The sequence below is a fragment of the Flavobacterium sp. LHD-80 genome (assembly GCF_030929605.1).
GTDB lineage: Bacteria > Bacteroidota > Bacteroidia > Flavobacteriales > Flavobacteriaceae > Flavobacterium.
The window spans coordinates 230,686-329,452 of record NZ_JAVFVS010000013.1; the positions used below are offsets into that span (position 1 = coordinate 230,686).

A 98,767-nucleotide genomic window follows, 5' to 3' on the forward strand; every position below is an offset into this window, starting at 1 on the left:
TGAAGGTGTTGGAAGAGCAAAATTAGAAAAATATGGTTCGGATTTCATTAACGCAATCATCGAATTCCAAAGAAATAAATCGGTTGTTAAGAAAGAAAAAAAGGAAAGCACTTATGTAAAAACTTTGGAGTTATTTCAAAATGGGCTTTCTATTGAGGAAATTGCCGGACAAAGAAATCTAGGCGAAACTACGATTGTTTCTCATTTAGCAAAATTGTACGCTGACGGAAATGATTTAGATTTAAGTCAGTTTGTTTCTGAAAAAGAAATCGATCAAATTCAAAAAGCTCAAATTGAATTAGAAAGTCCTACCGCTTTAAGACCCTATTTCGAATATTTCGAAGAAAAAATGTCTTATGATAAAATCCGATTTGGATTGGCTTTTATTGAGAGAAAACAACAAACTATTTCATAAGAATACTCACTTTTGTCAAATGACAAGATTGCATAAAAAAAATCCTGTGAAATAACTTCACAGGATTTTTTTTATATAATTATTTAAAGCCTTACAAATACCTTTCTTCAAAAACTTTTTGATGATGTTTTTGATGGCCAATAACCACAAAACCTAATGCTCTAACTGAAATCTGATTATTAGAGGCAGTTCCAATTCTTTTAAGTTGTTCTTCAGATAAGCTTTTGTAAAACAATAAAGTTGAATGTCTTAACGCCGAAAATTCAGTTAATAATTCCTGAATACTTCTTTTATTTGAATCTGTACTATTTGCATAATCATCTTCCTCAAAACTTGGCAAAGGCGTTTTATCATTTCTCGAGAATCTTAAAGCGCGATAAACAAAAATACGCTCACAATCCAAAAGATGCTGAATAATATCTTTTATTGTCCACTTTCCTTCTGCATAACGATAATCAAATTTATCCATTGGAATATCTTGAACAAATCTGATGAAGCTATGTAGAGAAATTTCTAACTCTTCAATCAAATTTACATTTCCAGCTTCGCGAATATAATTAGCAAATCCGCCAGAATATTCGTTTTCTAATAATTGATCTGAATTCATTTTATAATTTTTAAGCAGAGTTTCTACTCGCGTTTGTATTTCCAAAAAGAGATCTAGTAACAATTTTCTCGTACACTTTGATCAATTCTTCATTACCTTCTTTTTTATTCAATTCGTTGATTCTCAAAAGAGCATATTGCTGAATTGTCAACAAAGGCAAAACAATGCGCTCTCTAATCTGAATTGAGGCAATACCATCAGGATAATTTTCCATTAAAGTTTTATGTCCAGCAATTTTAAGCAAAAGTCGTTTTGTTTCTGAAAATTCATCAAATATAATTTGCCAAAACTCACCAAACTCAGGGTCTTTACTCATATATGCAGTCAATGGCAAGAATGATTTTGCTAATGACATCATACTGTTTTCAAGTAGTGTTTTGAAAAATAATGAATTATGATACAAATCACTCACTTTATCCCATTGTCCTGACTCTTCAAAATATCTTAAAGCAGATCCTACTCCAAAAAATCCTGGTACATTTTGCTTCAATTGGCTCCAAGAACCAACAAACGGAATTGCTCTTAAATCAGCAAAATCCAAAGATTCTGATTTGCTTCTTTTTGAAGGGCGACTTCCAATATTAGTTTTTGAGTAATATTTCAGCGTACTCATTTTCTCCAAATACGGGATAAACTTCGGGTGATTTTTAAAACTCAAATATTTATCATATCCTAAAGTAGCCAATTGCGTTAAAATAGCAGTTTCTTCTGGACTTAATTCATTTTCTTCTTTCTTAAATACTTGGTTTGTAACTCCAGCACTTAATAAGTTTTCGATATTATAACGGCATGAGTCCAAAGTTCCAAAATTTGAACTAATTGTTTGTCCTTGAACAGTTATCTGGATTTCATTATTTTCAATTTTTGGTCCTAATGAAGCGTAGAATTTATGTGTTTTTCCTCCTCCACGAGCTGGCGGTCCACCACGCCCATCAAAGAAAATAGCTTTGATGCCGTATTTTCTAGAGATTTCTGTCAATGAAATTTTAGCCTGATAAATACTCCAGTTTGCCATTAAATAACCACCATCTTTTGTTCCGTCAGAGAAACCAAGCATGATAGTTTGCTTATTTCCTCTTGCTTGCAAATGCTTAGCATACTCTGGATTTGTATACAATTGCTCCATGATAGAATGCGCATTCTGCAAATCGTCAACCGATTCAAAAAGTGGAATAATGTCAACTGTAGGGTTTTCCCAGTTATTCAAACGAATCATGGCAAAAGTTTCCATTACGTTCAAAGCACTTTCATTATTACTGATAATGTAGCGATTTGCGCCTTCTTCACCATTATTTTGCTGAATTGTTTTAATCGCTTGAACAGACTCTAAAGTTGATCTTGTAATTTCATCTTCAAAATCACTCGGATTTAAGTCTCCTTTTACTTTTGATAAAACGTCGATTTTTTGATCTTCAGTCAGTTCATAATAATTTTTCGGAAAAATAGCTGAACCCGAATTCAAATAATGATTCACTACATCTTTAAATACAGCATTATGAATTTTACTATTCTGACGAATATCTAAAGTTGCAAAATGGAATCCAAATAAATTGATTTTCACCAAAAATGCCTCTAATTCGTCTAAATATAAAGACTGGTGTTTTTCAATAATAATTGTTCTGATTTTATCAAGCTGCGTCAATAATTCGTCTAAAGTAATGAAAATTTCACCTTTAGAATAAAATACAGAACGATAAAGCTTATGTTCAAGTTCAGACACTAAAACATCTACACCTGAGAAAGTTAGCTTGCGTTTTAAATTTCTCATTTCAATATAATAACATTTCAAAATTGATGTACGCAAACGATCTGCAACTTTCAAAGTAATATCAGTAGTAACAAAAGGATTTCCGTCTCTATCACCTCCTGGCCAGAAACCTAGTTTGATTAATTGGTTCTGAATTGGATTTCCATCATGAAGATTTTTTTGAAGATAATGTACAATTTCACCCGCAGTTGCATAAAATACATTTTCAAGATACCAGATCAAACTTACAGCTTCGTCGTAAGGATTTGGTTTTTCATGCTGGATAAAAGGAGTTTTTCCTAGCTGTGCCAATAATTGTTTAATCTGCAATAAATCATTCTGACGAATTGCTTCGGTCAAGTCATTAATAATTCCTAACACTGGACCAGGATAAAATTGAGTTGGATGCGCCGTTAAAACCGTTCGAACATTGAAATTTTCTAAAAATTCAACCAATTCATCATCCTTCTCCTTTGCATCAGCCTTTTCTTTTATATCGCGCAAAGAACCGCGTCCTTCCATATTATTAACTTCAGGAAAAGCTGCATCCTCGATAGCATCAAATAATACAATTTGACGCTCTATATATTGAATAAAACGAAACATCAAATCAATTTTTTCAGTCTCTGAAGCATTGTTCAGAAATTTATTCGAGAAAAAATCAAAAATTTCTTTTGGTGTTTCTTGTTTTTTAAATCCCGTTTCGCAAGTCTCTGTAAACAAAGGCAATAAAACTCCAGTATTATCGATAGAGTCAAATGGTAATGTTATAAAGACACTATTATAGATGTGGTATTTAGAAAGAACGTCTTGGTTAAAACGTTCAATTTTTGGTAACGTGTACATAATTGTGTTGTAGTTGTTTGGTTAATTAGTCATAAAAAAACCCCAAGAATAAACTTGAGGTATATTTTTATATAGCATTCAAGAGGAATTCTTACATATTTTTGAAAATAGTATGCATCAAACGCTTCTTATCGTTAATACTTTCCTCTAATGAAATCATAGTTTCTGTTCTGTAAACTCCTTCGATATCATCAATCATAAAAATAACTTCTTTCGCGTGCTTAGTATCTTTTGCTCTAATTTTGCAAAAAATGTTGAATTTACCTGTTGTTACAGAAGCTACAGTCACGAAAGGGATTTGATTGATTCTCTCTAATACAAATTTTGTTTGAGACGTATTATTAAGGAATACACCCACATAAGCAATAAATGAATACCCTAATTTATCGTAATCTAAGGCTAATGAAGACCCCATGATTATTCCGGCATCCTCCATTTTTTTTACTCTAACATGTACTGTTCCAGCAGATATCAATAATTTTTTTGCAATGTCAGTAAACGGAACTCTCGTATTGTCTATTAACATATCTAAAATCTGGTGATCTACTTCATCTAAACGAAATTTACTCATAATTCTTTAATTAATATTACTAATTGCTATTACAAAGTATAAAAATATATATAAAAAACAACAAATTCACATAAAAATTAACTTTTTATCAACCCGTTAACAAATTTAGTATTTTTATTTAAATAAAAATCTGCTTTTTGATTCGATTTCGGAAAATTACCGTGGTCATCAGAATAAATTGCGCCTTTTGCGTCATATTCATAATGTCCAAAATAATTTTCTAATTCTCCTGCTTCAACTATGTAAGCATTAAAATGAATCTTATTTTCAATCAATTCTTCTTTGTATTGTGCGACAAAATTCGTAATAATTTCGATACCATCATAATTTATTTTGATATTTTTATACATAAAATCATAAAAAACGACTTTATTTTGTGAAATATTCAAATAATCATTAATTCTATTATCAACTAAATCGTTTTCGGAGATGAGTTTAAACGCCGTAATTAGTGAGAAAAATATGAATTTTCTAGTAATTTCTCTGTCGTAATCGCCTGCATAGTGCCCTGCTTCAAATAATATTGTAGGAACGCCTAAAAATTGAAAAGTATCTCCTATACAATTTATATTAAATGAATCATCAAAACGTCCTACTTGTCCCGGAATGTGTTTTTGTAATTCATCATTTATTCCAGCAATTAGATTTATAGCGGTTAATCTATTTTCGTTTATTTCTCTTTCTTCATTATAAGAAGGTGCTAAAAACGATACCGTTGCGGGTTTTCCAGTTTCTCCTGCCCCAAATATTGTTCTTTGATCGTGAAGATTAAAACAAAAATGAGGCTTAAAACTTTCAAAAACATCTCTTAAAACATTGCTTTCTGGCTGCGTCAAGTTTTGTGAATCACGATTCAAATCGATTTTATTCGCGTTTTCGCGTGTATACAACTTCGCACCATCAGGATTTAGTATAGGAATGCTGTAAAAAGTAAATGTATTAAGCATTTTTTCAGCAAACTTTGATCCGCTATTTAGCACATTAATGAAATCAAACAATGCTTTTGTCGTGGTGCTTTCGTTTCCATGCATCTGCGACCATAAGTAAACACGTATACTTCCTGTACCAATTTGGTAACTATATATAGGTAGTCCTAAAACGGATTGACCTATAACTGAAACTTGATTATTGGTATTTAATTTATTTAGCAAAGGCTCAATATGATCTAAAGTTAGATAACGGCCAGATATAGATTGTTCCTTGTACTGGTTAAATAATTCTTCTAAATTCATTGTCTTTTGATTTGTTTACAAAAGTAAACATCTTTATTTTTACAATTGTAAACCCTGAAAATATATAAAAATTTAGAATTGTAAACAGAATTTCTTCTGATTTTAAAGGTTTATAAAATCTTATAATTGACAAATGTTACAAATTAATACTCACCATAGTTAACATCTCTTTTTCAATTAGTTATAGCTAATCATTTAAAGTTTTAATTATACATTTATTTCAGTTTTTATTTGATTTACATCTGTAAAATTGCTAATCATATTTATTTTTGTTACATTTGTAAACATAGCTATTTCTTAAAATAATTTACAATGGTAAACATCGATGATTTTGTAAAAAGACTGGAAACTATACTGGATTATTATGGCATAAATGCCTCTTCGTTTGCCGACAGAATTGGCGTGCAACGTTCTAGTATGTCTCATCTCCTATCTGGCCGAAACAAACCAAGCTTGGATTTTGTCATGAAAATTCTTGAAGTTTTTCCTGATGTTGATTTGTATTGGCTGCTAAATGGAAAGGGAAATTTTCCAAAAAGTACTGACGAAATTTCAATCCCAAAAGTCATTTCGAATAGTGAAATTGAAAACAGCGTCTCTCCTACTTTGTTCAATGAAGATTTTACTGGAGCTGATTTATTTTCCGAGATAAGTTATAAAGGAGAAAATATTGAAGAGACAAAAAAAAACGATGTTGAAAAAAAGTCGTTTTTTTCTTCTGAAGAAAAAGAAATTGAGAAAATCGTGTTTTTTTATAAAAACGGGACATTTAAGGTATATGCCCCGTAATTCAGAAATTTTGCGTATTTGAAAATTTTCAAAATTATTTTTCATTTAAGCGATTCTCACGCATCTGAAAAAATATTGAGATTTTAGACTTGCAATCCGTTTTCAGGAATTTTACCTACTACTCCTTTATAATGCATTTTTAAAATTTCCCAATCGGCTTCATAATTTCCTGTCGGAAAAAATGGTGCTCCTAAATTAACTTCTTTCTTTCCCCAATCAAAAGCAACAGGAACAATTGGAACATTTGCTTTAAGCGCAATATAATAAAAACCAGTTTTGATTTCGGTTACACCTTTTCGGGTTCCTTCTGGAGCAACGGCCAAACGGAAAGTTTCTTTGCGATCAAAAATTGCTGCAATTGAATCTACTTTATTCAATCCGCCAGTTCGATCAAGCGGTTCACCTCCAACATTTCTAAAATAATAACCAAACGGAAATTTGAACAATTCTTTCTTCCCTACCCAATTCATTTCCAAACCAGAAATTCCTCTCGTAAATATACCAATATAAAAATCATGATTGCTAGTATGTGGCATCACCATGAGAATGCCTTTTTTTACATTAGCATTTTCTATTCCCTTTATTTTCCAGCCCATCAGCTTAAAGAAGATGAATTTATATAACTGTTTTTTCATTAAAAATTTATTATTTCTGCAAAAATAAAAGATTTAAAATGTATTTTTGAGTAAAAGCCTTATAAAATGATTCAAAAACTATTCAGTTACCTAATTCCCATAAAAATTTTCAAAAAAAAATCGGCTCGAAGCAAAACAATCGAGGTTACTTGGGCAAATGGTGAATTGGTTTTAGATTCTGAAAACACGAATTATTCTTATGGAAGTCTGCAGCGTATATTAAGATACGGCTTGCGAAATATTGGTTATCCTACTATTTTAGAAATGAATAATATTTTAGTATTAGGTGTTGCTGGTGGCAGTGTGATAAAAACTTTAGTAGATGAAATTGAATATAAAGGTAAAATTACCGGAGTCGAAATAGATCCTGAAATGATTCAGATTGCTAATCAGTATTTTAATTTAAATGAAATCAAACAGCTTGAATTAGTTATAGATGATGCCTTTGAGTTTGTTTTAAAAACAAAAGAGAAATACGATTTAATTATAATTGATATTTTTGAAGATATCAAAATGCCAAATTTCCTGTTTGAACGTTTTTTTAGCGAACGTGTCTGCTCCTTATTAAACAATCAAGGTTTTGTACTTTTTAATACCATGATTTTAGATGAAGCACATAATGTTAGAAATAGGAAGTACATATCAGAAATAAATCCTAAATTGTTTTCCTCAAAAATGCTGCCTCGCATTGAGGTTCATAATGAATTAATTATTATAGAAAAAGTAGCTTAAATTTTATTTTTATGAAACCCCTTTCCGCAATTTTAAACGCCTTACCACCTACTAAAATCATTGATTCAAGTATTGATTTTTCAAAGTACATTCCTTTAGATTTATCAGCCAATAATGACGAATTAATGGACAGCCGACCAGAAAATGCCGCCGAATTTGAAATTTTTATTTCAGATTATTTATCAAAAAATAATGCCGAAGTAGCGTTTGGTGGTTACATTGAAGGTCGAACCTTATATAAAAGGAGTACCATTTTTAGAAATGATTCTATTCCAGAACGAAATATTCATATTGGTTTAGATTTATGGACAAAAGTGGGCACCACTGTTCATGCTCCGCTTGACGGCAAAGTGCATAGTTTTAAAAATAATGTTGGTTTAGGCGATTATGGACCAACGATTATTTTGGAACATGAAATACAAAATGAAAAATTTTATACTTTATACGGACATTTATCGTTAGAAAGTTTAGACGACTTAAGCGTTGGGAAATTTTTTAAAAAAGGAGAACAAATTGCAACTCTAGGCAATGCCACTGTAAATGGTGATTATGCACCGCATGTTCACTTTCAGATTATTCAAAATATTGAAGATTTTTGGGGAGATTATCCCGGAGTATGCAATTCAAGAGATCTTAATTTTTATATAGAAAATTGTCCCGACCCCAATTTATTATTAAAAATAACATAAATAGTTATGAAGAAAGCAGGATTGATTATATGTTTGTTGTTGCTTATAGGATGCAAATCAAAAACGGTCAGCAGAGATACTGACGATTTGAAAATTAAAAAAATTGCAGTTTCTGATATTAATTCGAACCAGCAAAAAAAGGCATACGAATTAGGCAAACGTGTTTTGGAAACCTGCAATACTTCAAAATTTAAACCATTTAATGAGACGGAAGTAACCAAATCAGTAATGGAAAATACAACTGAAGAAAGACTTACTAAAACTTGTACAAGATTTAGGCAGTATTATGGAAGTTTTATTGATTTGAAGCTAGATGGCGTTTATAAAACCAAACAAGAAGTTATTTATCGTTATCATGCTTTGTACTCTAAAAAAGTAGCAAATAAAGAACTTCGAGTTTTTGTAGATGAAAATAATTTGATTTCTGCCATAAAATCTATGGATTGGGATGAAAAATTTGATGCTAAAATAACCGAATAACAAAAAATATATGAGTCTAAAAATACCGCTGTTTTTATTATTGTTGATTACAAACTTTGCCAATGCGCAGGAAACCATTAGTGTAAAAGGCTCAAAACCTTATCCGGCAACGCAGAATTATATTTTTATCTGCGAAAAATATGCTTTCTCAGGCGAAACAAATGTTCAAATTGCAAAAACAGAAAAAGGCGGCATTTTAAAACTAACCATTGCTACAGCAAATAATCAGTCCAGAATTTCTGGAGGCGTTTATGTAGATTTGGCAAATGGTGACGTGATTCCGTGTGTTGACAAAAATGTCAAAGAAAGTACAGACGGAAAAACAACGGCCTATTATTACTTCACTCCGGCCGAAATGGCCAAACTTAAAAAAACAGATATTCAGGCAATCCGATTTATTATTGCAGGGACCTCAAATTCATTTGGAAACCAAACTGGGTATTTTACTGCTGTGAACAGAAGTTCTTATTTTTCAACGGCATACGACAAATCAAAAAAGACTTTTGATACAGCAAAAGAAATTAGCGTTTTATAAAGAAAAAACTTAAGATAATAAATATTATATTTATACTCTAATTAAAAGCTACATGAACGCCAACGAAAGTTTAATTACAAAATTTTATACCGCTTTTGCAAACGCCGATGCCAAAACAATGAGCGAATGCTATCATCCAAAAGTTCATTTTATAGATCCCGCTTTTGGTTTACTTAAAGAGGAGCAAGTTTCACAAATGTGGGAAATGCTTATTTTAAAAAGTAAAGGCAATATAAAAATTGAATTTTCAGATGTAAAAGCCGATGAATTTTCTGGATCAGCAAGATGGGTGGCTACTTACAATTTTAGCAAAACCAATAGAAAAGTGATTAATCGTATTTTTGCTGAATTTGTTTTTCAAGACGGATTAATTATCAAACATACTGATAATTTTGATGTATGGAAATGGTCTAAACAAGCTTTTGGAGTAACCGGTTATTTATTAGGATGGACAGGTTTTTTTCACAACAAAATTCAAGAACAGGCTTTGCTCTCTCTTAAAAAGTTCCAGCAATCCAAATAATCTTCGTAACTTGAGTATTCAAATTTCAGATTAACTTGATATAATTCGGTTTCAAATTCCAAGAAACTGTCCGCAGAATAAAGATTTTAAATAATTTGTTGCTGTTAATTATAAAGTAAATCATGTTGTAATCTTGAATAATCATGAAAGAAATTGTACACAAAAAATTAAACCAGTTACAGGCAACAGCCATTTGTGGTAACGATATCAGTTCTTCTTGCCTTTATGTTTCGGCGCTTACTATATTATATGCCGGTCAATATGCATGGATTTCTTTATTAATTGTAGCAGTTGTTTTATTTCTTTTCCGAAAAATTTATGGCGAAGTTGTTGGCGCAATTCCTTTAAATGGTGGAGCTTACAATGTTTTATTAAATACTTCAACAAAAAAACTAGCCTCTCTTGCTGCAACATTAACCGTTTTGTCTTACATGGCAACCGCGGTAATTTCAGCTTCAGAGGGAATGCATTATTTACATGGAATTTTCGAAGGCTTAAATGTAACAATCGCAACAGTCGTCATCTTGATTTTATTTACATTTCTAGCAATTTTAGGAATTGGAGAATCCGCTTTTGTTGCCGTAATCATTTTTGTTACTCATATTACGACTCTAACCCTTTTGGTTCTTGCATCAATTTGGTTTTTATTTTCTCATGGTCTTGAAACTTTTCACATAAATTGGCAGACGCCACTCGCGACAGGAAATATCAAAACGGCACTCTTTCTCGGATTTTCTGCAGCGATGCTCGGAATTTCGGGTTTTGAAAGTTCTGCAAATTTTGTAGAAGAACAAGAACACGGAATTTTCCCAAAAACACTCCGTAATATGTGGGGAATCGTTAGTTTTTTTAATCCAGCAATTGCAATCTTATTAATTAGTGTGATTCCGTTAAGCGAAGTGGGCGAAAACAAAGAATCACTTTTAGCCCATTTAGGTGAAACAACTGGCGGTTCATGGTTAGCTTGGTTAATTTCTATCGATGCCGTTTTAGTTTTATGCGGAGCCGTATTAACTTCATTTGTAGGTGTTTCGGGACTTTTAAACAGAATGACTTTAGACCGAATTCTACCAAACTATTTCTTGAAACAAAATAAAAGAGGTTCTCATTACAGAATCGTAATCAGTTTTTTAATTCTTTGTATTTCAGTACTTTTTGCCACACAAGGACATTTAGAATCACTCGCTGGCGTTTATACTTTTTCATTTCTGGCAGTAATGGCGCTCTTCGGAATCGGGAATTTATTATTGAAATTCAAGCGCCGAAAACTCCCACGACCAGAGCGTGCCCGTGGCATTGCAGTTGTCACAGCAGTTATTTTTGTAATTGCAGCATTTATTGGCAACATGGAACTAAACATTAATGCCTTTTATACCTTTTTAAAATACATGGTTCCGTCCTTGCTTTTTATTGGAATAATGCTCAATCGCGTTGCACTTATCAAACTTCTTATCGAAGCGCTCGAATATTTCTATCAGCCTTTGCGCCGAATGGTAATTTTGAGTAATCGCTATCTCCAAAATTTAAGCATAAAAATTAATTCTCAGGAATTTGTGTTTTTTACCAAAGGCGATGACATTGCGATGCTGAATAAAGTGTTGCAATATGTTGAAAATAATGAAACCACGAAAAAACTAAAAATTGTCCACGTCAAAAATGATGGAACAAACAACGAAGCTTTAAAAAAAGATCTGGAAGTTTTAGACCGAGCCTACGACGGCATTGACATCGAATACATAGAATTAAAAGGTACATTTGGCCCTGATCTTATCGATGAGCTTTCAAAAAAATGGAACATTCCAAAAAACTTCATGTTTATCGCTTCACCCGGAAACAAATTCTCTTACCGAGTTTCAGATCTAGGCGGCGTACGATTAATTATGTAATTTTTTTAAAGGAGCAGAAACATCAGTTTTTTCAAGACGTAAAGTCCCGCTATCCGTTACAATCTTTTGTACTGAACCCCATTACAAAAGGATTTCCACTTCTATCGGGGCTAAGCTAGAAGTATCTTTTTCATAAGAAACAACAAACCCGACAGGTTTTAAAAACCTATCGGGTTTATGATATTAAAAATTTGCGTCCTTTGCGTAATTCTTTGTGAACATTGCGGTTAAACCAAAATCTTACGATTTAAACCAGCTTTCCACTAATTCATCTTCAAACGAAGTTGCGTTTTTATGAACAAACTCATTTGTGTTTTTATTATAAGAATAATCTAAAGCCCAAGTTTCGTGGTTTTTAGCTAATTCTTTAATGCTATCACACACATAAGCAATTTCATCATCAGTCGTCGTTGGGTGAATTGACATTCTAATCCATCCCGGTTTTTTGATCAAATCACCAATCGTAATTTCATTAACCAGTTTATTTGACGTTTCTTGATCAACATGAAGCAAAAAGTGACCGTAAGTTCCAGCACAACTGCATCCGCCACGAGTCTGAATTCCGAAACGATCATTAAGTAATTTTACACCTAAATTAAAATGAAGATTTTCGATAAAGAATGAAACAACACCTAATCTATCTTTATGCTGACCCGCTAAAATTTTAATATTTTCAACAGGCTCTAATGCACTAAAAACATAATCAACAATTTCGTGCTCGCGTTGCAAAATGTTTTCAATTCCCATTTCTTCCTTCAGTTCAATTGCAAGCGCCGTTTTTATAACCTGCAAAAATCCTGGAGTTCCGCCATCTTCACGATCTTCAATATTGTCAATATATTTATGTTCACCCCAAGGATTTGTCCAGCTTACGGTTCCTCCACCAGGACAATCGGGAATCATATTATTGTATAATTTTTTATTGAAAATCAAAACACCTGAAGTTCCAGGCCCACCTAAAAATTTATGAGGCGAAAAGAAAACTGCATCTAAATATGCTTCCTGATCTGCAGGATGCATATCGATTTCTACATAAGGTCCTGAACAGGCAAAATCAACAAAACAAACCCCATTATATTGATGCATTAATTTTGCTGCTTCATGAAAAGGAGTTTTCAAACCCGTAACATTTGAACATGAAGTAATCGAAGCAATTTTTATAGTTCTGTCTTTGTATTTTTCTAAAAGCTCTTTTAAATGATACAGACTGAAAAGTCCTTTTTCACAAGAAGGAATAATTTCAACATCTGCAATTGTCTCTAACCAAGACGTTTGGTTCGAGTGATGTTCCATATGAGAAATAAACACAATTGGTTTTTTCTCATCAGGAACAGTTGTACAGCTCTTAAGGTTTTCAGGAATTTTCAATCCTAAAATACGCTGAAATTTATTGATAACACCAGTCATTCCAGTTCCATCTGTAATTAAAACATCATCCTGATTAGCATTTGCATGACGCTTGATAATATGTCTGGCATGATGATATGCTTTTGTCATGGCAGTACCTGACACAGTAGTTTCAGTATGAGTATTCGCAACAAAAGGTCCAAATTGATTCAAAAGCTTCTCTTCTATCGGGCGATACAGCCTTCCACTGGCAGTCCAATCCGTATAAATGATTTGTTTTTTGCCATAAGGCGAAGTAAATTCTTGATTTATGCCAACAATATTTTTACGAAAATCCTGAAAATATGTTTCTAAAGTGATGGTACTATTTTTGCTATTCATTACAGTGAGAGTTTGAATGCAAATATAAAGGCTTTTTTATAAAATTGCGAATTTATCAATTGTAAACTTCAAATATTACATAACCGTTTAGTATATTTAACTAAATACACATTATTTTAGCAATTTATCATAATATTCTATCGGATTAATGGGGCAATAGAAACTTAAACAATACAATTCTATGGGAAATTTAGCAACAGCCACTTTTGGTGGAGGATGTTTTTGGTGTATTGAAGCTGTAATTCAGCGTTTAAATGGAGTAAAATATTTAAAATCAGGATATTCTGGTGGTTTTATTAAGAATCCGCCGTATCGCGAAGTGTGCACTGGCAGAACCGGACATGCTGAAGTGATACAAGTCACATTTGATCCTGACATAATTTCATATCACGATTTGATTTTTATATTTATGACAAGTCATGATCCTACCACGCTTAATCGTCAAGGAGCAGATGTTGGTACTCAATACCGTTCGATTATCTTATATCATGATTTAGAGCAAAAAGAAATTGCTCAGCAAGTTTTTGAAGAGGTAAAACCTTTTTATGATGACAAAATCGTAACAGAACTGACCGCTTTTGACGTGTTTTATGAAGCAGAAGAAGATCATCAAAACTATTACAATAACAATCAAGATGCGCGTTACTGCCAAATCGTAATCGATCCAAAAGTGCAGAAACTGAAAAAAATGTACGCCGACAGGTTAATTTAAATTTTTAGCTATTCCCGATATTAATCGAGAATGGCAAAGTAAATACAAATGAAAAATCTAAAAATAAATAATCGATTTACAGCCGAATTACCTGCAGACCCAGAAACAACAAAAGAAGTTCGTCAGGTGAAAAATACTTTGTTTTCGTATGTAAATCCAACAATACCTTCAAATCCAAAACTGATTCATGCTTCAGAAGAAGTTGCATCATTAATTGGAATTTCAAAGGAAGAAATTCAATCTGAAGAATTTCTCAATGTTTTTTCAGGAAAAGAAATTCTTCCTAAAACGCAGCCTTTTGCTATGTGTTACGCTGGACATCAGTTTGGAAACTGGGCCGGACAACTTGGAGACGGACGCGCAATAAATCTAACTGAAATTGAAAATAACAATCAATTTTTCACGCTACAGTTAAAAGGTGCTGGGAAAACTCCCTATTCAAGAACCGCAGATGGTTTAGCTGTTTTGCGTTCATCAATTAGAGAATATTTATGCGCTGAAGCCATGTTTCATTTAGGCGTTCCCACTACCCGATCGCTTTCATTGATTCTTTCTGGAGATCAAGTTTTACGCGATATATTATATAACGGAAATCCTGCATACGAAAAAGGCGCTATTGTTTGTCGTGTTGCGCCATCTTTCATCAGATTTGGAAGTTTCGAAATGCTTACTTCTAGAAATGAACTAAGAAATTTAAAACAGTTTGTGGAATTTTCGATCAAACATTATTTTCCGGAAATCAGCGGTGAACCAAAAGAACAATATTTGCAGTTCTTTAAAAAAGTAGCTGATACAACCCGCGAAATGATTTTGAACTGGCAACGCGTTGGTTTTGTGCATGGGGTAATGAATACAGACAATATGTCGATTCACGGAATAACAATTGATTACGGTCCGTATGGCTGGCTTGAAAATTATGATCCAAACTGGACACCAAATACAACCGACAGCCAAAACAGAAGATATCGTTTTGGAAATCAGCCACAAGTTGCGCAATGGAATTTGTTTCAATTAGCCAATGCAATTTATCCGTTAATTAATGAAGCCGCACCTTTAGAAAAAATACTAGAATCATTTATGATTGATTTTGATTCTGATTATAAAGAGATGTTTTTAAGTAAATTAGGATTATTTACTTCAACTGAAACTGACAATGAATTAATAGCAGATTTGGAAAACAATTTGCAATTGACTGAAACAGATATGACTATCTTTTTCAGAAATTTAAGCACTATCAAAAAATCTGATTTCGCACCAGAAGCAATTGAAAAAATTAAATATTCATTTTATAAACCACAAGAAGTTTCGGGAGAAATTTTAGAAATCTGGACAAAATGGTTTTCTGATTACTTAGAAAGATTAAAATCTGAAAGTCTTTCAGATGAGGAACGTTCACAAAAAATGAATCTTATTAATCCAAAATATGTGCTTCGAAATTATATGGCACAGCTTGCCATCGATGCTGCCGACAAAGATGATTATTCTTTAATTGACGAACTTTATACGCTTTTGCAAAAACCATATGACGAACAACCGGAATATGAAAAATGGTTTGTAAAACGCCCAGATTGGGCAAGATCAAAAGTAGGCTGTTCTATGCTTTCTTGCAGTTCTTAGTACTTTTATATTTTTATTTTGGATTACAAAAAAATTAAAATTAAAAATTAATTAACCAGAAAAATACCCTATTACTATATTTTAATTATAGTTTATATCTTATTTTTGTAAGAAATATAAACTATAAAATTATGTCTAAGAAATTATTTTACTTATTAGGCATTGTGGCGACAATTATATTGGGGACTCTTTTATATCTTCAATTTTGTTGTAATTGCTGCATGCCTTCAAAAACAGATGACAACAAAGTTGCTGTCAAAATTCCCGTACAAGAACTTAATCCATTTGTTTTAAGCGGTTCCGGAATTAATTATCAATGTAATGATAATATGAAATTCCTTGTAAATGATGCTAAATTGATTATGCCAATTTCTGATTCCATAAAAATAGGATTAGAAAATCTGAAATCGGCCTTAATCGGAAACCCTAAGCAAAAAATTACAATCAAAGGATATGCAATTTCTACCGAAAAAAACACAACAAATTTTGACAATCTTGGTTTAGCCCGTGCTAATGATATCAAAGCATTTTTTCTTAGTCAAGGTTTTTCCGAATCGCAATTTGATATAAAAGGGGAAATTACGGATTCATGGCAAATGTTGGATGACACAATTTCAGGTCCGGTTAATTTTAAGTTTAACGATTTGGATCTTCCAGTTGCAACTAATTCAGATGAATTAAGTTTATTGAAAGATAAAATTACCGCAAACCCTCTTACTTTATATTTCAATACTAATCAGTCAAAAATAAAATTAACCCCAGAAGAATATCAAAAGCTAAAAGACATTGCTTCTTATACAAAGCAAGTTTCCGAAGCTTCGGTTTTAATTGTTGGTCATTCTGACAATGTTGGAAATTATAAAACCAACACACTTCTAGCACAAAAAAGAGCAGATTTCGTTAAAAACTTTTTAGTCAAAAATGGAATTAAAGAATCAAGAATAGAAATACAATCAAAAGGTCCTGATGAACCAGTTGCAGATAATAAAACAGCAAATGGAAAGGCAAGAAATAGACGAACAGTAGTTACAATAAAATAATTAAATTTAAATATTATGAATATACCATGTATCTTAATCCCTGCATTGGTGGGGCTAATCTGTGGAATTTTAGGTTACCTAATTGGAAAAATGAGTTCAAAAAAAGGAGAAGTTTTTCATTCCAAGTATTTACAAGAACAAAAAACAACAATAACTAATTTAACATCTGATTTAGATTTTTGCAGATCTAATGAAGTAAAATTAAAGGCAAAAATTTCAGATTTAGAAAATAAATCACTCTCTACGGTAAATAATATCAACACATTTACTTCTAATAGAACTCCTTCAGTTCTTTTCAATAGTGAAGCAGCTTATGCTATTTTTGGAAAAAGAATAAAAGAGAATGATTTAAAAGCAGTGGAAGGAATTGGTCCAAAAATTGAAGAATTACTTCATAATGCTGGAATAAATACATGGAAAAAATTATCTGAAACGTCAGCTACAAAATTGCAAGCTATTTTAGATGCTGGAGGTGAAAGTTTTTCATTACATAATCCAGGAACTTGGACTAGACAAGCTGAGCTTGCATATTCTGGAAAATGGAAAGAGCTTAAAGAATGGCAAGATATTCTAGACGGAGGAAAGGACTAATCTATAAACCTTTAAAGAGCTGGCTAAAACCAGCTCTTTTTTGTTCTATAAAAAACCAAAACATTGCAGTTCATCAAATATTATTTCGAAACAATATAATCCACAATCATTTTAGCATGGATTCTTGAATTCTCAATAAACCATTTATGCGTCTGCATTCCGCCACAGACAACGCCAGCTAGAAATAACCCTTCAACATTTGTTTCCATTGTTTCAGGATTGTAAACTGGAATTTTCAATTCATCATCAGAAAGCTGGATGCCACTATTTTCAAGAAAAATTAAATCTGGTTTATAGCCTGTTAAAGCCAAAACAAAGTCATTTTCAATTGTAACTTTTCCCCCGGGAGTTTCAATTTCAACTTCGTTTTCTCGAATTTCAGTAATATTCGATTCAAAATAGGCTTTAATACTTCCTTCCGCAATTCGGTTTTCGATATCGGGTTTGACCCAATATTTCACTCTATTGTTGATCTCGTTTTTGCGAATTACCATTGTAACGTTCGCTCCTTTTCGCCAGCATTCCAGAGCAGCATCAACAGATGAATTATTAGCGCCAACAACCAAAACATTTCGGAAAGCATATTCATGCGCTTCTTTATAATAATGACGAACTTTTAACAATTCCTCTCCTTTTACATTCATTGTAATCGGAATATCATAAAATCCAGTTGCAATCACAACATTTTTAGCTATATAAGTATTTTTATCACTTATAATTTCAAAATGATTTAAGCTCTTTTTCTGAATTTTAGTAACTTTTTCAAAGAGATTAATGGAGAAATTAAAATATCGGTGAATATTTCTATAGTATTCTAACGCTTCTTGACGTCCTGGTTTTGGTGCCAAACAATTAAACGGAATGTCACCAATTTCTAATCTTTCAGCCGTAGAAAAGAAAGTCATATATAAAGGATAATTGAAAATACTGTTTACAATTGCTCCTTTTTCAATAATTAAATAACGTAAGTTTTTCTTCTGAGCTTCAATTGCACAGGCAAGCCCTATTGGACCGCCACCAACAATGATCAAATCATAATCTGTCATAAATCATTTATTTTTCCCAGTCTTTAAATGGTTTTTTGCTCAAATAAGCATTATAATATCTTTCATCATTTGTAACTTCTTCACCAAGCCAATCTGGTCTTTCAAAAGTTTCTGTTTCAGATTTCAGTTCAATTTCAGCCATAATCAAACCGTCATTTTCGCCATAAAATTCATCAACTTCAAAAACATGATTTCCAGATTTAATTTCGAATCGAGTCTTCTCAATTTTTCCTTTTTCGCATAATTTCAGCAATTCCTGTGCTTCCTCAAGCGGAATCTCATTTTCCCATTCAAAACGCGACATACCGCCTTGATGCCCAATTCCTTTAATAGTCAAAAAACCTCTTGTTCCTTTAATTCGTACGCGAACTGTTCTTTCAGGAATAGAGCTTAAATAGCCTTGAGCAATTTTATTTTGAGTAAAAGCCTGTTCTTTAAAATCATCCGATTTTACAAGAAACTTTCTTTCAATTTCAACCATTTTGATACTTCAATTAATTTTACTGCAAGTTACTCAATTTAATTCAGGTCGGGAAATGATTTTAATTACCAAAAGAATTCAAAATACTTACCTCTTAACTTTAAATCAAAACCAATTTAATTGATTATTAACACGTTACAAGGTTTTAATTCGCTAAATTTGATAGAATCTTAACTTGTGAACTTATGTCTAAAAAAGCACTTTATCTCTTAGGCATTGCATTAACCATTATTTTAGGTACGTTTTTGTATGTGAAATTTTGTTGCAATTGCAGCACGGAAACACCAGCGGCTGATACAGAAAAAGTACCAACAGTTCTGGCCAAGGACAACAATTTTGTTCCTTTTGTTCTTAATGGATCAGGAATTAATTTCCGAACCAATGACAACCTCAAATTCTTAAAAAACAGTGCTACATTGATTGTGCCAGTAAGTGATTCTGTTACAATTGGAATTGAAAATTTAAAAACATTTTTAGTTTCTAATCCTAAGCAAAAAGTGACTATAACAGGTTACGCTACTTCTGATGAAACCAATACTACTAAGTTTGAAAATCTTGGTTTAGCGAGGGCAAATGACGTAAAAAACTACTTTGTTTCTAAAGGTTTAACGGCTTCTCAATTTGATACTAAAGGCGAAATTATAGACAGTTGGAAAACTAATGCAGATACGCTTTTAGGTCCTGCTGAATATAAATTTGAGGCTATTGATACTACTGCAACAGCTTCTGACGAATGGACAGTCCTGAGAGACAAAATAAATGCTGATCCATTAATTCTTCATTTTAATACCAATAAATCAAGCGATAATCTTACTGCAGTTGAAAAACAAAAAGTAGCTGATATTGCCAAATATATGGATCATGTAAAAGATGCTTCTGTTTTAATTGTTGGACATACAGATGATGTTGGAAATCGTGATGCGAATGTTGTTTTAGGTCAAAAACGTGCAGAATTTTCTAAAAATTATTTAGCTAAAAACGGTATTGATGCCTCTCGAATCACAACCGAATCAAAAGGTCCAGATGAACCAGTGGGTGAAAACACAACCACTGAGGGAAAAGCGAACAACAGAAGAACTGTCATTACAATCAAATAATTAAAAACATATAATCATGAATATACCTTGTATCTTAATACCGGCATTAGTGGGGTTAATCTGTGGAATTTTAGGTTACTTACTAGGAAAAATGAATTCAAAAACCGACAATTCGCTTGCAATATCACTTCAGGAAGATTTAGATGCCTGCAAAGCAAACACCAAAAATTTAAATGCAAAAATAGCGCAACTAGAAGCTGATTTGGTAGCAAAAGCAAAAATCACTGCAACACCACAGTCATTTGCTGCAGCAGCTCCGCTTATTGTATTTGATAGCGCATTAGCAGCAACTGTTTTTGGCAAAAAAATAAAAGAAAACGATTTGAAAATTGTGGAAGGAATCGGGCCAAAAATCGAAGCCTTGTATCATAGTGCGGGAATTACAACTTGGCACGAATTGTCTCAAACATCAACTGAAAAATCGCAATCAATTCTAGATGCCGGTGGCGAAAATTATGCAATCCATAATCCGAGTACTTGGGCGAAACAAGCTTTATTAGCCTACCAAGGAAAATGGCAGGAATTAAAAGACTGGCAAGAAAATTTGCTTGGAGGGAAAGAGTGAAAAAGAGGTTCTGAGATTCTAAGTTGCTAAGGTTCTAAGATTTTCTAATCTTTGCCTTTGCAACTTTGAGTCTTTGTTACTTTGTACCTTCAAAAAAAGAATCCCATTTTTTTGAACTATTATACCATAATTGTCCTTGAGAAACTTCAAGTGGACAATCCAAATTATTGGTGTAAAGTGCTCCCGTGCCTAAGCCTTGGGGCATTTTTGAGTTTTGGATGAAAGTCCATTGTGAAATGGCATTCAATCCAATATTGCTTTCTAAAGCGGATGTAATCCACCAGCCAATTCCGTATTTATCTGCCAAATCAATCCATTCTTTTGTTCCTCTAAAACCACCAATGAAACTCGGTTTCAAAATAATATATTGTGGTTTGATTTCCTGAAGCAATTTTTCTTTTTCTTCGAATGAAAATACCCCTATCAATTCTTCGTCTAATGCAATTGGAAATGGAGTTGCTTTACATAGATCTGACATAGCTTGAATATTTCCTTTTTTAATAGGTTGTTCAATACTATGAAGCTGAAATTGATTCAATTGATTGAGTTTATCTAAAGCTTCATTTACGGCAAAAGCTCCGTTAGCATCAACACGAATTTCGATTTGTTCTGGTGAGAAATGACTTCTTATAAAATGCAGTAATTCTAATTCTTTTTCAAAATCGATGGCTCCAATTTTTAGTTTAATGCAAGTAAATCCATCAGTTAATTTTTCTTCGATTTGCTCTTTCATAAAAGAAGCTTCGCCCATCCAGACAAGGCCGTTTATGTTTATTGATTTTGAACTATTGGTAAAATCAGAAGGAAATAATAGATATGGATTTTTACTTTTTAAAGATAAAAAAGCCATTTCAACGCCAAATTGAATAGATGGAAATTCAAGCAAATTTTCCCAAAGTTCTTTTTCTCCTAAATGAATATTTTGGCAAGTCCATTTAAGTTTTTCTTCATAATCTTCACGATCATCAGCACTTAAACCACGAAGAATACCGCACTCGCCTATTCCTTTTTTACCATTTTCCTCTAAAATGATAAACCAAGTTTCTTTTTCAGTCATTACGCCACGTGAGGTTCCAGACGGACGCTTGAATTCGAGCATGTATTTTTGGTAAGAAGCCTTCACAGTTGTTTGTGTTTTTTTTAAACCATATAAGTCATATAAGAAAATTTAAGTTTAGTGCCTAAATTACGTTTAACAGATATTTTTAGATCATAAAAGCAAAGATGATTTCTCTTCTATTTAAATGAACTTATATAACTTATATGGTGAAGAAATTTTTTAATTATACAGTTTTAAAACTTTTTCAAAATCTTTTGACGGAAGACCTGCTTTTTGGAAAATGGTAAAATCAGATTTTGTTTTGTCTTTCCAGCTGATACTGTCCGTTACATTTTGATCTTGATATTTTTTGTAAATCGTTTTTGCATCACCATAATTATTGCTGACTAAATACAAGTGGGCCAAATTTAGTTTTACTAATAATTCAGTATTATCAAGTTTTTCGCCTTCTTGCAAAAACTTTAAAGCTTTCTCATATTGCTTTGTCAAAATATAGCAATAACCAATTGAACTGTAATCTAATGCTATTGCTTTTCCTTCACTAATTATAGTATTTAATTTCGGAATTGCTTCATTATACTTTTGCTGTTTAATCAAAACTGAAGCTTGATTTCTTAAGTCACTAAAAACATTTTTAGAAATATCAGCGTCTTTATAACAAGCATTCCCAAAATCTTTATAGACTTTGTTTTTTTCAATTGGCAAAAGTTTTTGAAATTCAGTGTAACGATACTGCTTTATGATTTTATCTAAAATACAAACACAAAAATCATCAGAATTGGCCATCTTTTGAGCCATAGTCGATGTTTTGCAAAGACTAATAATTTCATTTTTATTGTCTTGATTCCAGCCACGATTTAGTTTTGTGTCCACCCAAGGCACAACTTCTAAAACTACTTTTTGATTTAAAAGCCAGTTTTTACTGTGAAAACCAAACCAAATTGTACTCACATTTTGTCCTAAACATGTAGATTTATCAAGCGAGAGTCTTTTAGCATCTTTACTTAAAGGTTCTTCTTGCGCATAACAAGCCTTGTCTGTTTTTCCGTCTTCAATATACTTTTTTGCATTATCTGCCGAAGTAAACAACGCATAAGTACAAGTATCGTCACCAGAAATTTTAGACATTAAAAATACCGCTCCAGCCGAACCCTGACTAACCCCAGTTGGATCTGGAATTGATTTTAATACTGAAACTAGGCTGTTTGCCATTTGCTGATTTTCATCAAGAAGCGTAATTCGGTACACGATTTCAGTTGTTCCAACGGGAAGATCTTCCGTTTTTATTGTGATTCGGTCACGGGCAGAAACAATAATTTCTTTTGTTGTTGCACGTTCTTTGTCCCAATAACCGTCTTTTTGAGCAAAAGAATTAAAAGAAATTGTAAGTAAAAGAAATAGGGCTAATCTTTTTAATTTCATATTGATAGATGATTTTTCATATTCAATTTTGTCATTTTGACCAAAGGGAGAAATCACAAAAACAACTCTGTATGCATTATCGCTAATCTTTGTAGAGTTTCTAGTGTGATTTCTCCCTTTGGTCGAAATGACATATATTATGCCAAAATTGTTAATTTGTTAAAAAAAACTACAATTCAATAGATTCTCCAATTTCTAAAAGCATCAAGTCTTTTCCTTTATCAAAAAACTTTTTGATTGCTTCTTCGTGATTGATTTCGATATACCCGAAAGTATCAAAATGATACCCTAGAATCTTGTCGCATTCTACAAAATCTGACGCAATAATTGCATCTTCAACATCCATCGTAAAATTATTTCCGATTGGAAGAATAGCTAAATCTAGCTTTGTTCTTAACGGAATCAACTTCATGTCGTAAGTCAATGCAGTATCACCAGCGATGTAAATATTTTTATGCTCGCTTTCGATTACAAAACCTCCTGGATTTCCTCCATTAGTGCCATCAGGAAAAGTACTTGAATGAATCGCATTTACATATTTGACTTTTCCAAAATCAAATTTCCAGCTTCCGCCGTGATTCATTGGATGCGAATTAAAACCTAATTTTGCATAATAACTTGCTATTTCTGCATTTGAAACAATAACAGCATTTGTCAGTTTTGCAAGAGCTTGAACATCCAGTACGTGATCAGCATGTGCGTGCGTCAGTAAAATATAATCTGCTTTTAAATCTCTCAAATCGATTGAAGCAGCGGCTGGATTTCCTGTAATAAATGGGTCAACAATAATATGTTTTCCTCCAACTTCGATTCCTAAAGATGCATGTCCGTAAAATGTAATTTTCATGATTTTATTTTTTTAAGTTGAACTTATTTTATCTTCCACCTAGAAAAAGATTAACAATAATGTCTGAAATTAATGAAATCATACAAACCGTTAATAATATTGAAAGCAAAAATGTGCTTAAGGCTACTTTTTTTAATTCTGGATCTAAAAGCTTTGGATTTTGATTTTTAGCGACAGTAATTAAATGTTTAGTTAAAGGAATGTAAGCCAATAAAAATAGATATTGATCAAAATTGTAATCACTTAAAATGGCAAAAACAACCACTAAAATCATAGCCGTAATGATAAGCGTAAAATGATAAATTTTAGCATTTGCTCCACCAATCTGCACTACAATTGTATTTTTTCCCGATTTTCGATCCGATTCTTCATCGCGCATATTATTCAGATTCAAAACACCAACGCTCAATAATCCAATTGAAATTGCAGGAAGAATTAAAAGCGGATCAACTTCTTTTGAATACAAAAAATTGACTCCCAGCGTACTTACCAATCCGAAGAATACAAAAACGAAAACATCGCCAAATCCTTTATAACCGTAAGCTGAATTTCCTACTGTATAACGAATTGCAGAAACAATAGCTGCGATTCCCAACAATAAAAAGAAAATAGAATATGCAAAATTATCTTTTCCAAAAGCAAAATAAATCAATATCACAGCCGACAATAAAGTTAACAGCGAAGTAATTATAATCGCTTTTTTCATGGCTTGAGGTGTAATTTTCCCGCTCTGAATAGCGCGCTGTGGCCCTACTCTATCAGCATTATCGGTACCTTTTACTCCGTCACCATAATCATTAGCAAAATTGGACAAAACCTGCAATCCCAGTGTTGTTAAAAGTGCAAAACCAAAAATTTTCCAGCTAAATACTTCTGTTGGCGTATTAATAGTTTCTGTTGGATTTGACAAAGCATAAATACTTCCAACAATAATTCCAGAAACTGATAAAGGCAATGTGCGCAGTCTCGCGGCTTCAATCCAATGTTTCATTATTTATTTTGTTTATTTTTAGTTTAAAGTTTGAGGTTTCACGCTTCAGGTTCGTAACTTGAAACCTGAAACTTGAAACTATTTTATAACTCCTTTATGGCAACCATTTGTTTTCGCCAAAGTTTGGTTTTCTTTTTTCCAAGAAAGCATTTCTTCCCTCTTTTGCCTCTTCGGTCATGTAGGCCAAACGTGTAGCTTCTCCAGCAAAAACTTGTTGTCCAACCATTCCGTCGTCTGTCAAGTTCATTGCAAATTTCAGCATTTTAATAGAAGTTGGTGATTTTTGAAGAATTTCCTGTGCCCATTCATAAGCAGTCGCTTCTAGTTCGTCATGCGGAATTACAGCATTTACCATTCCCATATCCATCGCTTCCTGAGCAGAATAATTTCGGCCTAAAAAGAAAATTTCGCGTGCTTTTTTCTGCCCAACCATTTTAGCCAAATAAGCAGATCCGTAACCACCGTCAAAACTTGTTACATCAGCATCAGTTTGTTTAAAAATAGCGTGCTCTTTACTTGCCAGCGTCATATCGCAAACTACGTGCAAACTATGGCCACCACCAACAGCCCATCCCGGAACTACTGCAATAACTACTTTTGGCATAAAACGAATTAAACGCTGTACTTCAAGAATATTTAATCTATGCTGTCCATCTTCACCCACATAACCTTGATGTCCGCGTGCATTTTGATCACCACCGCTGCAAAAAGAATACACGCCGTCTTTTGTTGACGGGCCTTCAGCAGAAAGCAAAACTACTCCAATTGAAGTGTCTTCTTGCGCGTCGTAAAACGCCTGGTATAATTCTGAAGTTGTTTTTGGACGAAAAGCATTTCTAACATTTGGCCTGTTAAAAGCAATTCTAGCAACTCCGTTACATTTTTTATAAGTTATATCTTCAAATTCTCTGGCGGTAATCCAATCCATTTTATATACGTTTATTTTAAAAAATTATAGTGTAAAAATAAACCATTTTTACATTTTTACCTACTCTATTTGATTTAAGTCTTAACTCAAAAAAGCTTCAAATGTTAACAATTAGTATTTACTTACAAAAAATAACACTTTTTAACATTAGTTTTAAAAAATAATAATTAATTTTACACCCTAGAAATCAACGAGATACAATTTATTTTGTTGATATAAGATTGATTTTCTTTCACTGATTTATTAACCTAAAAAATGATTTTTTTGAGAAAATTTAAAAAATTTGTCGCTCATTTTTTTACGGTTCTAATTAGTAAAAAAGCCATAAACAGTGAGCAAATGATTTATGCGTTTGTCAAAACTTCAAAAAGGAGATAGTAACACCTACGGTTAAACAATAGAATTGTTCAATGTAATTAGTATAAGATTGATTACGAAAAGAGGAAAATACTAACTGAAACTTTCTAAAAGTTATTTTATCAAACCAAATGGATTAGCCGTGAATTCGAGCTTTTGATTATAAAAATGAATGTATTGATTGTTTAAAAGACATACCCAGATGAAAAAGTAATTTCTAAAATTTATAAAGCTATTATTTTTTTAATGGATTCGAATTATTTTATTTCTGTTTTTTTTTAATTACAATTTTTTTTAAAACTAGAATAAAAAGAGAGAGGCTGCTTGTAATGAGTGGCCTTTCTTGTTATAAGAATTTAAATTCCAAACATTTAAAATTTCAATAAAAAAAAACCAAATTCCAATAATTTTCGACAATCAATTGGAATTTGGACTCGAGCGCTAGCGAACAGGCGCAGCAATTTAAAATATTGGATTTTTAGAATCCTAAGATTCTTTTACCAAATAAATACCGTCTTCTTTTATTTCAATAAGTTTTTCTTTGTACAAAGCTCCTACAGCCTTTTTGAAAGTCTTTTTACTCATTTTTAAAACGGTTTTAATATCTTCGGGATGCGAATTATCATTCAAACGCAAAAAACCGCGATTGGCTCTTAATTCGTCTAAAATTTTCTCTGCATTTGGCTCAATACTTTGATAACCTTGAGCTTGCAATGCAACATCTATTTTATTATCAGGACGAATGTTTTTGATAAATCCAATCATTCTGTCTCCAGTTCTTATGGCATCATCATAAACTTCGTCTTTATATAAAAGACCTTTGTGTTTCTCATTGATTATCACATTGATCCCTAATTCAGTAATATGAGAAACGATCAAATCAACTTCTTCTCCTTTTTCAACTGTAAGCTGATCGTTATTTAAAAATTGGTTCAGTTTACTTGAAGCTACCAAACGATTGGTTTTTTCATCTTTATAAAGATAAACCAAGTAACGTTTTCCTTTTTCCATTGGGCGTGCCTGCTCTTTAAACGGAACAAGAATATCTTTCTCCATTCCCCAATCCATGAAAGCCCCAACCTGATTGGTATAATTTACTCTTAAAAGAGCAAATTCATTCAGTAAAATATAAGGTTCAAGAGTTGTCGCAACTGGACGTTGTTCGTGATCCAAATAAACAAAAACAATAAGCTCTTCACCTATTTCAAATTCATTTGGAACATATTTATTTGGAAGCAAAACATCGTGAATTCCGTCAGGGTCTTTTTCAGGATTTCCTAAAAACAAGCCCACTTTAGTATCACGTAATATAGTTAGTGTATTGTATTTTCCTATTTCAATCATATTCATAAAGTTCTAAGATGCAAATGTACGAAGTTTGAAAATGGTAATCCGAAAAATATGCTGGATAAAAAAAAGAAGCAGACAATTTATTGTAGTTTGTTGCTTTTGGTTAAATTTGAAAACCTATAATTAATCCCAAATCAATGAAAAAGACTCTTTTTTACACCGCTTTTGTATTTCTTCTTTTCACTCAAGCCTCTATTTCACAAGTCTCTGAAGACCCAGAAATAAAGAAAATGATCAGTGAAATTAAAGCTGAAAATCTAGAAGCAACTATCCACAAACTGGTTTCATTTGGAACGCGACATACTTTAAGTGATCCAAAAAACAAAACAAAAGGAATTGGAGCCGCACAGCAATGGGTAAAGTCTGAGTTTGATAAATTTGCTTTGGAATCAAACGGAAGATTAACTTCTGAAATTGATTATTTCACCGTTAAAGCTGATGGAAAACGAATTAATGTCGACAGTCAGATTGGAAACGTAATGGCAACTTTAAAAGGAACCGACCCAACCGATAATCGTGTTTTGATTATCAGCGGACATCTTGATTCACGCGTTACCGATGTCATGAATATAAAAGCGAATGCGCCTGGAGCAAATGACGACGGTTCGGGAGTTGCTGCGGTTATTGAATTGGCAAAAGTAATGAGCAAAAGATCTTTTCCTGCAACCATAATATTTGTTGCTGTAACTGGTGAAGAGCAAGGTTTGATTGGGGCGCGCCATCTTGCAGAAAAAGCAAAAGAACAAAACTGGAACATTGTTGCAATGCTTAACAATGACATGATAGGTAACAGTTTATCAAGCGGCACTAATTTAAGAGACAATACTCAAATTCGTGTTTTTAGTGAAACGATTCCGTATTTAGAAACTGAAGAAGAAGCTAAAATGCGTAAAGCGATAAGCCGTGATAACGATAGTCCGTCAAGACTTTTGGCACGATATATTAAAACAGTTACAGAACAATATGTAGATCAATTAAGTGTAAAATTAGTATATAGAAACGATCGTTTTTTACGTGGCGGTGATCATACGCCTTTTAGTCAAAATGGATTTACAGCGGTTCGTTTCTGCGAAATGAATGAAAATTTTGATCATCAGCATCAGGATTTAAGAACTGAAAACAACATTAAATATGGCGATTTGCCAGAATTTATGGATTTTGATTATTTGAGAAAAAATACTTGTTCAAACTTAGCGACTTTAGCGAATCTTGCTTCATCGCCAAAAGCACCACAAAATGTTGGAATTGAAGTTAAAAAACTTTCTAATTCGTCTACTTTGATTTGGTCTGCGCCAGAAGGAAAGGCACAATATGGTTATCAGATTTTAATGAGAGAAACATCTTCGTCTCATTGGGAAAAAACTTTTTTTGTAAAAGATACTCAAGTTGAAATTCCTTATTCAAAAGATAATTACTTTTTTGCTGTACAGACTGTAGATGCTTTAGGACATGCAAGTTTGCCAGTTTTCCCAATTCCAATTAAATAAAACATTAAATGATATAATTGAAAAAGCGCCAGAAAGGCGCTTTTTTTAATGTCTATTTGTAAACACTTTCTTTTTTAAAATGTAGTGTCAACAAATAATATACAACTGCCCTGTATTTATGCTTATTAGCATGTCCATATTTTTCCATAACAGTTTTAATTCCTTCATCTAAAGCTGGAGTATTAGCCAATCCTAATTTCTTAATCAAAAAATTGTTTTTTACAGTCTCTAATTCTGATGGTTGCGACCCGGCAACTGTAGATGAATCTGAATTATAAATTGATGGTCCACAGCCTATCGTAACTTTTGTAAGCAAATCCATGTTTGGTGTAACACCACATTTATCTTTTAAATCCGCGGCATACTTTTTAATTAATTCTTCTCTAGCACTCATAATTTTAATATTGATTACAATTAATGAAGCCAAATTTAAAATTAAAAAAGCTTAGTTTGTAAATTTTAACACAATTTAACTTACAAATTATTAATTCAATTCTTTAAAATATTGTTTTAAAACAACATCATTTTGAGTTGTTGGCGTGAAGATTTCTAAAATAACCGGCATATCATTATCAGCATACAAATCTGAAATACCTTTTGCCAAAGATTCATTATCAGAAGCTTGCAAATATTTAAATTGATACATTTTAGCCAAGTGCTCGGCTGTCAAATGATGCGAGGTTTCAAAATAAGTATTAAAAACTGGTTTTTCTTCATGTCCCGGTAAAATTCTGAAGATTCCTCCTCCTCCATTATTAATCAAAATAATTTTAAAGTTTTTAGGAATGTAAGAATTCCACAAAGCATTGCTATCGTATAAAAAACTGATATCGCCTGTTATAAAAACGTTCTGTTTTTCACTTCCCACAGCTGCGCCAATCGCTGTAGATGTGCTTCCGTCAATTCCGCTTGTTCCTCTGTTGCAAAACACTTCAATTGATGGATCAATCTCAATTAATTGCGCATAACGAATTGCCGAACTATTACTAATTTGCAATTGGATATTCTTAGGAAGCGATTCAATTACTTTTTCGAAAACTTTAAAATCTGAAAATGGAATTTTCTTTAAATATTCTTCTTTTCTTTCATTTCTTCGACTGTAAATTTTATCAATTTTCTTAAAATAATTACTATCTACAAATTCTGTTTTTGGAAGCAAATCTTTAAAAAAATCATTTGGCTCCATAACAAAATGTTTACTTAAAGCATTAAATGTATCATAGGCACGCAAAGTATCTATATGCCAGTGATGTGCAGGTTTATACTTTCGTAAAAAAGCTTTAATACGTTTTGATACAATCATGCCTCCAAAAGTGATTAAAACTTTTGCTTCTAACTCTTTAAAATCACAATCGTCAAATGGAGTAATTAAAGTATCTATGCTATTTATAAAACCCGGATGATGCAAGTTCGAAGTAGTTTCTGTCAGTACAACTATTGATGGATCGTTGGCAAAGTTTTCCAGAATTTCCTGATCTACGGAATTCACTTCATTTATTCCTCCAATAAGAATCAGCTTTCTTTTAGCCGAATTCCAGATGGAAGCAATTTCTTCAATATTATCAATAATTTTGGTTGGAATTTCTTCTTCCAAAGTTGTAATTTTTGGCTGAACAGAAAGTGAATCAACTGTTTCGTATAAGGGCTCTTCAAAAGGCGAGTTAATATGAACTGGACCTTTTTGCAGAATGGCAGTTTCTATGGCTTTATTGATTTTCAAATCATTTTCTGCAGAAGCTTCTTCTGTCAAATTTGCATTGAAAACAGAGTGATTCGCATAAACATTTTGCTGACGAATAGTTTGTCCGTCTCCAATATCAATCTTGCTTTGCGGGCGGTCTGCAGAAATTACAATTAACGGAATTTGGCTATAAAAAGCCTCTGCAACAGCCGGATAATAATTTAATAAAGCCGATCCTGATGTACAGACAATTGCTGTAGGCTGTTTAGTTTGTTGCGCAATTCCTAATGCAAAAAATGCAGCACAACGCTCATCAGCAATACTGTAGCACTTAAAATTTGGATTTTGAGCAAATCCTATAGTTAAAGGAGCGTTTCGTGAACCTGGAGAAATTATAATATTAGTGATTCCTTTTGCTGAACAAATTTCGATAATGCTTTGTGCAAGCGGTATTTTGGGGTAAATCATTCCTATGGCGTATTACTTTTTTAAGAAAATCTACAAATCATAATTTTCTTTTTTACTATTACAAAGTTACAAACTTCATGTTTGATTTAACTTATAAATAGGAAGATATTAAGGTCCGTTTTGGAAAAAGGGAATATATTTGTAAAAGTGAATTTGTAATAAAAATATATTCCACATGCGTTTCTTATATATACTTGTCTTTTTTATTTCGATGCAGACTGTAAACTCTCAAAATCAGTTTGTTCCAGATGATGTGCCGTATAAAATTGCATTAGAAAAAGCAAAATCAGAAGGAAAACCTATTTTTATAATGCTTTACGCTGATTGGTGTCCGCATTGTAATCAGATGAAAAAAGAAGTTTTCAGCAATCTTGATGTTATGGCATTTTTAAAAGAAAACTACGTTTGCATCTGGAAAAACATTGAAAAAGAAGAAGGAATTGCACTCAAAAATAAATACAATACCAAATCATTGCCAACCTTTTTATTTTTAGATGCCAATGAAACGCTTCTGTACGCTTTAAAAGGCGAAATGAAAACCCCGGAATTTATGACCGAAGTGAAATATGCTTTGAATTCCAGAATGCAACTTCCTTATTTAGAGAAAGAATTCATGAATGATCCAAGCAATTCTGATAAATTTTTCACTTATTTAAATACATTAAAAAAAGGAAAAGACAGAACCGATTTATCTGCTCCAACTCATATTTATCTTAACACACAATCTGATGCACAATTGATCAGCGAAACAAACTGGAGAATTATTGCAAATGGAGTTACGGATATAAAATCAAGAGAATTTCAATTCGTTTTAAAACATCAGAAAGAATTTGCTGCTGTTGCTTCACAAAACCGCGTGGACCGCAAAATTGAAAGTATTGTAACCGAATTGCTTCGCCCGTATGTTGACAATTTAGATACTGTAAATTATTATAAACAACGCGAAATTGCAAAATCCATCCGATTACAAAAAACGGATTCTTTAGTTTTTAAATTCGATCTTACTTTAGCCGAAAGAACTGAAAAGTGGCAGTTTTATAAAAAAACAACGCTAGAAAACACTCAAAAATTAGTTTGGAATGACGCTAGTTTCTTAAAAGATATTGGTCAAACTTATTTAAAACATATTAATGATACTGAAAGCCTGAAAAAATCAATTTTCTGGGTAAAACATTCATTAGAAATAAATGATTCTTACGATGGAAATCTTTTATTAGCAAGATTATACAAAAAAATAAAAGACAAAAAATTGGCTTTGCAATATGCAAACGATGCTAAAGTAATTTGTTCTGAAATGACTTGGAGCACTAAAGAAGTCGATACTTTATTAGCTGAACTAAATACAAAATAACCCAATAATATTACCATGGAAGTAAAACTCAGACCTGCGACTGAAAATGATTTAAAAAAAATTCTTGAAATAGTAAATCATTCAATTTTGCATACAACTGCAAATTATAGTTATGACATTCAGACTCTTGATGTTCAGACTAAATGGTTTGAAGATAAAAAAGCTAAAAAATTGCCTATTGTTGTTGCTGATTTAAATGGCGAAGTGGTTGGTTTTGGAAGTTATGGACAATTTCGAGAAAAAATTGGGTATCAATATACAATTGAACATTCTGTTTATGTAGTTGATAACGTAATTGGAAAAGGCATTGGATCAAAATTATTAACCGAATTAATTCGTTTGGCAAAAGAACAAGGTTATCATGTTATGATTGGCGCAATCGACGCAGATAATGCTGGAAGTATCGCTTTTCATGAACGATTTGGTTTTGTAACGACAGGAACTATTCGTGAAGCAGGCTATAAATTTGATCGTTGGCTGGATTTGGTTTTTATGCAATTGATATTAGTTTAACCGCAATGGACGCAAGGACTTACGCAAGGTTCGCATTTTTTTGTCAGACTGAGCGAAGTCGAAGTCCCCGCAAAGTGATTCAGCAACCGGGACTTCAACTTCGCTCAGTCTGACATCTGAAAATAAAAAAAAATCCACAAACTTGAATTTCTTCAAATTTGTGGATTTATTGGTTTCGGCCTTATGATTAACTTTTAATCCAATTGATTACTTCTGGCTCTGTAACTAATGTTTTAGGTTTGATTACTTTAACTAATTCTCCTTTTTCATTAATTAAGTATTTTTGAAAATTCCATTCTACTTCAGAATCCTGTAAACCATTTTTTGCTTTCTGAGTCAAGAATTTATAAACCTCGCACATATCATCGCCTTTTACAGAAACTTTGTCCATCATTGGGAAAGTTACTCCATAATTCAGCTGACAAAAAGTAGCGATTTCTTCGTTTGTTCCCGGTTCCTGAGATGCAAAATTATTTGCTGGGAAACCTACAATTACAAAACCTTTGTCTTTGTATTCTTTGTAAACTGCTTCAAGATCTTTATATTGAGGTGTTAAACCACATTTTGAAGCCGTATTGACAATCATAACTTTTTTTCCTTTTAAAGAAGCAAAATCAAAAGTGTTTCCTGATAAATCTTCAACCTTGAATTGATAAATGGTTTCTTTTGCCATAGCTTTCTCTGTTTTAGACTTTTTATTACTCGTTTGAGCCTGAACTTGTGAAGCAAATAAAATAGCAACACCGCAAGCTAAAAATACTATTTTTTTCATTGTTTAATTTTTTATAAAATTAGTTAAAATCTGAATTACAAAAAGGCTTTGGCAATTTTATTTTATATTAAAGATTCGTTAAAAAAATGAAGCCTAACGTTAATCAGACGTTAGGCTTCCCCCCATACAAACAAATCAAACCATGAATTAATTATTATGCCTTATTGCGTTTTCATAAATTAAAGTGAGACCTTGTAAAAGAGTTTCTTCTTTGTTTCTGGACTCGTGTTGAACTTTTTATTTTAATTATAGTTGATGCCTCTCGGTTGTAGTGAAAATTAATTTTAAACCCTAATTCGCGTTTTCATCTGATATTTTTTAATGGCGTGTATAGTGGATTTTTACTCTTTTATAAATTGAAAACACAGTTTAAATAAATTTTCTTCTTGGAAGTCCGAGGACACCAACTATTAAATTATTTTAATACTATTAATTGAAATCTCAGAATGCATAATTTGAGCTTCTTTTCTAAAATCATTTTTACTAAAATTCATAAGTGCTAAAACCCCTGTAAGCGCAACAATCAAAATTTTTAAAATATTTATCTTATTCATAACACTCTTTTTTATTTATTGAGATTTTATTTACGTTTTTTAGCTCTCCTAAAATTTATTTTTCTTCAAACATTTTAGAATCTTCCGAAGATGAAATTTTAAATACCCTTATTAAATAAAGGTTTTTGCTATTATTCTGCCTTCAGATTTTCTTTTATAATAGCATTTACGTAAATGGATTGTGTTTGGTTTTAAAAAATCGAAAAAAAAGTAAAAAAAAGTTGATATTTTTTTCAAACCCTTATGTTTCTTAGGTTTTTGCCTGTTAAAAAAAATACAATTTTCACAAAAAAATAAATTATCTTTATCTCAGGTAATAAAATAATATCAAATTAATTATTTGTTTAAGCTTTAAAATCCAAATCTATGAGTCAAGAAGAATTATTAGTTTTAATTTACAAAAAAGACGAAAGAGCTTTTACCCATCTGTACGATATGTACTCGAAAAGTCTCTTTTCGGTCATTAATGTACTAATCAAAAACCGTGAAGAAGCCGAAGATGTTTTGCAAGAAGTTTTTGTAAAAATCTGGAAAAACATCGATTCGTACAACGAAAGCAAAGGCCGATTTTACACCTGGATCCTTAATATTGCTAGGAATACTTCTATTGATACTTTAAGATCTAAAAATTTTAATAACAGTCAAAAAAACCTTTCCTCCGATAATTTCGTAAATCTGTTAGATGACAGTAATAAGCTTGTCAATAAAATTGATACAATTGGTATTCAAGAGTTCGTAAAAAAACTGAAACCAAAATGTATTGAGATTCTTGATCTGCTATTTTTTAAAGGATATACCCAACAAGAAGCTTCAGAAGAATTGGCAATGCCACTGGGAACTATCAAGACACAAAATAGAAACTGTATTAACGATTTAAGAAATTATCTAAAAATATAATGGAAGCACAAGAATATATTGAATCAGGGATTTTAGAACTATATGTTTACGGTTTATTAACCGAAACTGAAAATTTGGAAATTGCCGAAGCAGCGAAGAAAAGTCCAGAAATGGAACAAGAAATTATTTCTATAGAAAAAGCCATTGTAGCTTTATCGTCAAGCTTCTCTCCTTTTCATTCGGTAGCTAATTTTGAAAAAATCAAAGCAAGATTAGAACTGAAACATGGTAAAGTAGTCGACATGAAACCTGCATCAAACTGGTCACAATATGTTGGCTGGGCTGCTGCAGTACTTTTATTGTTGGGCTTAGGATATCAAACTTTGGAATTAACAAAAACAAAAGAAGCAATTTCTACTGTTGGAACTGAAAAAAGCAAAATTGAAAGAGAATATGCTTTTTTAAACCAACAAAATAAAGAAACTGAAAAAAGTTTGACTATTGTAAGAGATATCAAAAACACTGGTGTAACGCTTGGTGGTCAGGCGGTTTCTCCAACATCTTTTGCAAAAGTGTATTGGAATAAAGACACTAAGACAACTTATATTGATGCAGCTGGTTTGCCAAAACCTCCAAAAGGAATGGTTTATCAAGTTTGGGCGTTAAAATTAAGTCCAGTATTGACTCCAACAAGCATTGGTTTATTGAGCGATTTTGAAGGAAATTCTCAAAAAATATTTGCAGTTGATCGTACAAACGAAGCAGAAGCTTTTGGGATTACGCTTGAGCCTGCCGGTGGAAGTTTAACTCCAACAATGACACAATTATATACTTTAGGAAAAGTTTAAAACTAAACGTTGCATAAAAACAAAAAGCGCATATTGAAATAATATGCGCTTTTTTATTATTTTTAATTGATTTATAACCAAATACCACATCATGAACGGAAATTTACTCTTACGAATTGCAGTTTCGATTATTCTTCTCACGCATTCTGTTTTCGGAATGTTCAATAACGGCATTAACGATTTCGGGAATTTGTATTTAAACCAAATTGGTTTTGCGCCTTTTGGTGTTTTCTTGGCTTGGAGCATTAAATTATCTCACGTTATTGCAGCTGTACTTCTTTTGCTAAATAAATATGTTAAACTAGCAGGTTTTGTAACCATTTTTGTTTTAATAATGGGTATTATTCTCGTTCATTTTCAAGAAGGCTGGTTTGTTGTTGGCGGAGGAAGAAACGGCGTTGAATATAACTTTTTGTTGATTGTAGTTTTACTAGCAATTATGTTCCCGAATGGTTTTAAGAAAGTACAATCAAATTAAAATATCATTATGGAAATTCTTTGTAAAAATTGTCATCATATCTTTACTGGCCATTATTGCAGCAACTGCGGACAACCTGCCGCAACTCATAAAATAAACCTTCATTTTTTATGGCACGATATTCAGCATGGCTTATTGCATTTTGATAAAGGAATTACCTATTCTTTAAAACAGCTTTTTACAAGGCCGGGTAATTCTGTACGCGAATTTATTGAAGGAAAACGTGTCAGGCATTTTAAACCACTTTCATTGGTTGTAGTTTTGGCAACGCTTTACGGAGTGCTATATCATTATTTTGATATTAATACGTTTCCAGATTCATCGGAAAAAACGCTAGATTATCATGAAATCAATGAGTGGATGGCAACTCATTTTTCTTGGGTAACGATTGCTACAATTCCTATTTATACCATTGGAACTTATATTGTTTTTAGAAAACAGGGGTATAATTATGTTGAGTTTTTCGTTTTAAATACATTTAAAGCATCTCAAAGACTCTTTGTACAAATCCTGACGTTTCCAATATTGCTTTATTTAAATGGCACACCGAATATTCAAAAATTTTCATCGGTAACTTATTTTATCGGACTTGTATTAATATTCTGGACGAATATTCAATTTTTTAATAAGATGTCAAAAACAAAAGCATTCTTTTTAAGCATATTAAGTCACATCATATTTCTAATTTGCTTTTTAATAATCACTGCCATTGTGATGCTTATTTTAGGAAAACTGTAAACCTAAATATTAAGTTTATAATAAAAAAAAAAGGTTCAGTGTTTACTGAACCTTTTTTATGTGAATTAATAATTACCGAGATATATTATTTTTTCTTTACTTTTTTAGTTTTATAGTATTTACGATACTTCGGATACGTTACAGCACCAATTACTGCAATTGTTGCCATTGAATAGTAAATCCAATTTAGAGAATGCGCCTCTCCACTTGCGTAGGAATGCAGACCAACTAAGTGGAAATTTACTCCATAATAAGTAAACAAAATCGAAATAAAAGCAAACATCGTCATTAAATTAAAGAACCATTTTCCGCGTAAAGCTGGAACAAAACGAGCGTGAATCACAAACGCATAAATCATAATCGAGATTAAAGCCCAAGTTTCTTTTGGATCCCATCCCCAGTAACGCCCCCAGCTTTCATTTGCCCATTGTATCTCTAAGAAGCATAATATTTTTAAAAATTCTGATTTTATAAAAAATAACACAGATTTATCGTATAATTTAACGTTTTTTTAATTTAAAATTAATAATATATTTCTTACATTTGTACCTAGAAAGTTTCTGCAGAAAGCATTTTGTTCAAATTAATTAAAAAATTATGAATTTAGAAGAGTATAAGACTCGAAGAGAAAGGAGGTATTTATATGAATTGGTTCGCTGAATTATTTGCTGCATTAGCTGGAATTTAATCCAAAGCAAGCAGAATTAAAAATTAAAGCCACTTTTATAGTGGCTTTTTATTTGATATATAGCCCAGACTTAATGTCAATAAAAAAAAGGTTCAGTAAACACTGAACCTTTTTTATGTGAATTAATAATTACCGAGATATATTATTTTTTCTTTACTTTTTTAGTTTTATAGTATTTACGATATTTCGGATATGTTACAGCTCCAATTAAAGTAATTGTTCCTAATGAATAGTAAATCCAATTTAGAGAATGCGCCTCACCGCTTGCATATGAATGCAGACCAACCAAATGGAAATTTACTCCGTAGTAGGTAAACAAAATCGAAATAAAAGCGAACATCGTCATTAAATTGAAGAACCATTTTCCGCGTAAGGCTGGTACAAAACGAGCGTGAATAACAAACGCGTAAACCATAATCGAGATTAAAGCCCAAGTTTCTTTTGGATCCCATCCCCAGTAACGCCCCCAGCTTTCATTTGCCCATTGTCCTCCTAAGAAGTTTCCAATAGTCAGCATGATCAAACCGATAGTTATAGACATTTCGTTGATATAAGTAATCTCTTTAATATTAAGTTCCATTTTAGCTTTGTTTTTCTCTGTTGTAAAGAAAATTAATACTAATGCAACAAAACCTAAAATCATTCCTAATGCAGTTGGACCATAACTTGCTACAATAACCGCAACGTGAATCATTAACCAATATGAATTAAGAACGGGCTGTAAATTTGCAATTTCTGGATCAATCCAATTGGCGTTAGCTGCCATAAAAATCATCGCTGTCACAAATGCTGCCGAAGCTACCGTTAATTTTGATTTTCTATCAAATGCCAATCCGAAGAACATTGTTGACCAAGCAACATAAACAATTGCTTCATAAGCATTACTCCAAGGTGCATGGCCTGAAATGTACCAACGTGCAATTAATGTTATTGTATGAAGTACAAATATTAAACCTATCAATATATGGAAACCATTTACAGTAATTCGTAACCATTTTTTATCGAAAAATATACTGAAAAGGGTAAAAATCAACATAAAGATCCCTGAAAGAGAATACCAATAAAACATTTTTGGTAAAATATTATAGGTATTATAAGCAACCTCTAGATCAATTTTTTGTTCACTTGGGCGTACTTTGCTTCCAAATTTTTTCTGAAAACCGTTGATACTTTCTAGTAATTGATCTGCCGTATCCCACTTTTTAGAAATCGAGCCATTATTCAAGGCGCTAAAATATAAAGGCAAAATTTGCTTAACATAGGTAGAATCCATGCCTTTTAAACCGGCATGATCTAATTCCAGATATGAGATCCATTTATTATTTGGATCATTCGGGATTGGGAATATTCTCAAAATACTTCCGCTTAAAGCCGATTCTAACAAGTTTACTTTTTTATCAGCTTCTATAAAATCTTTCTCAAATTGATTTGGGTTTCCTGCTTTATAAGCGGCATCTAAGTAAGGAGAAAGTTTATAATTTCCATTTTCATCAAAGAACTTTACAAAAGGTGCCAATTTCATCCCCTTTTCAATACCAATGATTTTACGAATACTATCATCTTTTGTATTAAGATAAATGATAGGAACTTGTATCCAAACCTGAGCGTATTGTGTCATTGACAAAAATACCTGATCAGAATTCATTCCATTATATGTATCACTTTGGCTTACTTTTCGAAGTAATTCAGATGAAAAAGTATTAATCGGTTTCATTCTTCCTCCCGCGTCTTGAATAATCAAACGGCCAAATTTAGCTGCATGTGCTTCTGGAGCTTTATAGATTGTCAATAACGAATCCAATTGTTTTTTGCTCGGCGGCGCTACAACGTGATTGGCGTGGTCATTTGGATCTGCAGTATGATTATGATCGTGTTCATGCGAGTGTACATGAGGATTTTGTTGTGCAAAACCGCTTAAACTCAACATTAACACTAAAATCGTTATTAGTTTTTCTTTCTTCTTTTTAACGCTTTCAAGTTTACGTTTCAAATCTCCAAAACGAGAATGCTTTGTAAACATAATTGCCATTAAACCAATGTATAACAGAAAATATCCAAAATAAGTAATGTTAGTTCCCCAGAAATCGTGATTTACAGATAATACAGTTCCTTTTTCATCTGGATCAAATGAAGACTGGAAAAAACGAAATCCTTTATGATCTAAAACGTGATTCATATATATGTCTGCATCAAAAGTTTCTGTAGAATCCTGAACAGTAACTTTACTTTTAAAAGCAGAATAACTTTTCTCTGTTCCAGGGTATTTGTCAGCAATGAAATCATTTAATCTTACTTTAAAAGGCAATACATAAGCCTTGCTTCCAAAGAATAAACTGTATTCGATCTTTCCTATTTTTACCGTCTGAGGTTCCCCAACACTTCCTTTCGAACCCATTAAGCGAACTTCTTTTTCTTGACCGTCAGCTTTAATTTTTACTACTAAAGCATCAGTGTGTGATTTGGCTTTAAAATCTTTATTTGACTCATAATCAATAACTCCTTTTACAGCTGGATCAGGGAAAACGATACGAATATCACCAATGCTGTACAAAGAACGCATCATTAAAGGCTGTACGTTATCTTTAGTTACAGTTCCTTTTAATTTGTCGGCCATTCTCATGAATTCTCCTTCAAATGGAGTCTGAATCGTATATTTTTCTCCAGTTGTATTAATATTGATGGCGCCGTCAGTCTGTTTATTTAAAGCAAATAAAACGTTATGAATGTTTTGAACTTCACCTTCTTTCAAGTAATGTTCTTCACGTCCGCCTGCTCCTGCTTCAACTAATTTTAAATAAAGAGTTCCTTTTGGGTCTGGTTTTATAATTTCTTTTGCTCCCATAATGTAGTTGACATAACTAACCTCAAAAGGAGTTTCGTCAAATTTTCCTGAAAGTGTAAAATCATTATTTGTAACTGGTGAAAGCAGAAGGCTTTTATCAAAAACTCTTCTTCTCGGCTGACCTTTATATTCTCCGTCAGCAAAAACTGTGATGAATGTTTTATCCGAATAAATTTGATTTTCTGCCGCTCCTTCGCGAATTGGCATCATTCCTTCATAACTGATATAACGTGTAATAAAAGCTCCTAAAATGATAAAAACAAAGGCAATGTGAAGTAAAAAAGTAGCCCATTTTTCTTTTTTAAGTAATTGGTAACGTTTGATGTTTCCAAAGAAATTAAGCATGAAAACTGCCATTATAGCTTCAAACCACCAAGTATTGTAGATTAAAATTCTGGCTGTATCAGTATTGTATTTACTTTCGATAAAAGTTCCAACACCCATTGCAATTGCGAATGTTAAAAAAAGAACGGCCATTAAGCGTGTAGAAAACAAAAAAGAGAATATTTTTTTATCCATTTTTGAGGAATTACATTGTATAAAAGTGCCACAAAAGTACTTAAAAATGTTGAGTTCCAATATTTGAGATTTGTTAATAAAAACTAAAAAAAGAGGCCTTTATATAATGAATTGTAAATTTGAAATAAGTTAATTACTACAAACTCCTTATACTTAATAATTTCTTTGATTATTGATATTTTTTTATAGTTTTGTGTAATCGATTACATTTAGAGTCAGTCTATTTATGGAAAACTTATTTTAGTTTTTCGTAAAAAAAGATCTTTCAAATAAATATTCGACTATTAACTATCTCTTTATAAAATAATTAAAAATGAAAACCAAAACCATTAGCATCGTATTTTCTCTTGCGCTTCTCGTGTGTGGATTGCCGTTCAAAACTATTGCTCAAAATTCAAAATCAAATGCTTTTTATAGCGATATTGAGTTTAAAATGCAAAAAGTTAAAGAGCCTGTAATTCCGAAAAACACAGTCAATTTAAAAGATTTTGGTGCAGTAAGCGGTGGCTATGTTTTAAATACAAAGGCTTTCGCCGATGCTATTGAAGCCGTTTCAAAAAAAGGCGGAGGAAAAGTGATTATTCCTCCAGGGATTTGGCTGACAGGACCAATTATTTTAAAAAGCAACATCGAACTTCATGCTGAAACTGGTGCTTTGATTAAATTTTCGACAGATAAAAGTTTGTATCCAATTATAGAAACTAGTTTTGAAGGTTTAAACACGTGGCGATGCATCTCTCCTATTTACGGCAAAAACCTTGAAAATATTGCCTTTACAGGAAACGGCGTTTGGGATGGTTCTGGAGAAGTTTGGAGACAAGTGAAAAAAAGTAAATTAACCGACAGTCAATGGAAAAAATTTGTGGCTTCGGGTGGTGTTTTAAATGAGAAAAAAGATAGTTGGTATCCATCTGAAACTTTCATGAAAGCTTCAGTAGGCGCTGATCAAAATGTGCGTCTTGACTTAAAGACAAAGGAACAATTCGAAGAAATTCATGATTTTCTTCGTCCTGTAATGGTAAGTATTCAAAACAGTAAAAGAGTTCTTTTTGACGGTCCGGTTTTTCAAAATTCACCAGCTTGGAACATTCATCCTTTAATGGTTGAAGATTTAATTCTGAGAAATGTGACAGTACGAAATCCTTGGTATTCTCAAAACGGCGACGGACTTGATGTTGAATCTTGTAAAAATGTTTTGATTGAAAATTCGAGTTTTGATGTTGGTGATGACGCTATCTGCATAAAATCAGGAAAAGACAAAGACGGACGTGATCGTGGCATTCCGTGCGAAAACATCATTGTGAAAAATAATATTGTTTATCATGGTCACGGTGGCGTAACTGTAGGAAGCGAAATGTCCGGCGGTGTAAAAAACCTTCACGTTTCAAATTGTACTTTTATGGGAACTGATGTTGGTCTTCGTTTTAAAAGCACTCGCGGACGTGGCGGAGTGGTTGAAAATATCTTTATTTCTAACATTTATATGACAGATATTCCGTCGCAAGCAATTTCTTTCGATTTATATTATGGAGGAAAATCAATTGCTGAAACTTTGGCCGAAGGTGGAACTAAAGTAGCCAACAAAATGATGCCTGTGAATGTAGAAACGCCACAATTCAAAAACATTTCGATAAAAAATATTACGATTGCTGGTGCTTATCAAGCGGTATTTTTGCAAGGATTGCCAGAGATGAATCTTGAAAATATTGAAATTTCAAACTTAACAGCAAAAGCTGAAAATGGCTTTTCTATAATTGACGCAAACGGAATTAAAATAAGCAATGTCAAATTAGATATTGAAAAACCAGCCGTTTTTGAGATTTATAACGGAAAAAACATGTCTTTCAAGAATGTTGAATTTAACTCCAAATCAGATAAGGCCATTTCAATTAATGGTGAAGTAAGCCAGAATATAGAATTTGTTCCAAACCCAAATTTTGATTTATCTAAAAAGATTTCCGTTGGAGAAACTGTTCCGAAAGGAGCAGTAAAATTCTAAATACATAATAACCAATATCCTAAACCCGCTTTTTATAGTTATAAAATTAATTATGAAAAGTGGGTTTTAATTTTCATTTTCATTCAAATACTTTTTCATACCAAAATTGAGTTTAATTGAATAACAAACGAATTAAATCCAAACGGCATTTAAAAAAAATAATGTTAATTTTGTGCTATGATTCAACTATCGATAATTGGTTCCGGAAATGTGGCACAGCATTTAATCAAAGCTTTCGCGAAAAGTGAAGCTGTAGAAATTGTGCAGGTATTTTCGAGAAAAAAAGAAACTTTGGCTTCTTTAATCGAATACGATAAAATTGTAAATGAATTCGAGAACTTAATTGAAGCCGATTTATACATCATCGCTGTTTCTGATAATGCTATTTTAGATGTATCACAAAGATTACCTTTTCAAAATAAAATTGTAGTTCATACTTCTGGCGCAGCTTCGCTTGATGTACTAGATGCCAAAAACAGAAAAGGTGTTTTTTATCCGCTTCAAACATTCTCAAAAAACAAAGATGTTGACTTTTCAATTATTCCAATGTGTCTAGAAGCCGAAAATACGTTTGATTTTAGAATTTTAGAAACCGCAGCAAAAAGCATTTCAAATACTGTTTTTGCAATTAATTCAGAGCAACGAAAAGCACTTCATGTTGCGGCTGTTTTTGCAAATAATTTTACGAATCATTTATATCAAATTGGACAAGAAATTTGCAATGAACATAATGTTCCCTTTGAAGTTTTAAAACCATTGATTAGAGAAACTGCGGAGAAAATCAACACTTTGAACCCTGTTGATGCGCAAACAGGTCCGGCAAAAAGAAATGATTCGACCACAATTCAAGCACATTTGGATTATTTGACAAATGAAAATCAAAAAAATATTTATAAAATTCTAACACAATCTATACAAAATAATGGCAAAAAGTTATAAAGAAATAATGAATGACATCACAACATTTGTTTTTGATGTTGACGGCGTACTTACTGACAGTTCTGTTTTTGTAACCAATGAAGGAGAAATGCTTCGCACAATGAATATTCGCGATGGTTACGCAATGAAAGCAGCAATTGAAAGCGGTTACAATGTTTGCATTATTTCTGGCGGAAGCAATGAAGGCGTTCGTATTCGTCTGAATAATTTAGGAATTAAAGATGTTCACTTAGGAACTCCTGATAAAGTGCAAACTTTTAAAGACTATACAAATAGTAACAATATAAACCCAGAACAAGTATTGTATATGGGTGATGATATTCCTGATTTTCATGTTATGAAATTAGTTGGACTGCCAACTTGCCCGCAAGATGCTAGTCCTGAAATTAAAAATATCTGTCGCTATATTTCGCACGTAAAAGGCGGACGTGGCGCTGCACGTGATGTAATTGAACAAGTAATGAAAGTGCAAGGAAAATGGATGGAATACTTTAACGGAAAACACGATTAAAACAATTGTAAATTGTTAATTATAAATTGTTAATTACAAAGACTTAGCCCCTTAGTCCCGATAGTTATCGGGATAGCAACTTAGAACCTAAAAGATGAAATACTTAAAACTTGTTCGGTACCAAAACTTACTTATGCTTGCTTTTATGCAGGTTTTATTTCGTTATGCCTTTTTAAAACAGCAAAATATTCCACTTGCATTGGCAGATTGGCAATATGCATTATTGGTATTAAGTACCGTTTTATTAGCGGCTGCCGGATATGTAGTCAATGATATTTTTGATGTCGCAACCGATTCGATCAATAAACCAAATAATGTTATTATTGGCAAAAGAATTTCTGAAGCTCAAGCTTATAATATTTATATTGGATTGAATATTACTGGCGTTGCAATTGGGTTTTATTTGTCAAATGTTATTATGAGACCTAGTTTTGCAACCATTTTTATTTTGATTGCTTCATTGCTTTATTTTTATTCTACAAGCTTAAAGCAAATCATGATTTTAGGCAATTTCATTGTTGCACTTTTATTAGCGTTGAGTGTTATTATCATTGGTGTTTTTGATTTATTTCCTGCAATTGATGCTGAAAATAAAGCCCAAATGGCAAGTCTTTTTTCTATTTTAATTGATTACGCCTTATTTGCTTTTATGATCAACTTTATCAGAGAAATAGTTAAAGATATTGAAGATGTAAATGGCGATTACAATCAAGGAATGAACACGTTGCCAATTGCGATTGGAATTAGCAGAGCAGCGAAAATCGCTTTAGGATTTGCAATTATTCCGTTTATATTATCGTTGCTTTATATCAATACTTATTTCATGGACAATAAGCTTTATATAGCCACTTTATATGGTTTTGCTTTTGTTCTTGCGCCTTTGTTGTATTTTATTGTCAAAATATTCAGTGCAAAATCTCAAAAGGAATTTCATCATTTAAGTACGGTTTTAAAACTGATTTTGCTTTTCGGAGTTTTGTCCATCCTCGTAATTACGCTAAATATTAAGTACAATGCTTAAAGAAAAACTAAAAAAATACACTTTGATTCTGGCATCGGGATCTCCAAGAAGACAGCAATTTTTTAAAGATTTAGATCTTGATTTCGAAATTCGTTTAAAGGAAATTGAAGAAGTTTATCCACCAGAATTAGAAGCCGCTGAAATAACAGATTATTTGGCAGCATTAAAAGCCAGCGCTTTTGATGGTGAACTTAAAGAAAATGAAATTTTAGTGACAAGCGATACTATTGTTTGGCATCAGAATAAAGCTTTAGGAAAACCTAAAAATGCCGAAGAAGCTTTTGAAATGATCAAATCAATGTCAAATACAACACACGAAGTATTTACATCGGTTTGTTTTAGAACAGAAAATACTTCGACCGTAATAAATGATGTAACAAAAGTTACTTTCAATGATCTATCAGATGAAGCAATTTTGTATTATATAGAAAATTACAAACCTTATGATAAAGCCGGTGCTTATGGCATTCAGGAATGGTTTGGTTTTATGGCCGTAGCAAAAGTTGAAGGCTCTTATACCAATGTGATGGGGCTTCCAACCGCTAAAGTTTACGAATATTTGAGTACATTAGTATAAAAATTACTTTTATGTTTTCTTTTAAAGAATATAGCCAAGAAATAATCACAACTATAGTTTTACTTCTCACTCTAATTGCACTGCGTGTTATTGTTGCAAAATTAATTAGGCGATATGCCAGCAGCAGTCAGTTATTAGAGCACAGAACAAATTTAGTTATCAAATACATTCATTTATTAATGAATATTTTGGTTACTATAAGTTTGATTGTAATTTGGGGGGTTGAAACCAAAGATATCTTTTTCACGGTATCGTCAATTGCTACTGTAATTGGTGTGGCTATGTTTGCGCAATGGTCAATTTTGAGTAATATTACTTCGGGAATGATTTTATTTTTTTCATTCCCATTCAAGATTGGAGACACTATAAAAATTCACGACAAGGACTTCCCTATTGAAGCAGAAATTGAAGACATCAGTGCTTTTCATGTAAATTTAAGAACTAAAGAAGGTGAAAGAATCATTTTTCCCAACAACCTTTTATTACAAAAAGGCATCTCTATTATGCCGGTTCAGTACGAAGACAAAGAGTTTTTTGATTAACTTTTGAATGGAAATTTTATAAACTAAAGACAAAAAGGTAAAACACAATTACGATTATTAAATGTAATATTTGTTATACAATTTTTAGTTTATATAATACTCCATAAAAAATGACTCAGCCAATAAAATTGCCTTTTTATGCAAAGCTTGCTTGCATATTAATAACTCTTATTTCGTTTGCCTATATATTTTGTATTGCAAAAGATGTAATTACGCCAGTTCTGATGGCTTTTCTGTTTGCCGTTTTACTGTTGCCTATTTTTACCTTTTTTAACTCCAGATTAAAGTTTCCAAGACATCTGGCGGCAATAATTTGTGTTCTGACTTTTGCTGCATTTATTGTCGGGATTCTGGTTTTTATTTCCTATGAAGTCACAGATATGGCAAATGACTTTGATACCATCAAGAAAAATGCAAATACCTTTTTATCTGATATTCACAGATTTGTCAAAGAGAGATTTCATGTCAGCATCGGTGAACAAAAAAAATACTTGGATACCGTAACCAAAGATTCTGTAAAAAATGGAAATGCAACAATTGGCTCTGCAATCCTTTCTATAACTGATCTTCTGCTGGATTGTACTATAATCCCAATTTATACTTTTCTGTTTCTAATTTACAAAGATCATTTTATACTCTTTTTAGCCAAATTAATCAGTAAGGAAAACCATATTGTACTTAAAAACATCTTATCACAAATAAAAGTTTCAATCAATAATTATATTGTGAGTTTGATTCTAGAAATGATAGTCGTGTCTGTATTAACAAGTTTAGGACTTTGGATTATTGGCGTCAAATATTTCATTTTATTGGGATTGATTACGGGACTATTAAATCTTATTCCGTATATTGGAATATTAATTGCTGGAATAATTACTGTTTTAGCTTCTTTGACCGGATCTGGCGAAACATCCATTATTCTCGGAATTTTGATTGTAAATATTATTGTACAGCTTATCGACAATAATTTACTTGTTCCTTTAATTATTAATTCAAAAGTTGAAATCAATGCCTTTGTTTCGATCATTGGCATTATTGTGGGCGGTGCGGCGGCCGGAATTTCAGGAATGTTTTTAGCAATTCCGCTTTTAGCAATTCTAAAAATTATTTTTGACCGAATTGAATCTTTGGAAGCCTGGGGTTATGTTATGGGAAATCATGTGCCTAGGAAATTTACGTGGAGAATCAGAAGATCTAAAATTGCTGATTAAAATATAATATTCAATAATTGCATCATTCAATCCATAAAATAAACACCGCTAAATAAAATATAATAATGTCTGTGAACAAAAAAATAATCGTTTTTATTTTACTTTGCTTTTGTCTGCAAAGCACTTACGGACAATCTGATAAAACAAAAAACAACACTCCAAAAAAAGACAGTACAGACGTTTACAACAGAATTCGGAATTATTCTAAAAAAAACAACTTTACTAAAGTAATGCACAAACTCCTTTTTAGGACGAATAAACCTAAAAAGAAAGAAGAACTTCTTGTACCAAGCGACACTGCAAATTATAATGGCAAAATCATTAGAAAAATAAATATTGTTACACTTGATCCTTTTGGGCATTCTGTTGCAGATACAACGCAAGTGCCCAAAAATTGGGGTGAACGAACAGGAAACCGACTTCATTTAAAAACAAAAAAAATTGCCATTTACAATTTGCTTTTGTTTAAAAGAAATAGCGTTTACGATAGTTATAAAGTTCAGGAGACTGAACGTTTGATACGTGCCCAAAAATATGTTACTGCAGTTCGGATAACCCATCAATTAGCTGGAGTGGCTTCAGATTCTGTCGATGTTACCATCAGGGTTTTAGATTCCTGGAGTACCATTCCTCGATTTTCGATTTCGAGTAATCAGGTTTCTGTTGGATTCAAAGAGAAAGATTTTTTTGGAAGTGGCCAGCAATTAGAATATCGTTTTACGAATCGATTTGATGATGGTGCAAACGGAAATGATGTTACGTATACAATTCCAAATATCAAAAATACCTACATTGGAACAACGCTGAATTACAAAATGGATCTCGATAATAATTATACCAAAAGTATTAATATTGAGCGTTTGTTCTATTCGCCTTTAACCAAATGGGCTGGCGGTGTTTATGTTGGACAGAATTTTAGAAAAGATACTTTGCAGGCTCCTGATATGTCATATGCTTATCAGCCTTTTAAATATAATTTTCAAGATTTTTGGGCGGGAAAAGCTTCTAAAGTTTTTGAAGATGATGATAAAGGAATTACCAATTTAATCGTGTCTGCTCGTTTTCTGAATGTAAATTACAGCGAAACGCCAACCGAACTCTACGACCCAACCCATTTTTATTCAGATGAAAAACTCATTTTATCAGGAATTGGAATCAATACCCGTAAATTTATTAAAGACAATTATATTTTTAGAAACGGTCAAACAGAAGACGTTCCTATTGGGCGAATTTATGGCGTTACTTTAGGTTCTCAATATAAAAATCAAATGTGGAGGCCGTATCTTGGTGGTCAGTTTTCTTTTGGAAATTATTACCGACTCGGATTTCTTAGTGCGAATTTTGAAGCAGGAACTTTTTTTCATGATTCAAAAACCTATGAAACTGCATTTTCAATAGAAACCAATTATTTTACGAAACTCTACAGCATTGGAACTTGGAAATTAAGACAGTTTATAAATCCGAAAATAGTTATTGGCGTCAATCGCGAAGATATTATAGGTGATCAATTAAATATAAATGAAGAAAATGGACTTGCTGGCTTCAACAGTGCTATTTATGGAACCAATAAAATGGTTTTGTCCTTGCAGACGCAGACCTATTCTCCAAATTCGCTTTTAGGTTTTCGTCTAAATCCATTTTTTAATTACTCGGTTGCCGTTTTAGGAAGTCCAAATAACGCAATGTCTCACAATAAAGCGTATTCTAAATTTACGCTTGGTGTAATTGTTAGTAATGACTATTTAGTATTCAGTTCTTTTCAATTGTCGCTGTCATACTATCCAAGTATTCCTTTTGAAGGAGATAACGTTTTCAAAACTAATACTTTTGAAACTACAGACTTCGGATTAATGAATTTTGAACTGGCAAAACCAAGAATTGTGGATTATAAGTAAATATAAAATATTTTTATTTTTTTTATCATTTTTTAAAGTTTTTAAAACATTTTCATTATCAAACAATTACCAATATTTTAGCACCTTCTCACTCGTTAAACTGTTTATTTTATCCGACGAAATACATTCTGTTTTTATTTTTGGCACAGTATATGAATATTACCAAACAAGAGTAACATTAAAACTTTAGAAAAAATGAAAACACTAAAAATAGCAATCGCCGGATTATTTCTTTTGGTTGCAAATGCCACACAAGCTCAAGTATCAATTAATGTTAATATTGGAACACCACCAGCTTGGGGACCTGCAGGGTACGCAGAAATGGAATATTATTATTTGCCAGATATTGAGGCCTATTATGATGTTCGAGCTTCACAGTTTATTTATTTTGGAGGCGGAAGATGGGTTCGAACAACTTATTTGCCAAGACAGTACAGAAACTATGATTTATACGGAGGTTATAAAGTAGTCTTAACAGATTATCACGGAAGAACACCTTATACTTATTTTGACCGTCATAGAGTAAAATATTACAAAGGATATCACGGAGCGCCTCAAAGACCATATAAACCAAGACCGGTTTACGGATATAATGATCGTCATGACCACAGAGATTACAAACATTATGATAAACATCATGATAAACATGACAGACACGATCACGATGATCACCATGATGATCACCGCGGGCACGGAAGAAGATAATTGCTAAATAACTAGCAATCAATACAAAAGAGTATCAATAATATTGATACTCTTTTTTTATGCACGCATACTAATATTAGTTTTTGTTAATTTCTTGCATAATATTTAAAAATTATCTCCAAATCGATTATATTTATAACAAATGCCTTATTTTAATATAAATGCATCTTATATTTGCACAATATTTTAAATCACAGTTGATTATGAAAAATAAATTCTATCTATTCGCCTTATTAACCACGTCACTTTTTATTTCATGTGACAACAATGATGACAATTCTGGAAATCAAGCGACAGAAAATGGTATTACAATTAATAGTGATGCTACTTCTTTAAGCAAAAGGCTTGATTACACTAACTCTGGAGTTTTATCAATCACTAACACTTCAACTGCAAAAGGATTAGCAACTCAAGCTACTACTGATTTGCCTTTGGTTCAAATTGCCGAAGTAAATCCGCCAACAGACAGTAATGGAAGAACTTTACAAGCAAATCATGTTGCTGTAAACGGAAACTATGCTTACGTTGCATACACTATGATGGGTGATGCTTACTCTGGTGCCATTGACGTTATTGATGTTACAGATCCTTACAAGCCAAAATTACTTACATCTGCATTAATTGCTAATACAGATATTACGTCGCTTACCTACTCTAACGGTAATTTAATTATTGCCGGAGCAAAAGATATCGATAAAGATGCAACTTTAACAAATCCTGCAGTTGTAATCAATATGCAGTTAAGCTCTGGAATGCTTACAGATAAATACACGGTAACTAAACTTGAAAGTAAAGTAACTACTGATGTTGCTGCAAACTCATCATCATATTTTGCTGTAACTGGAGATACTGGAAGTTTATTCAAAATCAGTAATTCTTCTAAAGAAGTAACTTCAAAAGTTGCTGTTCAAGATTTGCGTACAGTTGCAATAAGCGGTGACAAAATTGTTACTTTAAGCGGAACAAAAGGTGTAAACATTTATAATGAATCATCTCTTACGCTTCAAAAATCATTTGCAACAAGCAATGATGTAAGCGCTGCAAAAAGAACTGTAGATTTTGACGGTACAAAATTATTAGTATCTGAAGGATATAATGGTTTAGGAGTTTACGATATCAACAGCGGTTCTAAATTACAGACAATTGGATTAGCTGCTGCTGGCGGAGATAATGTAACAAACGCAGTTTCAGTAAACGATGGTTATGCTTTTGTTGCAAACGGTGCTGCTGGATTAAATGTGTATAAATCTGGAACTACTTTTAGTTTAGTTGGAACTGTTGGAATTACAGGTTCATCAAACTACGTAAAAGCTAGCGGAAATTATATTTATGTTGCAAGCGGAAAAGGCGGTTTGAAAATCATCAAGATGGAAAAACCAAATACAACTTTCGCTAACTGCTCATCATACGGAACTTACAATCAAGGAAAAGATTTGATTTTGAATTCTAATGAAGTAAAATCATATAATGGTTCTACAGCAATTAATTCGATCATTGTTAATTCTGGAGGTGTTTTAACGCACTGTGGATCAATATCTGTTCAAAATACGTTGATTTTAAACAGTGGCGGAACTTTCAATATGACTGGAACTTTGGCTCAAGGTAAATACCAACAGTCAAACCCAACAGAGCTTATTATCAACAGTAATGCTTTATTACAAGTGGAAGGTTCTGTAGTAATCTGGGGTGACCTAAGATTGAACAGCGGTGCAAAAATTAATTTTATTGGAAACAATTCGTCAATTACCATTTACGGAAAAGTGACTAAAAATAGTGGCGTTACCATTACAGGAACGTATAATGACACAGAAAACAAATTGAAATAATTTTTCTGTAATCCTAAGAAATACCACCTGATTTGATTCGTTAAATCAATTCTTTAAAAAAAATGCCGTCAGAGATCCTCTGATGGCATTTTTTTTGTGGAGTAGTTTTTCTTAAAAAAGGAAATCAATAACCAAACATTAACAATTCATTTAAATAGTCTTCAAAAATATAATTACTATTTTTGATGCACTTTCAAAAACACCAAACCACGCTATGCGAAAAATTCAGTTACTGACTATTTTATTTTTATTGACAGGTATTTCAATTTCATTTGCACAACAGCCACAAAAACCAAGTTCTGTAGAAATTTATAATCAAATCAAAAAATTAAACTTTTTAGGTTCTGTTTTATATGTTGCGGCACATCCTGATGACGAAAATACGCGTCTGATTTCTTATTTGGCAAACGAAATGAATGCTAGAACTGGATATTTGTCATTGACTCGTGGTGATGGAGGACAAAATTTAATTGGCCCACAACTTCGTGAATTATTAGGTGTAATAAGAACTCAGGAATTAATTGAAGCCCGAAAAATTGACGGCGGCGAACAATTTTTTTCTCGAGCAAATGATTTTGGTTTTTCAAAAAATCCAAGCGAAACTTTAGAAATCTGGGACAAAGACAAAGTTCTTGCAGATGTTGTCTGGACAATCAGAAAATTTCAGCCGGATGTAATCATAAACCGATTTGATCACCGTTCTCCGGGAACAACTCACGGACATCATACATCATCGGCGATGTTGAGCGTTGAAAGTTTCAAATTAACGAATGACCCAAAAATATATCCAGAACAATTAAAATACGTTACGCCTTGGCAAGTAAAACGCCAGTTTTTTAATCCGTCATGGTGGTTTTATGGAAGCCAAGAAAAATTTGACGCGGCCAATAAATCGAAGTTCACTAAGTTAGAAACTGGAGTTTATTACACCGGAATTGGAAAATCGAATCAAGAAATCGCTGCTTTAAGCAGAAGTCGTCATCAATCACAAGGTTTTGGAAGTACTGGCGCGCGTGGTGAAGAAACAGAATACTTAGAACTTATAAATGGAGAAACTCCAACTGAAAGAGATAATTTATTTGATGGAATCGATACTTCGTGGAATCGCGTTAAAAACGGAAAACCAATTGGAGAATTGATTTCTAAAATCATTTCAAAATACGATTTCAGCAATCCATCGGCAAGTATTCCAGATTTGGTAAAAGCTTACACAATGATTGACGCTTTAAATGATGATCATTGGAAACCATTAAAAGCCAATGCAATAAAAAACATTATCGCGTCATGCTCTGGTTTATATCTTGAAGCTGTAGCTACAGAACAAGAAGCCACACCAGGAAGTACAATCAAATTAAATCTTGAAGCAATTAACAGATGCGCTGTTGAAATGCAGTTGGCAAGCGTAACTACTTTGCCAGATAATAAAACAACGGTTCAAAATAGCATTTTAAAAAATAATAACGATCAAAAGATAGGACTTCAATTACAACTTCCAAATTCAATTGAATATACACAGCCTTATTGGTTAAAAGAAAAAGCAACTGTTGGAATGTATACAGTTTCAAATCAAGAAAACATTGGAATTCCAGATATTATCAGAGAAGTTAAAGTTGTTTTTAATGTAAAAATTAATGGTGTTGAAATTCCGTTTGAGCGTATCGTTGTTTACAAATACAATGACGGCGTAAAAGGCGAAATGTATAATTTTCTTGATATTGTACCTGAAATCACAACTTCTATCCTAGAAAAAGTTTTGATTTTTAAGGATACTAAAAGCAAAATGATTCCAGTAAAAGTTCGTGCTGGAAGAGACGGAATTAAAGGAAATCTTCAATTAGAATTACCTAAAAGCTGGGTAATTTCACCAAAAGAAATTCCGTTTTCTTTGGATAAAAAAGGAAACGAACAGACTTTTTATTTTGAAGTAACACCTCCAGTTAATCCTGAAGAAGCAGTTGCTAAAGCTATTGCAACCGTAGATAATAAACGTTTTGACAAAGACGAAACGATAATCGAATACAGCCATATTACCAAACAAATGGTTTTAAAACCAGCTGAATCAAAATGCATCCGAATTGATTTAAAAACTTCGGGCGACGCCATTGCTTATATTATGGGTGCTGGTGACGAAGTTCCAGAAAGTTTGGCACAAATGGGATATAAAGTTACAATCTTAAAACCTGAGGAAATTACGCCTGAGCGTTTGGATTCTTTCAGTACTGTAATTACTGGAATCCGAGCTTACAATACGGTTAATGCTTTGGCAAACAAGCAAAAAATACTTTTTGATTTTGTAAAAAGCGGTAAAAACATGATTGTACAATACAATACGTATGGAAAAATGGTGACAGATCAAATTGCACCATATCCTTTAAAAGTATCAAATGATCGTGTTACTGAAGAAAATGCTAAAATCACTTTTTTAGCACCAAATCATCCCGTTTTGAATACACCAAACAAAATTTCTGAAAAAGATTTTCAAGGTTGGACGCAAGAGCAAGGTTTGTATTATCCAGATCAGTATGATGCTGCCTTCACTCCTATTATATCCTCACATGACAAAGGCGAATCACCTAAAGATGGCGCTTTGTTAGTCGCTCCATACGGAAAAGGATACTATATTTACACTGGCTTAAGCTTTTTTAGAGAATTGCCAGAAGGTGTAGCCGGCGCGTATAGATTATTATCGAATATTATTTCGCTGAAACAGCCAATCGAAGCTCCTAAACAAGAATTTAAGCAATAAAACATTCGTAAAATGGAAGCCAAAAAAACAAAAAAATGGAAAAAAAGCTACACCTATGTTTTGGTGGCTAATGCTATTTACATTCTTATTTTCTTTTTAATCATGCAATTATATTCATAACCTATGCAACTATTTGATTGGATCGTACTTATTGTTACACTTTTATTCATTGTTGGATATGGTTCTTGGAAAACCAAAGGGAGTAAAAATGTTGAAGATTTCATTTTAGGAAATAACGAAACGCCTTGGTACACCGTAGGGCTTTCTGTAATGGCAACTCAGGCAAGTGCTATTACCTTTCTGTCTACACCAGGTCAAGCTTATCATGACGGAATGGGCTTTGTGCAATTTTATTTTGGATTGCCAATTGCCATGATTGTTATTTGCATCACGTTTATTCCACTTTATCATAAAAATAAAGTTTTTACTGCTTATGAATTTCTTGAAAAGCGATTTGATGTAAAAACACGTTCTCTTGCTGCTGTTCTATTTTTAGTTCAAAGAGGTTTGGGAACCGGACTTACTATTTATGCGCCTGCGATTATTTTATCGGCGATATTGGGTTGGAATTTGACTATAATGAACATTATTATTGGTGTTCTGGTAATCATTTATACGTTTTCTGGTGGAACAAAAGCCGTTAACGTAACGCAGAAACAGCAAATGTTTGTCATTATTTCGGGTATGTTTATTACCTTTTTTCTGATCTTACATTATCTTCCAAATGATATGACTTTTACAAGTGCCATGCATATTGCGGGAGCAAATGATAAAATGAATATTGTAGATTTCTCTTTTGACCCAGAAGAAAAATATACATTCTGGAGCGGTATTACAGGTGGGTTTTTCTTGGCACTTTCTTACTTTGGAACAGATCAATCGCAAGTTGGGCGTTATTTATCTGGAAAATCGGTTAAGGAAAGCCAAATGGGATTAATCATGAACGGACTTTTAAAAGTTCCGATGCAGTTTTTTATTTTATTAACTGGAGTTATGGTTTTTGTTTTCTTCCAATTCAATCCAGTACCGTTAAATTTTAATCCGAATAATAAAATTGTAATTGAAAAATCGGCTTTTAAAGAAGAATATCACACGCTAGAAAAGAAACTTGACAAACTTTCTGAAGACAAAAAAGTAATTAATCTGCTTTACATCGATCAGTTAAATCAGGATTATGACAATCCGATTTTAAGAAAAGAATTAGTTGCTTTATCAAACAAAGAAAAAGATTTGCGCGACAAGGCAAAAGAAATCATTTCGAAAGCCGACAGCAACAGCGAAACGAATGATAAAGATTATGTTTTCTTCCACTTCATTCTGCATTATTTACCAAAAGGACTTATTGGTTTATTGCTTGCCGTAATTATTTCTGCAGCCATGTCATCAACAGCTTCAGGGTTAAATGCTTTAGCTTCGACAACAGCAATTGATATATACAAACGAAATGTAAAAGGCGAAAAATCAGAGAAACATTATTTAATGGCAACGAAGTTTTTCACACTTTTCTGGGGAATTGTAGCAATTCTTTTTGCTTGTGTAGGAACTTTGTTCGAAAACTTGATTCAGCTTGTAAACATTATTGGTTCTATATTTTACGGAACAGTTTTAGGAATATTCCTTGTTGGTTTTTATCTTAAAAAAGTTCAGGCAAAGCCAATGTTTTACAGTGCACTAATCAGCCAAATTACCATTTTCATTATCTATTATTTCACTATTTACATTTATCCAAGCGATCAGGAAAAACTTGGCTATTTATGGCTGAATTTCATTGGAGCAAATCTTACTATTGTATTGTCGTTGTTAATGCAATTTTTATTTTTCAGAGGAAAACCAGATTCGGATGAAGTCATTTTAGAATAAAATCTAGATGAGATATCTTTTTTATGGCTTTTTCAGCCATAAAAAAGATATTAGTTCCGATAGCTATCGGGATCGAAAACAGCTCCAAAAAATCATAAATCCTTTATTCCTAAATCAATTCTTCTCAATTTGTAAGTAAAAAACACTATTTTAGTAAGTTTAAATACCATTTCAAAACAAACTAAAAAACTGCAAATGAAAATTTCAGACGATATTCAAAAATTGCTTCCCTTTGGATACCTTTTCCTTGTTATAATGGGAATCTTGAAAGAATGTTTTTTTCATTATCAATTAGGAATCAATATTTTGAAATATTCTACAATTATAGATATTTTGATCAGTCCGATAGCTACCTTTACTTCAAATCCGATAATTTTAGTTTTTGTAATTTCACTTTTTATATTTCATTATCATTTACCATCACTGCTAGCAAAATACAACGATAGAAAATTTGTTATTAGAACATTTGAACTAAAAAAAATTGAAGGTTTTTCTGAGGCAGAAACTAAAAGTTATTTTAATAGTGTTTCGGTAAAAACACTTGCGGCGATACTTTGCTCATTTTTCTTAGGTTATGGACTCGCCGGCGGTTATTTTACAGGAAAAAAAATTAGAGACCACAAAGAAAGCTACAATTATAGGATCAATTATAATAATGGCAAATCTGAAGAAATATTTTTAATCAACACCAATAGTCTTTATTACTTTTATACGGTAAAAGGAAGTAAAACTATAAAAATTACACCATTAGGAGCCGTTGAAAACATGGAGCTTATTGAAAACAAAATGGTTACTAAAGGATTGTTTCTTTATAATACATCGTTATGAGAGATTTGAAAAAATATAGCAATAAAACAAAGGCTGCATTTATTTTGCTGATTGTGATGCTGATTATTATTCTGAGCAACTTCAATACGCTTCAAAATTCTAAAAAAGTAAACGAAAATATAAATGCCATTTATAAAGACCGACTTGTTGTGGCGCACTATATTTTTCAGTATTCGAAGGAATTGCATTTTATAAAATCGGAAGCTGAGAAACTGGATTTGAGCGACAATATTAAAAAAGATGAAATTATTCATACGCTAGATATCATTCACAATATTGACGATTTATATGCCAAAACAGTTTTGACAAATAAGGAAAAAGAGCATTTTGATGCTTTCTTGGCTTCCTGTAGAGAAATTAATAATCAAGTTGAAAATAAAAATTGGAACAAGATTGCCTATTCGAGCGAACAGGCTTTAAAAACTTTAGAATCTTTATCTGAAATTCAGATTAAAGAAGGAAAAGCAAAATTGGCTGCTGCAAACGCCATGTATAACGATAACAATAGTCTTGGCCAGCTTCAAATTGCGTTGCTGATTATTTTAGGTGGTATTACTTTTTATTTGCTGATTGTAAAGAAAATTAAAAGGAACATCAAAATTCCGGAACCACCGAGTTTGAATTAATTTTTTGTTTCAAGTTTCAGGTTTCAAGTTTAACCGCAAAGAACGCAAAGAATTACGCAAAGTTCGCAAAGAGTATTTCATTAAGCTTTGCGAACTTTGCGTTATTATTAAATATTGCTAAAAAATACTTTGCGTTCTTTGCGGTTAAAAAATGCTCAAAAAAAAATCCAAAACATAAGCTTTGGATTTTTAATATTGAAATTTAAAAACTAATTATCTGCTCCACTCAGCGATACTGTCTTTATTCATTTTTACGTAATCTTGATTGTTTGCTGTTTCAGCTGCTGCTAATGAAGCTTTTGCTGTTTCAACTGCACCTTTTTTATCACCTTGTTTTGCCTGAATAATTGATTTCAGTCTTAAGATATAATAAGGTTTGTCTGTAACCATATCTAATGATTTGTCAACATATGTTCTTGCAGTTTCGATATTTCCGTTTGATGAAAATAAATATTGAGCTGCTGCATAATAATCGTTTGATGTTGGTCCAGCCAAAGTTTTTTCGATACTTGCTGTTGCTGCTTTTGCAGTTGGAACTTCAAATTTAAGCGCTACATGAGAATTTTCCCAAGCCATTTCTAAATAAGCAAAATTTGGATCCAAACCGTTAATGCCAATTGTAAAAGTCTCTACCGGAGTTGGTAATGCATCTTCTTTTACTGTAGTTCTTAACGCTACATAAGCATCACTCCAGTTCTCTGGCAATCCCCAGTTATCTGTAGACAAGTAAAAAATAATCTCCCAGCTTTCAATTTTAGGAATTGTATAAATTGAATATTTTCCTTTTTTCAAAGTTTTTCCATCAATTACAACATCATCACTAAAATTGATGATTGTATTTTCATTAGCTCCTGTTCTCCATAATTTACCAAACGGAACTAAATTTCCAAAAACCGCTCTTCCTCTTGCGCCCGGTCTTGAGTACGTTACTTCAACATCAGTTAAACCGACAGTTTGTTTAATATAAGCTTTTGGACTTGCCTGTGGTGTTTTTATCTGTGCTTCTGAAGCAAAAGGCGCTAATAAAATAGCAAATGCAATAAGTATTTTTTTCATTTTAGGGTTTTATTTGTTTGTTCAAATTTACAAATTCAATCAGCTAACAAATGTTAAATTTAACTTAATTCAGAGTGCAATCTGTGATATTTTTTGAGCGTCTAATTCATTGAAATGATTGATTACTAAATCCGCACCTGAAAGATCTTGCAAATTTGAATGCTCACTACGATAACCAACACAGTAAATTCCTGCCGCTTTTGCTGCTTTTACTCCATTTGTACTGTCTTCAATAATAATACATTCCTCTTTTGGGGCGATTGATAATGAAGCTGCATGAATGAAAATAGCAGGATTTGGTTTTGACTGCGGAAAATCTTCACCACTTACAATATGCGAAAAATATTGATGGAGATTAAACCTTGTAAAAACTCTTTCAATAGTAACTTTTGCAGCCGATGATGCTAAAATTAACTGAATTTTATTTGCATATAAATCTTTAATTAAATCTTCAACTCCTTCCAACAAATACAAGTCTTCTTTAGTATCAAAAGCGTCATTAAAAATATTTCTCTTTCTTTGAATTAAGTCTTCAACTTCATGTTCAATAGTTGGAAATAAGTTTTTCAGAGTCTGAAATGTATTTCGCGTTGAAAATCCAGTAAACGAAGTGTAGGTTTCCTCTGGAACTTCAATATTTAATTCCGAAAATTGCTTGTAATACGCATAACGATGAACGGGTTCTGTGTCGACAATTACGCCGTCCATATCAAAAATTACTGTTTTAATCATTTTTTTTAAGGTGCTAAGGTTCTGAGGGACTGAAGTTCTAAGTTTTTTTTAAGGTGCTAAGGTTCTAAGGAACTGAGATTCTTAGCTTTTAAAAAACTTAGCGCCTTAGAATCTTAGCACCTTAGTGCCTTTTTTTACTCTTTCGAAATCAAATATCGAATAACAGTTTCCGCTGCATGAAGTCCGAATAAACCAGGCATGTAGCTGTTTGTTCCGTAGAAAGATTTTTTGAAATTTTTCCCGTCTGTTAATTTTAAGCTTTTTTCATTTTGAATTTCTGATGAGAAAACCACTTTCAATTTATTGATTTTTGCCGCTTTTAATCTTTTGCGGATTGTTTTTGAAAAATAGCAATTTATCGTTTTTGAAATATCTGCAACTTTTACTTTAGAAGCCAACATCTTTCCTCCTGCGCCCATGCTGCTTATGATTTTAACTCTTTTGCGTTTTGCAGCAATAATTAAATTCAATTTTGGTGTGATACTGTCAATACAATCCAAAACATAATCAAACTCTGGCGAAACGATTTCAAAAGCACGTTCTGGCGACAAAAATTCTTTTACGCGTGTTAATTTCAATTCCGGATTAATATCCATTAAACGATCTCCAACAATAGTAATTTTTGGTTCACCAACAGTAGAATGCAAAGCTGGCAATTGTCTGTTGATATTTGTAATATCAACAACATCGCCGTCAACAATTGTCATGCTTCCTACTCCTGCTCTTGCTAAAAATTCAGCAGCAAATGATCCTACTCCTCCTAATCCTACTACTAATACATTTGCATTACGCAAATTTTCTAATCCTTCTTTTGTAAATAAAAGCTCGGCTCTTTCTGTCCACTCTGCCATATTATATTCTTTTGTTTTTTATTTTCTTTTGTTTCAGGTTTCAAATTCGAAGTTTCAGGTTTCAGGTTTTATGCTGTACGTCTGTCAGGCTGAGCGGAGTCGAAGCCCACGTCCTATTGGGGCGCCCTTCTCCCGCATCTTCGGGATCGCTCCGGGTGACATGCGTAAAAACTATTCACTAATCACTAATTACTATTTACTAATTACTATTCACTCCTCAAATACTCTTTTATAATTACTTGAAATAATATCCTGCAATTCATTAATTGTTATATTTTTATATTCCGAAGCCAATTCATAAACCTGCTGAATATTCTCTTCAATTGTATCTGTTTCCAGAAAAAATAGATCATTAGGAACCTTCTGAAAAACGGCTTTTAAATCTGGGTTTTTCAATAAATATTTTCCAAATGAAATATAAAATCCTGCCGTAATCAATTGTTCTGCCAACTGACTATTTTTAGAATATCCGTGAATAATCATTGGAACCGAAATTTTCAATTTCTTCTTAATTTCAATAACTTCCTGAAAAGCCGCGACACAATGAATTACAACCGGTTTTTTGTATTTTTCGGCCAAAGCTAATTGTTTTTCAAAAACTTCAATTTGCAAGTTTAATGGCACTTCAATTCGTTTATCTAAACCACATTCGCCAATTGCCAAACAGTTTTTAGTTTGAAGCTTTTCTTCAATAATTTTTAATTCTTCATCTATTTGATTTTCCTTAATATGCCATGGATGAATTCCGATAGAATAAAACGAAATTGATTCATCAAATTCCAGCGGATATTGATTCACCAATTCTAAAATAGTAGACTGGTTTGTAAATTGATGTGTATGGAGATTAAAAAATTCCATTAATGAAACGCTTTAACTCCTGCTTTAACTTCAATATTCAAATCATTCTCTAAAGGAACTAGCGGACAAGAATATTTATGATTATAAGCACAATACGGATTGTAAGCTTGATTAAAATCGATAGCAATTATATTTCCTTTCGGAATTTTTAAATCAATATATCTGCCGCCAATGTAGCTTTCTTTTCCAGATGTTAAATCCGAAAAAGGTAAAAACAAATGATCTTTATATTGCTCTTGTTTCGCAAGATCAATGCTTCTGTAAACATTTAATTTAAGTACTTTCCCATCTAATTTAAAAGTTAGAGTTCCAAATTTGATATATTTTGGAGTTCTTGTTCCGGTAGTTTTCATTTCGAAAACTTTTTCGTTCTTCGCTTTTTCAAACTTTGCGATCACAAAATACTTTTCATTTATCGGATAAAAATCCAAAGTTTTAAACGTCTTTAAATCTTCTTCCATTAACGGACTTGTCTTAGCATCAGCATATTCAGAATTGATTGTAGTCTGAAAATTTGCAACATTTGCGTAACTAAACTTTTTTTGGCTGTAGCCAAAATTTAAAATCATCAATACAACAAGTAGAATCGCTTTTTTCATCTTTGAAATTTTACGCAAAAATAGTTTAAAAGTAACAAAGCAACAACCGCAATACGTGACAAAGTTTCCTAACTTTGTTGCAAATAAGACTATTTTATAATGCTCAAAACTGCTTTAAACCGTTACATCAATAATTTTCGTGGATTTACAAGAGAAATTTGGATACTTGCCATCATCACTTTTATCAATCGCGCCGGAACAATGGTGCTCCCTTTTTTATCAAAATATTTAAAAGAAGATCTTCATTTTAGCTACAATCAGGTTGGTTGGATTATGGTTTCGTTTGGTTTAGGTTCTATGTTAGGTTCATGGGTTGGCGGAAAACTTTCGGACAAAATAGGGTTTTACAAAATCATGATTTTTAGTTTATTCACCAGTGGTGTTTCGCTTTTCTTCGTTCAATATATCACTACATTCTGGGGACTTTGTATTGCAATGTTTATTTTAATGACTATTGCTGATATGTTCAGACCAGCAATGTTTGTATCGCTTGGCGCTTATGCAAAGCCAGAAAACCGAACCAGAGCTTTAACACTTGTTCGTCTTGCTGTAAATTTAGGTTTTGCCGCGGGTCCAGCTCTTGGCGGACTTATTATTATGGGAATGGGATATTCTGGGCTTTTCTGGGTTGACGGAGCTTCTTGTATTCTTTCGATATCTATTTTTGCACTTTTGGTAAAAGAAAAGAAAAAAGCCGAACACAATGATAAAACTGAAAGCGCCGCGGATATTAAATCGGTATTTCATGATAAAATTTTCTGGGTTTTCTTGTTTGTGAGCTTTATCACGGCAATGATTTTCTTTCAACTATTCACAACACTTCCTTTATATCATAATGAGAAATTCGATTTAAGTGAATTTCAAACAGGATTACTAATGACCTTAAACGGGCTTCTGATCTTTTCTTTAGAAATGCCAACCGTTGGTTTTATGGAAAGAAAAGGTGTTCCTAAAATCAAAATCATAATCGCTGGATCATTCTTAATGGCTTTTAGTTTTGTCCTATTATTAATAAACGTTTGGGCTGGAATTCTTGTAATTGCAATGATTTGCATTTCGATTGGCGAAATCTTGACTTTTCCGTTTTCAAATGCATTTGCTTTAAGCCGTGCACCACGTGGTCAAGAAGGCCGATACATGGCGTTGTACACAATGAGCTTTAGTTTGGCACATATTGTAAGTTCAAAAGTAGGCTTCGGAATAATAGCAGTTTTCCACTATCAAGCCAATTGGTTTTTTATGGCATGCAGCGGGTTCGTGGCAACACTTTGCTGTTTTTGGATCAAAAAAGCTTTAACACGCGAGCGAATTTCTTAAATTTTACTTTTTACATAAATTATTAATTTTCAATTTATTACCTTTAAATTGAAATATTTTCGTGTGCCTCAATGGCAATTCAAACTTAAAAAATAGTTAAATAACTAGTTTTATAGTTGCGTAACTATAAAAATAGTTGTACGTTTGAATTAAATTAGGAAACATGCAAAAGTTAACCAACAAAGAAGAAGAAATTATGCAAATTTTATGGAAGCTTAGAAAAGCTTTTGTAAAAGAGATTCAGGCAGAAATTACTGAAGACCAACCGCATTACAATACACTTTCGACTATTGTTCGCAATCTTGAAGAAAAAGGTTTTGTAGCGCACAATGCTTTTGGAAATACGCATCAGTACTATCCAATAATTACTTTAGAAGCGTACAGTAAAAAGTATATGAAAACTGCTATTGACAATTACTTCAATAGTTCTTATAAAAACATGGTTTCATTTTTTGCCAAAGAAGAAAAAATTTCGGCGGCCGAATTACGTGAAATCTTAGCTATGATCGAAAATCCAAAGGAAGAAAAATAGTCGGTTATGGAAGCACTTTTCATATATATAGCAAAATCAGCAGGTTTAGTTGTAATGTTTTATTGTGTTTATCATTTTTTACTTCGTAAAGAAACATTCTTCAATACTAATAGATGGTTTTTACTGGCAGGTTTAGGTACCTCTGCTTTATTGCCACTTTTGGTTTATACCAAAACAATTTTTGTCAACCCTACTCCGGTTTCAAATTTTAATCTAAGTCAAGTTCAAATACCAGTTTCCCAAAATATTTCAAATCAAACTTTTGAAATTAATTGGAATTATACGCTATTATTAATTTATGGTCTTGGGTTTTTAGTTTTGCTTATAAAATTTGCTTTAGACTTTTACAGTTTGCAAACCGTTTTAAAAGGGCAAAAAGTGAAACAACAGGCTGATTTCAAATTTATTGATACCAACAAAAATATTGCTCCTTTCTCTTATTTTGAGTATATAGTGTATAACTCATCAATGTACACTTCATCAGAATTAGAGAATATCATCGAGCATGAAAAAGTGCATAGCGATCAAAATCATACTGCAGATATTTTGGTAGCCCGCATTTTTTGTCTGCTGTTTTGGTTTAATCCGATTATCTGGCTTTACAAAAAAGCAATTGCTCAAAATCTGGAATTTATTGCTGACAAGGAAGCAGCAAAAAAATTATCAGACAAAAGAGCTTATCAATACACGCTTTTAAAAATCACAACTCACGAGAGCTGTATTACAATCACCAATCATTTTTATCAATCATTAATCAAAAAACGAATTGTTATGTTGAACAAGAATCAATCACGAAAAAGGAATTCTTGGAAGTACTATGTAGTAATTCCAGCACTTGCCGCTTTTGTTTTGTTATTTCAAGTTGAAGTAATTGCAAAAGAAAGACAGCAAACCAGTAGAAATGAAGTTTCTAAAGAAGTAACTTCTGCTGAGATCTATAAAATCACGAAAACAACTACAGATCAGGAATTAAAAGAAATTGCCGAGAAATTAAAGAAAAATCATGATTTTGACACTACAATATCTGATGTTGAAAGAAACTCAAGCAATGAAATTACATCTATTAGAGTTGCAATAAAAAAAGGCACTGAACAAAATCAAAATTTTATGGTTAATGGAAGTAAAGCCATTAAAGATTGCCAAATTATTGTTACAACAGAAGATGACGGATCTGTAAAAATTGATTTTGTTTCTGAAAATCAAGAAAATCAGGCGAAAATTTCTAATAAAGAAAGAAAAGTTGAAATAAAAAATGTTCAAAATTCTAAAGTAAACTGTGATGTTAAAACTACTGATAATACTCATACAAGCGTTACTACAAGCAGTAGTGCAAATACTAGCAATACTAATGTAAATGTAAACGCAAATACAACTGTCAGCTTAAGTGCAAATAATGATAGTAAAGCTAACAATAAGATTATGATATTTACATATGGCAGTGATTCTAGTAAATTAAATACTGAACAAAAGCCGTTGATAGTAATAAATGGCACTATTGCAAGTCCTGATTTTGATATTAATGATATAGACCAGAAAAAAATTAGCACTATCACAACTTTATTAGGAAAGACTGCCGAAGATAAATATGGAGATATTGCAAAAAATGGTGTAGTCGAAATTATAACTAAAACTACATTTGGAAACAGTCAGTTTGAAGATTTACAAGGAAAAGTTACAAAAGGTCATTCTAAGAATTAATATTTATGATTTACTACAATCAAAAATAAAAACATCCAACCAACTATTTTTAACAGCCAAAACCAAAATAATGCAAAAATTAACCAACAAAGAAGAAGAGATAATGCACATTTTATGGAAGCTTAAAAAAGCTTTTGTAAAAGAAATTCAGGCTGAAATCACTGAAGAACAACCGCATTACAACACGCTTTCGACTATTGTGCGTAATCTTGAAGAAAAAGGATATGTTAGCCATAACGCTTTTGGGAATACGCATCAATATTATCCAATTGTGAGTATCGAAGAATACCGAAAAGGTTTTATGAGTACCGCAATTGATAATTATTTCAACAGCTCTTATAAAAGTATGGTTTCGTTTTTTGCCAAAGAAGAAAAAATTTCGGCAAACGAATTACGAGAAATCTTAGCAATGATTGAAAATCCAAAAGAAGAAAAATAATCGATATGGAAGCACTTTTCACCTTTATCATCAAATCGGGCAGTTTAATAGCTTTGTTCTATTTTGCTTATTATTTTTTACTGCGCAAAGAGACTTTTTTTACCAGCAACAGGTATTTTTTATTGGCCGGATTAATCACTTCAGTGATATTACCTTTTATCATTTATACAAAAGTAGTCTGGATTGATCCAGCTCCAATAATTTATTCACCTATCGTTCAAACTGCTTCTTTAAGCCACGATTATGTTTCTACATACAATCAGTTGCCAGCTGTTGAAGAAGAAACTTTTGAAATAAACTGGAATCTAGTTTCGCTTGCCATTTATGCAATTGGATTTGCCACCTTTATGCTAAAATTTGCAATTGATTTCTACAGCTTAAACTCGGTTTTAAAAGGGAAAAATGTAAAACAGCAAGAAGATTTCAAATTTGTTGATGTTACTGAAAACATTGCTCCTTTCTCCTACTTCGATTACATTGTGTACAACTCATCACTGTACAGCGAAGCAGAACTGCAAAGTATTCTAGAGCATGAAAAAGTACACAGCGATCAACATCATACTGTTGATGTCATAATTTCGAGAATTTTCTGTATTCTTTTTTGGTTCAACCCAATTATCTGGCTTTACAAAAAAGCAATTTTGCAGAATTTAGAATTTATTGCAGACAAGGAAGCTTCAAAAAAACTATCAGACAAAAAAGCGTATCAATACACACTTTTAAAAATAACAACACACGAAACTTGTGTTGCGATCACCAATCATTTTTATCAATCATTAATCAAAAAACGAATTGTCATGTTAAACAAAAATCAATCAAAAAAATGGAATTACTGGAAATATTACGCTGTAATTCCGGCCCTTGCAGCTTTTGTATTTTTATTCCAAATAAAAACGATTGCTCAGGAAAAAAAGGCTTTGGCAGAAAAAACTGTTGCTACACAAAATCAAGATCCTGAGGTTTTTAAAATCACAAAATCAACCACAGATCAGGAATTAAAAGACTTAGCAACAAAACTAAAATCAGAACATAATGTTGATGTTACAATTTCAGATTTAGAAAGAAACAGCAAAAACGAAATCACAGGTATTAAAATTCAGATTATCAAAGAAAACGGTAAAAAACAAATTTTACAAGTAAACAGTTCTGAAGCAATAAAAGAGTGCAATATTGTATTGAATACAAATGATAATGGCACTAAAAATATTACTTTAGTTAATGGCGAAACTATTACTACTCCAACAATGGTTAAAACTCAAAATGTAGTTATTACCGATTTCAAAAACTCAGATGATGCCCCTGAAGCTCCAGATGCACCTGCTCCACCAAGTGCGCCAAGTGCTCCTGGTATGGTTGCTCCAGTTCCTCCTGTAGCACCTGTATTCCCTGCCGGACCGCTACCTCCTGCTCCAGCAATTGATATGTCAAAAATGCCAAAACCGCCTAGAGCACCTAGAGATCCAAAGGATAAAGTTGCAATGGCTCAGTTTGAAAAAGAAATGGAAGAATTTGAGAAAAAAATGGAGAAATTTCAGCCTAACATTGATGCCATGTCTGCATATGGTGAGGAAGTCGAAAAAATCATGTCTAAACGTGAAGCTATTTTTGAAAAACAAATGGAGCAATACGAAATTGCAATGCAGAAATTTAGTTCCAACATGGACAAATTCAATATCGACATGAAAATGAAGTTTGGAAATGACTCTGAATATGAAAATAACATGAAGCAATATGAGCTGGACATGAGACGTTATGAACTTGACATGAAACAGCACGAAAAAGAGATGAAAGAACATGCTAAACAAATGAAACAGCATGCGAAAGATATGAAACAACAGGAAAAAAACAGAAAAATGGCTGAAAGAGACGAAAATAGAAAAGCTTAATTTTCAACAATTCTCTTGATTAAAACCACAAAAAAGACTTTGCCTCTCGCAAAGTCTTTTTTTATATCTTTGAAAAAACAAATCTGCCATGTATAAAATTTTAGCCAAACTGAATAAAATTCTCTTGCCAAGTTTTACAAAACAAGGTTTAGACATTTCCAAAGCCAAAAAATGGCAAATGGCTATTATTGGCTATCGTGCTTTTGTAACAAAAAAAGCCTTAGGATAATAATCTGAAAACTTAATTTATTTTATTTAGCAGAAAATAATAGTCCTATTATTCTCTGCATTTTTACTTTTATGAAAAATAGAGAAATCAGCATTCCTCCTGTTCCAGCAGTTTTATTAGCTATAATAAGTGTTCAGTGTGGCGCCGCAATTGCAAAAACACTTTTCCCCGCAATTGGTGCTGCAGGAACGGCATCTATACGTATTGGAGTTTCGGCTTTACTTTTACTACTAGCTTATAGGCCAAATTTAAAAGCGATTACTCCTGCTCAATGGAAAATTGTAATTCCGTATGGATTATCATTAGGAGCGATGAACCTGATTTTTTATTTTGCTATAGAAAGGATTCCAATTGGTCTTGCTGTAACTTTAGAATTTGTTGGTCCATTGTTGCTTGCAATTACAGGTTCAAAACGCTTGGTCGATTATTGCTGGGTTTTGCTTGCTGCAATCGGCATAGTATTGATTGCTCCTTGGAAAAACGAACGTATAGATTCTCTAGGTGTAATATTCGCTCTTTTGGCGGGCGCACTTTGGGCAGCTTATATTGTTTTTGGAGGCAAAATTTCAAAAATAATGAATGATGGTCAAGCTGTTTCAACAGGAATGCTATTTGCAGCAATCTTAGTTTTGCCTTTCGGATTTTTTGAAAATGGATTAGTCAATCTTACTCCAAAACTTTTCGGAATGGGAATTGCTCTAGCACTTTTATCGAGTGCTATTCCGTTTACTTTAGAAATGAAAGCTTTAGGACAGCTTCCTCCAAGAACTTTTAGTATTTTAATGAGTTTAGAGCCCGCAGCGGCTTCAATTTGTGCTTTCATTTTCTTGCAGGAAAATCTAAGTTTCTATGAAATCCTTGCTGTTGTTTGTGTTGTAATTGCTTCTGCTGGAAGTACTTTGACAGCAAAAAGATAAATCCAAAAAAACACAAAATTCAAATTCCAAATCCCAAGTTTTAAATTGGAATTTGGAATTTGAATTTTGGAATTTAATAGATATTATTTTTTAGGCAATAATACAGCGTCAACTACATGAATAACACCATTTGACTGATTCACATCTGCAATTGTAACTTTAGATTTATTTCCGTTTTCATCAGTAATGTATAAATCTTTTCCATCCATCCAAGCTGTTAATGTTCCGCCATTTACCGCTTTTATTGTTGCTTTTCCTTTCCCTGCTTTAATTGCTTTTGCAATAGAAGCAGCATTCCATTTACCTGCAACAACATGATAAGTTAAAACATTTTGAAGTGCCTTTTTATTTTCAGGTTTTAATAACGTTTCAACAGTTCCTTTTGGTAGTTTGTCAAAAGCTTCATTTGTTGGTGCAAAAACGGTAAAAGGACCTTTGCCTTTTAGAGTTTCTACTAAATCTGCTACTTTTACTGCTGCAACAAGCGTCGTATGATCTTTTGAATTAACAGCATTTTCAATAATATTCTTGTTAGGGTACATTGCTGCTCCTCCAACCATTACTGTTTTTTGAGCAAAAGATGTAAATCCGAATGTCAAAGCTAAAATTGCTGTGGCTAAAAATTGTCTAGTTTTCATAATTAATATTTTAAGTTATAAGCTCATTTACGACGTTATATTTGTTTTGGTTTTACGAAAAATCAAAATAATTTTAAAAAATATTGAAATATTCTCAAAACACACTGTAAAACAGCTTATTGATGATAAAAAATATTTTTGATTATTTTTATTGTCGAAATGTTTTTTGCGTCTTTTTATTGTTAATTTCAAAACATATTTGTCAAACAAAAAAAAAGACGCAAAAAGTCAAAAAACACGCAATAATTTAACCTCAAAATGATAATTAATAACCACATAAAAACGATTTTTTCTATTTTAGTCTTCTTAACTTTTATTCAATGTAAAACCCCAGCTTATAAAATGAACTATCAAGAAAATTATCTTTCGGAAGCAGATAAAGCAATTAAACAATATACTATTCCGCCTTATCTTAAACAAGGTGATTCAATAATGATTGTTGCTCCAGCGGGTTTCCTGACTGATTCAACAGAAATTAATCAAGGAATTGAACTTGCAAAAAGTTGGGGACTTAATATCAAACTAGGAAAAAATCTTTTCAAAAGGCACAATCATTTTGCAGGAACAGATCTTGAAAGAGAAAATGATTTGCAAGAAGCTTTAGATGATATAAATATTAAAGCAATATGGTGCGCCAGAGGGGGATATGGAACTGTTAGAATTGTTGATCAATTGAATTTTTCTGCTTTCAAGAAAAATCCAAAATGGATTATTGGTTATTCAGATATTACCACGCTTCACGAACAAGTTCATAGATTAGGATTTGCCTCAATTCACGCTACAATGCCAGGAGGAATGAGAAGAGCAACACCTCAAGCAAAAGAAACCCTTTATAAATCATTGTTTGGTGAGGAAGTAACTTATGAAATTCCTACTAATCCGCTTAATAAATTAGGCACAAGCAAAGGAGTTCTTATTGGTGGAAATTTATCGATTGTGATGTCGATGCTAGGCAGTAATTCTGATATTGATCCAAAAGGAAAAATTCTGTTCATCGAAGATGTAGGCGAAGATTTATACCGAGTTGACAGAATGATGTATACGCTGAAAAGAAATGGCTTTTTGAAAGATTTAAAAGGAATCATTGTTGGTGATTTCGATTATAAGAAAGAAGAAAATATTTTGTTTGGAGGAACACACCGCGAAATCATTTTAAATGTAGTAAAGGAATACGATTATCCTGTAATTTTCGACTTTCCGGCAGGACATATCAGAAATAATCATGCAATGACTTTTGGTAAAAAAGTTAAGCTAGAATCTAATGCAGCATCTGTAATTATTTCGTACAAATAAATAAGTCTTCAAAAAATACTTTTTTATTTAAACTCGATTTATTTTCTGAATAAAATTTTGATTAACTTTAATATCAAAATCAGATTCATATGCAAAATCTACCTAAAAAAGTAAGAAGTAAAAAGTTAAATTCAAGAGTTGATTTAACCGCTATGGTCAGCGTTTCTTTTTTGCTGATCATATTTTTTATGGTTGTTGGGGAATTGTCTAAGGCAAAAGCTATGGAATTAAATTTACCTGATCTTGATTGTGATGATTGTCGTCCAGCTTATGTTGAAGAAAATAGATCTCTCACAATTTTATTAGGTAAAAATAATAGAATAATTTCTTACTCAGGGTTGATACCTACTCCTACAAATACTTCCAAAAAAATGCAATATGGAAAAAACGGAATCAGAAAAGAGTTGCTAGAAAAAAACAAAATGGCGCTCGAATATTCAGCTAAATATGGAAAACTAGGAAAAGGAGTTGTGGTTATCATTAAGCCAAGTAAAAATTCAAATTATGGGAATCTTATAGAAATTCTTGATGAATTAAAAATAGCGGATATAGATTTTTATAATATTGATTCAGAATTTACTCTGGAAGAATCAAAATTATTAGCTTCAAAATAATTCAAATTAACTTAAACCCAAAGTCATGAATAATTTACCTCAAAAAGTCAGAAGCAAGAAATTAAGTTCAAGAGTCGATTTAACTGCAATGGTAAGCGTCTCATTTTTGCTAATTATATTTTTTATGGTTGTCGGGGAACTATCGAAACCGAAAGGTATGGATTTAAGTTTGCCTGATAAATATTTTGACGATGAATGGAATCATGTTATCACTTGTGGTAGTGGTAGTAGTGAACGCACTATAACTGTTCTACTAGATGAGAATAATAAAATTATTACATATACTGGTTTTTTATTCAATCCTCTTAAAGAGCCAAAAGAAATAAATTATGGAAAAAACGGAATTCGAGAAGAACTTTCTACTCAGAAGAAAACAATTCTTGAATATTCAGCAGCGCTGGGAAAACCAAAAAATGGGCCAATTGTAATTATAAAACCAAGCAAAAAATCAAATTTTAAAAATTTGATTGACATCTTAGACGAAATGGCTATTAATCAAATTGACACTTACGCAATTGTTCCTGAATTCACTCCCGAGGAATCAAAATTACTAGCTTCAAAATAATAAAAATCATTTCAAAAGAGTTCTCGACTCCGCTCGAACTGACAAACTTGAAACTTGAAACAAAGAAAACCTAAAACAAAAAGCATAAAAAAAGTCCCACATTTCTGTGGGACTTTCTATTTAGATGAAACTAAGAATTATTTTTTCTCAGTTTTTTCCATTTTAGCTTTTAAAGCAGCTAATACATCATTGTTGTCACCTAAAGTCGCAGCTGGTGCGTTTGTAGATGCAGATGTAGTAGTTTCAGCAGCAGCTTTCACGTTTTTCTCTTCTTCTTCACGGAAGATAGCAGTGTGAGAAGCAACTACTCTTTTGAATTCTTTGTTGAATTCGATTACTTTGAAATCAGCAGTATCACCTTTTTTCAATTTCTTTCCGTCTTCTTTTTCAAGGTGACGAGTAGGAATGAAAGCAACGATATCATCTCCGAATTCAACAGTAGCTCCTTTGTCAACAATTTCAGAAATTTCACCATTGTGGATAGTTCCTACAGCGAAAGAATCTTCGTATTGATCCCAAGGATTAGCAGTAGTTTGTTTGTGACCTAAAGATAATTTACGTCCTTCAACATCTAACTCTAATACTACAACATCAAGTTTTTCACCAACGTTTACAAACTCAGATGGGTGTTTGATTTTCTTAGTCCAAGAAAGGTCAGAAATGTAGATTAATCCATCAATTCCTTCTTCTAATTCTACGAAAATACCAAAGTTTGTAAAGTTTCTAACGATACCTGTATGTTTAGAACCTACTGGGTATTTAGAAGTAATGTCAGTCCATGGATCTTGAGTTAATTGTTTGATACCTAATGACATCTTACGATCATCTCTGTCAAGAGTTAAGATAACTGCTTCAACAACATCTCCAACTTTCACGAAGTCCTGAGCAGAACGTAAGTGAGTTGACCATGACATTTCAGAAACGTGGATTAAACCTTCAACACCTTCAGCAACTTCGATAAATGCACCGTAATCAGCGATTACAACTACTTTACCTTTTACTTTATCACCAATTGTTAAATTAGCATCTAAAGCATCCCATGGGTGAGCGTTTAATTGTTTCAATCCTAATTGAATTCTTGTTTTCTCATCATCGAAATCAAGGATTACAACGTTTAATTTTTGGTCTAATTCAAGAACTTCACTTGGGTGGTTGATTCTACTCCAAGAAAGGTCAGTAATGTGAATTAATCCGTCAACACCACCTAAGTCAATGAACACACCATAAGAAGTAATGTTTTTAACAACACCTTCTAATACTTGTCCTTTTTGTAATTGACCGATGATTTCTTTTTTCTGTACTTCAATATCAGCCTCGATAAGCGCTTTATGAGATACAACAACGTTTTTGAATTCGTGGTTGATTTTTACCACTTTGAATTCCATCATTTTGTTTACATATACATCGTAGTCTCTAATTGGCTTAACGTCAATTTGAGATCCTGGTAAGAACGCCTCGATACCGAATACGTCAACGATCATACCTCCTTTAGTTCTACATTTAACAAAACCGTTAACGATTTCTCCAGTTTCATTAGCTGCAATAACTCTATCCCAAGATTTGATAGTACGTGCTTTTCTGTGAGATAATACTAATTGACCTGTTTTGTCCTCACGGATGTCGATTAATACTTCAACTTTGTCACCTACTTTTAAGTTTGGGTTGTAACGGAATTCATTTAAAGAAATAACACCTTCAGATTTAGCATTGATATCAACGATAACGTCTCTATCTGTAATTCTAACAACAACTCCTTCAACTACTTCTTCTTGATCTGTAGCGATGAAAGTTTTTGATACTAGTTCTTCAAACTCTTGTAAGTTTTTCTCATCTACTGCATCAATTCCTTCTTGGAAGTTATGCCAGTTAAAATTTGCTAAAAACTCTTCTTGTGATTTTAATTGTTCAGACATGCTGATAAAAAATTTGTATTCTGTTTTCCTCGAGTTTCATAAAGCAGTAGAAAAAACAGAAGTTGTTTTACATAAATAGTTGATACCTAAAGGAAACTCTTCTTTGCCAAAAGGTTTGCAAAATTACTACAAATTTCTGTACTTACAAAATAAATTCAGGATGATTATCAGTGAATTGCTCAGGAGCAGACGATTTCGGGTTTTTCAGGACGTAAAGTCCCGCTATCCGCTCCAATCTTTTATACCGAACACCGGTATAAAAGGATTTCCACTTCTATCGGGGCTAGATTAGAAAGTTTTGTTTTTATAAGGACCTGAATAAACAAACCTGACAGGTTTTTAAAACCTCTCGGGTTTACTATATTTACAACATAAAACAGCCCCAATATGCCACCAAAAAATAACAGTTCAAGTTTTTTAGCCGTATTTATAACTGCAATACTTTGCTTCTCAACTCTTATTGTATTCATTCTCGCAATGCAATTTACATTCAATTGCAAAATTATTAACCACGAAAAAGAGTTTAAAAAAATAAAAGTGAAAATTGACTCATCAAGATCATCAACTTCTAAAGGTGGCTCAATATCAACATATTTCTATTTCAACAAAGGAAGTTTCCTGAAACCTACTACTGGAAGCGGATTAGGTTTAAAATATCAATCATACGAACCTGAAATAAACGAATACATGGCCAAACATCATGATTCAGTTTACATCTGGTATTTAGACCGTGGAACCTCAAAATATGCTTATGAAGACCAAAAAAGCGTTATTATTTCACAAGAAATTGAAAACAACGAAACAATTAAAATTTACTTCTTAATCTATATCGTGTTTTTGTTTTTAGTTATAATACTCAGAAATGCTTTTAAAAGCAATGTAACAACAAACTAAACCCGACAGTCCCAAAGCCTCGGTATAAAAAACTGTCGGGTTTACTTTTACCGAATTTTACTTCTTTTATTTCTTCTTGAGATTTCTTTTTTAAGTTTACTTTCATATTTATCCCTTTCCTTATCCCCAATTTCTCCAATAAGTTTGTCTTTCATTTCAGAAAGAGTGTATGATTTTATTTTTTTCTTATTAATATAATTATCTTAAAGCAAAATACCACAAAAAGTTTCTAAATTTAGAAACTTTTTGTGGTATTTTTTATTTTATTAAATTATTTTCTTTTCGCTCTTAAATCTTCTAAAATCTAAAAAGCAGAATCTTAATGACTCAAATTCTCAATTTCTTTCGGGTCATGTTTATGCTTAAACAACACAGCAAATGCAATTGCAATAACCAAAGCATAAGCTGCAAAAGACAACCAGATTGTATGCCAGTCTTTCATTAAAATTGGGTTAGCAAAAATCCCATCCGCAGAAACTGAATTCCCTTGACCTTTTACAAATTCTAACATTTTTGAGTTCGTTGTATCTGTTTGTAAAAATCCTGCTAATTCAGTTGTATTAGCAAATGATTTTGTGAAGAAACGATCAATTGCCCAACCAGAAGTCAAACTTCCTAAAACTGCTCCTACTCCATTTGTCATCATCATAAATAAACCTTGCGCAGAAGAACGAATTTTAGAATCGGTATTGCTTTCTACAAATAATGAACCTGATATATTAAAGAAATCAAATGCCATTCCATAAACAATACAAGAAAGAATAATCATCCATAATCCTCCTACGGGATCTCCAAAAGCAAATAATCCGAAACGTAATACCCAAGCCAACATACTAATAAGCATAACTTGTTTGATTCCGAAACGCTTCAAGAAAAACGGAATTGCCAATATAAATAACGTCTCAGAAACCTGAGAAATCGACATAATTATAGTAGAATACTTTATAACGAAAGAATCTGCATATTTTGGAAAATGCTTGAATTCATCCAAAAACACATCCCCGTATGCATTTGTCAATTGCAATGCTCCTCCTAAAAACATAGAAAAAACAAAAAACAAAGCCATTTTATAGTTTGCAAACAATTTAAAAGATTCTAAACCAAAAGTTTCAATCCACGTTGCATTTTCTTTAATTAAACGCTGTGGCTCACATTTTGGCAATGTAAAAGCATAAATCCCTAGAATTAAGGCACCAATTCCAGCAATATAAAACTGGTATTCCGTTGCTTTACTTCCACTTAAATTTGTTATCCACATAGCAACAATAAAACCTATTGTTCCCCAAACACGAATTGGCGGAAAATCTTTTACGATATTTTTATCGTTTAATTTTAATGAAGTATAAGAAATAGAGTTACTTAAAGCAATTGTTGGCATATAACAGCACATTGCTAAAAGCATTACAGCGATAAAATTATCTGGAGTGGTTACTTGTGCAATTCCAAACAAAACCGCTGCATAAAGAATATGAAGAATTCCGTATAGCTTTTCAGCATTTACCCATCTGTCGGCAATAATTCCGGTTAATGTAGGCATGAACAAAGAAGCAATTCCCATGGTTCCAAATACTAAACCAAATTGTGTTCCTTCCCAATTTTTGGTTCCAAACCAATAATTTCCAATTGTAATAAGCCAAGCTCCCCAAACAAAAAACTGAAGAAAGCTCATCACGATTAACCTGTTTTTAATTCCCATATATTGAAATTGTCTTTAAAATAAAAATCAAGCGGTAAAACTAACATTTAAAATAATATCTGCAAAAAATTACGCTGTTTTTACAACATCATTTATTAATTCTAAAACAGCTGCAAACTGTTCTTCTTTATTTAAGTAAGAATTATCTATTTCAATTGCATCATCGGCAATTACCAAAGGAGAATCGTCACGGTGTGTGTCAACGTAATCTCTATCAACGACATTTTTCAACACTTCTTCGTAAGTTACATTGTCACCTTTTTGTTGCAATTCATCAAAACGTCTCTGCGCACGGGTTTCAGCACTTGCAGTCATGAATATTTTAAGTTCGGCATCAGGAAAAACTACAGTTCCAATATCTCTTCCATCCATCACTATAGCTTTATTTTTCCCCATTTCTTGCTGTTGCTCCACTAATTTAGAACGCACCTCGGAAACTTCTGCTACTTTGCTTACAAAATTAGACACTTCGATAGTTCTGATTTGCTTCTCTACATTTTCACCATTTAAATACATTTCTGCGAAACCTAAATCAGCATTGAATTTAAACTCCAATTGAATATTCGGTAAAGCTTCAATTAATGCTTTTTTATCAAAAGAATCGGTTGTAATGAGTTGATTCTGCATGGCAAAATATGCAACTGCGCGATACATAGCGCCTGTATCAACATACACGTATTCAAGTTCTTTTGCCAATTGTTTTGCCAAAGTACTTTTTCCTGTTGATGAAAATCCGTCGATAGCAATTGTAATTTTTTTCAATTTTTTAATTTTAAATTTTTACTATTTAAAGTTCGCAAAATAATAATTTGCGAATCAGTTGTTTACTTGTGAAACCTTGATTATTCTCGCGTTTTCAAAAAACGCATCAAATAATTTAACGAGCTGCAAATGTAACCATCTTTCTTTTTATTTGGAAGAATTATAATAGCTAAGAAGTAATCTGATTGAATAAGTTTTAAACAAAAAAAAACTTTTCATCATCGAAAATCAAAATAATCTCGATAATAAAAAGCTTTATACTCTTTAATATTATTTAAGCTGTTTTCTAATAATAAATATCCATCAGAATATTCGTTTTAGAATTATCAATTAGTTTTTGAATTCTTTTAAAAAACTCTTCGTTTACCATTGGGCATCCGTGGCTATTGCTAATATAATAATCCTGTTCTTGTAATGGAACTGCAGAGTAAGAATGCAAAACAATAGCTCTTTCTAAAGCTTTATTATTAGTTTCATCCAAACCTGCTAATCTATAAGCTTTTCCAAAAATTCCTCTGTATGTTTTTCCAATTGCATATCTGCCAAGTGCAGTGCAGTTAGAATTTGGCATATTGCTGAATTTAAGCATGCCTTTGATACCGGTTTCAGAACCAGAACCGTGAGCTACAAGACCTTGATCTATAACTTCGTTCTTTTCTAAATCATAAACAAAAAAACGATTTTTTCCTGAAGGAACTTTCATATCAATCAAAAATGCAATTTTAGAATTGTATTTGCGATCGTTATTAATCATGTTTTTTATGTCTGTTATTCTGCTGTTGATTCTTTCAATCTCGACATTGGTTATCGTAGATTCATCTTCATTGAAATAGTGTTTAGCTCCCGTAAAAACACTCACAGTCATGAACAAAAATAAAGTAAATATTTTCATATTATTACTGAAAATTTAAAGTTAAACCAAAAAGACTTGTATTAGCCGCCAATGTATACCTTGAATAAGAATAGTTGAATTTTAATTTATTCATTCTTAAGCCAAATCCTAATGAAACTCCAGAAAAATTACGTTGTTCATCAATTCGCAATTCTTCTCCTCTTCTAAAATTATATCCTAAACGCACGTTAAATGCTCTTTGTGGAAAAAGTTCTAAACCTAAAGCCACATGTCTTAAAGCATTATTTGCAAACGAAACTTTCTCGTCACTTGTTGATCCATCAATATTGGTTTCTCCACGAACGGGGTTCGAAAAAGAAATGTTCCATTGTTGCAAATTTTCTAATGAAAGATGCCAACGAAGCGGTACATGTTCTAATTCTTGCGAGATACCAGCGATAATTTCAAAGGGCAAATTCTCTTTTATTCCTGAGTAAGTTGTAAACTGTGTTCCAATATTACGAAATACTAAGGCCAAATTTACATTATTTTTTTCAATTTGATACATAATTCCCACATCAATTGCTCCACCAATGGAATTATAACTTTCTAAAGTCGAAGTTATTAGCTTTCCATTTACTCCAATATGAACATCTGTATAGGGAATATTGTATGCGTATCCAAGTGTAAGAGCACCTTCACTCCCTGTAAAATCTGAGGTTGCCTGACCATTTTCGTCATAACCTTCAAAGCTACCATAGTTTACATAACTCACTCCAGCATAAAATGTTTGGATGTGTCTATCATAAGTATAAGCATATGAAGCAGTTCCATAAGAAGCTTCTCCGTAATAACTGCCATAATTTATAGCTAGATGATTGTCCATATCTTCATTTAATACTGCCGGGTTAAACATCACCTGATTCACATCATCATCATAAATAGTAATATTTTTTCCACCTAACGCCGCCTGCCTTGGCGATGACGTTAAATTTAGAAATTGATAGGTGTAGCGCCCTCCAACTTGCCCGAAAGAAATCGAGCAGAGTAACAACATTAAAAATAAAACAAATCGTTTGAACATGTTTTTGGGGCGATTCCTATATGGGAATAACGCAAGAACAAAGATAAAATTATATAACGTAAAAAATAATTTTTATAACTATCTATTAATCAATCATTATGCCACAATTTTGAATTCTAAATCTCACATTTTAGCATAAAAAAAATCCCAAACTCCAATCTGTAGAAGCACAGTTTGGAATTTGGAATTTCTAATATTGAAATTTTAAATAAAAGCTTATTTCAACTGTTTAGCATTTTTCACGTTTTGATCAGTAAGCGCTAAAGCCAGAACTTCGCTCATTTCTTTTACGTAATGAAAAGTAAGTCCTTCTAGATATTCAGCTTTAATTTCATCAATATCACTTTTGTTGTCGTGACATAAAATGATTTCTTTAATACCTGCTCTTTTTGCTGCTAAGATTTTCTCTTTAATTCCACCAACAGGCAAAACTTTTCCACGCAGTGTAATTTCTCCAGTCATAGCAAGGCTTTTCTTTACTTTCTTTTGAGTCAATAAAGAAACCAAAGAAGTTAACATTGCAATACCAGCACTTGGTCCGTCTTTTGGAGTTGCTCCTTCTGGAACGTGCAAGTGGATGTTGTATTTTTGAAAAAGCTCAATTGCCAAACCTAATTTTTTAGCATTCGCTTTAATATATTCAAGTGCAATAGTTGCCGATTCTTTCATGACATTTCCAAGATTTCCTGTAATTGTCAACGAACCTTTTCCTTCAGAAATTAATGATTCTATAAATAAAATATCTCCACCCACACTTGTCCAAGCTAAACCTGTAACAACGCCGGCAACATCATTATTTTCATATTTATCACGCTCTAATCTCGGCACGCCTAAAACCGTTACAATATCTTCATCGGTAACTTTTTTGTTGTACTCCTCTTCCATCGCAACAGATTTTGCTGCGTTACGAATTACCTGAGCAATTTTATTTTCTAAATTACGAACACCGGATTCTCTTGTATAACCTTCAACAATTTTTTCTAATTGTTTTTTGCCAATAGTTAGATCTTTTGAAGTCAATCCGTGCGCTTCTAATTGTTTTGGAAAAAGATGTCTTTTTGCAATTTCAACTTTTTCTTCAATAGTGTAACCTGACATTTTGATTACTTCCATTCTGTCACGCAAAGCTGGCTGAATTGCCGCCATATTATTAGACGTCGCAATAAACATCACTTTAGATAAATCATAACCCATTTCAAGGAAATTATCATAAAATGAACTGTTTTGCTCTGGATCTAAAACTTCTAATAAAGCAGAAGAAGGATCTCCACTGTTTCCGCTAGATAATTTATCAATCTCATCTAAAATAAATACCGGATTTGAAGTTCCAGCTTTTTTCAAGCTTTGAATAATTCTTCCTGGCATTGCACCAATGTAGGTTTTTCTATGCCCGCGAATTTCTGCTTCATCACGTAAACCTCCTAATGAAATACGAACATATTCACGTCCTAGAGCTTCGGCCACAGAACGACCAATAGAAGTTTTACCAACTCCTGGAGGCCCTGTTAAACAAATAATTGGCGATTTCATATCATTTCGCAATTTTAAAACTGCCAAATGTTCAATCATTCTTTTCTTAACTTCATCAAGTCCAAAATGATCTTTATCTAATATTTTCTGAGCATGTTTCAAATCGAATTTATCTTTAGAATATTCGCCCCAAGGCAATTCTAAAAACAACTCTAAATAATTACGCTGAATTCCAAAATCTGGCGACTGCGGATTCATTCTACGCATTTTAGACAATTCTTTTTCGAAATGTTTCTGCGTTTTTTCGTCCCATTTTTTGGTTTTCGCTTTCTGTCCCATTTCGTCCATTTCCTCTTCCTGCGAAACGCCTCCCAATTCTTCTTGAATGGTTTTCATTTGCTGATGAAGGAAATATTCACGCTGTTGCTGATCTAAATCAAAACGAACTTTTGACTGAATATCATTCTTCAATTCTAATTTTTGAAGTTCAACATTCATATATCTTAAAGTCTCTAAAGCACGCTCTTTTAAACCATTTATCGATAAAAGTCCTTGTTTCTCTTTTACAGATAAATTCATGTTTGAAGAAACAAAATTGATCAAAAACGATTGACTTTCAATGTTTTTGATTGCAAATGTAGCTTCTGATGGAATGTTTGGGCTTTCTTTAATAATCTGGATTGCCAGTTCTTTAACAGAATCTAAAATAGCTGTAAATTCAGTATCATTTTCATCTGGACGTTCTTCCGAAACTTCTTTAATCGTTGCGGTAATATAAGGTTCTTCAGAAACTACTTCGTCAATTTCAAAGCGTTTCTTTCCTTGTAAAATAACCGTAACATTTCCGTCAGGCATTTTTAAAACGCGAAGAATTCTGGCTACAGTTCCAATTTTATGGATATCATCTTTAGACGGATCTTCGTCTTCTTCATTAATTTGAGAAACAACTCCAATGATTTTTCCGCCGGCATTGGCATCATTAATCAATTTAATAGACTTGTCTCTTCCAGCAGAAATAGGAATAACAACACCTGGAAATAAAACAGTATTACGCAAAGGCAAAATTGGCAGAGAAACCGGAAGTTCCTCGTTATTCATTTCCTCTTCGTCTTCTGGAGTTAATAATGGAATTAATTCTGCTTCTGAATCAAATTCCTGAAGTGACAGATTGTCAATAGTAAGTATTTTATGATTTGACATAATAATATTTAAGTCGTTTTGTCATTAAAAGTTTTATACCATCTACAAAAGTAACATTCCTTGGGGCAGTTTTTAGTAAAATTATGCTAAATGTTATCTTTACAAGACAGGCGATAAAAATAGACAATCATTGTGCCAAAAGCAAAAAAGAAAGATTAGAAGTAAAACTGAGGTACTCGTAATAAAAAATAATCCGTAAATGATTACATTTAATGAGCAAATACTATTTCATTAGTATAGAGATTTAATCAATGAAAATTTAAATCTTAAAAAAAAATAAAATTATTTTTTCTAAAACTGTAACAAACTAAAAAAAGCAAAGTCATTATAAAAAACTAGCAAACATTACTTGAGTATAACCAACCAAAATATCGAAGAATTAATCGCGCTTTGTAAAGAGAATAATCAAAAGGCCCAATTTGAAATTTACAACCGTTACAGTAAAGCCATGTACAATGTGGCGTACCGTATTGTAAAAGACAAACATTATGCACAAGACGTCATGCAGGAAGGTTTTTTGAAGGCATTTACAAAAATAAACGACTACAAACAAGAAGTTGCTTTTGGCGCGTGGCTAAAGAAAATTGTGATCAATTATAGTATTGATTTTTATAAAAAGAATAATGCTTTTCAAGTCGAAGACATAAGCAAGACGCTTTATAAAATTGAAGAAAATGATGACTTTTATTCTGAATCCATTGATTTTAACACTTTAAAAGTAAAACAAGTTTTAGACACTATTTTAAGTCTGAAAGATAGTTATAGAATGGTTTTGACACTTTTTTACATTGAAGGTTATGATCAAGAAGAAATAAGCGAGATTTTAAATATTAGTTATCAAAACTGCAGAACTACATTAAGCAGAGCAAAAGAAAGTTTGCGAAAAAAATTAGAGGAGATATGAAAAAGGAAAATGACAATTTAGATCAATTATTCAACAAATTTGAAAACCAATGGGATGTTCAGGAATTAAATTCAGATCATCAAGACGTTTTTTTAAATAAATTGAACAGAAAAGAACCAAAAAAGAAAAATTACTGGTTTGTGGCTTCTATTGCTGCTACAATCGTATTAATGCTTGGAATCTCTGTTTTTTATCAAACTGACAAACCAAAAGAATTCAAATTTGCATCTAAAGAAACACAACGTACTGATTCAATTTTCAGCATTCTAATTGATAACGAACTGGTTAAACTTAAAGAAAAAAGTTCGCCTGAAAATGAGCAAATCATAAGTGATGCATTGAAACAAATGAAAGTTTTTGATGCCGATTATCAAAAAATCATTAATGAATTGCAAAAAAACGGCGAAAACAAGCAAATCATTTATGCCATGATAAGCAATCTGCAAACAAGGATATCATTTTTGCAGACGGTTTTGAAAAGAATTGAAGAAAACGAAAATTTAAAAAACACAAGCCATGAAAAAACATTATAAAATACTAATTCTGTTCATCTTGATGCCTTTTTTGGCGTTTTCAAATGATGACTCTAATATTTCAAAACAAAAAAATATCAAGAAAACCTATATCGTAAATTCGAATGCAGGAATTGATATTGATAACAAATATGGAAACATTTCAATATCAACTTGGGATGAAGACAAAATCGATGTTGACATTACCATCAAAGTTACTGGAGGAAATGAAAACTGGGTAAACGAAAAATTAAACACAATTGATGTTGATATTACAGCTTTGAAATCAATGGTTACCGCTATTACAAAAATTGGAAATTCGACTAATAAAGGGAGAGGAAGCAGCAATAGTTTTGAAATCAATTATGTAGTTAAAATTCCGAAAAACGGAACTGTAAAAGTGAGCAATAAATACGGAAATATTACATCTCTTGCAATAGAGGGAGCAACTGATATTAGCTGTAAATATGGGAAAGTAACTCTTGGAAAATTAAACAATCAAAACAACAAAATAAATATTGAATACTGTCAAAATTCATCAATAGACTACATTAAAAACGGTCTAATCACAGCGCGTTATTCAGGCTTAAAAGTTAATGATTCAGGCAATTTGAACTTTGATGCGAATTATACTGATTTAGTTATTTCTGATGCTCAAAACATTAAATACGATTGTAATTATGGAAATTTGAAATTTCAAAAAGTAAGTTCATGCACTGGTTCAGGAAATTATCTAACAGTTTCAGTTGTCGAAGTTTCAAATAATTTAAATATCGATACTAATTACAGCAAAGTTAACATTGGAACCTTGACTGAAAAAGCAAAAAATGTCAATATTAATTCGGGTTATACCGATATTACTTTGGGCTACAATTACAATTACGCATTTGATTTTGACATAAACACCAAGTATGCGAGCATTAAAAACGGTGATGATTTAGAAATTAATGTAAATGAAACCAAAAACAGTTCAAAAAGCATTAGCGGTTATCACAAAAAGAAAGGTCAGAATAAGGTAATAATTAATTCAACTTACGGAAACGTATCATTAGTCAAAAAACAATAATTTTAAACAATCAAAAACCATGAAAAAAATTATTCAATCAGTAGTTTGCGCAGCATTTTTAATAGGCTTAACAGCTAGTGCACAGGAGAAAATTAACGGAAACGGTAACGTTGTAACTGAAACAAGAACAACTTCAGAATATGATGCAATTAAAATATCAGGCTTTTTTGATGTTGATTTAGTAGCAGGAAAAGAAGGAAAAATTACAATTAAAGGAGAACAAAATATTGTATCTGCAATCATTGTTGAAGTTCAAGATAATGCTTTAAAAATCTACACAAAAAAAGGAACAAATTTGCGTCCAAGCACTGGAAAAAAGGTAGAGATTACAGTTCCATTTGAAAAAATATCTGAACTGAGTTTATCAGGATCAGGAGATATTGTAACAAAATCTCCAATTAAAAATGATAAATTTTCTGCAAAATTATCAGGATCTGGAGATATTGATTTAGATGTTGCTGCAAATACGTTTGATTTTAGTTTGAGCGGTTCAGGAGATATTAAATTAAAAGGTAATTCAGATAATTTAACTATAAAACTTTCTGGTTCAGGCGATATCGAAGCTGCAAATTTGAAATCAAAAAATGCCAATATAAGCGTTTCAGGTTCTGGAGATGTTAAAGTTAACTGCAATGAAAGTATAACTGCAAGAGTTTCTGGTTCAGGCGATATTAAATATACAGGAAATCCTGAGAAACGTGATGTAAAAGTTTCGGGTTCAGGAAGCATTTCAAAAGCATAAATTTTAAATAAAGCTCAATAATAAAAGATTTTTAAAATCATCAAATCAAAAAACGAACTAATCATTCCTCTTTTATTATTGAGCTTTTATTTTTAATTATTCCAAAATATCAAAATAAAAAGAGGCACTTAAAGTGCCTCTTTTTTATGAACTCTTCTCAAGAGAAAAATAGATGTGACAAAGAAAATTCCCAAAATTACGATTGCCGCTCGTGGGCTTCCAGTAATTTGATCGATAATTCCGTAAACGCACATTCCTATTACAATTCCGATTTTTTCAGCAACATCATAAAAACTAAAAAATGAAGCTGTATCTTGTGTTTCGGGTAATAATTTTGAATAGGTTGAACGTGATAACGCCTGAATTCCTCCCATTACAAATCCAGCTATGGTTGCCATAACGTAAAAATGCATTGGCAATGTTATAAAATATGCTAAAGCACAAAATACAGCCCAAATTGCGTTGATTACAATCAAAGTGGGAACATTACCATATTTTGCAGAAGCTCTAGAAGTTAAAACAGCACCGATAACAGCTACCAGTTGAATTAGTAAAATACAAATAATTAATCCTTTTTGGCTTTCTTCTGGCGATGACCACTGAATCTCTTGTGCTCCAAAATAAGTTGCAACCAACATTACAGTTTGTACCGCCATACTCGAAACAAAAAATCCGCCTAAATATCTTCGTAAAGGAATATTATCACTCAATAAAACCCAAACTTTTTTAAGTTCTTTGAAGCCATTAAAAACAACATCTCTAGTCAATTTTTGACTTTTTTCTTTACTTCCTTTTGGCAAATAATAATAAGTATATTGACTAAAAAGAATCCACCAGACACCTACCATAATGAAAGAGTAGCGCATTGCTTCCATTGCTGTAATTTTAAAAGTATCTGGAAACATAATCATTCCAAGATTAATCACTAATAAAATTACACTGCCAATATATCCTAACGAATATCCTTTGGCGCTAATGCTATCCTGTTGCTCTTCAAAAGCAATATCTGGCAAATAAGAATTGTAAAAAACTAAACTTCCCCAATATCCTATCAATCCTAAGAAATAAAAAGCCAAACCTAGATAAATGTTTCCGAGGTCAAACCAATATAATCCCATACAAGACAAAGCACCTAAATAACAAAAGAACTTCATAAAGGCTTTTTTGTTTCCAACATAATCAGCTATTCCTGATAGTAATGGTGAAATAAAAGAAACAACCAAGAATGCAAAAGCAGTTGTAAAACTTATTAAGGCTGAGTTTTTAAGATGCATCCCAAAAACATCAATATAATGACCGCGATTAGTAAATAATGCTTCATAAAATATTGGAAATACTGCAGAAGCAATTGTAAGTGTATAAACGGAGTTAGCCCAATCATAAAATGCCCAAGCATTTAATAATTTTTTATCTCCTTTTTGTAGGTTTTTCATAGAAATGTTGTTGTTAGTGCGCTACGAATTTATTTAATTTTTATCATAATCAAATACAATTTATCTGATTCGTACATTATTAAATTATGAACTATAAAAAAAGCTACCCGAAAAACGAATAGCTTTTAAATTTTCTATTATAGCAAGAATGCTACTTTATAGTTCCTACTTTAAGCGCAATTGCTTTAGCTTCAGGAATCAGCGCTTTTATATTGGCAATTCTTGTTGCGTCTGACGGGTGCGTACTCATAAATTCTGGAGTTCCGGCAGCAACAGATTTCGCAGACATTCTGCTCCAGAAAGCAACAGCATCATCAGGATTATAACCTGCAATAGCCATTAAAGTTAAACCGATTTTATCAGCTTCACTTTCGTTACTTCTGCTAAAAGGCAGCATAACGCCAACTTCGGAGCCTATTCCGTATGCTTGTGCAAATATTTGCTGTGTTGCTTCCGATTTTCCGCTTGTTGCCGCTCCCAAAGCTGCGCCGCCAATTTGCTGTAATTGTGCAGCTGACATTCTTTGTGCTCCGTGATTGGCTAAAGCATGCGAAACTTCGTGGCCCATTACTGTGGCTAAACCAGATTCGTTTTGTGTTACAGGCAAAATACCTGAATACACAACAATTTTTCCTCCGGGCAAACACCAAGCATTAACTTCTTTATTATCAACAAGTTTGTATTCCCAGCGATAATCTTTTAGGTATTGCGTTTGTCCCAAATAATTAAGATATTTTTCGGCCGCCAGTTTAATTTTATATCCCACTGTTTCAACAAGTTTCGCGTCAGCTGTTCCTGTAATAACCTTATTTTCAGTTAAAAACTGATTGTATTGCTGAAAAGAAGATGGAAATAATTCACTATTTGAAACAAAATTTAAATTTTGTTTTCCCGTTATCGGATTTGTCGCGCAGCTACACACTAAAACTGCAGTAAAAAGTCCCGTGATTAGATGTTTTTTCATGATTTTACAAATTTAGCACTAACAAAAATACAACTAAATTTGCTTTCACTTTTACATAATTTCCAAAAACTTTATCAGAATTTACCTACTCGCCTACTATGTGAAGTTCATTAAACTCTTTATCAACGATTAAGAATTTATCTTGCTCAAAGCTTAATTGATCAAATTCAATCTTTTCATTGTCGATTTCAATCTCTGTCACTTTAAAAGGAAGTCCAATTAAATTGATTTTATATTTGCTGTAAGGTGTATCATATTTTCCGTCTTTATGAAGCTGAATTATTAATTCTTTTTCTTTTCCAATGGTTCTAAAAGATAAAAAACTGTAACGGCCTTTTTTGTAGTCGTATCCATTCTGTGCATCTTCATAAACTACAGATTTCTCTTTGCCATGTTTAAAGTAAACATCCAGCATTAGTTCATCAAATTCTAATTCACCAACATATTGCTGAACAGGATATTTTGGAATAACAGCACCAGCTTTTATAAAAACAGGAATCTCATCAAATTTGGTATCAATCCAAACTTCTCTTCCACCAACTGCAAATTCATTTGTCCAAAAGTTATACCATTCACCTCTAGGAATATACATACGTCTACCTACAGCATTAGGTTCAAGAATTGGGCATACTAAAATTTGATTTCCAAAGATAAATTCATCATTACGATAATGCGTTTGTGTATCGTCTTGATCGTAATAAACTAAAGGTTTCAGCATCGGAATTCCTTCTTCAATATATTGCCAAAACATGGTATATAAATAAGGAAGTAATTGGTAACGAAGACTCACAAATTTTCTTGTAATATTAATTACTTCTTCGTCAAAAGCCCAAGGTTCCTGATTTCCGTGATCTCCAGAAGAATGTGTTCTGCAGAAAGGATGGAAAACACCTAACTGAATCCAGCGAGCATATAATTCACCTGTTGGTTGTTCCGCAAAACCACCAATGTCAGAACCCGTAAATCCCATACCTGAAATTGATAATCTCTGAACCTGAATATTTGCAATCCATAAATGCTCCCAAGTTGCAACGTTGTCTCCTGTCCATGACGAAGTATAACGCTGAGCTCCTGAATAGGCAGATCTGGTAATTACAAAAGGTCTTTTTGGATACACAAAACGTTTTACGCCGTGATAAGTCGCTCTTGCCATTTGGGTTCCATAAATATTATGGGCTTTTCTATGACTACATGGATTTCCGTCGTAAACATGACGAACATCCATCGGGAAAGTTTTATTTGGAACCTCCATAACAGCAGGTTCGTTCATATCATTCCAAACGCCTTTTACACCAATATCTGAAATTAATTCTTTAAATAATCCTGCCCACCATTCTCTTACTACGGGATTTGTATAATCAGGAAAGTTACATTCACCTGGCCAAACTTTACCTTTCATATAAGGACCATCGGCTCTTTTGCAGAAATAATCTTTTTCTAAAGCTTCTTGATAAACCCAGTAATTTTTATCGATTTTAATTCCGGGATCAATGATAACAATGGTTTTAAACCCATCTTCGGCTAGCTCGGTAACCATCTTTTTTGGATCTGGAAAATATTCTTTATTCCATGTAAAACATCGAAAACCTTCCATATAATCGATATCCAAATAAATAGCGTCGCACGGAATTTTAAGCTCTCTAAATTTTGAAGTGATTTCTTTCACTTTGCTTTCTGGATAATAACTCCATTTACATTGATGATAGCCCAAAACCCAAAGTGGCGGTAATTCTGGCTTTCCTGTCAAATCAGTGTATGTTGTGACAACATCCTGCATTTGAGGACCGTAAATGAAATAGTAATTCATTTCACCTCCTTCTGCCCAAAAACTCGTTACATTTCTTCTTTCCTGGCAGAAATCAAAAAAAGTTCTAAAGGTATTATCGAAGAAAATACCGTAAGATTGTTTGTTGTGTAAGCCAATATAAAACGGAACGACTTTATAAAGTGGTTCTTGTTCTTTTTGGTAAGCGTATTGATCGGTTGCAAAATTCTCTACTCTTTTGCCTTTTAAATTCATTTGAGTGGCTTTGTCGCCAAGACCATAAAAACATTCTCCATCTCTAGAAGATTTGCTCATTTTTACGATATTTCCGCCGTATTCATAACTTTCTTCCCAATGAAAACCAAGTTCATCCTGAAGAATTAAGCAGTTATTTAAGTCATAAATAGACAAACGAACATCCGCTTTTTTGATTTTACAAACCACTTTGCTGGTTGTAATTTCATAATAATTTTCATCTTCAGTAACTTTCAGAAAATTATAACCGTGAAGCTGTGTTTTGTCAATGGCATATGAAAAGTCATTACTAAAGTAACCCTTTGTAGTAAAACGAAAACGAATTAAACTGTCACGAAGTACGGTGACTTTTAAGATTACATTATTGTCGGTATAAAAAGAAACCGAATCGCCTTCATGTTCATAAGAAACTATTTTTGACGGAAACAGGTTGCCTTTATGTTCTAATGATGTATTTGTAATCATATCGCTATTATCTTAATTTATCCTTACTTCAAACATACAAAAAAACTCTGTAAAGCACTATGAATAAAAGGTTTATTCACGAAAACGTTTTTTCTGAATGAGTTATAAATTAGTTTACAAAAAATCAACAATTCGATAATTTATCAACGCTAAATTGATAAAAAAACATTAATGTAAATTTTTCCCAAAATTCTATTCAAAAGAATATACGGTAACACTCAAAGGAGGTAAAATTAATTCGATAGAAAAATCTCGTCCGTCATAAGGAACAGCGTCAGTTTTTAAAGATTTAGAATTACCAACTCCACTTCCGCCATAAGTTATAGCATCAGTATTGAAAATTTCTTTTAATTTCCCTTTTTGAGAAATACCAATTCTATAGTTTTCTCTTACCACTTGCGTAAAATTGCAAACTACAATAATATTATCCTCTGAATTATTCCCTTTTCGGATATACGAAATGACAGCATTTTGATGATCCGAATAATTGATCCATTCAAAACCTTCTCCTGTAAATTGCTTCTCATACAATGCCGGACTCGATTTATATAATTGATTCAAATCAGTAATTACTTTTTTTATTCCAGAATGATAATCATATTGAAGTAAATGCCAGTCTAAACTTTTTTCAAAATTCCATTCATCGCTTTGTCCAAATTCAGATCCCATAAACAATAATTTCGTTCCGGGATGCGTGAACATATATCCGTAAAGCAATCTTAAATTCGCAAATTTCTGCCATTCATCGCCTGGCATTTTATTAGCAATTGATTTTTTACCGTAAACGACTTCATCATGAGAAAACGGAAGCATGAAATTTTCCGTAAAGGCATACGTCATCGAAAAAGTCAAATCGTTTTGATGGTATTTTCTGTACACAGTTTCTTTCTGAAAGTATTTTAAAGTATCGTGCATCCAGCCCATCATCCATTTCATTCCGAAACCTAAACCACCTGTAAATGTGGGCCTTGAAACCATAGGAAACGAAGTACTTTCTTCTGCAATAGTCTGAACTCCACCGAAATTAGCATAGATAACTTCATTAAATTCTTTAAGAAAACTAATCGTTTCCAGATTCTCTCTTCCGCCATAAATATTTGGTTCCCATTCACCTTCATTTCTGGAATAATCTAAATAAAGCATTGACGCAACGGCATCAACTCTTAGTCCATCAGCATGATAATTTTGAAGCCAAAAAACAGCATTACTGATTAAAAAGGCACGAACTTCATTTCGTCCATAATTAAAAACCAAACTTTTCCAATCTGGATGATAACCTTTTCTACGATCTGGATGCTCGTATAAATGTGAACCATCAAAGAAACCTAAACCATGCGCATCATCAGGAAAATGTGAAGGAACCCAATCTAAAATTACACCAATACCAGCCTGATGCAGTTTATCAACCAAAACCATAAAATCCTGTGGTTTACCAAATCGGGAAGTCGGTGCAAAATAGCCAGTTAATTGATATCCCCATGAAGGATCATAAGGATACTCCATGATTGGCATAAATTCAACGTGCGTAAAACCAGTTTCTTTTACATAATTAACTAAGTCATCTGCTAATTCTAAATAGGTCAAAAATCGATTATGTTCTCCACGTTTCCATGATCCTAAGTGCACTTCATAAACCGAATATGGTTTATCAAGAGCATTATTTTCTTGGCGGGATTCCATCCAATTTTTGTCTTTCCAATTGTAATCCAAATCCCAGACAACAGATGCAGTATGTGGTGGCTTTTCACAATATAACGCGAAAGGATCCGCCTTTTCAGTTACAATTCCATCAATATTTGATTGAATTTTATATTTATACAGTGAACCTTTCGAAATGTCAGGAATAAATCCTTCCCAAATTCCCGAAGAATCCCAGCGAACTTGCAATTGATGCTCACCTTGTGTCCAATAATTAAAATCGCCAACAACAGAAACCGACTTCGCCGTGGGTGCCCAAACAGCAAAATAAACTCCTTTCACTCCATTTACCTCAATTAAATGTGCTCCCAACTTTTCATACAATTTGAAATGTTTTCCAGCTTTGAATAAATCAATATCAAAATCGGTAAATAGAGAATGCGTAATTACTTTTGTCATATTTGGTTTTTAAGGCAACAATTGAAATTGGGTATTGAGCCCGATAGCTATCGGGATTTTATTGTTTTATCATGAATTTTATTCAATTCTAAAATTATCTGCGAGAATTGCTCCTTTTTTAATGACAACAATTCCGTCTTTAATGCTGTACAATTCATTGGTAAAATTATCCAAATGCTTGCCACCGCTGATATGGACATTGTTTCCAATACGCACATTTTTATCGACTAAAGCATTTTTTATGAAGCAGTTTTCACCAATTCCAACATGAATTTTATTGACACTAGCTTCGTGATTCAGTTCATCTAAATCTTGATAGAAATCGTTCCCCATGACGTAACAGTTTTCAAGAACGGTTCCTACCCCAATTCGAGAACGAATTCCAATTACGGAACTTTTAATTTCTTTGGCATTTATAATACAACCCTCAGAAATCAATGATTGATTAATAATCGAATTTCTAAATTTTGATGGCGGAAGCAATCTTGGTCTTGTAAAAATTTTATTGTCATTATCAAACAAATTAAATTCTGGAATATCAGCAGTTAAACCAATATTTGCTTCAAAAAACGATTCAATATTTCCAATATCTGTCCAATATCCTTCATATTGATAACTTAAAATTTTATGCTTTCCAACTGCTTGCGGAATGATTTCTTTTCCGAAATCTTTTGTTTCTGGATTAGACATTAACTGTTCCAACAATGGCTTATTGAAAATGTAGATTCCCATTGAAGCAAGATATTTTTTTCCTTTTTCCTGCATATGTTCGCTCACTTCAGATTCCCATTCCGGCAGTAAAGAAGCATCTGGTTTCTCTATAAAAGCCTGAATTGTATTTTCATGATCGGTTTTCAGAATTCCAAATTCTGGAGCATCTTTTGCATTTACGGGTAAAGTTGCGATCGAAATTTCAGCATCTGCAGCGATATGAGCTTCTAGCATTTCATTAAAATCCATTTGATACAATTGATCCCCAGAAAGAATTAAAGCATGGTCAAAATCGTGTTTTAAAAAGTGAGACATACATTGTCTAACAGCATCGGCAGTTCCTTGAAACCAAGTCGGATTATCAGGAGTTTGTTCAGCCGCTAAAATATCAACAAAAGACTGACTGAAAATACTAAAATTAAAAGTGTTTTTTATGTGCGCATTTAATGATGCCGAATTAAACTGTGTCAAAACAAATATTTTAAAAATATCAGAATTGATACAATTTGAAATAGGAATATCAACTAATCGGTATTTTCCACCAATTGGTACTGCAGGTTTTGATCTTGTTTCAGTTAACGGAAACAAACGTGATCCTTGTCCTCCTCCTAAAATAATAGCAACTACATTTTTCTTTTTAAATTTCATTTTTCTCAATTATTAGGTTGTATATCTCGATAAATTCTTGGCACACTCTTTCCCAGGAATGATCTGCTTCCATTCCTCTTTTTAAAACTGTATTAAAATTTATTTTGTCATCATAAAGCTTCACAGCACGATTTATTGAATAACAAATATCTCCAACTGAAGCCTGATCATGACAAATACCATTTCCTGCATCTCCAAAATCAATTACCGTATCTCTCAATCCTCCTGTTCTCCTCACAATTGGAACAGTTCCGTATCGCATAGCATACATCTGGTTTAAGCCGCAAGGTTCAACTCTCGATGGCATTAAGATATAATCTGACCCAGCATAAATTAAATGCGCCAGCTCTTCATTATAACCAATAAAAACATTATAGTTACCTTTATAATCATTACGCAATTGTGTTAATTGCGACTCTATTTCTGAATTTCCTGATCCTAAAATCAGAATATTAATATTTTCAAAATTTTCAGAAAGTGCCAATGCAGAAGCTTGGGGCAATAAATCTCCTCCTTTTTCTTCAAACAAACGACCAATAAAACTAAATAAAGGTTTACCAGGATCTAAGTCAAATTGCTCGCAGAGCTTTTCTTTATTTTTTTGTTTTCCTGATTCGAAATTTTCAATCGAATAATGAAATTCAAGCATCTTATCTTTTAATGGATCCCAGACTTCAATATCAATTCCGTTTAAAATTCCCTTCGATTTATTTCTAACCGAATTAAAAAGCGACTCTAAGCCATTTGCTGCATAATTAATTTCATTTAAATAACTCGGAGAAACCGTTGTGACTGCGTGAGCACATTTAACAGCAACAGCCAAAGAATTAATTGAATTGTTCCATTCTAAAAATCCAACATGTCTTAAATCAAATTCTGGTAGATAATACAATTTGTCAAAACCAAACCAGCCTTGATATAATCCGTTATGAATTGTGATAACAGTTTTTACATTTTGCAAGCTTGCATATTTATAAGCGTACTTTATCAGAAACGGAACAACTCCAGTATGATGATCGTGACAATTTATAATAGCTGGAACTTCACCACGAGCCAAAATCCAATCCAAACTTGCAATTTGAAAAGACAAAAATCGTTCAATGTCATCTTCATATCCATAAACATTTGGCCGATCAAATAATTCTTTAATTTCTATAAGATACAGTTCATAACCCAATTTGTCTGATGTCTCTTTTAAAACGCTGAACGGATAATCAAAATTTCCTAACTTGACATTTCCCCAATGAACGCATTCGAAGTCATTTTCTTTTCTGAATTTGGTATCATAACAAGGAACAACAACTCTAACTTGATGTCCTGCATTTGTCTGATATTTAGGCAATGCCCCAACAACATCAGCAAGTCCGCCAACCTTTGCTATTGGGTAACATTCTGCACTTAAATGAAATATTTCCATGCTAAAAATTTATAACGGTATTAAATAGCAGTAACTGATTTATTTTTTCTGCAAGTAATCATTAATATGCTACTTTTATGTTTTTTAAATTTAGGAAAAAATAAGGAGAATTCAGCTGTCAAAAAAAAATTATCGATATGTCAAAAAAGGAAACTAATCCTATTAAATCATTAAAAATTCCACAATTTATTATTGTATCCTGTAAAATTTGTGCCTTTATTTCAACCAAATTGGTTACTTCATATGCTGCAAAACTATTTACAACACCTATAAAACATAAAGTTCCAAAACGAGAACTTGAAATGGATTCTAAAAGTGTTCACAAAATAATTCACGTGCCTGCAATAAATAAAAACATTGTAACGTATCAATATGGAGAAAGTGATCGTAAGATTTTATTGGTTCATGGATGGTCAGGAAGAGGTACACAACTATTCAAAATAGCAGATGAACTTTTGAAAAATGGTTTTTCAACAGTAAGTTTTGATGCTCCGGCACATGGGAAATCCAGAGGAAAATCAACAATAATGTCTGAGTTCATTGCTTCAATATTAGAAATTGAAAAACAATTTGGACCATTTGAATTTGCAATTGGTCATTCTTTGGGCGGAATGTCAGTCTTAAATGCATTAAAAGACGGATTACAGACAAAAAAAGCGATTATTATAGGAAGTGGCGATATCGTTCAAGATATTTTAGATGAGTTTATTTCAAAATTAGGTTTGAAACAAGAAATAAGTGAGCGTCTACGCAATCTTTTTGAAGAAAAATACCAAGTAAAAATGGATGACTTTTCAGCTTACAGAGCAGCTCAAAAAGTAAAAATACCAGTTTTAGTAATTCATGACAATGATGATCCAGAAGTTCCTGTAAAAGCTGGAATTCATATTCATGAACAATTAGAAAATGGAACTTTGTATTTAACAGATGGATTAGGTCACAGAAAAATACTTGGTAATCAAAATGTTATCAAAAAAATTATAAATTTCATCAAAACTAACTAATTTTGTGATAGTTACATTTTTAATATAGCCAAACTAAAAGTAAACTGAAATGGATTTATTTGGAGAAGCATCAGATTGGGAAACAAAATTAAAACCCATTTTAAAAAAATATAAAGGAAAAAAGCATCCTTTAGAATATCAAAATACCTATCAGTTATTGGTAATGGTTATTTTATCTGCACAAGATTCTGATGCAAATATTAATAAAATAGCACCTTCTTTATTTGAAAAATTTCCAACCCTTAATAGTTTATCTAAAACCGATTTCGAAACTTTTATACCTTATATAAGTAAAGTTCGAAACTTTGGAACAAAAGCAAATTGGATTTTAGAAATTGCTAAAACAATTCAAAATGATGACAATATTCCTTTGAATATGAAGGAACTAACTGCTTTAAAAGGAGTTGGAAGAAAATCAGCCAATGTTATATTAAGAGAAACTGGAAAACCTGCAGAAGGAATTATTGCCGATCTACACGTTATTCGTGTAGCTCCTAGAATAGGAATAATAAAAGAGGCTAAAGACGGAAACAAAGTTGAAAAAGATTTGATGCAGGTATTGCCAAAAAACATTTGGTCAGAAATTGGAATGGCAATTTCATTTCTGGGAAGAGAAACCTGCCGACCAAAACCTAAATGTGAAGAATGTCTAATTGCTGATTACTGCAATTACTATGCAACAGAAATAATTTAAAGCTAAATTATTTTCTTCTTGTATCGATTAAATAAATGATTTTCCAAGAATCTTTTTCTTTGAATAAAGTAAAAGTATTCACTCCCGAATGGCTTAATTTATCATTAAGATAAAATTCATAAGGCGCCCAAACATGCGCCATTGTTCCATCAATTTGAATAGTATAGCTTAGGATTTTCTCTTGAAATTTCATAGTCGACGGAATTGAAGCAATAGATTTATAAAATTCATTAGCTTTTTCATCAGACAATTTATTTCCCTTTGAAGCACTTTCACTAATGGATTGCAGAATCATTTTATCAGCACAAACCGATTTTATTTTCAAAGTATCTTTCTGATGGAATCCTTCAAAAAACACTTCAATACTTTTTTGAACCTCTTGTTTTTGTGCATTTGCAGTTAATCCTAATAGCAGAAAGAAAATAATTATATAAAATTTCATAATTAAAGAATTTTAAACGCCAAATTGAGAAAGATGATGATCCAAATGTTTGGCAAACATAATATTCCATTCATCCGAAGTTAACGGACCAAAAGAATGAGATTCTTTGCCTTCAAAACTGCTTTTCCCAGCCTCCAAAGTTCTGTTAATATAAGCTATTAATCGACTTTTCTCAATTTCGAAATTACGATCATTTTTTATAATAAACTGAGGTGCTGTACCAATATTCCTAGAATACGGTTTGTCACCAATCACGGTCTTTTTTGCTAGCAATTTTAAAATAAATTTCATGAATCCATTAGGCTTCGGATGGATATTATCATAAACCATTTCGTAAGTAACATTACAATGAGCAAGCATTTGAGCAACACTCATTTTACCCCAAAGTCCTTTTGAATCTGTTGTAAGCCCGTTTATTCTGTTAATGAATTGATCACAATCCTCTTTCTGAAATATATTTTGCATATCTTAAATTCTTATTAGAAAACAAAAATATAAAATTTAACGATACATATATTTTTGTAATCCTTTTTTATAAATGACATTGATAGCAAAAAAATCTAAAATGGACAAAAACACAATACCTTGATTTACATAATACTAACATTCCAAATAAGAATATTTATGGCGTTTCCCTCCGGGCCGGGCTGTCCGCTTTATCTTTTGCGGGAGAAGTTTCGTATAAAAGAGACCTTCATGTTCCCGCAAAAGGATGCCGCTCCCATCCCTAACGCATTCAAGGATATAAACAAGCATTCATTTCAAGTAAGAAAACAGGTGTAAAACAGATGAAATCCGCATCATTTCTAGACATTGCTTGAGGTTTCAAATGTCTGGACGCAATCGGATTCTTTGGATTGCTTTCAAAACTATATAAAACAAAAAAACCCTATCCGATATGGATAGGGTTCTCAAAAGAAAGGCGACGACATACTCTCCCACATGACTGCAGTACCATCTGCGCAGGCGGGCTTAACTTCTCTGTTCGGGAT

At 32.4% G+C, this 98,767-nt stretch carries 91 protein-coding genes and 1 pseudogene (1 of these 92 cut by a window edge); 52 read left to right on the top strand and 40 right to left on the bottom strand.

Features of this window, described 5'->3' with window-relative positions; all coding sequences use genetic code 11:
- Nucleotides 1-415, top strand: the 3' end of a protein-coding gene (gene recQ / locus RB619_RS19900) for a DNA helicase RecQ (RefSeq protein WP_308100806.1). 1,703 nt of this gene lie to the left of the window's left edge; 415 of the gene's 2,118 nt are visible here — the last part of the coding sequence; the start codon falls outside the window, past its left edge; its stop codon occupies nt 413-415.
- A 91-nt stretch (nt 416-506) separates the two neighbouring features.
- Here the strand turns inward: recQ and RB619_RS19905 are convergent, their stop codons facing one another.
- The 4 genes from RB619_RS19905 to RB619_RS19920 all read right to left on the bottom strand — a co-directional run bounded on the left by RB619_RS19905 (nt 507) and on the right by RB619_RS19920 (nt 5,418).
- Nucleotides 507-1,022, bottom strand: a complete 516-nt coding sequence (locus RB619_RS19905) for a DinB family protein (protein ID WP_308100808.1) — start codon at nt 1,020-1,022, stop codon at nt 507-509.
- 10 nt (nt 1,023-1,032) lie between these two features.
- Nucleotides 1,033-3,615: a phosphoenolpyruvate carboxylase gene (locus tag RB619_RS19910; RefSeq protein WP_308100809.1), complete on the bottom strand. Its 2,583-nt coding sequence runs from the start codon at nt 3,613-3,615 to the stop codon at nt 1,033-1,035.
- A 91-nt stretch (nt 3,616-3,706) separates the two neighbouring features.
- On the bottom strand, nt 3,707-4,186 hold the full coding sequence (locus tag RB619_RS19915) for an Lrp/AsnC family transcriptional regulator (protein WP_007805990.1): 480 nt from the start codon (nt 4,184-4,186) through the stop codon (nt 3,707-3,709).
- A 77-nt stretch (nt 4,187-4,263) separates the two neighbouring features.
- The gene (locus RB619_RS19920) at nt 4,264-5,418 is read right to left on the bottom strand and encodes a M14 family metallopeptidase (protein WP_308100830.1); all 1,155 of its coding nucleotides are present in this window, start codon (nt 5,416-5,418) and stop codon (nt 4,264-4,266) included.
- Between the two features lie 312 nt (nt 5,419-5,730).
- On the opposite strand from RB619_RS19920, the gene RB619_RS19925 reads away from it, so the two are divergent.
- A complete protein-coding gene (locus tag RB619_RS19925; RefSeq protein WP_308100832.1) occupies nt 5,731-6,207 on the top strand; it encodes a helix-turn-helix transcriptional regulator in 477 nt (158 codons plus the stop codon).
- 83 nt (nt 6,208-6,290) lie between these two features.
- On the opposite strand, the gene RB619_RS19930 is transcribed toward RB619_RS19925, so the two are convergent.
- Nucleotides 6,291-6,842, bottom strand: a complete 552-nt coding sequence (locus RB619_RS19930) for a 1-acyl-sn-glycerol-3-phosphate acyltransferase (protein WP_308100834.1) — start codon at nt 6,840-6,842, stop codon at nt 6,291-6,293.
- A gap of 66 nt (nt 6,843-6,908) precedes the next feature.
- Between RB619_RS19930 and RB619_RS19935 the strand changes: the two genes are divergently transcribed.
- The 6 genes from RB619_RS19935 to RB619_RS19960 all read left to right on the top strand — a co-directional run bounded on the left by RB619_RS19935 (nt 6,909) and on the right by RB619_RS19960 (nt 11,687).
- Nucleotides 6,909-7,574 (top strand): fused MFS/spermidine synthase, encoded by a 666-nt coding sequence (locus RB619_RS19935; protein ID WP_308100836.1) that lies wholly within the window; start codon nt 6,909-6,911, stop codon nt 7,572-7,574.
- A gap of 11 nt (nt 7,575-7,585) precedes the next feature.
- On the top strand, nt 7,586-8,263 hold the full coding sequence (locus RB619_RS19940; RefSeq protein ID WP_308100838.1) for a peptidoglycan DD-metalloendopeptidase family protein: 678 nt from the start codon (nt 7,586-7,588) through the stop codon (nt 8,261-8,263).
- A gap of 6 nt (nt 8,264-8,269) precedes the next feature.
- Entirely contained in the window at nt 8,270-8,743 is a 474-nt protein-coding gene (locus RB619_RS19945; protein ID WP_308100840.1) for a hypothetical protein, read from the top strand.
- A 10-nt stretch (nt 8,744-8,753) separates the two neighbouring features.
- Nucleotides 8,754-9,278, top strand: a complete 525-nt coding sequence (locus RB619_RS19950) for a hypothetical protein (RefSeq protein ID WP_308100842.1) — start codon at nt 8,754-8,756, stop codon at nt 9,276-9,278.
- A 52-nt stretch (nt 9,279-9,330) separates the two neighbouring features.
- Entirely contained in the window at nt 9,331-9,801 is a 471-nt protein-coding gene (locus tag RB619_RS19955) for a nuclear transport factor 2 family protein (protein ID WP_308100844.1), read from the top strand.
- Between the two features lie 143 nt (nt 9,802-9,944).
- Entirely contained in the window at nt 9,945-11,687 is a 1,743-nt protein-coding gene (locus tag RB619_RS19960) for an APC family permease (protein WP_308100846.1), read from the top strand.
- Nucleotides 11,688-11,927: 240 nt separating this feature from the next.
- On the opposite strand, the gene RB619_RS19965 is transcribed toward RB619_RS19960, so the two are convergent.
- Complete coding sequence (locus RB619_RS19965; RefSeq protein ID WP_308100848.1) at nt 11,928-13,415, bottom strand: aminotransferase class V-fold PLP-dependent enzyme; 1,488 nt, start codon at nt 13,413-13,415, stop codon at nt 11,928-11,930.
- A gap of 181 nt (nt 13,416-13,596) precedes the next feature.
- On the opposite strand from RB619_RS19965, the gene msrA reads away from it, so the two are divergent.
- The 4 genes from msrA (at nt 13,597) to RB619_RS19985 (ending at nt 17,375) form a co-directional block, all read left to right on the top strand.
- Nucleotides 13,597-14,127, top strand: a complete 531-nt coding sequence (gene msrA, locus RB619_RS19970) for a peptide-methionine (S)-S-oxide reductase MsrA (RefSeq protein WP_308100849.1) — start codon at nt 13,597-13,599, stop codon at nt 14,125-14,127.
- Nucleotides 14,128-14,175: 48 nt separating this feature from the next.
- A complete protein-coding gene (locus tag RB619_RS19975) occupies nt 14,176-15,744 on the top strand; it encodes a protein adenylyltransferase SelO family protein (protein ID WP_308100851.1) in 1,569 nt (522 codons plus the stop codon).
- Between the two features lie 131 nt (nt 15,745-15,875).
- The gene (locus RB619_RS19980) at nt 15,876-16,784 is read left to right on the top strand and encodes an OmpA family protein (RefSeq protein WP_308100853.1); all 909 of its coding nucleotides are present in this window, start codon (nt 15,876-15,878) and stop codon (nt 16,782-16,784) included.
- A gap of 15 nt (nt 16,785-16,799) precedes the next feature.
- Nucleotides 16,800-17,375, top strand: a complete 576-nt coding sequence (locus RB619_RS19985) for a hypothetical protein (RefSeq protein ID WP_308100854.1) — start codon at nt 16,800-16,802, stop codon at nt 17,373-17,375.
- 80 nt (nt 17,376-17,455) lie between these two features.
- Here RB619_RS19985 and RB619_RS19990 read toward each other — a convergent pair whose 3' ends face one another.
- Nucleotides 17,456-18,421 (bottom strand): YpdA family putative bacillithiol disulfide reductase, encoded by a 966-nt coding sequence (locus tag RB619_RS19990; protein ID WP_308100855.1) that lies wholly within the window; start codon nt 18,419-18,421, stop codon nt 17,456-17,458.
- 7 nt (nt 18,422-18,428) lie between these two features.
- A complete protein-coding gene (locus tag RB619_RS19995; RefSeq protein WP_308100857.1) occupies nt 18,429-18,902 on the bottom strand; it encodes a CYTH domain-containing protein in 474 nt (157 codons plus the stop codon).
- A 185-nt stretch (nt 18,903-19,087) separates the two neighbouring features.
- On the opposite strand from RB619_RS19995, the gene RB619_RS20000 reads away from it, so the two are divergent.
- Both RB619_RS20000 and RB619_RS20005 read left to right on the top strand, forming a co-directional pair.
- Nucleotides 19,088-19,999, top strand: coding sequence for an OmpA family protein (locus tag RB619_RS20000; protein WP_308100859.1), 912 nt, complete (start codon nt 19,088-19,090; stop codon nt 19,997-19,999).
- A 16-nt stretch (nt 20,000-20,015) separates the two neighbouring features.
- On the top strand, nt 20,016-20,564 hold the full coding sequence (locus tag RB619_RS20005; RefSeq protein ID WP_308100861.1) for a hypothetical protein: 549 nt from the start codon (nt 20,016-20,018) through the stop codon (nt 20,562-20,564).
- A gap of 76 nt (nt 20,565-20,640) precedes the next feature.
- Here RB619_RS20005 and RB619_RS20010 read toward each other — a convergent pair whose 3' ends face one another.
- The 6 genes from RB619_RS20010 to RB619_RS20035 all read right to left on the bottom strand — a co-directional run bounded on the left by RB619_RS20010 (nt 20,641) and on the right by RB619_RS20035 (nt 27,513).
- The gene (locus RB619_RS20010; RefSeq protein WP_308100863.1) at nt 20,641-21,687 is read right to left on the bottom strand and encodes an o-succinylbenzoate synthase; all 1,047 of its coding nucleotides are present in this window, start codon (nt 21,685-21,687) and stop codon (nt 20,641-20,643) included.
- Nucleotides 21,688-21,843: 156 nt separating this feature from the next.
- Nucleotides 21,844-23,046, bottom strand: a complete 1,203-nt coding sequence (locus RB619_RS20015) for a hypothetical protein (RefSeq protein ID WP_308100865.1) — start codon at nt 23,044-23,046, stop codon at nt 21,844-21,846.
- Nucleotides 23,047-23,215: 169 nt separating this feature from the next.
- Nucleotides 23,216-23,893: a metal-dependent hydrolase gene (locus tag RB619_RS20020; RefSeq protein WP_308100867.1), complete on the bottom strand. Its 678-nt coding sequence runs from the start codon at nt 23,891-23,893 to the stop codon at nt 23,216-23,218.
- Between the two features lie 28 nt (nt 23,894-23,921).
- Entirely contained in the window at nt 23,922-24,884 is a 963-nt protein-coding gene (gene menA, locus RB619_RS20025) for a 1,4-dihydroxy-2-naphthoate octaprenyltransferase (RefSeq protein ID WP_308100869.1), read from the bottom strand.
- A 94-nt stretch (nt 24,885-24,978) separates the two neighbouring features.
- Nucleotides 24,979-25,812: a 1,4-dihydroxy-2-naphthoyl-CoA synthase gene (locus RB619_RS20030; RefSeq protein WP_017498510.1), complete on the bottom strand. Its 834-nt coding sequence runs from the start codon at nt 25,810-25,812 to the stop codon at nt 24,979-24,981.
- 843 nt (nt 25,813-26,655) lie between these two features.
- On the bottom strand, nt 26,656-27,513 hold the full coding sequence (locus RB619_RS20035) for a S1-like domain-containing RNA-binding protein (RefSeq protein ID WP_308100876.1): 858 nt from the start codon (nt 27,511-27,513) through the stop codon (nt 26,656-26,658).
- Nucleotides 27,514-27,656: 143 nt separating this feature from the next.
- Here RB619_RS20035 and RB619_RS20040 point away from each other — a divergent pair, with 143 nt between their 5' ends.
- Complete coding sequence (locus tag RB619_RS20040; protein WP_308100877.1) at nt 27,657-29,006, top strand: M28 family metallopeptidase; 1,350 nt, start codon at nt 27,657-27,659, stop codon at nt 29,004-29,006.
- Nucleotides 29,007-29,058: 52 nt separating this feature from the next.
- Here the strand turns inward: RB619_RS20040 and RB619_RS20045 are convergent, their stop codons facing one another.
- Nucleotides 29,059-29,400, bottom strand: coding sequence for a DUF2853 family protein (locus tag RB619_RS20045; RefSeq protein WP_308100878.1), 342 nt, complete (start codon nt 29,398-29,400; stop codon nt 29,059-29,061).
- A gap of 90 nt (nt 29,401-29,490) precedes the next feature.
- On the bottom strand, nt 29,491-31,155 hold the full coding sequence (gene menD / locus RB619_RS20050; RefSeq protein WP_308100879.1) for a 2-succinyl-5-enolpyruvyl-6-hydroxy-3-cyclohexene-1-carboxylic-acid synthase: 1,665 nt from the start codon (nt 31,153-31,155) through the stop codon (nt 29,491-29,493).
- A gap of 175 nt (nt 31,156-31,330) precedes the next feature.
- On the opposite strand from menD, the gene RB619_RS20055 reads away from it, so the two are divergent.
- Together RB619_RS20055 and RB619_RS20060 are read left to right on the top strand one after the other, a co-directional pair.
- Nucleotides 31,331-32,506 carry a thioredoxin fold domain-containing protein gene (locus RB619_RS20055; RefSeq protein ID WP_308100880.1) on the top strand — a complete coding sequence of 392 codons (1,176 nt, stop codon included), beginning with the start codon at nt 31,331-31,333 and terminating at the stop codon, nt 32,504-32,506.
- A gap of 15 nt (nt 32,507-32,521) precedes the next feature.
- Entirely contained in the window at nt 32,522-33,019 is a 498-nt protein-coding gene (locus RB619_RS20060) for an N-acetyltransferase family protein (protein ID WP_308100881.1), read from the top strand.
- A 187-nt stretch (nt 33,020-33,206) separates the two neighbouring features.
- On the opposite strand, the gene RB619_RS20065 is transcribed toward RB619_RS20060, so the two are convergent.
- Together RB619_RS20065 and RB619_RS20070 are read right to left on the bottom strand one after the other, a co-directional pair.
- On the bottom strand, nt 33,207-33,791 hold the full coding sequence (locus RB619_RS20065; RefSeq protein ID WP_308100882.1) for a glutathione peroxidase: 585 nt from the start codon (nt 33,789-33,791) through the stop codon (nt 33,207-33,209).
- Nucleotides 33,792-34,201: 410 nt separating this feature from the next.
- Entirely contained in the window at nt 34,202-34,345 is a 144-nt protein-coding gene (locus RB619_RS20070) for a hypothetical protein (RefSeq protein ID WP_308100883.1), read from the bottom strand.
- 366 nt (nt 34,346-34,711) lie between these two features.
- On the opposite strand from RB619_RS20070, the gene RB619_RS20075 reads away from it, so the two are divergent.
- The 4 genes from RB619_RS20075 (at nt 34,712) to RB619_RS20090 (ending at nt 37,246) form a co-directional block, all read left to right on the top strand.
- Complete coding sequence (locus RB619_RS20075; protein WP_133523859.1) at nt 34,712-35,242, top strand: RNA polymerase sigma factor; 531 nt, start codon at nt 34,712-34,714, stop codon at nt 35,240-35,242.
- Nucleotides 35,242-36,030: an anti-sigma factor gene (locus RB619_RS20080; RefSeq protein WP_308100884.1), complete on the top strand. Its 789-nt coding sequence runs from the start codon at nt 35,242-35,244 to the stop codon at nt 36,028-36,030. The genes RB619_RS20075 and RB619_RS20080 overlap by 1 nt, the downstream gene beginning before the upstream one ends.
- 91 nt (nt 36,031-36,121) lie before the next feature.
- A complete protein-coding gene (locus RB619_RS20085) occupies nt 36,122-36,508 on the top strand; it encodes a DoxX family protein (RefSeq protein ID WP_308100885.1) in 387 nt (128 codons plus the stop codon).
- A gap of 9 nt (nt 36,509-36,517) precedes the next feature.
- The gene (locus RB619_RS20090; protein ID WP_308100886.1) at nt 36,518-37,246 is read left to right on the top strand and encodes a DUF3667 domain-containing protein; all 729 of its coding nucleotides are present in this window, start codon (nt 36,518-36,520) and stop codon (nt 37,244-37,246) included.
- An 85-nt stretch (nt 37,247-37,331) separates the two neighbouring features.
- Here the strand turns inward: RB619_RS20090 and RB619_RS20095 are convergent.
- Nucleotides 37,332-37,688 (bottom strand): annotated as a pseudogene (locus RB619_RS20095) (cytochrome c biogenesis protein); the annotation flags it as partial.
- Nucleotides 37,689-38,076: 388 nt separating this feature from the next.
- Nucleotides 38,077-41,295: a cytochrome c biogenesis protein CcsA gene (gene ccsA / locus RB619_RS20100; RefSeq protein ID WP_308100887.1), complete on the bottom strand. Its 3,219-nt coding sequence runs from the start codon at nt 41,293-41,295 to the stop codon at nt 38,077-38,079.
- Between the two features lie 313 nt (nt 41,296-41,608).
- Here ccsA and RB619_RS20105 point away from each other — a divergent pair, with 313 nt between their 5' ends.
- The 14 genes from RB619_RS20105 (at nt 41,609) to RB619_RS20170 (ending at nt 58,581) form a co-directional block, all read left to right on the top strand.
- Complete coding sequence (locus RB619_RS20105; RefSeq protein ID WP_308100888.1) at nt 41,609-43,294, top strand: glycoside hydrolase family 28 protein; 1,686 nt, start codon at nt 41,609-41,611, stop codon at nt 43,292-43,294.
- A 177-nt stretch (nt 43,295-43,471) separates the two neighbouring features.
- On the top strand, nt 43,472-44,233 hold the full coding sequence (locus RB619_RS20110) for a DUF2520 domain-containing protein (protein ID WP_308100889.1): 762 nt from the start codon (nt 43,472-43,474) through the stop codon (nt 44,231-44,233).
- A complete protein-coding gene (locus RB619_RS20115) occupies nt 44,217-44,744 on the top strand; it encodes an HAD-IIIA family hydrolase (RefSeq protein WP_308100890.1) in 528 nt (175 codons plus the stop codon). Before RB619_RS20110 ends, RB619_RS20115 begins: the two co-directional genes overlap by 17 nt.
- Before the next feature lie 94 nt (nt 44,745-44,838).
- Nucleotides 44,839-45,765, top strand: coding sequence for a geranylgeranylglycerol-phosphate geranylgeranyltransferase (locus RB619_RS20120; protein ID WP_308100891.1), 927 nt, complete (start codon nt 44,839-44,841; stop codon nt 45,763-45,765).
- Nucleotides 45,758-46,342 carry a Maf-like protein gene (locus RB619_RS20125; protein ID WP_308100892.1) on the top strand — a complete coding sequence of 195 codons (585 nt, stop codon included), beginning with the start codon at nt 45,758-45,760 and terminating at the stop codon, nt 46,340-46,342. The genes RB619_RS20120 and RB619_RS20125 overlap by 8 nt, the downstream gene beginning before the upstream one ends.
- An 11-nt stretch (nt 46,343-46,353) precedes the next feature.
- Nucleotides 46,354-46,884 (top strand): mechanosensitive ion channel family protein, encoded by a 531-nt coding sequence (locus RB619_RS20130; protein WP_308100893.1) that lies wholly within the window; start codon nt 46,354-46,356, stop codon nt 46,882-46,884.
- Between the two features lie 110 nt (nt 46,885-46,994).
- Nucleotides 46,995-48,095: an AI-2E family transporter gene (locus tag RB619_RS20135; protein WP_308100894.1), complete on the top strand. Its 1,101-nt coding sequence runs from the start codon at nt 46,995-46,997 to the stop codon at nt 48,093-48,095.
- A gap of 65 nt (nt 48,096-48,160) precedes the next feature.
- Nucleotides 48,161-49,990 (top strand): hypothetical protein, encoded by a 1,830-nt coding sequence (locus RB619_RS20140; RefSeq protein WP_308100895.1) that lies wholly within the window; start codon nt 48,161-48,163, stop codon nt 49,988-49,990.
- A 195-nt stretch (nt 49,991-50,185) separates the two neighbouring features.
- Complete coding sequence (locus RB619_RS20145) at nt 50,186-50,695, top strand: hypothetical protein (protein ID WP_308100896.1); 510 nt, start codon at nt 50,186-50,188, stop codon at nt 50,693-50,695.
- A 203-nt stretch (nt 50,696-50,898) separates the two neighbouring features.
- Nucleotides 50,899-52,521: a hypothetical protein gene (locus RB619_RS20150; RefSeq protein WP_308100897.1), complete on the top strand. Its 1,623-nt coding sequence runs from the start codon at nt 50,899-50,901 to the stop codon at nt 52,519-52,521.
- A 214-nt stretch (nt 52,522-52,735) separates the two neighbouring features.
- The gene (locus RB619_RS20155) at nt 52,736-55,267 is read left to right on the top strand and encodes a PIG-L family deacetylase (RefSeq protein ID WP_308100898.1); all 2,532 of its coding nucleotides are present in this window, start codon (nt 52,736-52,738) and stop codon (nt 55,265-55,267) included.
- A gap of 123 nt (nt 55,268-55,390) precedes the next feature.
- Nucleotides 55,391-57,127 carry a sodium:solute symporter gene (locus RB619_RS20160; RefSeq protein ID WP_308100899.1) on the top strand — a complete coding sequence of 579 codons (1,737 nt, stop codon included), beginning with the start codon at nt 55,391-55,393 and terminating at the stop codon, nt 57,125-57,127.
- A gap of 195 nt (nt 57,128-57,322) precedes the next feature.
- Nucleotides 57,323-57,955 (top strand): hypothetical protein, encoded by a 633-nt coding sequence (locus tag RB619_RS20165; RefSeq protein WP_308100900.1) that lies wholly within the window; start codon nt 57,323-57,325, stop codon nt 57,953-57,955.
- On the top strand, nt 57,952-58,581 hold the full coding sequence (locus RB619_RS20170; RefSeq protein WP_308100901.1) for an MCP four helix bundle domain-containing protein: 630 nt from the start codon (nt 57,952-57,954) through the stop codon (nt 58,579-58,581). The genes RB619_RS20165 and RB619_RS20170 overlap by 4 nt, the downstream gene beginning before the upstream one ends.
- 213 nt (nt 58,582-58,794) lie before the next feature.
- Here RB619_RS20170 and RB619_RS20175 read toward each other — a convergent pair whose 3' ends face one another.
- The 5 genes from RB619_RS20175 to RB619_RS20195 all read right to left on the bottom strand — a co-directional run bounded on the left by RB619_RS20175 (nt 58,795) and on the right by RB619_RS20195 (nt 62,677).
- On the bottom strand, nt 58,795-59,637 hold the full coding sequence (locus RB619_RS20175; RefSeq protein WP_308100902.1) for a DUF2911 domain-containing protein: 843 nt from the start codon (nt 59,635-59,637) through the stop codon (nt 58,795-58,797).
- A gap of 69 nt (nt 59,638-59,706) precedes the next feature.
- Nucleotides 59,707-60,369 (bottom strand): HAD family hydrolase, encoded by a 663-nt coding sequence (locus tag RB619_RS20180; protein WP_308100903.1) that lies wholly within the window; start codon nt 60,367-60,369, stop codon nt 59,707-59,709.
- 134 nt (nt 60,370-60,503) lie between these two features.
- Complete coding sequence (locus RB619_RS20185) at nt 60,504-61,220, bottom strand: tRNA threonylcarbamoyladenosine dehydratase (protein WP_308100904.1); 717 nt, start codon at nt 61,218-61,220, stop codon at nt 60,504-60,506.
- Nucleotides 61,221-61,430: 210 nt separating this feature from the next.
- Nucleotides 61,431-62,078, bottom strand: coding sequence for a TatD family hydrolase (locus RB619_RS20190; protein WP_308100905.1), 648 nt, complete (start codon nt 62,076-62,078; stop codon nt 61,431-61,433).
- A complete protein-coding gene (locus RB619_RS20195; protein ID WP_308100906.1) occupies nt 62,078-62,677 on the bottom strand; it encodes a DUF1684 domain-containing protein in 600 nt (199 codons plus the stop codon). The genes RB619_RS20190 and RB619_RS20195 overlap by 1 nt, the downstream gene beginning before the upstream one ends.
- 99 nt (nt 62,678-62,776) lie before the next feature.
- Here RB619_RS20195 and RB619_RS20200 point away from each other — a divergent pair, with 99 nt between their 5' ends.
- The 7 genes from RB619_RS20200 (at nt 62,777) to RB619_RS20230 (ending at nt 69,695) form a co-directional block, all read left to right on the top strand.
- Nucleotides 62,777-63,994 (top strand): MFS transporter, encoded by a 1,218-nt coding sequence (locus RB619_RS20200; protein ID WP_308100907.1) that lies wholly within the window; start codon nt 62,777-62,779, stop codon nt 63,992-63,994.
- A gap of 163 nt (nt 63,995-64,157) precedes the next feature.
- Complete coding sequence (locus tag RB619_RS20205; RefSeq protein ID WP_155103118.1) at nt 64,158-64,526, top strand: BlaI/MecI/CopY family transcriptional regulator; 369 nt, start codon at nt 64,158-64,160, stop codon at nt 64,524-64,526.
- A gap of 6 nt (nt 64,527-64,532) precedes the next feature.
- Complete coding sequence (locus tag RB619_RS20210; protein WP_308100908.1) at nt 64,533-66,224, top strand: M56 family metallopeptidase; 1,692 nt, start codon at nt 64,533-64,535, stop codon at nt 66,222-66,224.
- 70 nt (nt 66,225-66,294) lie between these two features.
- Nucleotides 66,295-66,663, top strand: a complete 369-nt coding sequence (locus RB619_RS20215; protein ID WP_132990905.1) for a BlaI/MecI/CopY family transcriptional regulator — start codon at nt 66,295-66,297, stop codon at nt 66,661-66,663.
- A gap of 5 nt (nt 66,664-66,668) precedes the next feature.
- The gene (locus RB619_RS20220; RefSeq protein WP_308100909.1) at nt 66,669-68,549 is read left to right on the top strand and encodes a M56 family metallopeptidase; all 1,881 of its coding nucleotides are present in this window, start codon (nt 66,669-66,671) and stop codon (nt 68,547-68,549) included.
- An 88-nt stretch (nt 68,550-68,637) separates the two neighbouring features.
- Nucleotides 68,638-68,778: an SsrA-binding protein gene (locus RB619_RS20225; protein ID WP_144336356.1), complete on the top strand. Its 141-nt coding sequence runs from the start codon at nt 68,638-68,640 to the stop codon at nt 68,776-68,778.
- A gap of 71 nt (nt 68,779-68,849) precedes the next feature.
- Complete coding sequence (locus tag RB619_RS20230) at nt 68,850-69,695, top strand: DMT family transporter (protein ID WP_308100910.1); 846 nt, start codon at nt 68,850-68,852, stop codon at nt 69,693-69,695.
- Nucleotides 69,696-69,778: 83 nt separating this feature from the next.
- Here RB619_RS20230 and RB619_RS20235 read toward each other — a convergent pair whose 3' ends face one another.
- Nucleotides 69,779-70,333: a fasciclin domain-containing protein gene (locus RB619_RS20235; protein WP_308100911.1), complete on the bottom strand. Its 555-nt coding sequence runs from the start codon at nt 70,331-70,333 to the stop codon at nt 69,779-69,781.
- Between the two features lie 342 nt (nt 70,334-70,675).
- On the opposite strand from RB619_RS20235, the gene RB619_RS20240 reads away from it, so the two are divergent.
- The 3 genes from RB619_RS20240 (at nt 70,676) to RB619_RS20250 (ending at nt 72,805) form a co-directional block, all read left to right on the top strand.
- Nucleotides 70,676-71,626: an LD-carboxypeptidase gene (locus tag RB619_RS20240; protein ID WP_308100912.1), complete on the top strand. Its 951-nt coding sequence runs from the start codon at nt 70,676-70,678 to the stop codon at nt 71,624-71,626.
- Nucleotides 71,627-71,715: 89 nt separating this feature from the next.
- Nucleotides 71,716-72,240 (top strand): biopolymer transporter ExbD, encoded by a 525-nt coding sequence (locus RB619_RS20245; protein ID WP_308100913.1) that lies wholly within the window; start codon nt 71,716-71,718, stop codon nt 72,238-72,240.
- 25 nt (nt 72,241-72,265) lie between these two features.
- Nucleotides 72,266-72,805 (top strand): biopolymer transporter ExbD, encoded by a 540-nt coding sequence (locus RB619_RS20250; protein WP_308100914.1) that lies wholly within the window; start codon nt 72,266-72,268, stop codon nt 72,803-72,805.
- A 137-nt stretch (nt 72,806-72,942) separates the two neighbouring features.
- Here the strand turns inward: RB619_RS20250 and rpsA are convergent, their stop codons facing one another.
- On the bottom strand, nt 72,943-74,718 hold the full coding sequence (gene rpsA, locus RB619_RS20255) for a 30S ribosomal protein S1 (protein ID WP_115887268.1): 1,776 nt from the start codon (nt 74,716-74,718) through the stop codon (nt 72,943-72,945).
- A gap of 537 nt (nt 74,719-75,255) precedes the next feature.
- Here rpsA and RB619_RS20260 point away from each other — a divergent pair.
- Nucleotides 75,256-75,612 (top strand): hypothetical protein, encoded by a 357-nt coding sequence (locus RB619_RS20260; protein ID WP_308100915.1) that lies wholly within the window; start codon nt 75,256-75,258, stop codon nt 75,610-75,612.
- A 319-nt stretch (nt 75,613-75,931) separates the two neighbouring features.
- On the opposite strand, the gene RB619_RS20265 is transcribed toward RB619_RS20260, so the two are convergent.
- From RB619_RS20265 to lon, 5 genes are all read right to left on the bottom strand, one after another.
- Entirely contained in the window at nt 75,932-77,308 is a 1,377-nt protein-coding gene (locus tag RB619_RS20265; protein ID WP_308100916.1) for a nucleoside permease, read from the bottom strand.
- Between the two features lie 69 nt (nt 77,309-77,377).
- Nucleotides 77,378-78,070, bottom strand: a complete 693-nt coding sequence (cmk, locus tag RB619_RS20270; protein WP_308100917.1) for a (d)CMP kinase — start codon at nt 78,068-78,070, stop codon at nt 77,378-77,380.
- 286 nt (nt 78,071-78,356) lie between these two features.
- A complete protein-coding gene (locus tag RB619_RS20275) occupies nt 78,357-78,962 on the bottom strand; it encodes a murein L,D-transpeptidase catalytic domain-containing protein (protein ID WP_308100918.1) in 606 nt (201 codons plus the stop codon).
- A 4-nt stretch (nt 78,963-78,966) separates the two neighbouring features.
- The gene (porQ, locus tag RB619_RS20280; RefSeq protein WP_308100919.1) at nt 78,967-79,986 is read right to left on the bottom strand and encodes a type IX secretion system protein PorQ; all 1,020 of its coding nucleotides are present in this window, start codon (nt 79,984-79,986) and stop codon (nt 78,967-78,969) included.
- A 216-nt stretch (nt 79,987-80,202) separates the two neighbouring features.
- Nucleotides 80,203-82,656: an endopeptidase La gene (gene lon / locus RB619_RS20285; RefSeq protein WP_308100920.1), complete on the bottom strand. Its 2,454-nt coding sequence runs from the start codon at nt 82,654-82,656 to the stop codon at nt 80,203-80,205.
- 349 nt (nt 82,657-83,005) lie between these two features.
- Here lon and RB619_RS20290 point away from each other — a divergent pair, with 349 nt between their 5' ends.
- From RB619_RS20290 to RB619_RS20305, 4 genes are read left to right on the top strand one after another with little or no spacing between them, the layout of a single operon-like run.
- Entirely contained in the window at nt 83,006-83,560 is a 555-nt protein-coding gene (locus tag RB619_RS20290) for an RNA polymerase sigma factor (protein ID WP_308100921.1), read from the top strand.
- The gene (locus tag RB619_RS20295) at nt 83,557-84,093 is read left to right on the top strand and encodes an anti-sigma factor (protein WP_308100922.1); all 537 of its coding nucleotides are present in this window, start codon (nt 83,557-83,559) and stop codon (nt 84,091-84,093) included. The genes RB619_RS20290 and RB619_RS20295 overlap by 4 nt, the downstream gene beginning before the upstream one ends.
- Nucleotides 84,077-85,138, top strand: a complete 1,062-nt coding sequence (locus RB619_RS20300) for a hypothetical protein (protein ID WP_308100923.1) — start codon at nt 84,077-84,079, stop codon at nt 85,136-85,138. The genes RB619_RS20295 and RB619_RS20300 overlap by 17 nt, the downstream gene beginning before the upstream one ends.
- A gap of 19 nt (nt 85,139-85,157) precedes the next feature.
- Nucleotides 85,158-85,880 (top strand): head GIN domain-containing protein, encoded by a 723-nt coding sequence (locus RB619_RS20305; protein WP_308100924.1) that lies wholly within the window; start codon nt 85,158-85,160, stop codon nt 85,878-85,880.
- A 128-nt stretch (nt 85,881-86,008) separates the two neighbouring features.
- Here RB619_RS20305 and RB619_RS20310 read toward each other — a convergent pair whose 3' ends face one another.
- The 6 genes from RB619_RS20310 to RB619_RS20335 form a co-directional block, all read right to left on the bottom strand.
- Nucleotides 86,009-87,313, bottom strand: coding sequence for an MFS transporter (locus RB619_RS20310; RefSeq protein WP_308100925.1), 1,305 nt, complete (start codon nt 87,311-87,313; stop codon nt 86,009-86,011).
- A 151-nt stretch (nt 87,314-87,464) separates the two neighbouring features.
- On the bottom strand, nt 87,465-88,277 hold the full coding sequence (locus tag RB619_RS20315; protein ID WP_308100926.1) for a M48 family metallopeptidase: 813 nt from the start codon (nt 88,275-88,277) through the stop codon (nt 87,465-87,467).
- An 85-nt stretch (nt 88,278-88,362) separates the two neighbouring features.
- Nucleotides 88,363-90,762 carry a glycoside hydrolase family 31 protein gene (locus RB619_RS20320; RefSeq protein WP_308100927.1) on the bottom strand — a complete coding sequence of 800 codons (2,400 nt, stop codon included), beginning with the start codon at nt 90,760-90,762 and terminating at the stop codon, nt 88,363-88,365.
- Between the two features lie 192 nt (nt 90,763-90,954).
- The gene (glgB, locus tag RB619_RS20325; protein ID WP_308100928.1) at nt 90,955-92,859 is read right to left on the bottom strand and encodes a 1,4-alpha-glucan branching protein GlgB; all 1,905 of its coding nucleotides are present in this window, start codon (nt 92,857-92,859) and stop codon (nt 90,955-90,957) included.
- A 78-nt stretch (nt 92,860-92,937) separates the two neighbouring features.
- A complete protein-coding gene (locus RB619_RS20330; protein WP_308100929.1) occupies nt 92,938-94,218 on the bottom strand; it encodes a glucose-1-phosphate adenylyltransferase in 1,281 nt (426 codons plus the stop codon).
- Nucleotides 94,208-95,635, bottom strand: a complete 1,428-nt coding sequence (locus RB619_RS20335) for a glycogen synthase (protein ID WP_308100930.1) — start codon at nt 95,633-95,635, stop codon at nt 94,208-94,210. The genes RB619_RS20330 and RB619_RS20335 overlap by 11 nt, the downstream gene beginning before the upstream one ends.
- Nucleotides 95,636-95,772: 137 nt before the next feature.
- Here RB619_RS20335 and RB619_RS20340 point away from each other — a divergent pair, with 137 nt between their 5' ends.
- The gene (locus RB619_RS20340) at nt 95,773-96,639 is read left to right on the top strand and encodes an alpha/beta hydrolase (RefSeq protein WP_308100931.1); all 867 of its coding nucleotides are present in this window, start codon (nt 95,773-95,775) and stop codon (nt 96,637-96,639) included.
- Nucleotides 96,640-96,688: 49 nt separating this feature from the next.
- Entirely contained in the window at nt 96,689-97,333 is a 645-nt protein-coding gene (nth, locus tag RB619_RS20345) for an endonuclease III (RefSeq protein ID WP_308100932.1), read from the top strand.
- A gap of 7 nt (nt 97,334-97,340) precedes the next feature.
- Here the strand turns inward: nth and RB619_RS20350 are convergent, their stop codons facing one another.
- Nucleotides 97,341-97,775, bottom strand: coding sequence for a nuclear transport factor 2 family protein (locus tag RB619_RS20350; protein WP_308100933.1), 435 nt, complete (start codon nt 97,773-97,775; stop codon nt 97,341-97,343).
- Nucleotides 97,776-97,787: 12 nt separating this feature from the next.
- Nucleotides 97,788-98,240, bottom strand: a complete 453-nt coding sequence (locus RB619_RS20355; protein ID WP_308100934.1) for a DUF1569 domain-containing protein — start codon at nt 98,238-98,240, stop codon at nt 97,788-97,790.
- Nucleotides 98,241-98,767 lie beyond the last annotated feature (527 nt).

Excerpts from the sequence above, each read along its gene's own strand:
- RB619_RS19905 (WP_308100808.1), bottom strand. The coding sequence starts at position 1,022 with ATGAATTCAGATCAATTATTAGAAAACGAATATTCTGGCGGATTTGCT.
- RB619_RS19910 (WP_308100809.1), bottom strand. The coding sequence starts at position 3,615 with ATGTACACGTTACCAAAAATTGAACGTTTTAACCAAGACGTTCTTTCT.
- RB619_RS19915 (WP_007805990.1), bottom strand. The coding sequence starts at position 4,186 with ATGAGTAAATTTCGTTTAGATGAAGTAGATCACCAGATTTTAGATATG.
- RB619_RS19920 (WP_308100830.1), bottom strand. The coding sequence starts at position 5,418 with ATGAATTTAGAAGAATTATTTAACCAGTACAAGGAACAATCTATATCT.
- RB619_RS19925 (WP_308100832.1), top strand. The coding sequence starts at position 5,731 with ATGGTAAACATCGATGATTTTGTAAAAAGACTGGAAACTATACTGGAT.
- RB619_RS19930 (WP_308100834.1), bottom strand. The coding sequence starts at position 6,842 with ATGAAAAAACAGTTATATAAATTCATCTTCTTTAAGCTGATGGGCTGG.
- RB619_RS19935 (WP_308100836.1), top strand. The coding sequence starts at position 6,909 with ATGATTCAAAAACTATTCAGTTACCTAATTCCCATAAAAATTTTCAAA.
- RB619_RS19940 (WP_308100838.1), top strand. The coding sequence starts at position 7,586 with ATGAAACCCCTTTCCGCAATTTTAAACGCCTTACCACCTACTAAAATC.
- RB619_RS19945 (WP_308100840.1), top strand. The coding sequence starts at position 8,270 with ATGAAGAAAGCAGGATTGATTATATGTTTGTTGTTGCTTATAGGATGC.
- RB619_RS19950 (WP_308100842.1), top strand. The coding sequence starts at position 8,754 with ATGAGTCTAAAAATACCGCTGTTTTTATTATTGTTGATTACAAACTTT.
- RB619_RS19955 (WP_308100844.1), top strand. The coding sequence starts at position 9,331 with ATGAACGCCAACGAAAGTTTAATTACAAAATTTTATACCGCTTTTGCA.
- RB619_RS19960 (WP_308100846.1), top strand. The coding sequence starts at position 9,945 with ATGAAAGAAATTGTACACAAAAAATTAAACCAGTTACAGGCAACAGCC.
- RB619_RS19965 (WP_308100848.1), bottom strand. The coding sequence starts at position 13,415 with ATGAATAGCAAAAATAGTACCATCACTTTAGAAACATATTTTCAGGAT.
- msrA (WP_308100849.1), top strand. The coding sequence starts at position 13,597 with ATGGGAAATTTAGCAACAGCCACTTTTGGTGGAGGATGTTTTTGGTGT.
- RB619_RS19975 (WP_308100851.1), top strand. The coding sequence starts at position 14,176 with ATGAAAAATCTAAAAATAAATAATCGATTTACAGCCGAATTACCTGCA.
- RB619_RS19980 (WP_308100853.1), top strand. The coding sequence starts at position 15,876 with ATGTCTAAGAAATTATTTTACTTATTAGGCATTGTGGCGACAATTATA.
- RB619_RS19985 (WP_308100854.1), top strand. The coding sequence starts at position 16,800 with ATGAATATACCATGTATCTTAATCCCTGCATTGGTGGGGCTAATCTGT.
- RB619_RS19990 (WP_308100855.1), bottom strand. The coding sequence starts at position 18,421 with ATGACAGATTATGATTTGATCATTGTTGGTGGCGGTCCAATAGGGCTT.
- RB619_RS19995 (WP_308100857.1), bottom strand. The coding sequence starts at position 18,902 with ATGGTTGAAATTGAAAGAAAGTTTCTTGTAAAATCGGATGATTTTAAA.
- RB619_RS20000 (WP_308100859.1), top strand. The coding sequence starts at position 19,088 with ATGTCTAAAAAAGCACTTTATCTCTTAGGCATTGCATTAACCATTATT.
- RB619_RS20005 (WP_308100861.1), top strand. The coding sequence starts at position 20,016 with ATGAATATACCTTGTATCTTAATACCGGCATTAGTGGGGTTAATCTGT.
- RB619_RS20015 (WP_308100865.1), bottom strand. The coding sequence starts at position 23,046 with ATGAAATTAAAAAGATTAGCCCTATTTCTTTTACTTACAATTTCTTTT.
- RB619_RS20020 (WP_308100867.1), bottom strand. The coding sequence starts at position 23,893 with ATGAAAATTACATTTTACGGACATGCATCTTTAGGAATCGAAGTTGGA.
- menA (WP_308100869.1), bottom strand. The coding sequence starts at position 24,884 with ATGAAACATTGGATTGAAGCCGCGAGACTGCGCACATTGCCTTTATCA.
- RB619_RS20030 (WP_017498510.1), bottom strand. The coding sequence starts at position 25,812 with ATGGATTGGATTACCGCCAGAGAATTTGAAGATATAACTTATAAAAAA.
- RB619_RS20035 (WP_308100876.1), bottom strand. The coding sequence starts at position 27,513 with ATGATTGAAATAGGAAAATACAATACACTAACTATATTACGTGATACT.
- RB619_RS20040 (WP_308100877.1), top strand. The coding sequence starts at position 27,657 with ATGAAAAAGACTCTTTTTTACACCGCTTTTGTATTTCTTCTTTTCACT.
- RB619_RS20045 (WP_308100878.1), bottom strand. The coding sequence starts at position 29,400 with ATGAGTGCTAGAGAAGAATTAATTAAAAAGTATGCCGCGGATTTAAAA.
- menD (WP_308100879.1), bottom strand. The coding sequence starts at position 31,155 with ATGATTTACCCCAAAATACCGCTTGCACAAAGCATTATCGAAATTTGT.
- RB619_RS20055 (WP_308100880.1), top strand. The coding sequence starts at position 31,331 with ATGCGTTTCTTATATATACTTGTCTTTTTTATTTCGATGCAGACTGTA.
- RB619_RS20060 (WP_308100881.1), top strand. The coding sequence starts at position 32,522 with ATGGAAGTAAAACTCAGACCTGCGACTGAAAATGATTTAAAAAAAATT.
- RB619_RS20065 (WP_308100882.1), bottom strand. The coding sequence starts at position 33,791 with ATGAAAAAAATAGTATTTTTAGCTTGCGGTGTTGCTATTTTATTTGCT.
- RB619_RS20070 (WP_308100883.1), bottom strand. The coding sequence starts at position 34,345 with ATGAATAAGATAAATATTTTAAAAATTTTGATTGTTGCGCTTACAGGG.
- RB619_RS20075 (WP_133523859.1), top strand. The coding sequence starts at position 34,712 with ATGAGTCAAGAAGAATTATTAGTTTTAATTTACAAAAAAGACGAAAGA.
- RB619_RS20080 (WP_308100884.1), top strand. The coding sequence starts at position 35,242 with ATGGAAGCACAAGAATATATTGAATCAGGGATTTTAGAACTATATGTT.
- RB619_RS20085 (WP_308100885.1), top strand. The coding sequence starts at position 36,122 with ATGAACGGAAATTTACTCTTACGAATTGCAGTTTCGATTATTCTTCTC.
- RB619_RS20090 (WP_308100886.1), top strand. The coding sequence starts at position 36,518 with ATGGAAATTCTTTGTAAAAATTGTCATCATATCTTTACTGGCCATTAT.
- ccsA (WP_308100887.1), bottom strand. The coding sequence starts at position 41,295 with ATGGATAAAAAAATATTCTCTTTTTTGTTTTCTACACGCTTAATGGCC.
- RB619_RS20105 (WP_308100888.1), top strand. The coding sequence starts at position 41,609 with ATGAAAACCAAAACCATTAGCATCGTATTTTCTCTTGCGCTTCTCGTG.
- RB619_RS20110 (WP_308100889.1), top strand. The coding sequence starts at position 43,472 with ATGATTCAACTATCGATAATTGGTTCCGGAAATGTGGCACAGCATTTA.
- RB619_RS20115 (WP_308100890.1), top strand. The coding sequence starts at position 44,217 with ATGGCAAAAAGTTATAAAGAAATAATGAATGACATCACAACATTTGTT.
- RB619_RS20120 (WP_308100891.1), top strand. The coding sequence starts at position 44,839 with ATGAAATACTTAAAACTTGTTCGGTACCAAAACTTACTTATGCTTGCT.
- RB619_RS20125 (WP_308100892.1), top strand. The coding sequence starts at position 45,758 with ATGCTTAAAGAAAAACTAAAAAAATACACTTTGATTCTGGCATCGGGA.
- RB619_RS20130 (WP_308100893.1), top strand. The coding sequence starts at position 46,354 with ATGTTTTCTTTTAAAGAATATAGCCAAGAAATAATCACAACTATAGTT.
- RB619_RS20135 (WP_308100894.1), top strand. The coding sequence starts at position 46,995 with ATGACTCAGCCAATAAAATTGCCTTTTTATGCAAAGCTTGCTTGCATA.
- RB619_RS20140 (WP_308100895.1), top strand. The coding sequence starts at position 48,161 with ATGTCTGTGAACAAAAAAATAATCGTTTTTATTTTACTTTGCTTTTGT.
- RB619_RS20145 (WP_308100896.1), top strand. The coding sequence starts at position 50,186 with ATGAAAACACTAAAAATAGCAATCGCCGGATTATTTCTTTTGGTTGCA.
- RB619_RS20150 (WP_308100897.1), top strand. The coding sequence starts at position 50,899 with ATGAAAAATAAATTCTATCTATTCGCCTTATTAACCACGTCACTTTTT.
- RB619_RS20155 (WP_308100898.1), top strand. The coding sequence starts at position 52,736 with ATGCGAAAAATTCAGTTACTGACTATTTTATTTTTATTGACAGGTATT.
- RB619_RS20160 (WP_308100899.1), top strand. The coding sequence starts at position 55,391 with ATGCAACTATTTGATTGGATCGTACTTATTGTTACACTTTTATTCATT.
- RB619_RS20165 (WP_308100900.1), top strand. The coding sequence starts at position 57,323 with ATGAAAATTTCAGACGATATTCAAAAATTGCTTCCCTTTGGATACCTT.
- RB619_RS20170 (WP_308100901.1), top strand. The coding sequence starts at position 57,952 with ATGAGAGATTTGAAAAAATATAGCAATAAAACAAAGGCTGCATTTATT.
- RB619_RS20175 (WP_308100902.1), bottom strand. The coding sequence starts at position 59,637 with ATGAAAAAAATACTTATTGCATTTGCTATTTTATTAGCGCCTTTTGCT.
- RB619_RS20180 (WP_308100903.1), bottom strand. The coding sequence starts at position 60,369 with ATGATTAAAACAGTAATTTTTGATATGGACGGCGTAATTGTCGACACA.
- RB619_RS20185 (WP_308100904.1), bottom strand. The coding sequence starts at position 61,220 with ATGGCAGAGTGGACAGAAAGAGCCGAGCTTTTATTTACAAAAGAAGGA.
- RB619_RS20190 (WP_308100905.1), bottom strand. The coding sequence starts at position 62,078 with ATGGAATTTTTTAATCTCCATACACATCAATTTACAAACCAGTCTACT.
- RB619_RS20195 (WP_308100906.1), bottom strand. The coding sequence starts at position 62,677 with ATGAAAAAAGCGATTCTACTTGTTGTATTGATGATTTTAAATTTTGGC.
- RB619_RS20200 (WP_308100907.1), top strand. The coding sequence starts at position 62,777 with ATGCTCAAAACTGCTTTAAACCGTTACATCAATAATTTTCGTGGATTT.
- RB619_RS20205 (WP_155103118.1), top strand. The coding sequence starts at position 64,158 with ATGCAAAAGTTAACCAACAAAGAAGAAGAAATTATGCAAATTTTATGG.
- RB619_RS20210 (WP_308100908.1), top strand. The coding sequence starts at position 64,533 with ATGGAAGCACTTTTCATATATATAGCAAAATCAGCAGGTTTAGTTGTA.
- RB619_RS20215 (WP_132990905.1), top strand. The coding sequence starts at position 66,295 with ATGCAAAAATTAACCAACAAAGAAGAAGAGATAATGCACATTTTATGG.
- RB619_RS20220 (WP_308100909.1), top strand. The coding sequence starts at position 66,669 with ATGGAAGCACTTTTCACCTTTATCATCAAATCGGGCAGTTTAATAGCT.
- RB619_RS20225 (WP_144336356.1), top strand. The coding sequence starts at position 68,638 with ATGTATAAAATTTTAGCCAAACTGAATAAAATTCTCTTGCCAAGTTTT.
- RB619_RS20230 (WP_308100910.1), top strand. The coding sequence starts at position 68,850 with ATGAAAAATAGAGAAATCAGCATTCCTCCTGTTCCAGCAGTTTTATTA.
- RB619_RS20235 (WP_308100911.1), bottom strand. The coding sequence starts at position 70,333 with ATGAAAACTAGACAATTTTTAGCCACAGCAATTTTAGCTTTGACATTC.
- RB619_RS20240 (WP_308100912.1), top strand. The coding sequence starts at position 70,676 with ATGAACTATCAAGAAAATTATCTTTCGGAAGCAGATAAAGCAATTAAA.
- RB619_RS20245 (WP_308100913.1), top strand. The coding sequence starts at position 71,716 with ATGCAAAATCTACCTAAAAAAGTAAGAAGTAAAAAGTTAAATTCAAGA.
- RB619_RS20250 (WP_308100914.1), top strand. The coding sequence starts at position 72,266 with ATGAATAATTTACCTCAAAAAGTCAGAAGCAAGAAATTAAGTTCAAGA.
- rpsA (WP_115887268.1), bottom strand. The coding sequence starts at position 74,718 with ATGTCTGAACAATTAAAATCACAAGAAGAGTTTTTAGCAAATTTTAAC.
- RB619_RS20265 (WP_308100916.1), bottom strand. The coding sequence starts at position 77,308 with ATGGGAATTAAAAACAGGTTAATCGTGATGAGCTTTCTTCAGTTTTTT.
- RB619_RS20275 (WP_308100918.1), bottom strand. The coding sequence starts at position 78,962 with ATGAAAATATTTACTTTATTTTTGTTCATGACTGTGAGTGTTTTTACG.
- porQ (WP_308100919.1), bottom strand. The coding sequence starts at position 79,986 with ATGTTCAAACGATTTGTTTTATTTTTAATGTTGTTACTCTGCTCGATT.
- lon (WP_308100920.1), bottom strand. The coding sequence starts at position 82,656 with ATGTCAAATCATAAAATACTTACTATTGACAATCTGTCACTTCAGGAA.
- RB619_RS20295 (WP_308100922.1), top strand. The coding sequence starts at position 83,557 with ATGAAAAAGGAAAATGACAATTTAGATCAATTATTCAACAAATTTGAA.
- RB619_RS20300 (WP_308100923.1), top strand. The coding sequence starts at position 84,077 with ATGAAAAAACATTATAAAATACTAATTCTGTTCATCTTGATGCCTTTT.
- RB619_RS20305 (WP_308100924.1), top strand. The coding sequence starts at position 85,158 with ATGAAAAAAATTATTCAATCAGTAGTTTGCGCAGCATTTTTAATAGGC.
- RB619_RS20310 (WP_308100925.1), bottom strand. The coding sequence starts at position 87,313 with ATGAAAAACCTACAAAAAGGAGATAAAAAATTATTAAATGCTTGGGCA.
- RB619_RS20315 (WP_308100926.1), bottom strand. The coding sequence starts at position 88,277 with ATGAAAAAACATCTAATCACGGGACTTTTTACTGCAGTTTTAGTGTGT.
- RB619_RS20320 (WP_308100927.1), bottom strand. The coding sequence starts at position 90,762 with ATGATTACAAATACATCATTAGAACATAAAGGCAACCTGTTTCCGTCA.
- glgB (WP_308100928.1), bottom strand. The coding sequence starts at position 92,859 with ATGACAAAAGTAATTACGCATTCTCTATTTACCGATTTTGATATTGAT.
- RB619_RS20330 (WP_308100929.1), bottom strand. The coding sequence starts at position 94,218 with ATGAAATTTAAAAAGAAAAATGTAGTTGCTATTATTTTAGGAGGAGGA.
- RB619_RS20335 (WP_308100930.1), bottom strand. The coding sequence starts at position 95,635 with ATGGAAATATTTCATTTAAGTGCAGAATGTTACCCAATAGCAAAGGTT.
- RB619_RS20340 (WP_308100931.1), top strand. The coding sequence starts at position 95,773 with ATGTCAAAAAAGGAAACTAATCCTATTAAATCATTAAAAATTCCACAA.
- nth (WP_308100932.1), top strand. The coding sequence starts at position 96,689 with ATGGATTTATTTGGAGAAGCATCAGATTGGGAAACAAAATTAAAACCC.
- RB619_RS20350 (WP_308100933.1), bottom strand. The coding sequence starts at position 97,775 with ATGAAATTTTATATAATTATTTTCTTTCTGCTATTAGGATTAACTGCA.
- RB619_RS20355 (WP_308100934.1), bottom strand. The coding sequence starts at position 98,240 with ATGCAAAATATATTTCAGAAAGAGGATTGTGATCAATTCATTAACAGA.